General features: G+C 70.9%; 99 protein-coding genes and 4 pseudogenes. 46 read left to right on the forward strand and 57 right to left on the reverse strand.

Annotation, left to right across the window (positions count from 1 at the left end; all coding sequences use genetic code 11):
- Positions 1 to 92 precede the first annotated feature (92 nt).
- Positions 93 to 482 (forward strand): annotated as a pseudogene (locus ACGFW5_RS26190) (haloacid dehalogenase); the annotation flags it as partial.
- 260 nt (positions 483 to 742) lie between these two features.
- Here the strand turns inward: ACGFW5_RS26190 and ACGFW5_RS26195 are convergent.
- Positions 743 to 3097, reverse strand: coding sequence for an ATP-binding cassette domain-containing protein (locus ACGFW5_RS26195; RefSeq protein ID WP_393836726.1), 2355 nt, complete (start codon positions 3095 to 3097; stop codon positions 743 to 745).
- A 259-nt stretch (positions 3098 to 3356) separates the two neighbouring features.
- Positions 3357 to 4379, reverse strand: a complete 1023-nt coding sequence (locus ACGFW5_RS26200) for an LLM class flavin-dependent oxidoreductase (RefSeq protein WP_393836727.1) — start codon at positions 4377 to 4379, stop codon at positions 3357 to 3359.
- 313 nt (positions 4380 to 4692) lie between these two features.
- Between ACGFW5_RS26200 and ACGFW5_RS26205 the strand changes: the two genes are divergently transcribed.
- A complete protein-coding gene (locus ACGFW5_RS26205) occupies positions 4693 to 5181 on the forward strand; it encodes an HAD family acid phosphatase (protein ID WP_393836728.1) in 489 nt (162 codons plus the stop codon).
- A 307-nt stretch (positions 5182 to 5488) separates the two neighbouring features.
- On the opposite strand, the gene ACGFW5_RS26210 is transcribed toward ACGFW5_RS26205, so the two are convergent.
- Positions 5489 to 5710, reverse strand: a complete 222-nt coding sequence (locus ACGFW5_RS26210) for a dodecin (protein ID WP_261713274.1) — start codon at positions 5708 to 5710, stop codon at positions 5489 to 5491.
- A 239-nt stretch (positions 5711 to 5949) separates the two neighbouring features.
- Here ACGFW5_RS26210 and ACGFW5_RS26215 point away from each other — a divergent pair, with 239 nt between their 5' ends.
- The 3 genes from ACGFW5_RS26215 to ACGFW5_RS26225 all read left to right on the forward strand — a co-directional run bounded on the left by ACGFW5_RS26215 (position 5950) and on the right by ACGFW5_RS26225 (position 9624).
- Positions 5950 to 7209: an extracellular solute-binding protein gene (locus tag ACGFW5_RS26215; protein ID WP_393836729.1), complete on the forward strand. Its 1260-nt coding sequence runs from the start codon at positions 5950 to 5952 to the stop codon at positions 7207 to 7209.
- A 354-nt stretch (positions 7210 to 7563) separates the two neighbouring features.
- Positions 7564 to 8055: a peptidylprolyl isomerase gene (locus tag ACGFW5_RS26220; protein ID WP_393836730.1), complete on the forward strand. Its 492-nt coding sequence runs from the start codon at positions 7564 to 7566 to the stop codon at positions 8053 to 8055.
- A gap of 207 nt (positions 8056 to 8262) precedes the next feature.
- Positions 8263 to 9624 carry an NAD(P)/FAD-dependent oxidoreductase gene (locus tag ACGFW5_RS26225; protein WP_393836731.1) on the forward strand — a complete coding sequence of 454 codons (1362 nt, stop codon included), beginning with the start codon at positions 8263 to 8265 and terminating at the stop codon, positions 9622 to 9624.
- Here the strand turns inward: ACGFW5_RS26225 and ACGFW5_RS26230 are convergent.
- Together ACGFW5_RS26230 and ACGFW5_RS26235 are read right to left on the reverse strand one after the other, a co-directional pair.
- On the reverse strand, positions 9604 to 10419 hold the full coding sequence (locus ACGFW5_RS26230) for a cytochrome c oxidase assembly protein (protein ID WP_393836732.1): 816 nt from the start codon (positions 10417 to 10419) through the stop codon (positions 9604 to 9606). The genes ACGFW5_RS26225 and ACGFW5_RS26230 overlap by 21 nt on opposite strands.
- A 14-nt stretch (positions 10420 to 10433) precedes the next feature.
- Entirely contained in the window at positions 10434 to 10934 is a 501-nt protein-coding gene (locus ACGFW5_RS26235; RefSeq protein ID WP_393836733.1) for a DUF2243 domain-containing protein, read from the reverse strand.
- 237 nt (positions 10935 to 11171) lie between these two features.
- On the opposite strand from ACGFW5_RS26235, the gene ACGFW5_RS26240 reads away from it, so the two are divergent.
- Positions 11172 to 11618 (forward strand): nitroreductase family deazaflavin-dependent oxidoreductase, encoded by a 447-nt coding sequence (locus tag ACGFW5_RS26240; protein ID WP_393836734.1) that lies wholly within the window; start codon positions 11172 to 11174, stop codon positions 11616 to 11618.
- A 52-nt stretch (positions 11619 to 11670) separates the two neighbouring features.
- Here the strand turns inward: ACGFW5_RS26240 and egtD are convergent, their stop codons facing one another.
- The 4 genes from egtD to egtA are packed head-to-tail and all read right to left on the reverse strand — an operon-like array spanning position 11671 to position 15936.
- The gene (gene egtD, locus ACGFW5_RS26245) at positions 11671 to 12633 is read right to left on the reverse strand and encodes an L-histidine N(alpha)-methyltransferase (protein WP_393836735.1); all 963 of its coding nucleotides are present in this window, start codon (positions 12631 to 12633) and stop codon (positions 11671 to 11673) included.
- Entirely contained in the window at positions 12633 to 13385 is a 753-nt protein-coding gene (egtC, locus tag ACGFW5_RS26250) for an ergothioneine biosynthesis protein EgtC (RefSeq protein WP_393836736.1), read from the reverse strand. Before egtC ends, egtD begins: the two co-directional genes overlap by 1 nt.
- A complete protein-coding gene (gene egtB, locus ACGFW5_RS26255; protein ID WP_393836737.1) occupies positions 13385 to 14686 on the reverse strand; it encodes an ergothioneine biosynthesis protein EgtB in 1302 nt (433 codons plus the stop codon). Before egtB ends, egtC begins: the two co-directional genes overlap by 1 nt.
- Positions 14683 to 15936 (reverse strand): ergothioneine biosynthesis glutamate--cysteine ligase EgtA, encoded by a 1254-nt coding sequence (gene egtA, locus ACGFW5_RS26260; protein WP_393836738.1) that lies wholly within the window; start codon positions 15934 to 15936, stop codon positions 14683 to 14685. Before egtA ends, egtB begins: the two co-directional genes overlap by 4 nt.
- A gap of 137 nt (positions 15937 to 16073) precedes the next feature.
- On the opposite strand from egtA, the gene ACGFW5_RS26265 reads away from it, so the two are divergent.
- Entirely contained in the window at positions 16074 to 16943 is an 870-nt protein-coding gene (locus tag ACGFW5_RS26265; RefSeq protein WP_393836739.1) for a TIGR02452 family protein, read from the forward strand.
- On the opposite strand, the gene ACGFW5_RS26270 is transcribed toward ACGFW5_RS26265, so the two are convergent.
- Positions 16928 to 17389, reverse strand: a complete 462-nt coding sequence (locus tag ACGFW5_RS26270; RefSeq protein WP_393836740.1) for a type II toxin-antitoxin system PemK/MazF family toxin — start codon at positions 17387 to 17389, stop codon at positions 16928 to 16930. The genes ACGFW5_RS26265 and ACGFW5_RS26270 overlap by 16 nt on opposite strands.
- Before the next feature lie 221 nt (positions 17390 to 17610).
- Between ACGFW5_RS26270 and ACGFW5_RS26275 the strand changes: the two genes are divergently transcribed.
- Positions 17611 to 19014: a (2,3-dihydroxybenzoyl)adenylate synthase gene (locus ACGFW5_RS26275; RefSeq protein WP_393836741.1), complete on the forward strand. Its 1404-nt coding sequence runs from the start codon at positions 17611 to 17613 to the stop codon at positions 19012 to 19014.
- Positions 19015 to 19049: 35 nt separating this feature from the next.
- Here ACGFW5_RS26275 and ACGFW5_RS26280 read toward each other — a convergent pair whose 3' ends face one another.
- A complete protein-coding gene (locus ACGFW5_RS26280; protein WP_393836742.1) occupies positions 19050 to 19526 on the reverse strand; it encodes an SRPBCC family protein in 477 nt (158 codons plus the stop codon).
- Between the two features lie 85 nt (positions 19527 to 19611).
- Entirely contained in the window at positions 19612 to 20787 is a 1176-nt protein-coding gene (locus ACGFW5_RS26285; protein ID WP_393836743.1) for an ROK family transcriptional regulator, read from the reverse strand.
- A gap of 157 nt (positions 20788 to 20944) precedes the next feature.
- On the opposite strand from ACGFW5_RS26285, the gene ACGFW5_RS26290 reads away from it, so the two are divergent.
- From ACGFW5_RS26290 to ACGFW5_RS26320, 7 genes are all read left to right on the forward strand, one after another.
- Complete coding sequence (locus tag ACGFW5_RS26290) at positions 20945 to 22393, forward strand: APC family permease (protein WP_393836744.1); 1449 nt, start codon at positions 20945 to 20947, stop codon at positions 22391 to 22393.
- Positions 22394 to 22648: 255 nt separating this feature from the next.
- Complete coding sequence (locus tag ACGFW5_RS26295) at positions 22649 to 23641, forward strand: GlxA family transcriptional regulator (RefSeq protein ID WP_393836745.1); 993 nt, start codon at positions 22649 to 22651, stop codon at positions 23639 to 23641.
- Between the two features lie 127 nt (positions 23642 to 23768).
- Positions 23769 to 24407, forward strand: a complete 639-nt coding sequence (locus tag ACGFW5_RS26300; RefSeq protein ID WP_393836746.1) for a cysteine hydrolase family protein — start codon at positions 23769 to 23771, stop codon at positions 24405 to 24407.
- A gap of 53 nt (positions 24408 to 24460) precedes the next feature.
- Positions 24461 to 24760, forward strand: a complete 300-nt coding sequence (locus ACGFW5_RS26305) for a hypothetical protein (RefSeq protein WP_393836747.1) — start codon at positions 24461 to 24463, stop codon at positions 24758 to 24760.
- 145 nt (positions 24761 to 24905) lie between these two features.
- On the forward strand, positions 24906 to 26090 hold the full coding sequence (locus ACGFW5_RS26310; protein WP_393836748.1) for a thiolase family protein: 1185 nt from the start codon (positions 24906 to 24908) through the stop codon (positions 26088 to 26090).
- Between the two features lie 324 nt (positions 26091 to 26414).
- Positions 26415 to 27851 (forward strand): benzaldehyde dehydrogenase, encoded by a 1437-nt coding sequence (locus ACGFW5_RS26315; RefSeq protein ID WP_393836749.1) that lies wholly within the window; start codon positions 26415 to 26417, stop codon positions 27849 to 27851.
- 198 nt (positions 27852 to 28049) lie between these two features.
- The gene (locus ACGFW5_RS26320; RefSeq protein ID WP_393836750.1) at positions 28050 to 28973 is read left to right on the forward strand and encodes an AEC family transporter; all 924 of its coding nucleotides are present in this window, start codon (positions 28050 to 28052) and stop codon (positions 28971 to 28973) included.
- Positions 28974 to 28988: 15 nt separating this feature from the next.
- Here ACGFW5_RS26320 and ACGFW5_RS26325 read toward each other — a convergent pair whose 3' ends face one another.
- The 10 genes from ACGFW5_RS26325 to trxA form a co-directional block, all read right to left on the reverse strand.
- Positions 28989 to 29936, reverse strand: a complete 948-nt coding sequence (locus ACGFW5_RS26325; protein WP_393836751.1) for an endo alpha-1,4 polygalactosaminidase — start codon at positions 29934 to 29936, stop codon at positions 28989 to 28991.
- Positions 29933 to 30595 carry a spherulation-specific family 4 protein gene (locus tag ACGFW5_RS26330; protein ID WP_393836820.1) on the reverse strand — a complete coding sequence of 221 codons (663 nt, stop codon included), beginning with the start codon at positions 30593 to 30595 and terminating at the stop codon, positions 29933 to 29935. Before ACGFW5_RS26330 ends, ACGFW5_RS26325 begins: the two co-directional genes overlap by 4 nt.
- Positions 30592 to 31500: an NAD-dependent epimerase/dehydratase family protein gene (locus tag ACGFW5_RS26335; protein ID WP_393836752.1), complete on the reverse strand. Its 909-nt coding sequence runs from the start codon at positions 31498 to 31500 to the stop codon at positions 30592 to 30594. The genes ACGFW5_RS26330 and ACGFW5_RS26335 overlap by 4 nt, the downstream gene beginning before the upstream one ends.
- Before the next feature lie 7 nt (positions 31501 to 31507).
- Positions 31508 to 32221, reverse strand: coding sequence for a sugar phosphate nucleotidyltransferase (locus tag ACGFW5_RS26340; RefSeq protein ID WP_393836753.1), 714 nt, complete (start codon positions 32219 to 32221; stop codon positions 31508 to 31510).
- A 31-nt stretch (positions 32222 to 32252) separates the two neighbouring features.
- Positions 32253 to 33254: an SDR family NAD(P)-dependent oxidoreductase gene (locus ACGFW5_RS26345; protein ID WP_393836754.1), complete on the reverse strand. Its 1002-nt coding sequence runs from the start codon at positions 33252 to 33254 to the stop codon at positions 32253 to 32255.
- A 197-nt stretch (positions 33255 to 33451) separates the two neighbouring features.
- The gene (locus tag ACGFW5_RS26350; protein WP_393836755.1) at positions 33452 to 34840 is read right to left on the reverse strand and encodes a hypothetical protein; all 1389 of its coding nucleotides are present in this window, start codon (positions 34838 to 34840) and stop codon (positions 33452 to 33454) included.
- Entirely contained in the window at positions 34837 to 36384 is a 1548-nt protein-coding gene (pelF, locus tag ACGFW5_RS26355) for a GT4 family glycosyltransferase PelF (RefSeq protein WP_393836756.1), read from the reverse strand. Before pelF ends, ACGFW5_RS26350 begins: the two co-directional genes overlap by 4 nt.
- A 100-nt stretch (positions 36385 to 36484) precedes the next feature.
- Positions 36485 to 38596 (reverse strand): hypothetical protein, encoded by a 2112-nt coding sequence (locus ACGFW5_RS26360; protein WP_393836821.1) that lies wholly within the window; start codon positions 38594 to 38596, stop codon positions 36485 to 36487.
- A gap of 562 nt (positions 38597 to 39158) precedes the next feature.
- Complete coding sequence (locus ACGFW5_RS26365; RefSeq protein WP_393836757.1) at positions 39159 to 39689, reverse strand: hypothetical protein; 531 nt, start codon at positions 39687 to 39689, stop codon at positions 39159 to 39161.
- Positions 39690 to 40095: 406 nt separating this feature from the next.
- Positions 40096 to 40458, reverse strand: coding sequence for a thioredoxin (gene trxA, locus ACGFW5_RS26370; RefSeq protein ID WP_393836758.1), 363 nt, complete (start codon positions 40456 to 40458; stop codon positions 40096 to 40098).
- A gap of 127 nt (positions 40459 to 40585) precedes the next feature.
- On the opposite strand from trxA, the gene ACGFW5_RS26375 reads away from it, so the two are divergent.
- The gene (locus ACGFW5_RS26375) at positions 40586 to 42025 is read left to right on the forward strand and encodes a dihydrolipoyl dehydrogenase family protein (RefSeq protein WP_393836759.1); all 1440 of its coding nucleotides are present in this window, start codon (positions 40586 to 40588) and stop codon (positions 42023 to 42025) included.
- Here ACGFW5_RS26375 and ACGFW5_RS26380 read toward each other — a convergent pair.
- Positions 41982 to 43190 carry an MFS transporter gene (locus tag ACGFW5_RS26380; protein ID WP_393836760.1) on the reverse strand — a complete coding sequence of 403 codons (1209 nt, stop codon included), beginning with the start codon at positions 43188 to 43190 and terminating at the stop codon, positions 41982 to 41984. The genes ACGFW5_RS26375 and ACGFW5_RS26380 overlap by 44 nt on opposite strands.
- A 60-nt stretch (positions 43191 to 43250) precedes the next feature.
- On the opposite strand from ACGFW5_RS26380, the gene ACGFW5_RS26385 reads away from it, so the two are divergent.
- The 4 genes from ACGFW5_RS26385 (at position 43251) to ACGFW5_RS26400 (ending at position 46999) form a co-directional block, all read left to right on the forward strand.
- Positions 43251 to 44249 (forward strand): ArsR/SmtB family transcription factor, encoded by a 999-nt coding sequence (locus ACGFW5_RS26385; protein WP_393836761.1) that lies wholly within the window; start codon positions 43251 to 43253, stop codon positions 44247 to 44249.
- Between the two features lie 60 nt (positions 44250 to 44309).
- On the forward strand, positions 44310 to 44801 hold the full coding sequence (locus tag ACGFW5_RS26390) for a GNAT family N-acetyltransferase (RefSeq protein WP_393836762.1): 492 nt from the start codon (positions 44310 to 44312) through the stop codon (positions 44799 to 44801).
- Positions 44802 to 45301: 500 nt separating this feature from the next.
- Positions 45302 to 46426 (forward strand): phosphodiester glycosidase family protein, encoded by a 1125-nt coding sequence (locus ACGFW5_RS26395; RefSeq protein ID WP_393836763.1) that lies wholly within the window; start codon positions 45302 to 45304, stop codon positions 46424 to 46426.
- 117 nt (positions 46427 to 46543) lie between these two features.
- Complete coding sequence (locus ACGFW5_RS26400) at positions 46544 to 46999, forward strand: VOC family protein (RefSeq protein ID WP_393836764.1); 456 nt, start codon at positions 46544 to 46546, stop codon at positions 46997 to 46999.
- 165 nt (positions 47000 to 47164) lie between these two features.
- Here ACGFW5_RS26400 and ACGFW5_RS26405 read toward each other — a convergent pair whose 3' ends face one another.
- From ACGFW5_RS26405 to ACGFW5_RS26415, 3 genes are all read right to left on the reverse strand, one after another.
- On the reverse strand, positions 47165 to 48214 hold the full coding sequence (locus tag ACGFW5_RS26405; RefSeq protein WP_393836765.1) for a M4 family metallopeptidase: 1050 nt from the start codon (positions 48212 to 48214) through the stop codon (positions 47165 to 47167).
- A 381-nt stretch (positions 48215 to 48595) separates the two neighbouring features.
- Entirely contained in the window at positions 48596 to 48991 is a 396-nt protein-coding gene (locus ACGFW5_RS26410) for a tetratricopeptide repeat protein (RefSeq protein ID WP_393836766.1), read from the reverse strand.
- A gap of 169 nt (positions 48992 to 49160) precedes the next feature.
- Positions 49161 to 49976 carry a hypothetical protein gene (locus ACGFW5_RS26415; RefSeq protein WP_393836767.1) on the reverse strand — a complete coding sequence of 272 codons (816 nt, stop codon included), beginning with the start codon at positions 49974 to 49976 and terminating at the stop codon, positions 49161 to 49163.
- Between the two features lie 311 nt (positions 49977 to 50287).
- Here ACGFW5_RS26415 and ACGFW5_RS26420 point away from each other — a divergent pair, with 311 nt between their 5' ends.
- Positions 50288 to 51253 carry a pirin family protein gene (locus tag ACGFW5_RS26420; RefSeq protein WP_393836768.1) on the forward strand — a complete coding sequence of 322 codons (966 nt, stop codon included), beginning with the start codon at positions 50288 to 50290 and terminating at the stop codon, positions 51251 to 51253.
- 1423 nt (positions 51254 to 52676) lie between these two features.
- On the opposite strand, the gene ACGFW5_RS26425 is transcribed toward ACGFW5_RS26420, so the two are convergent.
- The 8 genes from ACGFW5_RS26425 to ACGFW5_RS26460 all read right to left on the reverse strand — a co-directional run bounded on the left by ACGFW5_RS26425 (position 52677) and on the right by ACGFW5_RS26460 (position 62574).
- On the reverse strand, positions 52677 to 52994 hold the full coding sequence (locus ACGFW5_RS26425; protein WP_393836769.1) for a contact-dependent growth inhibition system immunity protein: 318 nt from the start codon (positions 52992 to 52994) through the stop codon (positions 52677 to 52679).
- A 243-nt stretch (positions 52995 to 53237) separates the two neighbouring features.
- Entirely contained in the window at positions 53238 to 53735 is a 498-nt protein-coding gene (locus tag ACGFW5_RS26430) for a hypothetical protein (protein ID WP_393836770.1), read from the reverse strand.
- Complete coding sequence (locus ACGFW5_RS26435; protein ID WP_393836771.1) at positions 53735 to 58027, reverse strand: DUF6531 domain-containing protein; 4293 nt, start codon at positions 58025 to 58027, stop codon at positions 53735 to 53737. The genes ACGFW5_RS26430 and ACGFW5_RS26435 overlap by 1 nt, the downstream gene beginning before the upstream one ends.
- Positions 58024 to 58407 carry a hypothetical protein gene (locus ACGFW5_RS26440; RefSeq protein WP_393836772.1) on the reverse strand — a complete coding sequence of 128 codons (384 nt, stop codon included), beginning with the start codon at positions 58405 to 58407 and terminating at the stop codon, positions 58024 to 58026. Before ACGFW5_RS26440 ends, ACGFW5_RS26435 begins: the two co-directional genes overlap by 4 nt.
- 1193 nt (positions 58408 to 59600) lie before the next feature.
- Positions 59601 to 60824 carry an amidohydrolase family protein gene (locus ACGFW5_RS26445; RefSeq protein WP_393836773.1) on the reverse strand — a complete coding sequence of 408 codons (1224 nt, stop codon included), beginning with the start codon at positions 60822 to 60824 and terminating at the stop codon, positions 59601 to 59603.
- A gap of 97 nt (positions 60825 to 60921) precedes the next feature.
- Positions 60922 to 61332 carry an FAD-dependent oxidoreductase gene (locus ACGFW5_RS26450; RefSeq protein ID WP_393836822.1) on the reverse strand — a complete coding sequence of 137 codons (411 nt, stop codon included), beginning with the start codon at positions 61330 to 61332 and terminating at the stop codon, positions 60922 to 60924.
- Positions 61214 to 61807, reverse strand: a complete 594-nt coding sequence (locus ACGFW5_RS26455) for an FAD-dependent oxidoreductase (protein ID WP_393836774.1) — start codon at positions 61805 to 61807, stop codon at positions 61214 to 61216. Before ACGFW5_RS26455 ends, ACGFW5_RS26450 begins: the two co-directional genes overlap by 119 nt.
- Positions 61804 to 62574: an FAD-dependent oxidoreductase gene (locus tag ACGFW5_RS26460; RefSeq protein ID WP_393836775.1), complete on the reverse strand. Its 771-nt coding sequence runs from the start codon at positions 62572 to 62574 to the stop codon at positions 61804 to 61806. Before ACGFW5_RS26460 ends, ACGFW5_RS26455 begins: the two co-directional genes overlap by 4 nt.
- Before the next feature lie 274 nt (positions 62575 to 62848).
- Between ACGFW5_RS26460 and ACGFW5_RS26465 the strand changes: the two are divergent.
- A pseudogene (locus ACGFW5_RS26465) lies at positions 62849 to 63013 on the forward strand (pirin family protein); the annotation flags it as partial.
- 665 nt (positions 63014 to 63678) lie between these two features.
- On the opposite strand, the gene ACGFW5_RS26470 reads toward ACGFW5_RS26465, so the two are convergent.
- The 3 genes from ACGFW5_RS26470 to ACGFW5_RS26480 all read right to left on the reverse strand — a co-directional run bounded on the left by ACGFW5_RS26470 (position 63679) and on the right by ACGFW5_RS26480 (position 66096).
- The gene (locus tag ACGFW5_RS26470) at positions 63679 to 64383 is read right to left on the reverse strand and encodes an NtaA/DmoA family FMN-dependent monooxygenase (protein ID WP_393836776.1); all 705 of its coding nucleotides are present in this window, start codon (positions 64381 to 64383) and stop codon (positions 63679 to 63681) included.
- Between the two features lie 118 nt (positions 64384 to 64501).
- Positions 64502 to 65461, reverse strand: a complete 960-nt coding sequence (locus tag ACGFW5_RS26475; RefSeq protein WP_393836777.1) for a D-2-hydroxyacid dehydrogenase family protein — start codon at positions 65459 to 65461, stop codon at positions 64502 to 64504.
- Complete coding sequence (locus tag ACGFW5_RS26480) at positions 65458 to 66096, reverse strand: mandelate racemase/muconate lactonizing enzyme family protein (protein ID WP_393836778.1); 639 nt, start codon at positions 66094 to 66096, stop codon at positions 65458 to 65460. The genes ACGFW5_RS26475 and ACGFW5_RS26480 overlap by 4 nt, the downstream gene beginning before the upstream one ends.
- A gap of 702 nt (positions 66097 to 66798) precedes the next feature.
- Here ACGFW5_RS26480 and ACGFW5_RS26485 point away from each other — a divergent pair.
- From ACGFW5_RS26485 to ACGFW5_RS26505, 5 genes and pseudogenes are all read left to right on the forward strand, one after another.
- Positions 66799 to 67008, forward strand: a pseudogene (locus ACGFW5_RS26485) (DDE-type integrase/transposase/recombinase); the annotation flags it as partial.
- Between the two features lie 31 nt (positions 67009 to 67039).
- A pseudogene (locus tag ACGFW5_RS26490) lies at positions 67040 to 67330 on the forward strand (helix-turn-helix domain-containing protein); the annotation flags it as partial.
- Positions 67331 to 67554: 224 nt separating this feature from the next.
- Positions 67555 to 69924: an FHA domain-containing protein gene (locus tag ACGFW5_RS26495; protein ID WP_393836779.1), complete on the forward strand. Its 2370-nt coding sequence runs from the start codon at positions 67555 to 67557 to the stop codon at positions 69922 to 69924.
- 11 nt (positions 69925 to 69935) lie between these two features.
- Positions 69936 to 70757 carry a hypothetical protein gene (locus ACGFW5_RS26500; RefSeq protein WP_393836780.1) on the forward strand — a complete coding sequence of 274 codons (822 nt, stop codon included), beginning with the start codon at positions 69936 to 69938 and terminating at the stop codon, positions 70755 to 70757.
- The gene (locus ACGFW5_RS26505) at positions 70757 to 71773 is read left to right on the forward strand and encodes a serine/threonine-protein kinase (protein WP_393836781.1); all 1017 of its coding nucleotides are present in this window, start codon (positions 70757 to 70759) and stop codon (positions 71771 to 71773) included. Before ACGFW5_RS26500 ends, ACGFW5_RS26505 begins: the two co-directional genes overlap by 1 nt.
- 232 nt (positions 71774 to 72005) lie before the next feature.
- Here the strand turns inward: ACGFW5_RS26505 and ACGFW5_RS26510 are convergent, their stop codons facing one another.
- The gene (locus tag ACGFW5_RS26510; protein WP_393836782.1) at positions 72006 to 73307 is read right to left on the reverse strand and encodes a streptophobe family protein; all 1302 of its coding nucleotides are present in this window, start codon (positions 73305 to 73307) and stop codon (positions 72006 to 72008) included.
- 256 nt (positions 73308 to 73563) lie between these two features.
- Between ACGFW5_RS26510 and ACGFW5_RS26515 the strand changes: the two genes are divergently transcribed.
- Both ACGFW5_RS26515 and ACGFW5_RS26520 read left to right on the forward strand, forming a co-directional pair.
- Positions 73564 to 74862: a DUF6777 domain-containing protein gene (locus ACGFW5_RS26515; RefSeq protein WP_393836783.1), complete on the forward strand. Its 1299-nt coding sequence runs from the start codon at positions 73564 to 73566 to the stop codon at positions 74860 to 74862.
- Between the two features lie 321 nt (positions 74863 to 75183).
- Entirely contained in the window at positions 75184 to 75996 is an 813-nt protein-coding gene (locus tag ACGFW5_RS26520) for an amidohydrolase family protein (RefSeq protein WP_393836784.1), read from the forward strand.
- A gap of 136 nt (positions 75997 to 76132) precedes the next feature.
- On the opposite strand, the gene ACGFW5_RS26525 is transcribed toward ACGFW5_RS26520, so the two are convergent.
- On the reverse strand, positions 76133 to 76339 hold the full coding sequence (locus tag ACGFW5_RS26525; protein ID WP_393836785.1) for a hypothetical protein: 207 nt from the start codon (positions 76337 to 76339) through the stop codon (positions 76133 to 76135).
- A gap of 282 nt (positions 76340 to 76621) precedes the next feature.
- Between ACGFW5_RS26525 and ACGFW5_RS26530 the strand changes: the two genes are divergently transcribed.
- Both ACGFW5_RS26530 and ACGFW5_RS26535 read left to right on the forward strand, forming a co-directional pair.
- On the forward strand, positions 76622 to 76867 hold the full coding sequence (locus ACGFW5_RS26530; protein WP_393836786.1) for a DUF6158 family protein: 246 nt from the start codon (positions 76622 to 76624) through the stop codon (positions 76865 to 76867).
- Between the two features lie 311 nt (positions 76868 to 77178).
- Complete coding sequence (locus ACGFW5_RS26535; protein WP_393836787.1) at positions 77179 to 77649, forward strand: DUF1360 domain-containing protein; 471 nt, start codon at positions 77179 to 77181, stop codon at positions 77647 to 77649.
- Between the two features lie 15 nt (positions 77650 to 77664).
- Here the strand turns inward: ACGFW5_RS26535 and ACGFW5_RS26540 are convergent, their stop codons facing one another.
- A complete protein-coding gene (locus ACGFW5_RS26540) occupies positions 77665 to 79173 on the reverse strand; it encodes an MFS transporter (protein WP_393836788.1) in 1509 nt (502 codons plus the stop codon).
- Positions 79174 to 79237: 64 nt separating this feature from the next.
- Between ACGFW5_RS26540 and ACGFW5_RS26545 the strand changes: the two genes are divergently transcribed.
- Positions 79238 to 80134, forward strand: a complete 897-nt coding sequence (locus ACGFW5_RS26545) for an ArsR/SmtB family transcription factor (RefSeq protein ID WP_393836789.1) — start codon at positions 79238 to 79240, stop codon at positions 80132 to 80134.
- 17 nt (positions 80135 to 80151) lie between these two features.
- Here the strand turns inward: ACGFW5_RS26545 and ACGFW5_RS26550 are convergent, their stop codons facing one another.
- A complete protein-coding gene (locus ACGFW5_RS26550; protein WP_393836790.1) occupies positions 80152 to 80547 on the reverse strand; it encodes a VOC family protein in 396 nt (131 codons plus the stop codon).
- A gap of 103 nt (positions 80548 to 80650) precedes the next feature.
- Positions 80651 to 81259, reverse strand: a complete 609-nt coding sequence (locus tag ACGFW5_RS26555; RefSeq protein ID WP_393836823.1) for a CatB-related O-acetyltransferase — start codon at positions 81257 to 81259, stop codon at positions 80651 to 80653.
- Positions 81260 to 81466: 207 nt separating this feature from the next.
- Between ACGFW5_RS26555 and ACGFW5_RS26560 the strand changes: the two genes are divergently transcribed.
- The 3 genes from ACGFW5_RS26560 to infA all read left to right on the forward strand — a co-directional run bounded on the left by ACGFW5_RS26560 (position 81467) and on the right by infA (position 84078).
- Positions 81467 to 82663 carry a PP2C family protein-serine/threonine phosphatase gene (locus ACGFW5_RS26560; RefSeq protein ID WP_393836791.1) on the forward strand — a complete coding sequence of 399 codons (1197 nt, stop codon included), beginning with the start codon at positions 81467 to 81469 and terminating at the stop codon, positions 82661 to 82663.
- A 274-nt stretch (positions 82664 to 82937) separates the two neighbouring features.
- Positions 82938 to 83735: a GNAT family N-acetyltransferase gene (locus tag ACGFW5_RS26565; protein ID WP_393836792.1), complete on the forward strand. Its 798-nt coding sequence runs from the start codon at positions 82938 to 82940 to the stop codon at positions 83733 to 83735.
- A 118-nt stretch (positions 83736 to 83853) separates the two neighbouring features.
- Positions 83854 to 84078, forward strand: a complete 225-nt coding sequence (infA, locus tag ACGFW5_RS26570) for a translation initiation factor IF-1 (protein WP_393836793.1) — start codon at positions 83854 to 83856, stop codon at positions 84076 to 84078.
- Positions 84079 to 84196: 118 nt separating this feature from the next.
- On the opposite strand, the gene ACGFW5_RS26575 is transcribed toward infA, so the two are convergent.
- From ACGFW5_RS26575 to ACGFW5_RS26595, 5 genes are all read right to left on the reverse strand, one after another.
- On the reverse strand, positions 84197 to 86833 hold the full coding sequence (locus tag ACGFW5_RS26575) for a hypothetical protein (protein ID WP_393836794.1): 2637 nt from the start codon (positions 86831 to 86833) through the stop codon (positions 84197 to 84199).
- A gap of 305 nt (positions 86834 to 87138) precedes the next feature.
- Positions 87139 to 87780: a hypothetical protein gene (locus tag ACGFW5_RS26580; protein ID WP_393836795.1), complete on the reverse strand. Its 642-nt coding sequence runs from the start codon at positions 87778 to 87780 to the stop codon at positions 87139 to 87141.
- 273 nt (positions 87781 to 88053) lie between these two features.
- Positions 88054 to 88449, reverse strand: coding sequence for a hypothetical protein (locus ACGFW5_RS26585; RefSeq protein WP_393836796.1), 396 nt, complete (start codon positions 88447 to 88449; stop codon positions 88054 to 88056).
- 159 nt (positions 88450 to 88608) lie between these two features.
- Positions 88609 to 89388 (reverse strand): DUF6585 family protein, encoded by a 780-nt coding sequence (locus tag ACGFW5_RS26590; protein ID WP_393836797.1) that lies wholly within the window; start codon positions 89386 to 89388, stop codon positions 88609 to 88611.
- Positions 89385 to 90446, reverse strand: coding sequence for a BTAD domain-containing putative transcriptional regulator (locus tag ACGFW5_RS26595; RefSeq protein ID WP_393836798.1), 1062 nt, complete (start codon positions 90444 to 90446; stop codon positions 89385 to 89387). Before ACGFW5_RS26595 ends, ACGFW5_RS26590 begins: the two co-directional genes overlap by 4 nt.
- A gap of 157 nt (positions 90447 to 90603) precedes the next feature.
- Here ACGFW5_RS26595 and ACGFW5_RS26600 point away from each other — a divergent pair, with 157 nt between their 5' ends.
- Together ACGFW5_RS26600 and ACGFW5_RS26605 are read left to right on the forward strand one after the other, a co-directional pair.
- Entirely contained in the window at positions 90604 to 92916 is a 2313-nt protein-coding gene (locus ACGFW5_RS26600) for a helix-turn-helix domain-containing protein (RefSeq protein ID WP_393836799.1), read from the forward strand.
- A gap of 167 nt (positions 92917 to 93083) precedes the next feature.
- Positions 93084 to 93911 carry a DUF998 domain-containing protein gene (locus tag ACGFW5_RS26605; protein WP_393836800.1) on the forward strand — a complete coding sequence of 276 codons (828 nt, stop codon included), beginning with the start codon at positions 93084 to 93086 and terminating at the stop codon, positions 93909 to 93911.
- Here the strand turns inward: ACGFW5_RS26605 and ACGFW5_RS26610 are convergent.
- The 4 genes from ACGFW5_RS26610 to ACGFW5_RS26625 all read right to left on the reverse strand — a co-directional run bounded on the left by ACGFW5_RS26610 (position 93868) and on the right by ACGFW5_RS26625 (position 98423).
- Positions 93868 to 94245, reverse strand: coding sequence for an STAS domain-containing protein (locus tag ACGFW5_RS26610; protein ID WP_393836801.1), 378 nt, complete (start codon positions 94243 to 94245; stop codon positions 93868 to 93870). The two genes, ACGFW5_RS26605 and ACGFW5_RS26610, sit on opposite strands and share 44 nt — an antisense overlap.
- 457 nt (positions 94246 to 94702) lie before the next feature.
- The gene (locus tag ACGFW5_RS26615) at positions 94703 to 94978 is read right to left on the reverse strand and encodes a hypothetical protein (protein WP_393836802.1); all 276 of its coding nucleotides are present in this window, start codon (positions 94976 to 94978) and stop codon (positions 94703 to 94705) included.
- A 44-nt stretch (positions 94979 to 95022) separates the two neighbouring features.
- The gene (locus ACGFW5_RS26620) at positions 95023 to 97533 is read right to left on the reverse strand and encodes an ATP-binding protein (RefSeq protein ID WP_393836803.1); all 2511 of its coding nucleotides are present in this window, start codon (positions 97531 to 97533) and stop codon (positions 95023 to 95025) included.
- Positions 97534 to 97676: 143 nt separating this feature from the next.
- Complete coding sequence (locus tag ACGFW5_RS26625; protein ID WP_393836804.1) at positions 97677 to 98423, reverse strand: Crp/Fnr family transcriptional regulator; 747 nt, start codon at positions 98421 to 98423, stop codon at positions 97677 to 97679.
- Between the two features lie 106 nt (positions 98424 to 98529).
- On the opposite strand from ACGFW5_RS26625, the gene ACGFW5_RS26630 reads away from it, so the two are divergent.
- Together ACGFW5_RS26630 and ACGFW5_RS26635 are read left to right on the forward strand one after the other, a co-directional pair.
- Positions 98530 to 99324 carry a hypothetical protein gene (locus ACGFW5_RS26630; protein WP_393836805.1) on the forward strand — a complete coding sequence of 265 codons (795 nt, stop codon included), beginning with the start codon at positions 98530 to 98532 and terminating at the stop codon, positions 99322 to 99324.
- A gap of 11 nt (positions 99325 to 99335) precedes the next feature.
- On the forward strand, positions 99336 to 99812 hold the full coding sequence (locus ACGFW5_RS26635; RefSeq protein ID WP_393836806.1) for a hypothetical protein: 477 nt from the start codon (positions 99336 to 99338) through the stop codon (positions 99810 to 99812).
- A gap of 70 nt (positions 99813 to 99882) precedes the next feature.
- On the opposite strand, the gene ACGFW5_RS26640 is transcribed toward ACGFW5_RS26635, so the two are convergent.
- Positions 99883 to 100335, reverse strand: a complete 453-nt coding sequence (locus ACGFW5_RS26640; protein ID WP_393836807.1) for a DUF5362 family protein — start codon at positions 100333 to 100335, stop codon at positions 99883 to 99885.
- Between the two features lie 509 nt (positions 100336 to 100844).
- Here ACGFW5_RS26640 and ACGFW5_RS26645 point away from each other — a divergent pair.
- Positions 100845 to 101318, forward strand: coding sequence for a hemerythrin domain-containing protein (locus ACGFW5_RS26645; RefSeq protein ID WP_393836808.1), 474 nt, complete (start codon positions 100845 to 100847; stop codon positions 101316 to 101318).
- 21 nt (positions 101319 to 101339) lie between these two features.
- On the opposite strand, the gene ACGFW5_RS26650 is transcribed toward ACGFW5_RS26645, so the two are convergent.
- Together ACGFW5_RS26650 and ACGFW5_RS26655 are read right to left on the reverse strand one after the other, a co-directional pair.
- Positions 101340 to 101855 (reverse strand): transposase, encoded by a 516-nt coding sequence (locus ACGFW5_RS26650; protein WP_393836809.1) that lies wholly within the window; start codon positions 101853 to 101855, stop codon positions 101340 to 101342.
- Positions 101856 to 101909: 54 nt separating this feature from the next.
- Positions 101910 to 102704, reverse strand: a complete 795-nt coding sequence (locus ACGFW5_RS26655; RefSeq protein WP_393836810.1) for an SDR family oxidoreductase — start codon at positions 102702 to 102704, stop codon at positions 101910 to 101912.
- A gap of 660 nt (positions 102705 to 103364) precedes the next feature.
- Here ACGFW5_RS26655 and ACGFW5_RS26660 point away from each other — a divergent pair.
- The 3 genes from ACGFW5_RS26660 (at position 103365) to ACGFW5_RS26670 (ending at position 107034) form a co-directional block, all read left to right on the forward strand.
- Complete coding sequence (locus ACGFW5_RS26660) at positions 103365 to 104000, forward strand: hypothetical protein (protein ID WP_393836811.1); 636 nt, start codon at positions 103365 to 103367, stop codon at positions 103998 to 104000.
- 678 nt (positions 104001 to 104678) lie between these two features.
- Positions 104679 to 105881 (forward strand): S1 family peptidase, encoded by a 1203-nt coding sequence (locus ACGFW5_RS26665; RefSeq protein WP_393836812.1) that lies wholly within the window; start codon positions 104679 to 104681, stop codon positions 105879 to 105881.
- Positions 105882 to 106044: 163 nt separating this feature from the next.
- Positions 106045 to 107034, forward strand: a complete 990-nt coding sequence (locus ACGFW5_RS26670; protein WP_393836813.1) for a multiprotein-bridging factor 1 family protein — start codon at positions 106045 to 106047, stop codon at positions 107032 to 107034.
- A gap of 62 nt (positions 107035 to 107096) precedes the next feature.
- Here ACGFW5_RS26670 and ACGFW5_RS26675 read toward each other — a convergent pair whose 3' ends face one another.
- On the reverse strand, positions 107097 to 107486 hold the full coding sequence (locus tag ACGFW5_RS26675; RefSeq protein ID WP_393836814.1) for a cold-shock protein: 390 nt from the start codon (positions 107484 to 107486) through the stop codon (positions 107097 to 107099).
- 332 nt (positions 107487 to 107818) lie between these two features.
- Between ACGFW5_RS26675 and ACGFW5_RS26680 the strand changes: the two genes are divergently transcribed.
- The 3 genes from ACGFW5_RS26680 to ACGFW5_RS26690 are packed head-to-tail and all read left to right on the forward strand — an operon-like array spanning position 107819 to position 111665.
- Positions 107819 to 109303: a uracil-xanthine permease family protein gene (locus ACGFW5_RS26680; RefSeq protein ID WP_393836815.1), complete on the forward strand. Its 1485-nt coding sequence runs from the start codon at positions 107819 to 107821 to the stop codon at positions 109301 to 109303.
- Positions 109300 to 110958 carry an amidohydrolase family protein gene (locus tag ACGFW5_RS26685; protein WP_393836816.1) on the forward strand — a complete coding sequence of 553 codons (1659 nt, stop codon included), beginning with the start codon at positions 109300 to 109302 and terminating at the stop codon, positions 110956 to 110958. Before ACGFW5_RS26680 ends, ACGFW5_RS26685 begins: the two co-directional genes overlap by 4 nt.
- Positions 110955 to 111665 carry a TSUP family transporter gene (locus ACGFW5_RS26690; protein WP_393836817.1) on the forward strand — a complete coding sequence of 237 codons (711 nt, stop codon included), beginning with the start codon at positions 110955 to 110957 and terminating at the stop codon, positions 111663 to 111665. Before ACGFW5_RS26685 ends, ACGFW5_RS26690 begins: the two co-directional genes overlap by 4 nt.
- On the opposite strand, the gene ACGFW5_RS26695 is transcribed toward ACGFW5_RS26690, so the two are convergent.
- Entirely contained in the window at positions 111649 to 112704 is a 1056-nt protein-coding gene (locus tag ACGFW5_RS26695; RefSeq protein ID WP_393836818.1) for a LacI family DNA-binding transcriptional regulator, read from the reverse strand. The two genes, ACGFW5_RS26690 and ACGFW5_RS26695, sit on opposite strands and share 17 nt — an antisense overlap.
- A 196-nt stretch (positions 112705 to 112900) precedes the next feature.
- Positions 112901 to 113407, reverse strand: coding sequence for an SRPBCC family protein (locus tag ACGFW5_RS26700; RefSeq protein ID WP_393836824.1), 507 nt, complete (start codon positions 113405 to 113407; stop codon positions 112901 to 112903).
- Positions 113408 to 113732: the final 325 nt, after the last annotated feature.

Raw genomic sequence — 113732 nt, forward strand, 5'->3', positions numbered from 1 at the left:
ATAGCTCCGCTATCACGACGTTCCGGCGCCTTGCGATGCACCGCACCAGGCGCCGCACCCTGACCGACCCTGATCCACCAGACACCCCCTAGGCGGGCGTGCCCGAGGAGCGGGTCTTCGGCTGGCTCGACGGGCTTCCCTTGGTCCCGGGCATCACGGAGACCGTGGCCTGGTGCCGGCAGAACGGGCTGGTGCCCGTGCTGGCGACCCTCCGGTTCACGGGCCGGGTCGCCTGCCACTTCGACGAGTACGACAAACGAGATTTCGCCCTCGCGCAGGCCCGAGAGCTGGGGTTGGCTCCTCACTCGTGCGGGGCGGTCGGAGACAGCCGTTCCGACCTGCCGTTGTTCGCATCCGTCGGGCTGAGCGTGGCGTTCAATGCCTCGGCAGGAGCGCGGGTGGCGGCGACCGCCACGGTGGACGATGGCGATCTACGGGGTGTGCTCCCCGTCTTGAGCCGCTTGGTCACAGCCACTCGGTGATGGTCGCGACGGTCGGGGTGGCTTCGTGGCGGAGCGCGAGCCTGTCGTATTTCGTCGCGACGGCCCTGTCCACCGGCCCGGGGTGACGACCATTTTTACGGGCCCCGGCGGCGTGCCCGCGGGGCCGGTCTACGGTGGAGTCCACCGACGGCTCCAGCCGGGTCCAGCCGGTTCCAGCCGGGTCCCCTGTGTGCCGCCAGGTCTCCGCGCGCCATGGAGCATGATCATTCCATGCCGGAGATCCACTTCCGGTACGCGTCCTAGCCGGCCGCGGGGTCCCCGGCCAGCGCCCTCGACAGGTAGGGCGCGGTGCGGCCGAGGCCTGAGGCGGCCACGTCGCCCGGGGGACCCGCGGCCACGACGCGGCCGCCCTCGTCACCGCCGCCGGGGCCGAGGTCGAGCATCCAGTCGGCGCCCGCCACCACGCTCATGTCGTGCTCGACGACGATCACCGAGTGCCCTGCGTCCACCAGGCCGTGGAGTTGGCGCAGCAGGACTTCGACGTCGGCCGGATGCAGGCCCGTGGTCGGTTCGTCCAGGATGTACAGCGTGTGATCGCGATGGGTGCGCTGCAACTCCGTTGCCAGCTTGATGCGTTGCGCCTCGCCGCCGGAGAGTTCCGTGGCCGGCTGGCCCAGGCGCAGGTAGCCGAGGCCGACGTCGAGCAGGGTGTTCAGGCTGCGCGCGGCGGCGGGGGTGTCGGCGAAGAGGTCCGCCGCGGCCTCCACCGTCAGGTCGAGCACTTCGGCGATGGTGCGTCCTCGATGGGTCACTTCGAGCGTCTCGGGGTTGTAGCGCGCGCCGTGGCAGTCCGGACAGGGCGTGTACGTGCTGGGCAGGAACAGCAGCTCCACCGACACGAATCCCTCGCCCTGGCACGTCTCGCACCGTCCGCCCGCCACATTGAAGGAGAACCTGCCCGCCTTGTAGCCACGCGCCCGCGCCGCTTCGGTGTCGGTGAAGAGCCTCCGCACGACGTCGAAGAGGCCGGTGTACGTGGCCAGGTTGGAGCGGGGCGTACGGCCGATGGGCTTCTGATCGACCCTCACCAGGCGCCCCACGCCCGGGAGTTGGTCGCTCAGTTCGTCGACGAGGGTGGACTTTCCGGAGCCCGACACCCCGGTGACGGCCGTGAACACACCGAGTGGGAACGCCGCGTCGACGCCGCGCAGATTGTGCCGGGTGACGCCCTTCAGCTCCAGCCAGGCGCGTGGCTCGCGGACGGCACGGCGCGGCGCCGGGGCGCGGTCGAAGAGGAAGCGGCGCGTCGCCGACTCCTCGACCTGGGCGAGCCCGTCCGGCGGCCCGCTGTGCAGCACCCGGCCGCCGTGCTCGCCGGCCAGCGGGCCCACGTCGACCAGCCAGTCCGCGTGCCGCATGACATCGAGATGGTGCTCGACCACGAACACCGAATTGCCCGCGGCCTTCAGCCGGCCAAGGACCGCGAGCAGCGCCTCGGTGTCGGCCGGGTGCAGCCCCGCCGACGGCTCGTCGAGGACGTACACCACGCCGAAGAGCCCGGAGCGCAGCTGGGTGGCGAGCCGCAGGCGCTGCAACTCGCCCGCCGAGAGCGTGGGCGCCGTCCGGTCAAGGCTCAGATAGCCGAGGCCGAGTTCGACGACCGGGCCGATGCGGGACAGCAGATCGGCGGTGAGGGCGGCGGTGGTGGGGCCGCCCTCGGTGTCGCGCAGCAGACCGGCCAGAGCGGTCAGCGGAAGGGCCACCAGCTCGGCGATGGTGTGGCCCGCGACGGTGACGGCCAGCGCCTCGGGACGCAGTCGGCTGCCGCCGCAGACCGGACAGTCGGCCGCGGTCAGGAACCGCTCGGCCTTCGCCCGCAGGGTCTGGCTCTTGCTCTCGGCGAACGTCTTCATCACATAGTGGCGGGCGCTGAAGTACGTTCCCTGGTAAGGGCGTTGGATGCGGTCGGCATCACGTACCGGATGCACCGTCACCACCGGCCGCTCGTCGGTGAACAGGATCCAGTCCCGGTCCTCCTGGGCGAGCTCGCGCCAGGGCCGGTCCACGTCGTGGCCGAGCGCGTCCAGTACGTCGCGGAGGTTCTTGCCCTGCCAGGCGCCCGGCCACGCGGCGATCGCGCCCTCGCGGATCGAGAGCGAGGGATCGGGGACGAGCAGGTCCTCGCTGGTGCGGTGGACACGGCCGAGCCCCTGGCACTCGGGGCAGGCCCCGACGGCCGTGTTGGGCGAGAAGGAGTCCGAATCGAGGCGGCCGGCGCCCGCCGGGTAGTCGCCGGCCCGCGAGAAGAGCATCCGCAGCGAGTTGGAGAGCGTGGTCACCGTACCGACGGAGGAGCGCGAGGAGGGTGCCGAGCGGCGCTGTTCGAGGGAGACCGCGGGCGGCAGCCCCGAGATCTCACCGACGGCGGGCGCGCCCACCTGGTGGATCAGCCGGCGCGCGTACGGCGCCACCGACTCGAAGTAACGGCGCTGCGCCTCGGCGTAGATCGTGCCGAAGGCGAGCGAGGACTTCCCCGACCCGGACACGCCGGTGAACACGGCGAGACAGTCACGCGGAACGTCGACGTCCACCCCGCGCAGATTGTGCTCGCGGGCGCCACGGACACGGACGAACGGGTCAGAGGGGCTTTGCATACCGGAATCCTACGGGCGGGCGCGGTCTCGCGATCTTCACCCGTGCCGTGCGGCGCCGCCGTGCCGGTCGTTCGGCGTCGCAGGGTTGGGCTGGGTTGGGCTGGGTCGGGTCGGGTCGGGCCGGGCCGGGCCGGGCCGGGGCGGGTTGGGCTGGGTCGGGCTGGGTTGTGTCGTGCGGCGGGGTTGGGCCGGCTGTGCCGGGGTTGTGCCGTGCGGCAGCGTTGGGTTGGGCCGGGCGGTGCCTGGGCGCGTCATCGGGTCAGGGCGTCGCCGGTGTGGTCAGTCCCGCGAGCCGGGCCAGCCGACGGTAGGAGTCGAGCAGCGCCTCGCGGTCGTACGTGCTCGTCGTGACGAGGAATTCCTGCGCGCCACTGCGCCCCAGGAGCTTGCCGAGCGCGTCGGCCACCTCCTCCTCGGTCCCGTACACCTGGCCGCGCAGGGCTTCGTCGAACAGGGCCCGCTCGCGTTCGGTCATGGCCTGCTCGACGACCTCGTCCGGTGCGGACAACGGCGGGAACTCGCCGCGGGTGCGGGAGAACGCCGTGGACCAGGCCTCCGGGAGCAGGATCCGGCGAGCCTCCTCGGTGGTGCCGGCGACGGCGACCGTGCCCGACACCACGACGTACGGGTCCTCGGAGCGGCCCGAGGGACGGAAGGCGTCGCGGTAGTCGTCGATGGCACGCAGCATCGCGTCCTCGCCCCGTACGTCGGCGATCACCAGGGGGAGCCCGGCCTCCGCGGCGACGCGGGCGCCCCGGCCCGTGGCCAGTACGAAGGCGGGCACGGCCAGGCCCTCGGCGGGCCGGGCGTGGACCTGGGGATGGGCCCGCTGGGTTCCGTCGAAGTAGCCGAGCAGTTCGGCCAGCTGCGCGCCGAAACCGTCGGCGTCCTCCTTGTCGCGGCCGAGCGCCCTGCGTATCCCGTCGGTGAAGCCGACCGAGCGGCCGAGCCCCATGTCGATCCGCCCGGGGAACAGCGACTCCAGGACCCCGAACTGCTCGGCCACGACCAGGGGTTGGTGGTTGGGCAGCATCACGCCACCGGTGCCGACCCGGATCGTCGAGGTGACCGAGGCCACCGCCGCGGCGAGCACGGCGGGCGCGGAGCCCGCGACGCCCGGAACCGAATGGTGCTCCGAGACCCAGAAGCGGTGGTAACCGAGCCGCTCGGCCTCCCGGGCGAAGGCCACGGTGTCCCGCAGGGCCTGCGGCCCGTCGTGCCCGGCGCGGACGCGGGAGCGGTCGAGTACGGAGAAACGGGTGTTCGCGATCACTGAACTCACACAGGGTTCAACACCCGCGCCGCGCCATGATTCCCGGGCTCCCGGGCTCCTAGGCTTACAGGCCGCGCTCCCGGGCCCGGGGGCGCCGTGCGGTCCGAGCCTCCGCACCGTGCGTCCCGAGCCTCCGCGCCGGGGTCCTGGCCTCCGCGCCGAGTCCCGAGCCTCCGCACCGCGGTCCTGGCCTCGGCGGCGCGGCCGAGCCTCCGCACCGTGCGTCCCGAGCCTCCGCGCCGCGGTCCCGGCCTCCGCGCCGCGTCCCGCGCCTCCACACCGTGCGTCCCGACCCTCCGCGCCGCGGCCCTAGCCTGGAGGCGTGACCGACACCAGCAGGCCCCTGGCCGTCTTCGACCTCGACGGCACGCTCGCGGACAGCTCCCACCGCCAGCGCTTCCTCGACCGCAAGCCCCGTGACTGGGACGCGTTCTTCGCCGCGGCCCCGGCCGACCCGCCGCTCGCCGAGGGCGTGGCGCTGTGCCAGGAGGCGGCCGAGGAGTGCGAGGTCGTCTACCTCACCGGGCGGCCCGAGCGGTGCCGCAAGGACACCGTGGACTGGCTCGACGAGCAGGGCCTTCCGACGGGCGCGCTGCACATGCGGCGCAACGACGACCGGCGGCCGGCCCGGGCCACCAAGCTGGAGCTCCTGCGCAAACTCGGCCGCGGCCGCGAGATCCGCATGCTGGTCGACGACGACGAGCTGGTCTGCGACGCCGCCGAGCAGGCGGGCTTCCGAGTCGTACGGGCCCGGTGGGGCGACGCGGGCCCCGCGCTCAAGGACGCCCAGGAGCGCGAGGGCCGCACCTGAGGCCCGGCTGCGGGGACGCGCGGGGCCCGGTGACGGGGCGGGGCCTCGGCGACCCGACCCCGGCGACCCGAAAGCCCTACGGCCCCGAGGACCCGGAGGCGCCGGTGACCCCGGCGGCCCCGATGGCCCGACAGCCCGATGGCCCGACGCGGCCCCGATGGCCCGACAGCCCGGCGGCCCCGGCGACCCTCCGGCCTCGGTGACCCGACAGCTCGGTGACCCGACGGCTCGGCGACCCGGCGCCCGCATCTCAAGCTCAGGTCGAGGGTGAGTCCTGGCTCCGAAGGCGAGCGACCGCGGCCCCGCGTCAGACCTCCGCGTCGTCGTCCAGGCGGAAGCCGACCTTGAGACCCACCTGGTAGTGCTCGATCACGCCGTTCTCGATGTGGCCGCGCACTTGCGTCACCTCGAACCAGTCCAGATTGCGCAGAGTCTGGGCCGCGCGGGTGACCCCGTTGCGGATGGCCTGGTCCACACCCTCGTGGGAGGTGCCGACGATCTCGCTGACGCGGTACGTGTGGTTGGACATGGAGGTGCTCTCCTCTCGTCGCGTTACTCCACCGTGCCCCACCCGGCGGCGCTCCGCGAGACGTCGGCCCACGCCCATGTCCCCCACGTCCGCCGATGGCCGGAAAAGTTCGCTCCCCGTCGGGGCTTGACCACCTCATTGGTCCATACCAAACTCACGAACGGCACCCGAACAAGCCACAGCGCGCTTGCCCCACGTCGGGTCATGACTGCTTGCCCACACGCAGAAGGTGACCTTTCGTGAAGATCCGCCGTACTCCCGCATGCTCCGTAGCGCTGGCGCTCGTCTCGGTCTGCACCCTCGGCGGCTGCGGCGCGCTGCCGGGATTCGGCGGGGGCACCACCAAGGTCACCGTCTGGCTCATGAAGGACAGTGCGTCGGACGATTTCGTGCAGCGCTTCAAGCGGGGCTTCGAGAAGGAGCACCAGGGGGTCGAGCTCGATGTCCGGATCCAGGAGTGGACCGGAATCGGCCAGAAGATCGCGGCCGCCCTGGAGAACAACGACGCGCCGGACGTCATCGAGGTCGGCAACACCCAGGTGCCCCAGTACGCGGCGAGTGGCGGCCTCCTCGACATGACGCTGGAGTCGCTGCGCGACTGGGGCAGCGACGACTGGCTCCCCGGTCTCGCCCAGCCCGGCAACGTGGACGGCATGCAGTACGGCATACCGTGGTACGCCGCCAACCGTGTCGTGATCTACAACACGGACCTCTTCGGTGCCGCCGGGATCACCAAGCCCCCGAAGGACCGCGCGGAATGGCTCGCGGACACGGCGAAGCTCAACAAGGGCCCCGATCAAGGGATTTACCTCGCGGGCCAGGACTGGTACACGCTGGCCGGCTTTGTCTGGGACGAGGGCGGCGAGCTCGCCCAGGAGGACACCGGCGACTGGAAGGGCGTGCTCGACAGCCCGGCCGCGCTGCGCGGCATGGAGTTCTACAAGCAGCTCCAGGCGCTCGGCGACGGCCCGAAGAACGCGGACGAGGAGACCCCGCCGCAGGCCGGGGTCTTCGCCCGGGGGAAGACGGCCCAGATGATCGCGGTGCCCGGCGCCGCGAAGGCGATCCTCAAGGCCAACCCGCACCTCGCCGGCAAACTTGGCTACTTCCCGATCCCGGGACCCACCGACGCCAAGCCGGGCGCGGTCTTCACCGGCGGCTCGGACCTGATCATCCCGCGCAAGACCGCGCACCGCACCGAGGCGGTCCAGGTCGTCGCCGCGCTGACCGGTGAGAAATGGCAGACCGACCTGGCCATGACCATGAACTACGTACCCAACAAGTCCACCCTCGCCCCCGTGGTCGCCGGTCAGGCGGGCACCGCGGCCATGGCCAGGGGCGCGGCCCAGGGACGCGCCACGCCCAACTCGCCGCAGTGGGCGGCCGTCGAGGCGGACAACCCCATCAAGCCGTACATGACGGCCGTGCTGAACGGGGCCGAGCCGAAGAAGACCGCCAAGGCCGCGTCCGACCGGATCACGACGCTCCTGTTCCCCTGAGACCGGATCACGACGTTCCTGTTCCCCTGAGACCACATCACGACGCTCCTGTTCCCCTGAGACCACATCACGACGCTCCTGTTCCCCTGAGACCACATTACGACGCTGCTGTTCCCCGGAGACCGGACCACGGCGACGCTGCTGTTCCCCGGAGACCGGACCACGGCGATGCTCCTGTTCCCCGGAGACCGGACCACGGCGATGCTCCTGTTTCCCTGAGACCGGATCACGACGTTCCTGTCCCCTCGGAACGGGGGCCGGACGTGTCACGCACAGAGCGCCGGTCACCTCGTCACCGGGCCGCCGGGAGAGGCCGCGATGACGTCATGGGGGAGCTGATGTCAGGATGGGGACATGCAGAACGTTTATTTCGACATCACCATCGGCGGCGAGAAGGCCGGCCGCATCGTCTTCCGGCTCTTCGACGACGTCGTCCCGGAGACGGCGCGCAACTTCCGTGAGCTGGCCACCGGCGAGAACGGCTACGGCTACGCCGGTTCCTCCTTCCACCGCGTCATCCCTGAGTTCATGCTCCAGGGCGGCGACTTCACCGACGGCAACGGCACCGGCGGCAAGAGCATCTTCGGCGCCACGTTCGCCGACGAGAACTTCTCGCTCAAGCACGACCGGCCGTTCCTGCTGTCGATGGCCAACCGCGGCCCGAACACCAACGGCTCCCAGTTCTTCGTGACGACCGTCGTCACCCCCTGGCTCGACGGCAAGCACGTCGTCTTCGGCGAGGTCGTCGAGGGCCAGGACATCGTGACCAAGATCGAGGCCCTGGGCACCCGCAGCGGCGCCCCGCGCGCCGAGGTCGTCATCAGCGACAGCGGCACCGTCGCCTGACGCACGCCCACCCGAACGGCGCCGTCCCACCGGATTCCATCCCGTGAGACGGCGCCGTTTCATGTGCCCGGGTGGGGGCATTCGGTGGTGCGGCGGTGCTCCGTTGATCACTATGGAGATGTTGACGAACGCCGGTCAGGGGCACTCGGGCAGTGGACGGCCCAGTTCTCGTCCCCGTTCGCAGACCCCAGGGAAAGGACGCACACCGTGGCACGACCGAGGATTCTCGTCGTAGGCGCCGGCTTCGCCGGGGTCGAATGCGTACGGCGCCTGGAACGCCGCCTCACCCCGGGAGAAGCGGAGATCTCGCTGGTCACGCCGTTCTCCTACCAGCTGTATCTGCCCCTGCTGCCGCAGGTGGCCGCCGGGGTCCTGACCCCGCAGTCGGTGGCGGTGTCGCTGCGGCGCAGCGCCAAGCACCGCACCCGCATCATTCCGGGCGGCGCCATCGGCGTGGACCCCAAGGCGAAGATCTGCGTGATCCGCAAGATCACCGGCGAAACACTCGATCAGCCGTACGACTACATCGTCATGGCCCCCGGCAGCGTGACCCGCACCTTCGACATCCCCGGACTCGTCGAGCACGCGCGCGGCATGAAGACGCTCGCGGAGGCCGCGTACATCCGTGACCACGTCATTTCCCAGCTCGACCTGGCCGACGCGAGCGGCGACGAGGACGAGCGGGCGTCCCGGCTGCGCTTCGTCGTGGTGGGAGGTGGCTACGCGGGCACCGAGACGGCGGCGTGCCTCCAGCGGATCACCACGAACGCGATCAAGCGGTACCCCCGCCTGGACCCGCGGCAGATCAAGTGGCACCTCATCGACATCGCGCCCAAGCTCATGCCCGAACTGGGCGACAAACTCGGCAAGGCCGCCCTTGAGATCCTTCAGAAGCGCGGCATCGAGGTCTCGCTCGGGGTGTCCATCGCCGAGGCGGGCGCGGACAAGGTCACCTTCACCGACGGCCGTGTCCTGCCCTGCCGCACCCTGATCTGGACGGCGGGCGTCGCCGCGAGTCCGCTCGTGGGCACCTTGGACGCCGACACCGAACGCGGCCGCCTCGTGGTGACCCCCGAGATGACCGTGCCGGAACTGGACGGCGTGTTCGCGCTCGGCGACGCCGCCGCCGTGCCCGACCTCGCCAAGGGCGACGGGGCCTTCTGCCCGCCGACCGCGCAGCACGCCATGCGCCAGGGGCCCAAGGTCGCCGACAACATCGTGGCCTCGCTGCGCAACGAACCGCTGCGGCCCTACGTCCACAAGGACCTCGGCCTGGTCGTGGACCTGGGTGGCCGTGACGCCGTGTCCAAGCCGCTCGGCATCGAACTGCGCGGCCTGCCCGCCCAGGCCGTGGCGCGCGGTTACCACTGGTCGGCACTGCGCACCAATGTCGCCAAGACCCGCGTCCTGACCAACTGGATGCTGAACGCGGTCGCGGGCGACGACTTCGTCCGCACCGGCTTCCAGGCGCAAAAGCCCGCCACGCTGAAGGACTTCGAGTACACCGACGCCTATCTCACCCCGGAGCAGGTCCGCGCCCACACGGCCTCACTGACCGTACGAGGCTGACCGGGACGGCCGTCCGGCCCGCGCCGCCCGGCGGTCCTCCCGGGCGAGGCGGCGTCGGCCGGCCGTGTACCAGCGCATCCCGATCACGACCGCGAGAGCGATCTCGACGAGGTCGCCGCCGTAGTACATGACCTCGGCGCCGGACGCGAGATCGCCCGGCGCGAAGCCGGCGCCCGGCGGCGCGGTCGCGTACAGGGTCTTGGCGAGTACGGAGTGCGCGCCGCCCGCGGCGATCAGAGCCGCCGCCCGCAAGACCGTCCCGTCGCGGTGGGGCAGCGGGTCGAGCGCGCAGACCGTGGCCGAGAACAACAGCCCGGCGGCGAAGACATGGAGATGGACCAGGACCGAGAGCCAGGGCCTTTCGTGGGCGGCGGCGAACAAGGGGGTGCGGTAGAGCAGCCACAGTCCGCCCCCGTCCAGCAGGGCGGCCACCGGCGGATTCGCCACCAGCGCGATCGGACGCGAATGCAGCACGGCGAGGAGCCGGCGGTGGGCCGCGCCCCGCACGGAGCGCAGGGCGAGCGTGACCGGGCGGGCCAGGGCGAGCAGCAGCGGGGCCGCCATCCCCGTGGCCAGGTGCTGCGCCATGTGCGCGGTGAACGGGCCGCCGGGCCCGGGCGCGAGTGCCGCCGCCAGCAGAGCCGCCGCGCCCACCGCGAAGCAGACGTCGCGCACGCGTGGCCAGTGGTCCCCGCGACGGCGGAGCCGGGCCGACGCCAACAGGTACGCCGCGCAGCAGACCAGCGCGCCGCCGGCCGAGAGGAGGGCGGCCGGGCCGGGTGCCGAGCCGGCCATGTGCTGATGCATCATCAAGTCGGCTGCCCGGGCGCGGAGTTGGCCGTTCGGGCGGCGCGCAGCAGCAGGACCCCGGCCACGAGGAACACCACGGCGAGGATGTTCCAGGTCAGGTCGTACGGAGTGAGGTCGACGTGGTACCTGATCTGATGCAGCTTCATCAGCTTGTGCTGGACGGTGCCGTCGTAGAGCTGGAACGCCCCCGTGCCGGTCAGGATCCCCCCGGCCAGCGCACGGCCCGCGAGCGCCGCACGGTGGCGCAGATCGGCGACCATGAACAGACCGATGACCACGGCGAACCACCCGAAGGCGTGGAAGAGCCCGTCGGACACCAGGCCGACGCCCGGCGTCGAACGGTCGTAGAAATGGTGCCAGTGCAGGAGCTGGTGGAAGACCGTCTCGTCGACGAAGGCGGCGATGCCCACCCCGATGAGCACGCCGGACCAGGCCGAACGGGCGCGCCGTGGAGCGGTGAGCGGCTGCTGAGGTGCGGTGGGAGAAGCGGCTGGAGTCATCGGCGGCACATCCTCGGGGGAGTCTGCGGGAGATCGTCCGACGCGGAACAAGGCACCCGGTCGAGCTGCCCGCCGCTCGCACGAACAAGCGTCCGGATTCGGCCTTCCTGATCCGTACGGCGCTGCCTTGCGGGGCCGGAACGCTCGCCACGGGGAAGATGGAAGCAGCCACCGACGTTGTCCGGGGGGCGGCCGAAACAGGGGCCGGCCCGCGAGTCACTGACGAAAGGAACCACCATGCCTCTCGACGGCGAGTACGAGCCGAGCACCAGCAAGCAGGCGCGCGAGCAGGTCGAGACGATCGAGCGATCCGGCGGCTCCGAGGGGATGACGATGCGCGGCATGCCCGTCATCCTGCTGACGACGCGCGGAGCCAAGAGCGGCAAGATCCGCAAGACCCCTCTGATGCGCGTCGAGCACGAGGGCCGTTACGCGGTGGTCGCCTCGATGGGCGGCGCGCCCAAGAACCCCGTCTGGTACTACAACGTCGTCGCCGACCCCCGCGTCGAGCTCCAGGACGGCGCCGTGCGCCAGGACATGGCGGCCCGTGAGGTGACGGGCGAGGAGAAGGCACAGTGGTGGGAGCGTGCCGTCGCGGCCTACCCCGACTACGCCGAATACCAGAAGAACACGGACCGCGAGATCCCCGTGTTCGTCCTGGAGAGGGTGCCGGAAGGCCACTGACCGGCCCCGGGCGGCCCCCTTCGGCACCGGCCGAGGGGGGCCGCCCGGCCGTTCAGCCCGCCGTGGCCAGAGACAGGGCGAAGCGCCCGGCGGCATCCGTCCACCACCGCGACGGCACGAACCCGGCGGCGCTCAGCTCGGCCCGTACGCCCTCCTCGCGGAACTTGGCGGACACCTCGGTGCGCACCTCCTCGCCCGCCGCGAAGGAGACCGCCAGATCCAGCTCGGGAATCTTCACGGTCACCTCGCGGCGGGCCCGCAGGCGCATCTCGATCCACTCCTCCTCGCGGTTCCACAACGCCACATGGTCGAAGTCGTCCAGATCGAAGTCCGCGCCCAGCTCACGGTCGATGACGCTGAGCACGTTCTTGTTGAAGGCCGCCGTCACTCCCGTGGCGTCGTCGTAGGCACGGACCAGTACGGACTCCTCCTTCACCAGGTCGGTCCCGATCAGCAGCGAGTCGCCGGGCGCCGTCAACTTCCGTACCGAGGCAAGGAATTCGGCGCGCTGTGCGGGCAGCAGATTGCCGATGGTGCCGCCGAGGAACGCCACCAGCCGGGGGCCGGGCGCCTCGGGCAGTTCGAGCACCCGGGTGAAGTCCGCGATCAGCGCGTGGACTTGCAGGTCCGGACGGTCGGTGAGCAGGGCACCGGCCGCGCCGGTGAGGGCGCTCTCGCTCACGTCCACCGGGATGTACGTGAGCGGCGCGGGCAGCGCGTCAAGGAGGAGCCGGGTCTTCTCCGACGAGCCGGAGCCCAGCTCGACCAGGGTGCGCGCGCCGGTCGTGGCGGCTATCTCGGCGGCCCGATCGGTGAGGATCTCGCGCTCGGCCCGGGTCGGGTAGTAGTCCGGCAGCCGGGTGATCTCCTCGAACAGGTCGCTGCCGCGGGCATCGTAGAACCACTTGGGAGGAAGGGACTTGGGGGTTTGGGTGAGCCCATGGAGCACATCGGCGCGCAGAGCGGCCCCGGTGGCGTCCTCGGGCAGGGTGCGGGTCAACTGGAACGGGCGCACTACGGGGACTCCTTGAGGGGGGTGAGCAGGACTTCGGTGCGGTCGGCGGTGAGCAGCGTGCGGTCGGGCACCTCGCGCCAGCGAGGATCGTCGTCGTACGGCTCGGAGGCCACGGCCGTGGACCGGCCGGGCGTGTGCAGGTACCACAGGGTGTCGCCCCATGCGGTCGCGGTGATGGTCGCGCCGTCGGTGAGCAGCAGGTTCAGGCGCGATCCCGGGGCGGCGGCCCCCACCTCGCCTACCGCGTCGGCCATCGCCCCACCCGGCTCGTCGCCGCAGGCCAGCCGGTGGAGCACGAGCGCCCAGACGAACGCGGCGTCGCAGCGGGCCTCCAGGCCGAGCAGCGACTGGGCGGGCAGTCCCGCGGCAAGGCCTGCCGCGCTGCGCGGCCAGTCCCGCACCGCGCCGTTGTGGCTGAACAGCCACCGCCCCGAGGCAAACGGAGCGGCCGCCGCCTCACTGTCCGCTCCGGCCTCGGTGGCGTCGCGCACCGCCGCGAGCAGCGCTTCGGTGCGCACCACCCGGGCCAGGTCCACGACGTTCGGGTCCGACCAGATCGGTCCGGCGCGCCGGTAACGCGCGGGCACCGGATCGCCGTCGGCGTACCATCCGACGCCGAAGCCGTCGGCGTTGACCGTGCCGTGGCGCTGGCGGCGCGGCGCCCACGACTGCCGGTACAGCCCGTGCACCGGCCCCGTGATCACCTCACCTACGGCCAGCGTCTCGCCCACGTAAGCGATGTGACGGCACATCAGGTGGCGTCCCGGGCGGTGCGGAAGCCCGCGAAGATCTGGCGCCGCACCGGCAGGTCCCAGTTGCGGAACGTGCCCCGGCACGCCACCTCGTCCACGGAGAACGCCCCGCCGCGCAGCACCTTGTGTTCCGGCCCGAAGAAGACCTCCGAGTACTCGCGGTAGGGGAAGGCCACGAAGCCCGGGTAGGGCAGGAAGTCGCTCGACGTCCACTCCCACACGTCGCCGATCAACTGCCGTACGCCGAGGGCGGATTGCCCGTCCGGGTACGCTCCCGCAGGCGCGGGGCGCAGGTGACGCTGGCCGAGGTTGGCGTGCGCGGGGGCCGGGTCCGCGTCCCCCCAGGGGTAGCGGCGCGAGCGGCCCGTGGCCGGGTCGTGGCGGGCCGCCTTCTCCCACTCCGCCTCGGTCGGCAGCCGGCGCCCCGCCCAGCGGGCGTACGCGTCGGCCTCGTACCAGCTGACGTGCAGCACCGGTTCGCCGGCCGGTACCGGCTCGGTCACCCCGAACCGCCTGCGCAGCCACTGGCCGCCCTCGCGGCGCCAGAACAGCGGAGCGCTCAGCTCGTGCTCGCGGACCATCGCCCAGCCCGCGGGCTCCCACCAGCGGGCGTCCCGGTAGCCGCCGTCCTCGATGAAGCGGAGGTAGGCGCCGCACGTCACCGGAGTCGTGTCGAGGTGGAAAGCGGGCACCGTGCGGAGGTGGGCGGGACGTTCGTTGTCCAGCGCCCACGGCTCGGTGGAGGTGCCCATCGTGAACGGCCCACCGGGCACCAGGACTTCGGCCGCAAGCCCCTCGGTGGTGGCGGCGGGCGGCTCGGGCGCGGTGAGCGCGACGGGCCCCCTGCGCAGCTGGTGCGTGATCAGCATGGTCTCGTCGTGCTGCTGTTCATGCTGGGCGATCATCCCGAAGGCGAACGCGGCATCGGTCAGCGGACCGCCGCGCAGCGGAGCGCGCTCCAGGACGTCCAGTGCGCGGCCCCGCACATCGGCGGCATACCGGCGCGCCTCGGCCGGAGCCAGCAGCGGAAGGGTGGGACGGGTGGCACGCGGGTGCTCGAAGGCGTCGTACAGGGAGTCGATCTCGGGGCGGATCGCGTCCTGCCCGGCGACGGCGCGCAGCAGCCACTGCTCCTCCTGGTTGCCTATGTGGGCGAGGTCCCAGACGAGCGGCGACATCAACGGCGAGTGCTGGGCGGTCAGTTCACGGTCGTCGACACTGGAGGTGAGCACGCCGGTGCGGGCGCGCGCGGCGGTGAGCGCTGCCAGGGCGCGTTCCCTGAGCAGCTCCGGGTCGGTCATAGGGGGAGGCCCTTCGGTGGGGCGGTCGAGGGGGTGTCGTCGGCCGGACACCTGCCCCGGACGACATAGCGGTCGGTGAAGGCGGCGACCCGGTCCTGGAGTTCCCGGGAGGCGCCGAGCCGGGGGAGCGCGCCGAGCGCCGTGGTGAAGCAGGCCACGGCCGCCTCGCGCAGCTCCGGGTCGGCGAGCCCGTTCCGGGCCGCCGACCGCCACAGGGGGTTGCGCGGCGCGGGCTGGGAACCGGCGCGCTCGCCCAGGGGTTTCACGGTGCGGTAGGCGGCCTCCGCCGCCTCCGGGTCGTCGAAGAGCGCGCTGGTCACGGCGAGCGGCACGGTCCACCCGTCGTCGCCGGGCTGGGCGTCGATCATGCGCAGTTCCAGATGGCCGCGCGGCCGCACGGGCGGGAACAGGGTGGTCAGGTGGTAGTCGAGATCGGCGTGCGTGGGCGGCCGTGGCAGTCCGGTGCGCAGCCACTGCCGGAAGGTGAGCCCCGGCGGAGCCGACCACGGGCCCGCCGCGGCGCGTACGCACATGACCGGGGCGTCCAGCACGTGTGCCGCCCACGACTGGCGTGGCGGGGAATCGAGGGGAGGGGCGAGGGCGCACACCGGGTCGAGGTCGGTCCAGTCGGCCTGACGGGTCGAGCGCCAGCCCGTCGAACGTCCCTGCCGTACGGGCGAGTTGGCGAACGCCGCGACCAGGACGGCCCCCAGCAGATGGGCCATCAGCCAGCGTCGCCCGAAGCCGAGCGGCCCCGGCTCCTCGTATCCGGCGTCGAGGCAGACCTGGACGGAGGCGGAGGAGCACATCATGGCCCGGCCGGCCGGGCCCGTACGGTCCAAATGGGCTTCCATGGCCTCGTAGCGCGGCTGGCGCAGGATACGGCGGGGCGGATGCCAGGGGTCGTGGCCGAGACCGAGGAGTGCGAGACCGCGCTCGCGCAGTGCGGCGCGCACCGCGGTGAGATCGGCGGAGACGCCTGAGACGCACTCCATGAGGGATGCGGCGGGCAACGAGCTGAGCTCCAGCTGGCCACCGGGTTCTACGGTGAGCGCCGATCGAAGCCCCAGCGTGCGCAAGGCGGCGTAGGCGGCTTCCAAACGGTCGTGCGGGACGCGGAGCCCGGGCTGTTCCCGATCGTGGACGAGCCATTCCAGCTCCACCCCGACGGCGCGCGGGGGGCCCGTCTTGAAGCAGATGCCCCGCAGCAGATCGTCGGCTGCCGTCTCGGTCAACTCACGTGTGGTCATGGGTCCCTGGCCGCCTTCCTCGGGTGTGCATACACATGCCGTCCTACCTAAGTCTTTGCCGCCGCCTCGCACAAGAGCGCCTTTCAGGGCGGAAATCCGATTGCGTCACCCCTCCCGCGGCGCACACGATGCCTGTCATGAGTGCACGACTGCGCGGGATCGCCCGCCACACGGTGGAGATCACCGACAGCGGCCGGTACGAGAACCAGCGCGGCCACGCCGTGTCGATCGCGCAGCCAGTGGCCGCGGCCCTGGCGGGCACCACCCTGCACGGACCGGAACCCGTCGCCGTCGCGCCCGACCGCGACCGCGCCACCCGTATCGCGGTCACCGGCGAGAGCAGCCTGGACGCGGCCCGCCGCCTGCTGGCGCAGGCGCCCGGGGAGGTCGCGGTGCTGACCTTCGCCTCCGCACGCAACCCCGGCGGAGGATTCCTCAACGGCGCCCAGGCCCAGGAGGAGGCGCTGTGCAGATCATCCGCCCTGTACTCCACCCTGCTGCGCGCACCGGAGTTCTACGCCCACCACCGCCAGGACCGCGACGTGTTCTACACCGACCGGGTCATCCACTCGCCCGGCGTCCCGGTCTTCCGTGACGACCGCGGCCGGCTTCTCGACGAGCCCTACCTGGCCGGATTTCTCACCTCGCCCGCGCCGAACGCCGGGGTGATCATCCGCAGTACGCTCCAGGAGGCCCACCGCATCGGTCCCGCGCTCGACGCGCGTGCCGAACGGGTCCTGGAGACGGCGGTCCTGTGCGGCTACCGACGCCTGGTGCTCGGCGCATGGGGCTGCGGCGTCTTCCGCAACGATCCGGCCCGGGTGGCCGCGGCCTTCAGCGGCCACCTCACCGGGGAGGGCCGATTCGCGGGCCACTTCGACGAAGTCGTCTTCGCGGTCCTCGACCGCACCCGCGAACAGGCCACCCTCAGGGCCTTCGAAGCGTCGTTCACGCCACGGCGCCCGGACCGGGGCGCACAGGAACACGCCGCTCACCGCCAGCCGTAGCGCTCCCGCAGCCGGTCCGCCACCAGCGTGAAGCGCGGCAGGTCGAGCGCGCACGCCTCACGCCGCATGCCCTGCTCGTGCAGCCGCAGCACCCGGTCGAGGTCCACCCAGGACTCGCGGCCCTCGCGGTCCCAGGGGCCGACCCCGATCGGCACCCATTCACGGTCGTGGTCGTGCCGCTTGCTGGACAACTGCACCGCGAGCACCGTGCCGGCCCTCTCGCGGGCCACCACGAGCACCGGGCGGTCCTTGCCGCGCCCGTCGTTCTCCTCGAACGGCACCCACGTCCAGACGATCTCGCCGGGATCGGGGTCGCCGTCCCGGTCGGGGGCGTAGCCCATGCGCACCGGGCCCACCTCCCGGGGGTCGGCCTCGGTGGTCGCTGCCGGACCGCTCTGGCCGGGCAGCGCGGGACGGTCGGTCGGGTCGTCAAGGTATGCGGTCATCCGGCCACCGTAGGACCTGGACGCCCCGGCCCCGGGGGCGGGCACGCCGAAGGTCCGAACGCGGCCCGGGGCCCCGGGAATCGGGAGCATCGGACAACAGGCCCGGCCGCTCCCGTTGGATCTTCCACCGAGACGGTCATGCGTGCCTGGTGGGGACAGCGCATTGAACGCACGGGCGCCGCGGGATTGGATGGCCGGCACCGCGGTAGGGAAGGAAACGTATGGCATCCATGCTCAAGGGCTGCACACCCTGGCCCGAGGAGTTCGTCGACCGCTACTGGGCGGCCGGGCACTGGCGCGGCAACACGCTGGACAACCTGCTGCGCGGCTGGGCCCAGCAGTTCGGGCCGCGGACCGCCCTCGTGCACGGCGACACCCGCATCACCTACGCCCAGCTGAACCGGCGCGTGGACCGGGTGAGCGCGGGGCTGCGGATGCGGGGCCTGCGGCCCGGGCAACGGACCGTCGTGCAGCTGCCGAACGTTCCCGAGTTCGTCATCACCGTCTTCGCCCTGATGCGCGCCGGCGTGGCACCCGTCCTCTGCCCGCTCGCGCACCGGGAGCCGGAGGTGGCCCACCTCGTACGGCTCACCCAGGCCGTCGGCTACGTCGGCCCCGCGACACACCAGGGCTTCGACCACACGGCGATGGCCGCGGACATCGCGGCCCGATGGCCCTTCCTGCGCCGGGTGTTCACCTGGGAGGCGCCCGGGGACTCCTCCCCCTACGGCGGCCTCACCACCGACCCCGCGGGCTGCCAGTACTCCCCGCTGGACTCCCTGGACTCCCCGCCCGGCCCCGCGCTCGCACCGAACGCCGGCCACGTGGCGTTCTTCCTGCCCTCGCGGGACACCGACGGCGCCCTCCAGCTCACGGCGCGCACCCACAACGACTACGCCTACCAGGTGCGGGCCGCCGCCGAGGCGCTGGCGCTCGACGAGAGCGACGTGTACCTCGCGGCGATGCCGCCCGAGTCCCCCTTCACCTTCGGCGCCCCCGGCATCGTGGGCACCCTCTCCGTCGGCGGCACCGTGGTGCTGGCCGAGGGCACGGAACCCGCCGCGTGTCTGCCGCTCGTCGAACGGGAGCGGGTCACCCTCACGTCGGTGGTGCCCTCCGTCGTACGCCGCTGGCTCGATGAACTCGCCACGGACGGGGCCGACATGAGTTCCCTGCGCCTCGTGCAGATCGGCGGCACGCCACCGGACCGTGCGACGGCGGAGCGGGTCGAAGCCGCGCTCGGCTGCCGTGTGCAGCAGGTCTTCGGCATGGCCGAGGGCCCGCTCACCCTCACCCGGCCCGGCGATCCGGACGAGGTGGTGCTGACCACCCAGGGCCGTCCGCTCTCGCCCGACGACGAGCTCCGCATCGTGGACGCCGACGACCACGACGTGCCCGACGGGGAATGCGGTGAACTCCTCGCCCGGGGTCCGTACACCCCGCGCGGCTACTACCGGGCGCCCGAGCGCAACGCGCGCTCGTTCACCGCCGACGGCTACTTCCGCACCGGCGTCCTGGCGCGGCGTACCGCGGACGGCGACCTGGTGGTCTCGCCCCGCCCCGCGCGGCACGCGGACGAGTCCGCGCGGCACGCGACCGAACAGGAAGCGCCGTCAAACCTTTGACGCCCCGCGCATCCCTTCCGTCCCGCGCCCGCCCTTCAGCGGGAGGGCAGGGGCTCGCCCGTCTCCAGCAGGGTCTTCAGGCTGGACAGGATCGGCGGCCAGCCCTCGCTGCACATGCCGTGCAGCGCTCCCGCGGGGTCGAAGTCATGGGTGACGGTGAGCTTGACCTGATCGTCCTGCGGCTCGATGTCGAACGTCACCGCCGACCTGCGCTCTGCCGCGATCCGCGCGCGTACGTCCTCGCCGAGACCGACCGACTCGGCCCACTGCGGGGTGAACGTGTGCCAGGTGTAGGCCAGTTGGCGACACGGCTCCGATGCGAGGACGACCTGCTCGGGGTCCGCCACGGTGGCCCCGGCCTGCTTCCATACGAGGGGTGACCCCTTGGCCCAGTCGCTCTCGAAGCTGACACCCCAGTACCGCTCCGTGACGTCGGGCTCGGTCAGCGCGTGCCACAGCCGCTCCGGGGTGGTGCGGATGTAGGTCGTGTACACGAACGTCCTGCTGTCCACGGGTGTCTCCTCGGGTGCTCGCCGCCTCTTCATGGTGGACACCCCGAGGGCCGCACGCCAGACGAGAGGGGCCGGGCGTGCGCCTTCAGTGCGCCGAGCGCCGCTCGAAGGCCACGTCCCGTGCCGTGCCGAGCGCCGTCGCCACCGCGCCGAGCAGCACCGCGTCCTCCCCGAGGGAACTCGGGCTCACCTTCGGCCGCAGCGGGGTGAGCGTGCGAAGCGTCTCCCGTACGGGGCGAAGGAGCAGGTCCGCGCTGTGACCGACGCCGCCGCCGAGCACCACGAGGTCGGGGTCGAGGACGGCCGCGACCACCGCGACGGTGTGCGCGATCCGCTCACCCTCCAGCTGAACGGCCTTGACCGCGGGGTGCGTTCCGGCCCGCGCCGCGTCGAAGACATCCTTCGCGGTGAGCGGCCCCGCCATCCCGAGCGAACGCGCTGCCTCCACCACCGCGTCGCCCGAGACCGCCTCTTCCAGGGTGTCCGGCTTCTGCCGGCCGGGCCACGGCAGGAAACCGATCTCACCGGCGCCGCCGTGTGCCCCGGTGAACAGCCGGCCCTCACTGACGACGCCCATGCCGAGGCCGGTGCCGATCATGACGTACACGAAGAGCCTGCTGCCGGCGCCGGCGCCGAAGGTGTACTCGCCCAGCGCGGCGAGGTTGGCGTCGTTGTGCACCGCGAGCGGGATGCCGAGCCGTTCCGTCATCTGGTCGAACAGCCCTGGTCTGCCCCAGCCCGGGAGGTGCTGGGCGTAGCGCACGCGCCGTTTCTCGGCGTCGAAGACGCCGGGTGTGCCGACCACGGCCTGGGCGACCCTCGTCGCGTCCACGCCCGACCCCTCGAGGAGCCGGTGCGCGCTGGTGACGACCAGGTCGGCCAGGGTGGCCGAGGTGCGGGCGGGATTGCGGACCTCGGAGCGGGCCACCACCGTGCCGTCGAGGTCGGCAAGGGCGATCCGCACCCAGGCGCGGCCGATGTCGATGCCGAGGGCGTAACCGGCCGTCGGGTCGGGGGCGTAGAGCACGGCGGCTCGGCCCCGGTCGGGGACGATCGTGCCTGCCTCGCGGACCAGGCCCACCCCTTCGAGTGACGCGAGCGCACTGGACACGGTGGGCTTGGACAGGCCTGTGTCGCGCGCCAGTTGGGCCCGGGAGGCGGGCCCTTCGGCCCGCAGCCGGTCGAGCAGCAGACGTTCGTTGGAACTGCGCTGCCGCTGAGGGTTCCAGGGCAGGTCGCCGCCCTCGTCGCTGCTGCTCATCGCCTCATTCTCACGCATCGCGCCGGACGCGTCACTGACGGCCCCTTGACCGTAAAAGTAAAGGTACTTAACTTGACCGTGCCCCCTGCCGGGGGAGTCCCCGCGCCGGCGCATCGGCAGTAGCTTCCTTTCCCCGACATCAGCCAGGGAGGACCCCGTGTCCGCAACCCCTCCGCCCGCCGGTGGCTTCGTCCGCCGCATCGGGCTCTTCCAGGCCACCGCCATCAACATGAGCCAGATGTGCGGCATCGGCCCGTTCGTGACCATCCCGCTGATGGTCGCCGCCTTCGGTGGCCCGCAGGCCGTCATCGGCTTCGTCGCGGGCGCCGTCCTCGCCCTGGCCGACGGTCTGATCTGGGCCGAACTCGGCGCCTCGCTCCCCGGATCCGGTGGCAGTTACGTCTATTTGCGGCAGGCGTTCCAGTACCGCACCGGCCGCCTCATGCCGTTCCTCTTCGTATGGACGGCGATGCTCTTCATCCCCCTGGCCATGTCCACCGGCGTCGTCGGCTTCGTGCAGTATCTGGGCTATCTCGCACCGCACTTGAGCCGGACCGCCGGTGATCTGATCGGGCTCGGCATCGTCGCCCTGGTGATCCTGCTGCTCTGGCGGGGCGTCGAGAACATCGCAAGGATCACCGCCGTGATGTGGGTCGTGATGATCGCCTCGGTGGGCCTGGTGATCATCGCCGCCGCCACCGACTTCAGCCCCCATCTGGCCTTCACCTACCCGGCCGGGGCCTTCGAGTTGACGAGCGGCCGCTTCTGGACCGGCTTCGCGGCGGGGCTCACCATCGGCATCTACGACTACCTCGGCTACAACACGACTGCCTACATGGGCGCCGAGATCAAGGATCCCGGACGTACCCTGCCGCGCTCCATCATCTACTCCATCTTCGGCATCATGGCGATCTACCTGCTGCTCCAGATCGGCACGCTCGGCGTGATCGACTACCGCAGGATGCTGGACCCGAACGACATCGCCTCGTCCTCGGTCGCCTCCGCGGTCCTGGAGAAGGCCTGGGGCAAGGGCCCCGCCGACGTGGTGACCGTGCTCATCCTCGTCACCGCGTTCGCCTCCGTCTTCGCCGGGCTGCTCGGCGGCTCACGGGTCCCCTACGACGCGGCACGCGACCGGGTCTTCTTCAGGCCCTACGCCAAGCTGCATCCCCGGCACCGCTTCCCGATGCTGGGCCTCCTCACCATGGGCGTCATCACCGCCATCGGCTTCATGATCGGCCGCCGCACCGATCTGACCACGCTCATCCAGCTCCTCACCACGGTGATGGTCATCGTGCAGGCGCTGGCCCAGATCCTCGCCGTCACGGTGCTGCGCAAGCGCCGGCCGGGGCTGCGCCGCCCCTACCGGATGTGGCTGTATCCGCTGCCGAGCCTGATCGCGCTGGTCGGATGGCTCACCATCTACGGCTACTCCGACAAGAACTCGCCAGGCCGCCACCCCATCGAATGGTCGCTGGCCTGGCTGGCGCTCGGCTGCGTCGCCTTCGCCCTGTGGGCGCGCTTCGAGAAGGTGTGGCCGTTCGGGCCCCGCGAGATCCTTGAGGAGTACCTGGAGGCGTCGGAGCCGGAGGAGGTGCCCGCGTGAACGACGCGCGCCGCGCCCTGGTCCGGGCGGACCGGAGGGGGTGCCCGCGTGAAGGACGGCGGGCCGCGCTCCGACTCGGGGCCGGACACGCGCCCACGTGAACGACGGCGCCCGCGCCCCGGCCCCTGCCCGTGTCCGGATGCGACACGGAGCCCGGGTCGCCCGTGTCGCCCAAGTGGCCCGGGTCCCGCCCACGTCCGGATGTGACAGGGAATCGTCATTGCGGCCACGGGAGGCGGCGGTGAGGATGGGGCCATGCCCACTTCACACCGGGTCGTCATCGCGGTCTTCCCCGACGTCGACCTCCTCGACGTCACCGGACCGGCCGAGGTCTTCGCCCTGGCCAACCGGGAGAGCGCCGGCCGCGCCGGGTACGAGGTCCGGCTCGCCGGGCCCGACGGGGGAGAGGTGCGCACCTCGGCCGGTGTGCGGCTGCTCGCCGACCTGTCCTTCGCGGAGGTCGGCGCGCAGGTGGACACCCTGCTCGTGCCCGGCGCGGTCGATCTGACCGACGACGGGCCCGTCGCCCGCGTCGACCAGGACGTGGTGGCCTGGGTGAAGCGGACCGCCCCGCACGCCCGGCGCGTGGCATCGGTGTGTGTGGGCGCCCATGTGCTCGCCGCTGCCGGACTGCTCGACGGACGGACGGCCACCACGCACTGGTCGACCGCCGCCCAACTGGCCGCCGACCACCCGGCCGTCACGGTCGACCCGGACCCCATCTTCGTACGCACCGACCGCGGCCGGGTGTGGACCGGCGCCGGGATCAGCGCCTGCCTCGACCTCGCGCTCGCCCTCGTGGCCGAGGACCAGGGCGAGGACGTCGCCCTCGCGGTGGCCCGGCAGTTGGTGATGTACCTACGACGCCAGGGCGGCCAGAGCCAGTTCTCCGTGCCGCTCAGCAGACCCGCCACCTCCCGGCGCGACATCGACGAGGTGCGGCTGTGGATCGCCGAGCACCTCGACGAGGACCTGTCGGCCCAGGCGCTCGCCGCGCGCATGTGCCTGAGCGAGCGGCACTTCGCCCGCGTCTTCACCCAGGAGACCGGCGTCGGCCCCGCCGCCTACGTCGAGGCCGCGCGGGTCGAGGCGGCCCGGCGGCTCCTCGAAACCACCGACGGGCCGCTGCACGAGATCGCACAGGCCGCGGGACTCGGCTCGGTCGAGACCCTGCACCGGGCGTTCAGACGACAGCTCGCCACCACGCCCGCCGCCTACCGCCGCCGCTTCCGCACCCAGCCCGTCTGACCCCTTCGTCCCCCGCCCGCCCTTCGGCCGCACGCGCCGGACGGCTTCGCCATGCCCGGATCCCGGGCGAGTGGCCTGCCCCCTCCCGTCCTCCATTGGGGACCAACTCCCTTACGAAAGGCACCCGATGACCTCGCAGCAGCCCTCCGCCATCCGCCCCTCCGCCACCCTGCGCGCCGTGGTCGGCCTGGACGACCAGCCGCCGAAGCTCAGCGAATCCGTCCTGGTCATGATCGATTACCAGAACACCTACCGCACCGGAGTGATGGCACTGGAAGGCGCCGAGCAAGCTCTCGCGGCAGGCGCTCGTCTGCTGGAACGTGCCCGCGCCGCGGGCGCCCCGGTCGTGCACATCATCAACGACGGGGGCGAGGGCGGACCGTACGACATACGCGCCCACATCGGCGCCATCAGCGACGAGGTCGCACCGATGGACGGTGAGCCGGTGGTGGTCAAACAGTTCCCCAACTCCTTCCACCAGACCGGACTGGAGAAGGCACTCACCGGCCTCGGTGCCGCGCCGGGCAGCGGAAAGGCGCTGGTCATCGCCGGGTTCATGACCCACATGTGCGTGAACTACACCGCCCAGGGCGCCTTCAACCTCGGCTACCGGCCCACCGTCGTCGCCGAGACCACCGCCACCCGGTCGCTCACCGCGCCGGACGGCACGGTCCTGGCCGCGGCCGCGCTCCAGACCGCCGCGCTCACCATGATCACCGACCTGTTCGGCACGGTCGTCCCCACCGTGGACAGCCTCCCGGCCTGAGCGGTTTTCCGGGACGGCGTGCGGCCGGGGCCCGGGGTGTCTAGCGTCGGAGCATGAGCAACCAACCGCAGCACGCGAGCCGCCACCCCCAGCGCTTCGAGATCCTGCTGGTGCCCGAACACGTCGAGGACCGGGGGAACGCCTCGGTGGCGGACAGCGCCGTGCGGTCCGCCGTCGTCGAGGCCACGGGGGAGAGCGGCGTCTCGGGATACCCCCGGTATGCCGGGCACGGCATCGAGGCCGAGATCGACTCCGGCACGCATGCGGTGGAGGCACTGCTCGTCGACGGTTCCGAACTCGACATCGGTCTGACCGCGGTGGTCAGGGAGGTCTCGGACCGGTCGGGTCGCTGAACGCGCTTCCCGTCCCGGGGTCCGTTGACAGCGGGCCCCGGGCAACACAGACTCGGGCGCGACCATTCATGAACATCACTTCACTGGGCGAACAGAGCCGCGACGGCGGCCCCCGAGCGGTGAAGAGATCGGTGGGAGAGACCCGATGAGCATCCGCGACGTCTACATCGTCGACGCCGTTCGCACCCCGGTCGGCAAGTTCGGAGGTGCGCTCGCCACCGTGCGGCCCGACGACCTCGCGGCGCACGTGGTCAGGTCCCTGGTGGACCGCACCCCGGAGCTCGACCCGGCCCGTATCGACGACGTGTACTTCGGCGATGCGAACGGCGCGGGGGAGGACAACCGGGATGTGGCACGCATGGCGGTGCTGCTGGCCGGGCTGCCCGTCTCGGTGCCCGGCGTCACCGTCAACCGCCTCTGCGGCTCCGGCCTCGAAGCCGTGATCCAGGCGGCCCGCGCCATCGCCGTCGGAGACGCCTCGATCGCGGTCGCGGGCGGTGTCGAGTCGATGTCCCGCGCTCCCTGGGTCGTCCAGAAGCCCGAGCGTGCCTTCCCCGCCGGCCACCAGCAGATGTACTCGACCACCCTCGGCTGGCGCATGACCAACCCGCAGCTGCCCGCGCAGTGGACGGTCCCCCTCGGTGAGGGCGCGGAACTGATCGCCGACAAGCACGGCATCACCCGCGAACAGCAGGACGCCTTCGCCCTGGACAGCCACCGCAAGGCCGCCGAGGCGTGGGCCAAGGGACTGTACGACAGCGAGGTCGTCCCCTACGACGATGTCGACCTGGTCCGGGACGAGTGCATCCGCGAGTCCTCCACCATGGAAGCGCTCTCCCGGCTCAAGCCGGCCTTCCGTACGGACGGTTCGGTGACCGCGGGCAACGCATCGCCGCTCAACGACGGTGCCGCGGCGCTGCTCCTGGTCGATGAGGAAGGCCTGCGTGCGACCGGCCGTGATCCGCTCGCCCGGATCCGCAGCTCCGCCGTGACGGGCATCGAGCCCCAGCTCTTCGGACTCGGCCCCGTCGAGGCGGTCCGCAGGGCACTCGCCAAGGCGGGCAGGGAGTTCGGCGACCTCACCACCTTCGAACTGAACGAGGCGTTCGCCGCCCAGTCGCTCGGCTGCCTCGCCGAGTGGCCCGGCCTCGACCCGGCCGTGGTCAACCCGCGCGGCGGCGCCATCGCCATCGGCCACCCCCTCGGCGCCTCCGGCGCCCGGCTCGCCGGAGCCGTGGCCCACCAGCTCGCCGCCGCCGGATCCGGCACCGGTCTCGCTGCCCTGTGCATCGGGGTCGGTCAGGGTCTCGCCCTCGTCCTGGAACGCTGACCGGGTCGACCGCGGGCATACCCGGCCCGTCCGGTGCTTGAGGCCGAACGCCCTCAGGGCGCGGACGGGGTCCGGGACAGGTTCGCAGGGGCCCCGGCTGCGGACCGTGCGTGGCTGTTCGCGCAGTTCCCCGCGCCCCCAGCAGAGTCTCCCTCGGCAGGGCGCCCGGTGCAGGGCGCCCTGTGCAGGTCGCTCGTCCCTGCGGAGACAGGACGGGGACAGACGGGCTCTCGGGGCCCCCGGCCAGGTGGCTGCGAGCCATCCCCAACTACTGTGCGCCGTAAGGAAGATCTCCTCGAACGACGCCGTGACTGGAGTGGATTCATGACCCTGCTCGACCCCAAGACGTGGCAGCCCGCACCGCTCTTCGGGGGTGAGCGGGAGGTGGTCGAACCTGCCACCGGGCAGTCGCTCGGCGTTGTCGCCCTCGCCGCCGTGGCGGACGTCACCGAGGCCGCCGGGTCGGCCGCCGCCGCGCAGACGGCCTGGGCGCGTGCCCCGCACTTCGCGCGCGCGGCGGTCCTGCGCCGGGCGGGCGACCTCTTCACCCACCACGCGGACGAGTTGCGCGAGTGGCTGATCCGCGAGTCCGGCTCGGTGCCCGGCAAGGCGGACTTCGAACTGCACGTCGCGGCCCAGGAGTGCTATGAGGCCGCGGCCCTGGCCTCCCGGCCGCTCGGCGAGGTGCTGCCGAGCGAGCAGCCCCGGCTCTCCTACACGCGACGGGTGCCGGTCGGCGTGACCGGCGTCATAGCCCCGTTCAACGCTCCGCTCATCCTCTCCATCCGCTCCGTCGCCCCCGCGCTCGCCCTCGGTAACGCGGTCCTGCTCAAGCCCGACCCGCGCACCGCCGTCTGCGGCGGGCTCGCCCTCGGAGCCGTCTTCGCCGAGGCGGGGCTCCCGGAAGGCCTGCTGCACGTCCTGCCGGGCGGCGCCGAGACCGGACAGGCTCTCGTTGCCGACCCACGGATCCCCGTCATCTCCTTCACCGGATCGACCGCTGCGGGACGCCGGGTGGGCGAGGCGGCAGGCCGCCGACTCAAGCGCGCCCACCTGGAGTTGGGCGGGAATTCCGCCCTGATCGTGCTGGCCGACGCGGACATCGAGGGCGCTGTCGCCCAGGCCACCTGGGGATCCTTCTTCCACCAGGGCCAGATCTGCATGACCACCGGCCGCCACCTCGTACACGCGTCGCTGTACGAGGAGTACGTCGAACGGCTCGCCGCGAAGGCCGACGCGCTGGCCGTCGGCGACCCCTACCGCGAGCAGGTCCACCTCGGGCCGGTCATCGACGGGTCCCAACTCGCCAAGATCCACGGCCTGGTGGAGGCCAGCACCGCACGCGGTGCCCGGCTCGCCGCGGGCGGCGCCCACCAGGGCCTCTTCTACCGGCCCACCGTGCTCGCCGACGTCGACGACCACACCCCCGCCTACGCGGAAGAGGTCTTCGGGCCCGTCGCGCCGGTACGGTCCTTCACCACCCTTGACGAGGCCGCGAGCCTTGCGGCCGCCGGCCCCTACGGGCTCTCGCTCGGCATCGTCACCCGCGACACCGCGCTCGGCCTCGAACTCGCCGACCGCGTGCCGACCGGCATCGCCCACATCAACGACCAGACGGTCAACGACGAGGCGGTGGCCCCCTTCGGCGGGATCGCCGCCTCCGGGACCGGCGCCCGGTTCGGCGGCTCGGCCAACCTGGACGCCTTTACTGAACTGCGCTGGACCACCGTGCGCCGCGAACCCGCGGACCACCCCTTCTGATCCCGGCGCTGCCCGCCCGAGGAGGGCCGTTCGCGAGCCGGGCCGGGTCGTCCGCCCCGACGAGCCGAGCCGGCCCGTCCGCCCGAGGAGTGGGGCCGTCCGCCCGACGAGGACGGCCGTCCGGCTCGCCGGGCCGGGCCGTCCGGATGTCGTGACCCCGGGTGCGAGCAGCGGACGGCCGTCCGGCATCCTGGGCCGGTGCACTCGGTTGTCTCCGGCTTCCTGCCCATCTGGATCATCACCGCGTTCGGCTGGGTGGCCGGACGGTTCACCATCCTGGGCGACCAGGCACAACAGGTCCTCGGCCGCTTCGCCTTCACCTTCGCCATGCCCTCGCTGCTGTTCCTGACCATGGCGAAGTCGCGGCCCGGCGAACTCGCCAAGCCCGGGGTGGCGGTCTTCGCCCTCAGCCTGCTCGCCGTGTTCGCCGCCGGACTCGTGGCGAGCCGACGGCTCTTCCGGCGCAAGAGGGCCGAGCAGGCGATCGGCGCGATGGCCGCGTCCTATGTGAACTCGGCGAACCTCGGCATCCCGGTCGCCGTGCACGTCCTGCACGACACGTCGTTCATCGTGGCGGCCGCGCTCTTCCAGATGCTGTTCATCACGCCCTTGATCCTGGTGCTCATAGAACTCGACGTACACCGCGACACGGGCGGGCACCGGCTCCGGCTGTTCCAACTCCCCTTCCGCAACCCGGTGGTGGGCGCATCGGCCGCGGGCGTGGCCGTCGCGGCGCTCGGGCTCCGGCTGCCCGCGGAGGTGACCTCGCCGCTCACCATCCTCGGCGGCGGCGCCGTCCCCGCCGCCCTGTTCGCGCTCGGCATGTCGCTGACCGCACGCGCCGCGGCCGACCCGGGGGAGCGGGCCGAACGCGCTCTCCTCGTCACGCTGAAGACAGCTGTGCAGCCGCTCCTCGCCTACGTGCTGGGGAGATGGGTCTTCGGACTCGGCGGACACGACCTGTTCGCGGTGGTGCTCTGTGCCGCACTGCCGACGGCACAGAACGCGTTCATCTTCGCCTCCGAATACCGGCTCGACACCGCGCTGCCCCGGGACACCGTGCTGCTTTCGACGCTCCTGTCGATGGCGACCCTCTCCCTGATCGCGGTCCTCCTGGGCTGAGCCCGAACCCGTCGTTCAGCAGGGCTGACGCCACACGTCCAGCTTGAGGTTCTTGCGCATCGAGGAGAGCCCGAGCTTGTCGGACTCGGCACAGAAGTCCTTGGCGGGCAGTTCGTACTCGACGTGGAACACCGCCTTGTCCGCCTTCACGAACGGCGTCAGCAGGGCGCACTCGTCGTACTGCGCACACTGCTCGTTGACCGCGAAGTCGAAGGCGCCCACCAGGTCCGGGATCTGCTGGAGATCGTTCTTCAGCCCCACCGCGAGACCACGCGCGTGCGCGAGCCCGGACAGCATGCGGTTGTACGCCAGCTGGTCCGCGGCCGTGAGCGGGAAGCCCGTCTTGTTGAGGTAGCCGTCCATGAGATCCGGCTCCACGCCGTCGAAGCCCTTCTCCTTGCACATGTCGAAGCGGCGCTCCATCAGCGGGCGCAGCACGTCGATCCGCCGGATGTCGAGCCAGCGTTCACCGTCCCACCCGTTGTTCTCGCCCCGCACCTCGTTCGGGAAGGCCTCCTTGTCCGGCCGGAAGTTCTCCCAGGCGCCGGCGTTGATGTAGCAGATGGCCTTGCGGCCACGGCTGTGCAGTGCGGCGACGTCGGCAGCGGTGTTCTCGAAGCCGTCGATGTCGTACACCGGCACATCGGGGCCCTCGTCCACGTGGCCGTTGAGCTGCCACTGCCAGGCGGTGCCGGGTCTGGGCTGCCAGATCTTCGCCTTCGCGGGGCCGCTGCCCGAGGGGGAGGCAGACGCGGGGGACGAGGGGGCGCCGGACTTGCCGGGCGCCGGGGCAGCGGGGGTGGCGGAACGGGAGGGCGCGGGCGCGCTCGCGGTCGGCGTGGGCTCGTCCGGGCCGTCCGCGTCGTCGTCCGACGTGCCGGACGAACAGGCCGTGGCGAGGAGCAGCAGGGCGACGGCGGTGGAGACGAGCGCCGTCGCAGTGCGGGCCGAGGTGCGGTTCATGGCGTCTTTCCGGGAAGCACGGGCGGCAGCGCCGCCCACGGATTGGGTAACTCGCGCCCGACCACGCAGTACACGCCCGCGCCGCGTTCGCCCGGCGTGCGCAGAGCGAGCGCCAAAAGCGCGTCGGGTACGCCGTACACCAAGTGGCACAGCCGCTCCGGTGGTTGGCGGTCGGCCCAGGCAGGCCTGGTGAAGGTGGACACATACGTCGTCCAGTGTCCCTCGAAGGTGACGATCAGATCGGCGACCTTCAGATATCCGGGCGCGGGGTGCACCCCGGGGTTGAGCACCAGGGACGCGCCGCCCGACCGCCGGGCCGCCCGCGCGACCCGCCGCACGAACGGCAGTCCGGTGCGGTCGGCAGGGGCCCGGTCCAGGAAGAACCCGTTGGCCCCGTACCAGTCGCGGTGGCGCTCGATGTCGCGCACCACGTCGGCCAGGGGCCGGGCGCCGTAGTCCAGATCGACATAGCCGAGCACCGGCACGCCGGCCGCGCGCAACGCCTCGACCGGGCCGGTGAACGCCGGGTCGGGGGCGGCGCCCGGCCCGTCCGCCGCGTTGAGCACGACCCCGTAGAGCCCGGCCGCCGCCTCCGCGAGCCGCTGCCAGGCCGCGGGGTCCTCCGCGGGGTGCACATAGAGCGGAACGAGCAGCATCAGTGCACCGGTTCCCGGTCCGGTTCGGCGCGTACGGCCGCCCACAGCGCGGCCACCGAATCGGCCAGGGAGCGCCGGGCGGACCAGCCGAGCGCGGTGCGTGCCGCGCCGGGGTCGGAGCACTGCCAGGGTACGTCCGACGAGCGGACCGAGCCCGCTGCGTCCTCCTCGATCCGGCCCCGGAATCCGGCGGCGTGTGCGAGCTCGCGCACCAACTCCCGTACCGGGACCGCTTGTCCATGGGAGATGTTGAGCACCGGGGGCAGCGGGGTGCCGCCGGTCGCCGCGAGGACCGCGGCGTGCGCGACGTCTCGTGCGTCGACGAAGTCGCGGTGCGCCGAGAGGTCACCGAGCCTCACCGACGAGCGGGGCCCGAGGTCGCGCAGCTGGCGGGCCAGCCGGCCCGGCAGACCGGCCGCGGGCGCACCGGGGCCGACCGGGTTGGTGATCCGCAGCACCACGGCGTCCAGACCGCAGGAGGTGACGGCCACCGTGCCCGCCAGTTTGGTGGCGCCGTACAGCGTCGTCGGGCGCGCCGCGGACTGTTCGGTGACGCGCTCACCGATCCCGGTCGGCCCGTACTCGGCGGCCGAACCGAAGTGGACGAGCCGCGCGGTGGGCGCGGCCTCGCGCAGTGCCGCGCACAGCACGGCGGGCGCCCGGGCGTTGAGTTCGGCCAGCGCCACGGGCTGTGGGCCGACCGCTCCCGCGCAGTTGATGACGGCGTCGGGAGCGAACGAGAACAACCGCTCGGCGAGCGGTCCGGGAGTGATGGTGGCGAGGTCCACGGCGAGGTCCGCGGAGGGGCCGCGCCCCCCGCCGATGAACTGCACACCGGGCAGGGCACGCAGCTCCCGGGCGACATGGCCGCCCAGGTAGCCGCTGTGGCCCAGTACGAGGATGCGCATGGGACCGTCAGGCCCCCTTCAGGAGCAGGGAGCGATGGGTGGTGAACTCGGCGTTCGCCCGGTCGTAGTCGTCCGGGCGCCCTATGTCGAGCCAGTAGCCGTCGAACGCGTAGGCGTGCGGCGGGGTTTCGGCCTTGAGGAGGTCGAGCACCAGCTCGTCGAAGCCCAGCGGGAGACCGGGGGTGTAGTTCGCCAGCGTGCCGAGCGACAGGCCGTACACCCCCATCGACACCCGGTAGTCCATGCTGGGCTTCTCGGTGAACGCCACCACCTTGGTGTCGTCGGTGGTCAGCACCCCGAAGTCGATGTGGACCTTCCGGGCGTAGGTGGCGATCGTCAGCGGCGCGCCGCTGGCCCGGTGCTGGGTGAGGACGTCCGCGTAGTCGAGGTCGGTGAGGATGTCCCCGTTCATGACGAGGAAGGACTCGGGCAGCCGGTCACGCATGGTGAGCAGCGGGCCGATGGTGCCGAGCGGGCTCTCCTCGGTGCTGTAGTCGATCTTCAGGCCCCAGCGTTCACCGTCGCCCACGTAGGCACGGATGATGTGGCCCAGGTGGCCGATGGCGATGGTGCAGCTGGTGAACCCGGCGGCCGCGAGCTGACGCAGCACGATCTCCAGGATCGCGTGCTGGTCGCCGATCGGGACGAGCGGCTTGGGCAGCGCCGTGGTGTACGGCAGCAGCCGGACGCCTTTGCCTCCGGCGAGTATCACTGCGTGCATGGGAGCCTCCCTGAGAGTGGGACTGGCGGAGTCAGATGTTGTAGATGCCGGTCTTGTAGCGGGCGAGGTTTCCGGGGTCGCGGAAGAACTCCGCGGTCCGCTCAAGGCCCGACTCCAGGCCGAACCCCGGCTGCCAGCCGGTCGCTTCGGTGAGTCGGCTCGCGTCCGCCACCAGACGCATCACCTCGGAGTTGGCCGGCCTGATGCGCTGCCCGTCCTCCTGGACGTCGAGCTCGGCGCCCATCACCTTGCCGATGAGCCGCACCAGGTCGCCGACCGAGATCTCGGTCCCCGTCCCGGCGTTGAACGTCCGTCCGACCACGCGCTCGGCGGGGGCGGTGCCCACGGCGAGGAAGGCCCGCGCGGTGTCGACGGCGAAGGTGAAGTCCCGGGTGGGCCGCAGATCGCCCAGCGTGATGGTGCGCGAGCCCGCCGCGACCTGCCCGATGACGGTGGGGATCACCGCCCGCATCGACTGGCGCGGGCCATAGGTGTTGAAGGGGCGCAGCGTCACCACGGGTGTGCCGAAACTCGCGTAGTAGCTGTCCGCGAGACGGTCGCCGCCGGCCTTCGAAGCGGCGTACGGGGACTGCGTGTTGATGGGGTGGTCCTCGGTGATCGGCACGGTCTGTGCGGTGCCGTACGTCTCGCTGGTCGAGGTGTGCACCAGGCGCGGCGTCTCCAGGGCGCGGACCGCCTCCAGGACGTTGAGGGTGCCCGTGACATTGGTGTCCACGTAGCTGTGCGGGGCCTGGTAGGAGTACGGAATCGCGATCAGGGCAGCCAAGTGGTAGACGGCTTCGGCCCCTTCGGCAAGACCTCGCACCGAACCGGGGTCGCGGACGTCACCCAGGACGATCTCCACCTGGTCAAGAACGTCTGCGGACAGGGTCTCCAGCCAGCCGTAGGACGAGAAGGAGTTGTACTGGGCCATCGCGCGGACCCGGTGCCCCGATGCGACCAGGGCCTCGGTGAGATGGGAGCCGATGAAGCCTTCGGCTCCGGTGACGGCGACAAGCGGTGCGGAAGTCAACTGCCGCTCCTCTCAATGTGGTTCGGACTCGGTTCATGTGACAAGGACGCTGATCGTGCAGGTGCGGTCTGTGCGGTCTGTGCGGTCTGTGCGGTCTGTGCGGTCTGTGCGGTCTGTGCGGTCTGTACGGTCCGGGCGGCCGGTGGGCCGGCTGATGTCGCCGGGGCCGTGGGAACCGGTGGAGCTGTGGTGGCAGGTCACGCGTGTGCGGTCGCCCGCCCGAGCAGGTGCAGGGTGGTGCCCGTCAGGACGGCGGCGGCGGCCGAGCAGAGGATCAGCTCGGCCAGTGGTCCCGGCGGCGGTACGAGAAGCCCGAACGCGGCCACGCCGACCGCGGCCGCCAGGCTGACGACGGCCGGCAGCCAGGCGATGCCGAACGCCTGGAGCAGCAGCGCCGTCCACAGCAGCGCCGCGAGCGCGAGCAGGGGCGCGGGCTCCGCCCCGGTGAGCAGCGCCGCGGGAATTAGGGGCAGCAGATAGACGAGGAGGCAGCCGCCGAGCACCGCCGCCGAGCGCCACCGGAACGCGGTGGGAGTGGCCGTGGCCCGCAGGGCCGCGACGGACAGGCCACGGAAGCGGTAGAGGAGCCATTCGGCGGGTCCCATGCTGAGTGTCAGCGCGATCACCGCGAGCGGATGGCGCTGCCCCGCGAAGGCCACGAGCACCCCCGCGGCCAGCCCGAACAGGCCGTACGGCAGCGACGCCACCAGCCGCGGACTCACCGGCGCCACGGAGGCGGGCTGTTTCAGGATGTCGCGCAGGCAGTGCCAGACGGCCGCGAGCACCAGGACAAGGGCGAGCGAGCAGAGCCCGATGCGCAGCGCCGCCCCCGGCTCCCTGAACGGCAGGACCGCGGCCCCCGCGATCAGCGGGGTGAGCGCGGCGAGCAACAGCCGCTCGCGCGCCAGGACCAGCAGGATGCCGGCCGCGGCGAGATAGCAGGACTGTCCCGCCACGAAGAAGTCGGCGCGGGCGGGCCCCACGATGGCGAGGCCGCTGACACAGGCGAGCAGCGCGCCGAGCGGCGCCCCGGCCAGCAGGGTGCGGGCCGCTTCGGGACGGCCGGACGCCATCCGCAGATACGCCCGGTGGCCGAGCCCCTGTCCCCACGCCCAGGAGATGAGGCCCGCCACGATCAGGGCGAGTACCGCCCGGTCGCTCTGCCACAGCCGGGCGGTCAGCGGATAGGCGAGCCCCGGCAGCGCGAACAAGGCGCCGCGCAAGGCACATCGCACCGGCTGGGGAGCCCACGGGTCGGTGGCCGGTGGCGGCTCGGGAAAGCTGCGCGGCACCCGCCCGTACAGGTCCTCCGCGAGCGAGAAGAGATTGCCGTGCCCGTACTCGTCCGCGATCTGCTGGGCCGTCAGGCCCTCGGACTCCAGCAGCGCCGCCACCTCGTAGGCGTGGACCGCGGGTCCGATCTGCTCGGCGAGCTCGGCGGCGAGCCGGTCCACCGCCGCGTCCTTGCCGCGCCGCCCGGACCGCAGGCGCGGCAGGCGCAGTGTCATCGTGGACTCGGTGGCCAGCCGGAGCATCAGGGTGTCGTCGCGGCCGTCGGGTGGTTCGAGCCGCAGCGGGCCGCTCATCCCGCCACCCGGCTCAGTTTGTCGGCCGGCGTGCCGGCCGGGATGAGACGCAGGGCCATGGTGGCCTCCGTGCCGGTGTCCTGGCGCACCGGGACGACGCCGCCGCGCACGGAGAGTTCGAGATAGATGGCGCGGAAGGTGTCCACCGTCTGGCGCAGCGTGAACTGCTCGACGACGCGCAGCCGCGCGGCTTCCCCCATTGCCGCCCGGCGCGCCGGATCGGCCAGCAGCTCCAGGGCCGCGGCGGCCATCGCGCGCGGATCGCGCGGCGGAACCACGAGACCGGTCGGTCCGACCGCCTCGCGCACCCCGCCCACATCCGTGGAGACGGTGGCCCGGCCGCAGCTCATGGCCTCGATGAGGGTGAAGGGGAACCCTTCGCTGATGCTGGACAGCATGACCACGTTGCCCGCCGCGTAGGCGTCCCTGATGTCCTCGACGCGGCCTTCGAAGGTGACCGCGTCGCCCTGGCCGAGCGAGACGGCCAGGGCGACGCACCGTTCGCGGTAGGCCTCACCGCCCCGGGGGGTGCCGCCGAACAGGCGCAGGGTGGCCGCCGGGAGTTCGCCGCGCACCTCGGCGAACGCGCGGATGAGTGTTTCCAGGTCCTTGATGGGGTCGACCCGCCCGGCCCAGCTGAGCGTCGGCGCCGAGGGCTCGGGCCCCGCGGGCGGGAAGGCCGCCGGGTCGACGCCGTTGTACACGGTGCGTATGAGCTCCGGGTCGGCCCCGCCCTGCTCCTCCCACAGTCGGTTGTACTGGTTGCCCGGCGTGATCAGCGCGGCCCGTCGGTACGTTTCCTCGGCGAGCAGCCGGAAGAACCCGAGCAGCACCGCCTTGACCGGCCAGCGGTAGGGCGCGGTCCGGTAGCCCAGATAACGCTCGCGCAGATAGACGCCGTGCTCGGTCAACAGCAGGGGCACGCCGTGCTGTTCGGCGCCGACGAGCCCGGGAAGCACGGCCACTCCGCCGCTGACGGCGTGCGAGACGCCCTGGCTCGGCGGGGTCGCGGCCAGCGGCCGCAGCGCGTGTTCGAGGAGCCCGGTCGCGGTGACCGCGTCGTGCAGGGTGGGCCGGGCCTCGCGCACGGCGAGTCCCGGCCGGTTCCACACCTCGGTCATGACCCGGATCGCCGCATCGCCGCGCAGCGCGGGGCTGAGGCGACCGTCGCGGGCGGCCCGGGCCATCTCGTACAGGGCGGGCCCGAAACCGCTCTCCGCGGCGGGGTCGAGCAGTGCGGTCAGGAAGCGTTCGTACGCGGCCATCAGGCGGCGTTCCTGGCGGCCGCGCGGGGCTGAACCGGCGGGCGCGGGGCCCCACATGGGGACCGAGACGGCCTCGGACGCGTGGGGCGGAAGATCCCAGACGGTGGGCTCACGCCCGGTGCCGGTCACCGCGATGATGTCGAAGTCGATGTCGGGCATTCCGGTGACGAGCTGGTCGCACCAGACGCTCACCCCGCCGTGGCTGTGCGGATAGGTGCCCTCGGTGAGCAGGGTGACCCGCGCCGCGCCGGAGCGCGGCGCGCGGTGTGGTACGTGCATGCGTGCGCTCCGCGGCTGGAGAGAGCGGTGGGTGGTGAAGCGGCCCGGCGGCCGGCCGCCGCGCCGGCGGCGGGCCTTCGGGGGTGTGGACGGACCGGAGTCAGCGCTGCTTGGCGCCGTACGGAACCGGCTTGGTGACACCGGCGGGGACCGGCGTGCGCGGTGTGCTCGACGACGCCGCGTGATCCGTGGACGCCGTTCGGTGTGCCTGCGGCGCAAGGGCCCTGGCGGTGGCGGGCGCAAGCGCCAGGGTGACGCCGTGCTGCCCGGACTGCGGGGACACCCAGCCGGACACGCTCCCGGCGTAGGGCTGGCCGAACGCCGTGGTGCCGTTCGTCAGGACCTGGCCGGTGCCGTTGGGCATCGTCGCGGTGACGGTCACGCCGTCGGGTGCCTGCACGGTGACGCTGTCGCCGATCCGGTACGCGGTGACCTGGCCGGCCTTCACCGCGGTGTTCCAGGCGCCCCGCTCGCGCAGTTCGGCGCCGATGTCCTTCATCCGCAGGTTCACCAGCGGGGCACTGGGCGCGTACAGCGTCGTGTACTGGTCGAGCACGCCGTCCAGTACGGGATAGCCGATCCGGTCCTCGGCGAGGTTGGACTGGTGGATGAAGTGCGGCCGGGGGTCGTTGCCCAGGACGTGGCCGAGAGCGGTCTGCGTCTCCAGCGGCACGATGTACCCGGTGTAGCCGGTGGCCGCGTCGAGCGGCGCCGGCAGGCAGGTGGTGTTCGGCAGGTCGTCGCACAGGCCGCTGCCGCCCTGGGCGCGGCTGGTGTAGATCCAGTTGTACTCGTCGACCTGCTCGGCGACGTGACCGGCGTTGTAGAAGATGTTGATCGGGTAGCGGGCGACGGTCGACGCGGGGCCGACCTGGCGCTGCTCGGGGTCGCGCGACATGTCGGCGCCGAGCCAGCCGATGTGGTTCGCGCTCAGCGCGGGGGCCAGATACGGGTTGTCCTGCGGCTGCTGCGGCAGGAGCTTCATCCCGGAGTGCTCGCCGGTGATCAACTCGTCGGACGCGGTGGGCAGTCCGACGCTCTGCGCCCACTGCTGGTTGTCGGATATCTCCTTGGATATCTCGGACTGGCTCACGTACTTGGTGGAGCCGTCCGGGTTGGTCGCGCACTTCCACGGCACGACCGAGACGTCCTGCTCGCAGCCGAGGAAGGCGTGGTCGTAGGTGTGGTTGATCCAGCGGAAGTCGTTCTTGGCCGCGGTGAACGCGTCGGCCAGTTCGTCGGCCCCGTCGTGGTTCTCGCGGTACTCGACGCTCCCGCCGCCGTTGTAGGCGAGGTCGAGCGTGAAGCCACGGGACTTCTCCCAGGCGACGGCGTTGCTCACATCGGCCGGGGTCATCCGGATCGAGTCCTCGACACCCTGCCCCGGCGGACAGTCCACGTCGCCGGGCGTGCAGTTGAGGGCGGGGTCCCAGCGGTCGTCACCGGCGAACACGTCGTCCACGTGGACCGCGAAGTAGTTGTGCGAGGCGCCGAGCCGCACGTTCTGCGTCATCCAGTCGACGATGCCCCGGGCGAGCAGCTTGAACTGCTCCTGGTACTGGTTGTACGCGAAGGTGACGACCAGTTCACGGCGCCCGTCGTGGCGGTACTCGCCGACGAGGCTGCCGGTGCCGGTGCCGCCGGGGATCGGTGCCTCGACATACGTCGTGAAGTCCGCGCCGGCGGCGGGCTTGGCGAGGAAGGCGTAACTCTCGCTGACCGAGGGCGAGTTGTCCTCGAACGGCACGCTTCCCTTGAGGTATGCGAACGGCCCGGTGCCGCGTCCGGCCGTGGTCACCTGGGCCTTGAGGCCGTCCACGGAACCGCTGTAGCCCCCGCTGGCGGGTGTCTGAAGACCCACCTGGGGCCGCGCATAGGTGTAGGCATCGACCTGGGGAATCGCATACGACTTCTCGTACGCCGCGAGCGCGGCCATTTCGGCCGACCCGGCCGGGAAGGGGTTGTCGTTGGGCAGCACCACGGCCTGGAACTTGGCCCGGGGTCCGCCGTCCACGGTGTCGGAGAGGAACGCGGCGTCGATCACCGGTCGGCCGGACTGGCGCAGATCGACCACGGTGTAGGGCGTCCCCTCGCCGTCCAGCTCCGCGGTGACGGCTTCGGTGGCCGGGCCGCCGTCCGCGATCACGAGGACCTTGAGGTCGATGCGCGGAGCGGGCGTCGCCGCATACGCGGGCGCGGCGGGTATGCCCATGGCGAGCAGCACCGTGCCGACCGCGAGACCAATGATGTGTCTGCGTTGTGTGTTCCGCTTCACGCGGTGAAGTCCCCTCCCCTGGAGGTCCGTTCGGCTCCCCTGCCTGCCCGGACCCCGCCCACGACGCAACGGCCGGGCCCCGATGAGGAGGGCCCCCCGTTCCGCTCTGATGCGTCACATAGTGCGGCTCTTCAAGGAGTTTTCGAGTGGCTACTGTGAAACATGACGAAAAACTGTGGCCGTTGTGATGGGGCGCAGGCGGGTGCACGCCCCTCGGGGAGCGCTGTCGGGCGATCGCGCCGGGATGCGCCGGGCCCGGAAAATCGGAGCGGACCGGCGCGGCAAACGCTTTCGGCGCAGGGGGCGCACGCGGGCGCAAACCACCAATGGTCCAGACAACCAGGCGACCCGGGACGTATCCGGTTTTCGGCCACGCGAGCGAAACACCCATGCGAATCCGGGCCCGTAGCGTGTATTACCAGCCATACGAAACCGGCCGACCCGGGGGGACGGGCCGACCGGTGACCGTGGGCCCCCGATACCGGGGGCCACTCCCGTGCTAGCGGGTGCCGCCCGGGGCGGGAGTGGCGCAGTTGACCCGCATCGTCGGGGAGTTGAAGACGCCGTCCTTGTGGCTCTGGCTGTCGTTGTACTCGTAGTAGACGTACGAGTAGAACGCGATGTTGCCGTTGCAGCCGGAGTCCGCCGCCACCTGCACCGGGATGGTGACGGTGCGGCTGGTGCCCGGGGCGACCGGCACGGAGTAGTTGACGCCGATCGTGGTGGTGCCGGTCCCGGTGCAGGTCACGCCCTCGCCGGCACACGAGGCGAGCGAGTACTTCAGGTCGGGGCGCTGGGTGGTCGCCCAGGTCGGCTGCACCGACTGGTAGACGAACCACACGTCAGTGGTCTGGTTGTTCGTGAACGTCATGCTCATGTTGACCGTGCCGCCGGGCGTCGCCGCCGTCTGGTCGGCGCTGAAGCTCACATCGGGCGTCTCGGCGCTTGCGGACTGGCTGACGCCGAGCAGGGTGAGGGAGGAGGCGAGGGCCGCGGCGAGGCTGAAACGCCTCAGGTGTGTGATTCGCATGAGGACGCAGAGTAGGAGGAAGGACACGCAACGTCCGCCGGATCCGCACCGTGTGAAGACGCGCTGGCTCGAACGCGGCGGTTCGAACTGACGGCTGATTGGCGCCAGTTGACGTCTTGACGATGACGAGCGGCGCAGCGTGGAGGGACCACTGGGATGTTCCGGGACGGTCCGCTGACCGGTAACCGACCCTCGCCGCCCCGCCCGGCAATGGCGGATTCCGCCCCCGGACAACTGCCCCGGACAACCGCCCCCGGGCAACCGCCCCGGACAACTGCCTCCGGGCAACCGCCCCCGAGCAACGCCGTGGCCCCCGCCCGGCAAGGGCGGGGGCCACGAGGCCGCAGGGCCGCCCGGGAGAGCGGGGGCGCGAGACTTCGGAGCACGGCGCGCGGCCGTGCCCGGACTACTTCTGCTGCGCTTCGACCGACTTGCGGACCTCGTCCATGTCCAGGTTGCGCGCCTGGCCGATGACGTCCTCAAGCGCCGCCTCGGGCAACGCGCCGGGCTGGGCGAAGACCGCCACATTGTCGCGGACGATCATCAGCGTGGGGATCGACCGGATCTCGAAGGCCGCCGCGAGCTCCTGCTGGGCCTCCGTGTCCACCTTCGCGAAGACCAGATCGTCGTGGCGCTCGGAAGCGGCCTCGTACACCGGGGCGAACTGCCGGCACGGGCCGCACCAGGAGGCCCAGAAGTCGATCAGTACGAATCCGTTGCCGGACACGACCGAGTCGAAGTTCTCTTTGGTCAGCTCGACCGTCGCCATCACTCACACCTCTTCCCGGCCCCGGGGGGTGGGGCCGTCTCGCACAACCGCGTGTGCCGCCGCGGTATTCCTTCTTCGGCGGGTGCCCCTGTGGCCGGGGAGTACACCGCACACCAGACTGGGGCCCATGACGGAAGCCGAAGAATACGACGTGGTGGTGCTGGGCGCGGGCCCGGTCGGCGAGAACGTGGCCGACCGGGTCAGGGCGGCCGGCCTGAGCTGTGCGGTGGTGGAGAGCGAACTGGTCGGCGGCGAGTGCTCGTACTGGGCCTGCATGCCCAGCAAGGCGCTGCTGCGCCCGGTCGTCGCCCGGGCCGAGGCACGCAGGGTGCCCGGCCTGCGCCAGTCGGTGCAGGGCCCGCTGGACGCCGAGGCCGTGCTGGCCCACCGGGACGAGTACACCTCGCACTGGAAGGACGACGGCCAGGTCGAATGGCTCGACGGCATCGGTGTGCACCTCTACCGCGGCCACGGACGCCTCTACGGCACCCGCAAGGTCAGCGTCACCAGCCCCGAGGGCGAGCACCACGTCCTCACCGCCCGCCACGCCGTCGCCGTGTGCACCGGCAGCCGCGCCCAACTGCCCGACCTTCCGGGTCTGGCCGACGTGAACCCGTGGACCAGCCGGGAGGCCACCAGCGCCAAGGAGGTGCCGGGCCGCCTCGTCGTGGTCGGCGGGGGAGTGGTGGCCGTCGAGATGGCCACCGCATGGCAGGCGCTCGGCGCCCAGGTCACCATCCTGGTCCGGGGCGGGGGGCTGCTGGAGAGGATGGAGACCTTCGCGGGAGAGCTGGTCGCCGATGCGCTGCGCGAGGCGGGCGCCGACATCCGCACCCACACCTCGGTCAAGGACGTCGTACGCAACGGGGTGACCGGCGGCGTGACGGTCTCGGTGCGCGGCCCCGAGGGCGACGAGCGCCTGGAGGCCGACGAGATTCTGTTCGCCACCGGCCGGGCGCCTCGAACGGACGACATCGGCCTGGAGACCATCGGGCTCGACCCCGGCTCCTGGCTGCCCGTCGACGACTCCTGCCGCGTCGCGGGCAGCGACTGGCTCTACGCCGTCGGCGACGTGAACCACCGCGCGCTCCTGACCCACCAGGGCAAGTACCAGGCCAGGATCTCCGGCGCGGCCATCGCCGCCCGCGCCGCGGGCACCCCGGTCCTGGAGAGCGACCCCTGGGGCGCCCATGCGGCGACCGCCGATCACGCGGCGGTGCCGCAGGTCGTCTTCACCGACCCGGAGGCCGCCTCGGCCGGCCTCACCCTCGCCGAGGCCGAGGCCGCGGGACACCGGGTGCGGGCCGTCGACTACGACATGAGCGGCGTCGCGGGCGCCGGCCTGTACGCGGACGGCTACCGGGGCCGGGCCCGCATGGTCGTCGACGAGGACCGGGGCGTCGTGCTCGGCGTCACCTTCGTCGGGCCGGGCGTCGGCGAGCTCATCCATTCGGCGACGGTCGCCATCGCGGGCGAGGTGCCCCTGGAACGCCTGTGGCACGCGGTTCCCTCGTACCCGACGATCAGCGAGGTGTGGCTGCGCCTCCTGGAGACGTACCGGGGCTGACAGGTTCACGCGCGGGCCGCGCCGCGAGGGCGAGCGCGAGGGTGACGGTGACCGAGGCCGCCGCCAGCACTGCCATGGCCGTCCCGGCCGCCATGTGTTGGGCGAGCGCTCCGGCGAGCGCGGCGGCCAGGCCCTGGCAGCTGAGCATGCCGCAGGAGTGCAGGCCGAGTGCCTGGCCCGTCATCCCGTCGGGGACAAGCGCCATGAGCCGTTCCTGCTGGAGCAGGCTCGCGGCGAATCCGACGGAGGCCAGCGCCACGGCCGCGACGGCCGACGCAAGGGCCGGACGCGGCGCGAGCAGGACATAGGGGCTCGCGAGCAACAGCAGCAACGGTACGGGGAGCCGGCGCCGCCACCGCGCGCTCACGAACCGCCCCACGAGGGTGTCCCCGGCCAGCATGCCGACCGCCGCGGCCGCGAACAGCAGCCCCGCGTGATCAGGGGCGTACGGAACGAAGAGGGATTCGCAGCCGACGACCAGACCGTTGGGCACCCACAGACCGATATAGAGCAGGCGCCGCGAACGAGACGCCCACAGAAGGGAGTTGGCGCGCCACGTCTCGCCGATCGAGGGCCGCCCCGCGGCTCGCGGCGCACGGCGGACGAACCCCAGGAGGCAGACGCAGGCACCCGCGCCATGCAGCGCCGCCCCCGCCAGCAGGGTGCCGCGCGGCGAGAGCACGCTCACTAGGACGCCACCCACGGCGAACCCGCAGATCTGCACGGCGCCCGCGCTCATGTTGAGCACCGAGCGGCCCAGAAGGTAATGATCCCTCGGCAGGATCTCGCCGAGCAGTCCGTAACGCACCCCGCTCCCCACCGAGGCCGCCAAACCCTGGCAGAGCAGGACGGCGAAGACGGTACCCACGGGCAGGCCCGGCAGGGCGAGCAGGGCGGTGCTCGCGGCGAAGGCCACCGCGAGCGCGGTCGTCGCGGCGCGCGGCGGCAGCCGGTCCGCCGCCGACATCAGCAGCACCGCACCGGCCACCTGAGTGAGCGAGGCGCCGGACATGCTGAGCGCCGCGAGGAGCGGCGAGGCGGTCGCCGCGTAGACGAGGGTCGCGAGTGCCAGAGAGCTCACCGTCGTCGCGGCGACCTGGAGGGAGGAGACGAGGAGGAATGGGGTGAACTCCGGTGTGCGCCGCAGCGCTTGGTAGGTCGGCATGCCGGGGAGTCTCGGCGGCCGTCGCGCGAGGGCGTTACTGTTTCGCGGGGAGGCGAAACCATGGGGTGGTGGCGGGTCGGCGCGGACACGCTCGCCGGCAGCCGGTTCGTGGTCTCGCCGCTGGCCGAGACCACCGCGAGTCTTTTCGCGCTGCTCGCCCCGGCGGCCGCCCATCCCGGCGAACGGGCCTGGCTCGACGCCCATCTGCCGCAGTTCCGGGCGCGGTTGGCGGCCGACCCGGTCACCGCCGCGCTCATGACCGCCGTGCGCAGCGCCCGCTGGACCGCGGACTACCTCGTGCCCACGCCGACCGGCGACGGCGAGCGGTCCTTCCACGAGGAACTGGCGGAGGTCCGGGCCACCCCGACGGCAACGGTCCGGGCCGACCTGGCCGAAACGATCGGTGGCCCGCTGCCGCACGCGTTGCGGCGCTCCGATCTGGGAGAGCGCACGGCGGACCTGCTCGACTGGCTGTGGCAGCGGGCGATCGCGCCGGACTGGCCGCGCCGCCGCCGCATCATGGAGGCCGATGTCATCGCGCGCACCGGGCAGTTGAGCCGTGGGGGCTGGACCGCCGTACTCGACGACATGCGGCCCGGAATGCGCTGGCTCGGCGAGAGCAGGCTCCAGATCAACGTGTACGACCACGCACCCCAGGACATCTCCGAGGCCCAGCTGCTGTTCATTCCGGTCACTCCGCGGCACTGCTGGGTCACCTGGGACGATCGTGGCCATTACGCCGTCGTGTACTCGTGCTCGGGCGCGCTCGCCGAGGCGGGCCGGGCGGCGGCTCCCCAAGCCCTGGGCGCGCTGCTCGGGCCGGCCCGCGCGGGGGTGCTCACCCTGCTCGACACCCCGAAGAGCACCACTCATCTGGTGGCCCTGACCGGCCAGGGCCTCGGCTCGGTGGGCCGCCATCTGAAGATTTTGCTCGACGCCGGGCTGGTGGGACGGCGCCGGTCGGGACGCTCGGTCCTCTACTACCGGACCCCCGCAGGAGACGTCCTCGTCGCGGCGCCGGGCAGCGCGGGCGAGGCGGCGGTGACGGGCCGGCGGTGACGGGGCGGGGGATCACCACCCGGAAGGGACCCGAGGCGCGGGATGCGTAATACTCTCGCCATGACTTCACATGTTACGGAGCCGGACGGCAGGGGGCCCGGCGGGGTGCGGGTCCGCCGTGCGGTGGCGCGCGACGCCAAGCGCCTGACCCGCCTCGTGCGCACATCGAGCGCCTACGACGGCCCGTACGCGCCGATGATCGCCGGATACCGGATCGGCCCGGACTACATCGAGACCCACCCGGTCTTCGTCGCGGCGGCCCCCGACGGCCGGGTGCTCGGTTTCTACGCGCTCATCCTGAGCCCGCCGGAGCTGGACCTGCTGTTCGTCGCGGACGACGCCCAGGGCCTCGGCGTCGGCCGCCTGCTCATGGCACACATGAAGCGCGAGGCGCGCGCCGCCAGGCTTGAGAGCGTACGGATCGTCTCGCACCCGCCGGCCGAGGGCTTCTATCTCGGCGTGGGCGCGAAGCGAGTGGGCACGGTGCGGGCCCGCCCGCCCGCCGTGATGTGGGACCGGCCCGACCTCGAAATCCCCACGCGAGAAGGGTAGTTGAGGCCCCGCGCCGAGCGGCGTGGGCGGTTCCGTACGGCTGTCTCCGGCCCGGCGCGCCCTCGGCGGGGCGCCCTTGAACGGCCGCACGACAGCTCGATGCGTCGGCCTTGGAGAAGTGAACGCCCGTCATTTCGCCGGGGGACGCCGAGCGTCGGCGAGGAGGCGGGGGCGGCCGGTCGGAGAGGCGGGGCCGTCCGGTCGAGGAGGCGGGGTCATCCGGTCGCCCCATACCGGTCGATATGTCTGATAAGCGCGCTTAGGTTGTGAAGCGGCACGGCGAGCCGCCTCCGGCCCGCCGCCCGCGGAGAAGAGACACCTCCGCGCGATGGGGCCGCGAGGTCACGAGCAGGCCGGAAGAGGGCGACATGGCGCACAGGGCGGGACGGCCGGGGGACGGCGACGCACAGCAGGACCGGAGCGGACCTGGCGCGGGGGCTCCCACCGAATCGGCCGCGTCCGGCCGGCGACGTCTGGTCCCCTGGCAACCCCGGAGCGCGTTGACACCGCATCAGCTCGCGCGCCGCAAGCTGGCCGCCCGCGGTGCGCTCGCGGCGTGCCTGCTGTGCGTCGGCACGGTCGGCTACTCCGTCGGGGAGGCCCTGACCTACCCCGGCGACGACAGTACGGCCGCCCGGCTTGCCGGCTGGGCCCGCGAGCACGAGATGGGCACGGTGGTCGACAAGCTGGAGAACCTTCAGTACGACCTCGACCCGCCCAAGGTCGGCGGCTCCCTGCCGAGTGAGGCGCTGGCCCGCATGAAGGCGACGACGCCGGCCATGCCGGTGCGCCACCGCGAGGTGCCCCTGCGCTCCCCGATGCGGCCGCTGGTCACCCCGGGCCTGCCCGGCGAGGGAGTGTGGCGCGTCCTGAGCGCCGCGCACGGCGAACCCGTGGTGCAGGGCACATACGTACGCCCCGACGGCGACCACACCTCCTACCAGGCGGCCGTCGCGTGGATCAGCGGCACGAAGGCGCGCTTCGAACTGCACCCCGGGGTGCGGGAGCCCGGCGGCACCTTCTCCGTGCCGCCCACCATCCCGCAGGGCAGGCGCACCGGCCTGCTCGCCACCTGGAACGGCGGCTTCAAGGTCACCGACGGCGGCTCGCGCGGAGGGTTCTACCTCAACGGCGAAACCGCGGGCGAGCTGCGCGACGGCGCGGCGTCCGAGGTCTTCTACAAGGACGGCTCGATCAAGATCGGTCAATGGGGGCGCGACGTGAGGATGACGCGCGACGTGGTAGGCGTGCGCCAGTGTCTGGAGCTCATGGTCGACCACGGCGCGGTCGTGCCGGACATCGACGTCGACTCCAAGTGGGGCGCCACCGACCAGAGCCGGATGTTCGTGCAGCGCTCGGGCGTCGGGGTGACCGCGCAGGGTGATGTCATCATGGCGGTCGGCCAGGCCCTCACGGCCCGCACGCTGGCCGAACTGATGCAACAGGCGGGCGCCGTGCGGGCGATGCCCCTCGACATGAACCGTGCCTGGCCCTCCTTCATGAGCTACGACGGTACCCACGACCCGGCCGACCCGAAGCCCACCAACATCCTCGACTTCGAGAACCCGCCCGAGCGCTACTACAACCAGGCCACCAGGGACTTCGTCGCCGTCTACGCGAAGTGAAGTCCTGCGCCACGACCGGCCGGACGGCAGCGTCCACGGAACGGGAGCGACCGGCGGGGCGCCGCCGCGGGCATGGAAAGCGGGTCGTTTGTCAGACCCGGGTGCGATGCTCCGGGCATGGAGATGACAGTGCAGCTGACGATCGACTGCTCCGATCCGCAGCGGATGGTGACGTTCTGGTCCGAGGCCCTTGGCTATGTGCCCGAGCCCGCGCCGGCCGGCCATGCCACATGGCGTGCCTACTGGGCGGCGATGGGGGTGCCCGAGGCAGAATTGCCGGCCGGGGCCGGGGACGTGCCGGAGTCGATCATTGATCCGGCGGGACGCGGACCGAGGGTGTGGTTCCAGCAGGTTCCGGAGCCGAAGGTCGCCAAGAACCGGTGGCACTTCGACCTGAAGGCGGGTGGGGGCCGTGACGTCGCCCTGGACGTCCGCGTCCAGCGGGTCGATGCGACGGTGGAACGGCTGGCCAAAGCCGGTGCCACCGTGCTGCGGATCAGGAATGAACCGGACATGGGGCTCTATGCCGCCGCCATGCTGGACCCCGAGGGCAACGAATTCGACGTGGTCTGAGGGGCGTTACGACGGCGCCGGTCACAGCCGCTCGTTCCGGGCCGCGGCCGGCACCGTCGCGTGGCGGACGGCGAAACGGGCCGCTAGGGGGTGTCTGGTGGATCAGGGTCGGTCAGGGTGCCGTGCCAGGCGCCGCACCCCCGGCCATGATCCACCAGACACCCCCTAGGCCGTCGGCACGCCCACCTGCGACCAGGCCTTGAGGACCGCCTGGATTTCGTCGCCGTCGCCGAAGAGGGCGCGTGCGGTCTTCGCGGACAGCCGGGCGAAGTCGGCGAACTGCGCGTCCTTGCCGAGTTTACCGCCGGTGAGCGTGGCGTACCAGATCTTCCCCGCCCGCTCCCACGCGTTGCCGCCCAGAGCGGTGGCCACCAGGTAGAAGGCGTGGTTGGGAATGCCCGAGTTGATGTGCACCCCGCCGTTGTCGCGGCTCGTGCGTACGTAGTCGTCCATGATGGCCGGCTGCGGGTCCTTGCCGAGCTGCGGATCGTCGTACGCCGTGCCGGGGGCCTTCATCGAGCGCAGCGCCTCGCCGTGGATGCGGGGGCCGAGCAGCCCGGCGCCGATGAGCCAGTCCGCACGGTCGGCGCTCTGGCCGAGCGCGTACTGCTTGATGAGCGAGCCGAACACGTCGGACACGGACTCGTTGAGCGCGCCCGACTGGCCGAAGTAGTCGAGGTTCGCGGTGTACTGCGTGACGCCGTGCGTCAGTTCGTGGCCGATGACGTCGACCGGCAGGGTGAAGTCGAGGAAGAGCTCGCCGTCCCCGTCGCCGAACACCATCTGCTCGCCGTTCCAGAACGCGTTGTCGTACTGCTCGCCGTAGTGCACGGACGCGAGCAGCGGCAGCCCGGAGTCGTCGATGGAGTGGCGTCCGTACGCCTTCAGATACAACTCGAACGTGGCACCCAGACCGGCGTGCGCGCGGTTGACGGTGGCGTCGGCCGAGGGCTTGTCGCTCTCGGCGTGCACCCGCGTCCCCGGCAGTGTCTCCTGGTGCCCGGCGTCGTAGATCGTGCGCTCGGGCTTGTCGGACGGGGTGCCGGTGGGGGCGGCGGTGGCACGGACCGTGGTGATCCGGCGCTGGGTGCGCAACTGGGCGTCGTGCTCCAGGGTGCGGCGCGCGGGCTCGTACACGGCGGGATCCTCGTGCTGGGCGAGCCGGTCGAGGACGTGGGGAGGTACGACGGTGCAGAGAACGGCGGGATTGTTCATGCGGGCAATGTGGCACAGCGTGACGCAACTGTCACTGCCCGCAGTCGAGTTGGCTGGAAACCGCCGTCCGGTGAGCACCCCTGGCGGGGCGGGGGCGGCCCGTGCTACTGCTGGTGAACTTTGGTCGGTCGGCCGGGCCTGAGGTGAGGCCCCCGCCGGTCCCGGGCCGGGCGTGTGTGGGGACCCGGAGGTGGGCCCCGGTCCGGCCCGGGTCGGGCGCGGGCGGGGTCAGGTGTGGGTCCCGGCCTGCGTCGGGCGTGTGCGGGGCCGGGTGTGGCCCCGGCCTGAGTCGCGGGCGCGGGCCCGGTGGGTGCGGCGCTGGGCCGGGCGCGCGCGTCGCGTGCGGGGACCCGCGTGGGGCTCGGCGTGGGGTCGGCCCGGTCAGGCGCTCGCGGGGGCCGGTGCGGGCCCCGTGGCGGAGAAGTCGCCCGCCATGGCCGCGGCAACCCGCAGGTACGGCTTGGCCTGCTCGGGGCGGCCCTGGCGCTCCAGGGTGCGGCCCAGCATGAGCGTGGCGTACCGCTCGACCGGGTCGCGTTCGAGCACGGCCCGCAGTTCGGCCTCCGCCTTGCTCAGCTGGGCCGAGTGGTAGTAGGCGCGGGCGAGCAGCAGGCGCGGCGCCACCTGCTCGGGCGCCTCGGCGACCAGCCCCGACAGGATGCCCGCGGCCGTGACGTACTCCTTGGCCTCGAAGAACAGTCGGGCCCGCTCCCAGCGTTCGGCGGGCGTACCGAACTCGTAGTAGCCGTCGGTGAGTTCACTGCGTGCTGTGCTCATGGGGCGTCCTCTTCCGGGGCCACGGGTGCAGGCCCTCGCACCCCGCACAACACGAGGGTGCCGTTCCCCATTCCACTACCGCGCGCCATGGGGCAGTTACGGGCTCGCCCCTGGCCGCGGGCCACACACGGCGGCCGCGCGAAGCCGCCGGGCCGTCGGGGGACGCCGCTCAGTCGCGCGCCCGGCCATGCCGGATCGCCAGGCAGGCGACCAGGGCCACGATCGGGACCAGCAGCGCGAGCGTCACGGGGCCCGTGCCCCAGCCCAGGCCCGCTCGGGTGGTGGGCACGCCCATCCAGTCGGCGAAGGAGGCGCCCAGCGGCCTGGTCAGGATGTACGCCCACCAGAACGCGGCCACCGTGTTGAGTCCGAGGAAGCGCCGGGAAACGGCGGGTACGGCGATCAGGGCCAGGAAGAGGAAGCCCGACGCGAGGTAGCCGATCCGCAGGGTGCCCGCGGTGAGGTCGCCGACCGCCGTTCCGAGGGCGAACGTGGCCAGCACGGTGGCCCAGTAGAACGTCTCGCGACGGCGGGTGTGGATGCCGGCGATCGACAGCGTCCCCTCGCTCCTGTGCCAGCCGACGAGCAGCGCGGCCAGCGTGAGAGTGAAGGCCGCCGCGGAGAGCGCGTACGGGATGCCCGCGATGACGTGTACGACGTCGGCGGCCATCGTGCCGAACACGCTGACCATGACGATCGCCGACCAGTACGGCCAGGGTCGGTACCGGTCGGTGCGGAACTGCACGACGAGCGCGACAACCAGGCCCGCGAGTCCGAGGGCGCCGGCAGGGACCGGGCCCAGGACGCGGCCCAGGTAGTCGGACGCGGTCTCGCCCATGCCGGTGGTGAGCACCTTGACGATCCAGAACAGGGCGGTGGCCTCGGGCACCTTGCTGAGGGTGGCGACGGCCGGGGCCGGTATCCGGCGCGGGCGCCGCTCCTCGCGTACCGCCCCGACCGCCGCCTCGCTGCTCGGCTGCCCCATACTCGTTCCCACCCTCCTGGCGCTCCGCGCCGGGGCCCTCAACTGCCCTGTATTGCGGCGTGGTTGGGCCCATGAGTCGGACCTCGCGTCCGTTGCCGCCAGGTCAATGTCTACGCGACTGTAGACGATCGACCTGTGAGGCGTCGGGCAGGGTGGGGTGAGCGCATCCGATCTGCCGCAACGCGATGAGCTGCGCGGTGCGGCGGGGACCTGTCAGGCTGGTGCCAGGATCCCGGGTCCCCGTGCCCCGAGAGGGAAGCGGCTGTCAGGATCCTCAGGGTCCGTGCCCCGAGAGGGAATAGGTTGACCGCATGAGCAATCTCGATCGCCAACCCGCGCTCTCCGTCTGCGGCGGACGCGGCTTCGTCGTGGCCGAGCCGGTGCGTGAACTTCTGTCGCCCCGCACGGTGCGGCTCGGCGAATCCACCGAAGTGCGACGGCTGCTGCCGAATCTGGGCCGCCGGATGGTCGGCGCGTGGGCCTTCGTCGACCATTACGGTCCCGACGACATCGCCGACGAACCAGGCATGCAGGTCCCGCCGCACCCCCACATGGGCCTGCAAACCGTCAGCTGGCTGCACGAGGGGGAAGTGCTGCACCGCGACAGCCTGGGCAGCCTCCAGACCGTACGCCCTCGGGAACTGGGCCTGATGACCTCGGGCCGGGCCATCAGCCACTCCGAGGAAACCCCCAGGTCGCACAGCCGGTTTCTGCACGGCGCCCAACTGTGGGTGGCCCTGCCCGATGCCCACCGCAATGTCGAACCGCACTTCCAGCACCACGCCGACCTGCCGCACGTCACCGCGCCCGGGCTGGACGTCACGGTCATTCTGGGTCAACTCGACGGCGCGGTGTCGCCCGGCTCCACCTACACCCCGATCGTCGGCGCCGACCTCGCTCTCGCGGCGGGCACCGAAGCGAAGCTCCCGCTGAACCCCGACTTCGAGTACGCCGTCCTCGCCATGTCGGGCGAGACCCATGTGGACGGTGTGCCGGTCCTCCCCGGCTCGATGCTCTACCTCGGCTGCGGCCGCACCGAACTACCCCTGCGCGCCGCCTCGGACGCGGCGGTGATGCTGCTCGGCGGTGAGCCGTTCGAGGAGGAGATCGTGATGTGGTGGAACTTCGTCGGCCGCACCAACGACGAGATCCGGCAGGCCCGTTCGGAGTGGATGAATGGTGATCGCTTCGGCGAGGTGAAGGGCTACGACGGGCCCCCGATCCCGGCACCCGAACTCCCGGCTGTACCGCTGAAACCGCGGAGTCGTGTGCGCTGAGCTGCGGGGATGTCGGGACAGCTGCCCGCATGATTGGGGCGGGCGGCGCGGCGGGACGTGCCCTCTCCTCTCAGTCCGGAGCTCTTTCATTCGGTGCCGGGACGAGGGCGTGTGCTGCGCCTAGTGCGAGCTTGTGTGGGCGGGTTTAGCAATCCCAATGCTGACCTTTCTGACGGCAAGTCATGTCGGTAGGGGTGGGTGGCGACGCAGATCAGGAGCGCATGGTTGGTGCCGGCGGTGACAGAGCGAAGACGGCATTGCTGACTTCGGGCGCCTACCGATTCCGGGCCGAGGGCGCCCGCGCGCTGCGCGAGTGGATGCCGTCACCTCGGTCGGGTCGAAGGCGTGCTGCCGCAGCATCCAGGTAGGGGAAGGGCCCATAAGGCACGACTCAGGATGGCCGCTTCGACCGGGCTGACCTTTTTCGCGGGACCACTCGGCCTTTCTGTCGTACTTGAGAGCCGTAACGGCGTGCGCCAGTCGTCCGACTGGTTGCGCGCTCCCACATGGCAATGGCGCGGTCGGCCGTGGGCGGCAGCTGCTAGCGCCTCAGGTAGCGCACCCCATCTTCGGTGTAGCCCTACCCCGGAGCGTGAACGGGCCTTCTTTTCTGCGACCCGACCTGTTCTCGATGACGCACCATGTGGAGTGCGTGGCGATTCTAGAGCCCGTTGAAAAGGGCCGCTGACCTGCTGTTTTCGCGAGTGTGCGTTACGGGCGATATCTTGACGCATGTTCGACGCGCGTGACGCACGTTTGACGCATGAACTGATGGCGCGTCAGGCATTCGTGCGCGCAGGTGACGATCCGTCAGGTGCGGTCTGAGGATCCCTGGCTGTGCTGGCTGTGGGGCCGAGGATGAGCTCGGTTCGCGGACGGTCGCATGGTGTCGAGGTACGACTCAAGATCTGCGCGGCTGGGGTGCGGCGGTGTGGGTAGCTTCGGCGCCGAGGCGGCTCTGGTGAGCTGCTGAAGGTGGGTTGCCTGCGAACGCGAGTCAGTCCTCGATCTCGGCCCTTTCCTGTCCGGGTGGCAGGGATGCGGCGTGGTCGCGTACTGCCGTGACGAATTCGGTCAGGCGCTTGGCTTCGTGCCACGCGTCTGTCTGTCCGATTCTTGCGGTCCTGGTCGACCAGGGCCACAAGAATCAGGTCGTCGCCCGCGGGGCGGGACACCGGACTCGGCGTCGACGTCGAGTCCGGCGCAATCCTGAAGGGCGGGGGTTCTTTCCGCAGCCGAAACGGTGGCGGGTGGAGCAGACGTTCGGGATCTTGATACTGGTCCGCGACTACGAACACCGTCCGGCCTCGTCCACCTCCCGCGTCTACTGGGCCATGACCCACGTCATGACTCGCCGGCTCACCGACGCGAACTCGCTCACCTGGCGGGTCCGCAGACGGCCGGCGCGTGAACGTACACGGTCTTAGCGCGGCAGGTGTGCCCGAAACCTGTCGGCGTCGTCTCTCAGGTAGGGCGAAAGCTCATTGTCGAGCATGCCGAGTACATCCTTGATGGCTCCAGCGAGCTCTGGTGCTTCGCCCCATGCGGTGGCGTTGCGCGTGAGCACTGCGGTCAACAAATCATCGTCGAACCAGCCGCCGGCGGTCCCTTCTGCAGGCTCGCCCTGAAGGATCTCCACGCCGACAGGAAGCAACCTCGGCAGCCCGACATCCTGTGTGACAAGCCTGGCAAATTGCTCCACTGTCAAGTCGCTGATTGGACTCTTCCGCAGAGCGTGCACCCGCTAGTATAAGCGCCGTGGCATCGCTGGATGGATTGGGCCACCGGAGCCCTTCGAGCTCCTCGATGGAGCGGCTTCGGTCGAAAGACAGATTTATCAGCAGCCTTTCCTAGAATCATGCGACAAGCCGTCCGAGATGGGGCTGGGGACCCCCCTCTCGGCTCTGCATCATGCCGTTGGGCGCTCAGTTGGTGCCGGGATTGCGCTCCACGCCTTACGGTTGCGGGGCCTGTCACGGATAATTCATGAGTGGTCGCCTCGAGTTCGCTCGGTCGGCGCGTACATGAGCAGAGCTGGCATCGCTGCGTGATCGGTCCCCTCCATTGTGACGATGACTTCCTGTTGGGTCGTATCGCCTAGACGACGGACGAAGTCCCGCACTGCGGTGAACGACTTCTCGTCCTCGATGTCAGCAGGGTCGAAGGTGAACTCGATCTCATCCGGGTCGAAGAAGTAGCAAGTGAACCAGATTTTCCCCACCTGGACGGAAAGACTCGCGGATTCATCTTGATCTTCTTCCAGGTGCCTCCAGATTTCCCCGGCGTCGAGGAGGGACCCTTCGTCAGGTGATTCCGCGAAAGTCCATCGGAAGACGACTCGCCAAGGGGCCATCGAAAAGCCTTCGATCATGCGCTGCCAGGATTCCGGCTGAGCATTCAAGATGCATACGTCGCGCAATGCCCCATCCGCCTCGAAATGCTCCGGCTTGTATCGCAGCCTGTCGTGGACCGGTCCAGCCATCACAGAAACCCTTCGAACGTTAGTTGGCCACCGCGCCAACTCCAGCGAGCACCCCAGCCTCCGGGCACTCTGAAGTCCCTGGTAATCCCTCCGTACTGAGGGAGTGCCGAGGTATTGACCTTCTCAACGACCGTTGGATCGGTGAGGATGTCTTCAATCATCTCATTTGCGATCTGTGTGCGCTCGACGTTGGTCACCTTGCCGAAGTCATAGAGATCGACGTGGGCCCGGCCCCGTTTTTCGATATTGCCCTTGCTGGGGTCACCATGCTTTTGTAGTGCCCGTCCCGCCGGTGACAGCTGCCCCTTCTTGACTGTGGCAGCCGAATTGTAGAGGTCTTCAATTCCGTAGTTGCATGGTGAAAGGCCGAGCGGGTCCTGCCACGTGTGCGGTGCGTGCACATAGCCGTGGTGATTGCCGGCCGGTTCAAGCCCCATAGGGTCCGGACTGATGTACCGGGCTGTCTCGGGATCATATGAGCGGAAGTAGTTGTAGTTCAGCCCTGTCTCGGCATCCGCGTACTGACCCGGAAATCGCAGCGGGCAGTCGACCATCGGCGGTCCGTCCTCCGGGGACGGCAACGGCGTACCCCACAGGCTCGCGCGTTTCTGCCACTCCACCTGCCCGTCTGCCGTGACGAGTTCGGCTGGTGTACCCACCGGTCCGGTGATGATGGCGTGGAAATGGGTGACTCGCTCAGTGGTTGTGTCTTCTGCCAGTTCGGCAAGGTATGAAGTTTTTGCACCCCTCGGACGATGCCTGGTCTGGGTCAGAGGCCGATGCGTGGCCACCGCGTATTCCCACGTAGTGACGGCCCCGTCCGGCCCCGTCTGCTCCGCAAGGCGCGTGCCGTCCCAGCTGAACTCGGTTCGGTTCGCATTGGAACCGTCCTTGTCCACGCGGTATTTGGCGATACGCCGTCCGAGCGGGTCGTACACGTACTGCCACTGCTCGCCCTCGGGCGTGACCGCCGAGGTCATCTGGTCCTGGGCGGTCCACGAGTACGTCCACTTCCGTTTCCGGCCGTTAAGAAGCTGCCGGATTTTCGCAGTCAGACGTCCCTGTCCGTCGTACTCATAACGGGTGCGGTCAGCTCGTCGAATGAGCGTGCCTTCGAACTCCCGCTGCCCCACGATGCCTTGGCCTGGCGAAATGCCGTGAGTGAGGTTACCTGCGGCGTCGTAGGCGTACGTCTCGCTCCAGCCGACAGCGCGCACCGATGTGGCCCTGCCGATTGCGTCGAGCGTGAAGCGGCTGGTGCCTGACGTCAATTCGCGTATCTCGGAGAGGTAACCGTCTGCTCGGTATCCGTAGGTGCGATGCTGGAGGGTGCGATTCTGGGTGGAACTGAGGTGTTGCGCGGTCAGGCGGTCGGCCTCGTCCCATTCCTGGGCGAGGAGCGTCGACTCACCGATGGTGCGCTGGCGCTCTCGTCCTGCCGCATCATGCGTGAACGCGAGCGCGCCGGCATCCGACCACAACTGAGTCGCACGGCTCGCCGGATCGTAAGTCCACTCTGATACGAGCCCGGAGGGAGTGACGCGTCGGACACGCCGTCCCAGAGCATCGTAGGAGTAGCTGATTGTGCGTCCGTTCACCGTTTCGGCGAGGACGCGCCCAACGCCGTCGCGTTCGATGCTGAGGTCGACATCGGGAGTGGAGGCGCGGATCAGCTGACCGACCGGGTCGTAGTCGTACACAGTCGCAGGCCCGGTCACGTCGAGCTGTTGCTCGGTCACGCGCCCCAGCGCGTCACGCGTGTAGTGCACGGCCTCCCCGGCGCCATTGACACGGGAACGCAAGTTGCCAGCGGCGTCATGTGCGTAGGTGAGAACGCGGCCGTTGAAGTCGGTCTCCGACGTGAGTCGTCCGCTGGCGTCGTAGTGGTAGGTCCAGGAGCTCCCCAGTGGATTCGAGACTTCGGTAAGGCGCAGCTCGGTGTCGTGGGTGAAGGAGTACGAGGCTCCCTCGGCATCGGTACGGGTGGATGGGAGGTCGAACGGCCCCCAGGTCAAGCGCGTCGTGTGCCCCGACCGGTCGATTTTTTCGATCAGGTTGCCTTCGCTGTCCCAGGCCCAGAACTCCCGCGTTCCGTCCGGGTGTTCACGCCATTCGGGGTGTCCCTCAACGGTCCACTGCGTGCGTGTGATCCGACCAAGCGGGTCAGTGACGTCGGTGACACGGCCGAAAGCGTCTCGGCGCACGCGTGTCGTGTGGCCGAGTTGGTCAGTGAGCGCAGTCGGCAATCCGGCCGCATTGGGCACAAGGGTACGTGTGTATCCCAACGCGTTGGTGATCGCGACAAAGTGACCCGACGAGTCAACCGAACAGCGAGTCTCTGCCCCAAGCGGGTCGGTGGCGGACAGAAGGTTGCCGCGTGCGTCGTAGGAATACCGCCATATCGCGCCGACGGGGTCGATGGTTTCGGTTGGCTGGCCCAGATCGTTGTGAAGAGCGCGCGACACAGAGCTGTCTGGGAGCACGCGCTCGGTGAGGCGCCCGTACTCGTCGTAGGTGTAGCGGGTGGTGTTGCCGAGCGGGTTGGTGACGCTGAGCGGTTTGTCGCCGCGTTCGTCCCATGTGGTGTGGGTGGTGTTGCCGAGTGCGTCGGTCTCTTCAACGACTTGGCCCGCGCTGTTGTAGCGGTGGCTGGTGGTGTGGCCGAGGGAGTCGGTGTACGTGGTGGTGGACGCGGCGTCGTCATAGGTGAGGCTGCCGGAGAGGATGCCATCGATGCCCTCGGTGCGGGCGACTCGGCCGCGCTCGTCATAGACGTAAGTGAACCAAGTTCCGTTGCGGTCCGTCCACTTGGTCATCCGGCCTTCGTCGTCGTAGGCGAAGGTGAGCGGCAAGCCGCTGGAGTTGATGACCTCGCTGAGGTTGCCCGCCTTGTCGTAGCCGTAGCGCATCACGACGGTGCCGCCCTCCCGGGTGGCGTTCGAGGTGTAGGCGTTCGGCGCTTGGTCGAGCAGGCGCAGGGCGGTGATGCGGGGGCCTTCGGTGTCGACGGCGACGTAGTAGCCGCCCGAGTGGCGCAGGCCCATAGGGATGCCGTCGGTGGTGCGTTCCACGTCGATGCGCATGCCGTTGCGGTCGGACCAGGCGTCTACCGGGAGATGGAAGGTGCCGAAGGAACCGGACGGGAAGGGAGTGGTGAAGGTGCGGGTGACGCCGGTGTCCGGATCGGTGACGGTCATGACGCCGTCCGGCTTGCCGTCCCATTCGAGAGGCCAGCGCGGGCCGGTCACCGGCAGGGTGGGCACGCCTGGTTTGGGGACGGGGTAGACCAGGCGCATGCCGTCGGCAGCGGCGAACACCACGCCCTCGCCATCGATCTGGACGCATTCGTCCAGCGTCGATATCCAGGTGGGTCCGAAACAGACGCCGCCCCGGTAGGAGGACAGGTGCGTGCGCTGGAAGATGAGCGGCAGGGTGGCGGGCAGGGTGAGGTCGGTGGCCGTCATCAGCATCGCACCGGTGGCCACATCGATGGGCTCGCCCACGCAGGGGATGCGGTCGCTGTTCCGGGCGGCCGGCCCCAGATCCACCAGGTCGGGGCGCAGCGAAGGCACGCGCATCAGCTGATCCGCCATGGAGGGGCTCGCCCCGGCCCGCAGCACGCCGCTGCCCGCGCCGAGTGCTCCGCCGTAGAGCATGCCGTCCTCGGCGGCCCGGTTGACCTCGTCCAGGTTGAAGGCGTGCTGGAAACCCGCCGCCATGTTCAAGGGCTGGGCCACCGCGGCGTCGATGGTCACGTTCTCGACGCCGGCGAAGGCTGCCGTGACCACGGTCTCCGCGACGATCTCGGCCACGGTGGCGGACACCGCGACACCGAGCGTGGCGCCGAGTTCGATGACGGCATCCGCGGCCACCGTGGCCGCTCCGGAGGCAATACCGGCGGTGAGGATGGCGGCGGTGACGCCGGCGGCGATCACGACCGCGTCGATGGCGATGTGTTCCCAGAGCTTGTGGATCGCGTCGTCGATGGCGTCGGCGAACTTGTCCAGAAACTTGGCCATTGCCCGGGCCGAGACGGCCAGATCGCCCAGCCAGCCGGCGTCCTTGTCTTTGGCGTACCGGGACCAGAACGTGTCGAACGCCTCGATCGATTCGCCCTTGTTGTGGTGGATGAGCGAGCGCGCCGTCGTGTTCGTTGGACCGCGTACGTCGTCGACCGAGTCGGCGAATGTCCGCCAGGCCGATGCCGCGGTGCGCAGTGTCCCGGAGTTGGCGTCGGGCCACCACAGGCCCATCTTCAGAAGGATGTGCTTGGCTGTGTCCTCGACGCTCAACGTTCCCCCGCACTGTCGCCGCTGTCCTGGTGGGGAACTTTCACCTTGGTGAACATGCCCTCGATCAGTTTGTCGTTGTCGACATGGCCGTCGGACAGGTCGACCAACGCCTCATGGATGCTCGTGAGACCCAGGACAAGGATGCCCGTCGCGCTCTCGATCTTCTTCTGCACCGGCGCGTAGACGTCCTCGAACTCCTTGCCCTGCTTGTCCTCACCCCAGGGCTTGCCCAGCCCGTCCAGCGTCGAGATCAGGGTGGTCAGCGCCTTGCTCAGATTCTTGGCCTGCTCCTGGAACACCGGCGCGGCGCCCTTGATGTCCGCGGTCCTGATCTGCAGCACCAACTCGGGGACCTTGCCGCCACCGCTGCCCTCGCCCACGCAAACCCTCCCCGTCGCACGCACATGCGACAGCGACCCTAGAGCCTCTACCTCAATGGAGGGTCAAGTCGATGCCATGCGTTGGCAATCTGGACAGTTGCAAGCGTTGTATCGGTGCGATCGCATCCGCTGGGAGATGCGTGCAAGCCAAGCGCGTCGATTACGAGTGCCTGCAGGTGTAGGCGAGTTGGAGAAGGCATCTACCCACGAGGTGTGCTGGACGCCGCAGTCCCTCGGCCCCGAGGAGGGACACCGAGCCGTGACGCTCATTTGACGCTCGGGGCGTCCGAGGGAAGGGGGATGAGGCGGAAGAGAGCTCTGACCTGCAGCTTTCCAGACGCTGTTCAAGCCGACACCTTTTCGATGACCCATCATGTGGAGTGCGTGGCGATCCTTGAACCGGCCGCAAAGGACGCCTGAGCTGCGGGTTTGGGTGGTGTGCGTTATGTGCGGAGTGAGCGTTACGGGCAATATCTTGACGCTGAAATGACGCTTTCCGAGGCGCCGTGATGCTCATTTGACGCTTGCTCTGATGGGTCATCAGGCGCATCATCCCGCTGGTCAGGCGACCTTCTGGCTGTGCAGGTATGGCAGGACGCCGGGAATTCCGTGGCGCAGAGCGGTCCCACTCAGTCACCTGAGCAGAGTGGCAGTAGGTTCTTCGTCTGCTGGTGGTACACGGCCGAACCTGGCTCTGGCCTGCGCCGACAGGTGGAATCGCCGGCTGCGAAGGTGAGTTGGTCCGCCCCTGGTCCGGATATTGGCCGGTCATGCTATCGAGTGGGGCACGCTGTCCTCTCATCCTATGTGGCTTGCTGGATAGGCCATGGCGCGTTGTGCGGTCCAGGTGGTCCAGCCCAGGGACCCGCGTGCAGAGGGTGGCGCGGTGTGTCCCAGTGCAGTTTTGCCACGACAGTCTTGAAGACGTCCGGCTCCCGACGGCCGATGGTGTCGTTCCATCATTTCGCCTCCAGGATGGAGTGGTCATTGAAACACCACGGCCTGGCCGTCCGTACAGCTCGGAACGCCCGTGCTGTCAGTTGGGGGAGTGCGGGAGAGGGGAGCGGCGCCGTCGCGACGGGCGAGCAACGCGTGGCGGAAACGGCCAGCACCAGGGGAGCGGCGTCGATCACGGCGGCGCGGGTGAGCCGGCCACGCGTGCGATGCGTCTGCTCGCACGCCGCGTGACGTCCTTACCCTCGCGTTGGGCACAGTCCTGGCCCGGGCCCTTTGACCAGCCGGCCCGACTGGAGTACGTAGCGGGCGCGGCCGGTGGCGTTGATGTCCTGGAAGGGATCGCCCTGGACCGCGACGAGGTAGGCCGTGGCCCCCGGGGTGACAGTCCCGAGGTCGGGGCGGCCCAGGAGTTCGGCGGCGACGCAGGTGGCGGCCCGCAGGGCGCGCAGTGCGGTGAAGCCGTGGTCGAGAAGGGTGGGGAACTCGCGCCAGTTCTCGGAGTGCGGGAACATGCCGGCGTCCGTGCCGAAGGCCACCTTGACAGCGGTTCGGGCCGGCCGGCGCAGCCCAGCGCACAGGCGTTCCGCGTGGGTCCGATAGGAGGTGCGGGTGAACGACATGGAGTCGGACCAGAAGGCGTCGTCGTCGAGCCGGTCGAGGAAGTAGGTCTGGACGTATTGGGTGGGCACCAGATAAGTGCCGGCCTCTTCCATGGCCGTGTGGCTCCGTGAGGTGGCGAAGCAGCCGTGCTCCACGCTGCGGACACCGGCGGTGACCGCCCGCAGTACGGCGCGGTCACTGAAGGCGCGTGTGGCACATGGCAGCCCCCGGTCGTCGGCGGTGGCGACCAGGGTGTCCATCTCGGTCTGTGAATACGCGGTGCTGTCCGGGTTGTCCGCGGGGGAGGAGAAGCCGCCCCCGCCGGCGGATTTGATCCAGTCGGCGCCTGCCCGCGCCTGCTCCCGCACGGCACGGCGCACTTCCTCCACTCCGTCGGCGACGACACCGATCTGTGCGCCGTACCGCTGGGACAACTCGGGCCGTTTGTCGCCGTGGCCGCCGCGCGGCGAGAGGATATTGGGGGCGGCGACGATGCGGGGGCCGCGCACGAGGCCGTCCTCGACGGCCGTCCGCAGCGCGACGTTCAGTGCGAGGTGGACGCTGCCGAGGTCGCGGACGGTGGTGAACCCGTTGTCGAGGAGAGCGTGGAGGGCGGGGACCGCGGTCAGGGTCTGGTGGGCGACGGGCGCGGTTTCGGCGCTCTCGTCGAGAAGGTGGACGTGGCAGTCGATGAAGCCGGGCAGCAAGGTGCAGCCCGGCATGTCGATGACCTCCACCCCAGGGTCTGCGGTGAGTTGGGGTCCGAGTGCTGCGATGCGTCCTTCTCGGACCAGGACGGACACGCCGTCGACGGGTGAGTCACCGACGGCGTCCCACAGCCGGTCAGGGCGGAGTAGCACGTTGTGGGTGGGGGCATTGGGGGACACGGTGACCTCTCGGCAGCTACGACGGGGATCGGGGCGCGGCACGGGGGAGCTGGGTGTGGCACAAGGGAGGTCAGTCCCCGTACTCCGTGTGCCCGGGCTGCCGCAGGGGCATGGGGGCGTAGTCCGGGTGGTTCCACAGTTCGCCAGGGCCGGGGTTGCTGGGCTCGCTGTCGCCGCCGAGGAGCCGAAGGACGCCCCAGGCCGCGTTGATGCCGGATGCCAGAGCGTGGTCGAGCCAGCCCGGTGACCAGGAGGTGTCGTCACCGGCCAGGAACAGCGCGTTGGGGGGCTCGCCCGGCACGGCGGGACGGCCGGTGAAGTCCTTCATGAAGTGGGAGAACAGATCACGCTGATAAAGGGGATCACCCGGACGGGAGAACCGGCAGAGGCCGCGGAAGTTCTGTTCGTTCTCCCATGAGATCGTGACGGCCTGTCCCGAACGCGCTTGCCTGTGGAGCTCGTTCGCGACCTCGGGGTGGATGTCCGCCAAGTCCCGTACGAACAGGGCCACCCTCTCTTCCAGGCTCGACGTCGGAGATTTTCGTTGCGTCCTGTGCCCAGGTGAAGCTGAGGTACAGCACACCGCTTCGGCCGCCCGGCCTGCAGGCGGGGCCGTAGTCGAGGGTGTAGACGGCGCGCGGCAACCGGTCGGTGAGCGTCACGCCGTCGAGCGTGGTGCCCTTCCAGAACGGCTGGTCCACCACCAGGGCCGTCTTGGAGGACTGCCAGTAGTGCAGGCTGCGGATCGCTCGACACATGCGGGGTCCCAGTGGAGGCGGGCCGGGGATGGTGGACCGGACCTCCACTCCGGTCTCCAAGAGGTGCAGTTGTGGGGTGAAGATGGCCGCGGCGAAGCGCTCCCGGTGTCCGTCGACGGTGTGCACCACCACTCCGTGGGACGCGTCCGGTTCGACGTCGAGCGCGACGACGGCAGGTCGCAAAGCGCCGCCGTTCACGTCTTCCAGGCTGGTGCGGCGGCCCTGGGCATCGGTCGTGCGGTGGGTCCAGAATCCCTCTGCGAATCGGCTGATGCCCTCACGGGCGCAGAACTGCGTGCTGGGTCGCTGCACAGCACCAGGCGAAGGATCTCGAGCAGGCCGAGGTCGAAGAAGCAGTCCCAGGCCGCCGGCCCCACACCCGCCGTGCCGAGGATGCGAGCCTCTTCGTGGGTGAGGCCGACGCCCTCGGGGTCGCGCAGGAAGCGGTAGAAGGACCAGAGTTCATAGCGGTCCACCACTTCCTGCCAGCGACGTCGTACGGCACCGAGGTTCCGCGCGGCGATGTCCCGCTGGATCTGACGCAGGCCGATCCGTGACAGTGCCTCCTCCCAGCGCGTGTGGGCCGTTCGGAAGCCGTCGTGGAGGGCATGGAGGTCGGTGATCCGGTGCGTTCGGTACTGTCGGCCGTCCACATCCAGGACCGTCAGGGGCGTGACGTCGGCCGCGTAGTTCTCGCGGAAGGGCTCCCAGTGCAGGCCGAACCGTTCCGCATACTGGCGCAGCAGCCGGGCGGAGTCGGGGAAACGCATGCAGCCGAGCTCAACGACGGCGCTGTCCGCATCGTCGAGGCGCCTGCTGTACATGCGCCCGCCAAGGCGCCGCCCGCCCGGGCCGTCCGCACTGCGGTCAGCCTCGTACACCACTGGGTGGCAGCCGGCCCGCAGCAATTCGCCCACACCACCCGGAACAGACCGCTTCGCGTTATACACCTCCGACAAACGCACGATCGCTGCTGTGTCGGTGCTGAAGCCGGACTCGACGCCCCCCGTTGCCTGCCTGCTGCGTCGCGAAACTGGATCTTGTACGTGTGCGGGCACTTCGGTCACTTGCTCTTCGGGTGGACGCAGTCCTTGAAGAAGATGCCCATGCCGTGAGCGAGGGGTTTGGCGGCCATGGTGTTGCTGACTCCCGAGTCCGATGCTGACAGCTGACAGCTGGCAGCTGACAGCTGACGGACCAAGGCGCCTCTGACCTGCAAAGATCAGCGGTGCGTCTGGTTTGTGGTGGAACTTCGTCGGCCGCACCAACGACGAGATCCAGCAGGCCCGTTCGGAGTGGATGAATGGTGATCGCTTCGGCGAGGTGAAGGGCTACGACGGCGCCCCCATCCCGGCCCCGGAACTCCCGGCAGTGCCGCTGAAACCGCGGGGACGGGTGCGCTGAACTGCGGGGATGTTGGAACAGATGCCTGCGTGATTGAGGTGGGCGGCAAAGTGAGAAGTGCCCTCTCTTCTCAGTCCGGAGCTCTCCCCTTCGGCGCCAGGACGAGGGCGTGTGCTGCGGGTAGTTCGAGCTTGTGTGGGCGGGTTTAGCAGTCCCAATGCTGACCCAATGTTGACCTTTCTGACGGTGCGTCATGTCGGTTAGGTAAGGATGGGGACGCAGATCGGGAGCGCGTGGTTGGTACCGCCAGTGGTAGAGCGAAAGCGGCATTGCTGACCTCGGGCGCCGACGGGCTCCGGGCCGAGGGCGCCCGCGCGCGGCGTGAGCGGATGCCGTCACGCCTGCGCAGAGCACTTGTGGGGATCGAACAACCACCAGGCAAGTGCGCAGCAGGGTGCAGATCCTTGGCTGCCCACAAGTCCTGGTGATCCGGCCGTCGCGCGGCGGGTGCGGGCACCGATTCCTGCTGGGCACGCCGCAGACCATCGCCGACGAGCTGGAGTCGAGCCTGAGCGGAGAGTTCGCGCAACTCCTGACGCCGGCCGAGGGGAGCCCACCGCAGAGCGTCGCGCGCCCCGCCAAAAGCGCCCCGTCGGCCACGTCGACGCCGAGGCCCAGTGTGCCCGGGCGCGTCCGGACCAGCGCCGAGCCCGCCCTGGTGTCCTTCAGGCCTCGGCCCAGCGGGCGGCGAAGTCCATGCCGTCACCGGAGGAACCCGCCTGGACGAGGACCGGGTGGCCCTGCGGGGAGCGCGCGACGTTCAGCGGCCCGCGCATCTGGAAATGCTCGCCTCGGTGGTCGAGGATGTGGAGCCTGCGCGGCTCGAAGTAGCGGCCGGACTCCTTGTCGTAGAGGAAGGCGTCGTCCTCCCAGGAGTCCCACAGGCCGGTGACGACATCCATGAACTCGCGGGCGCGGTGGTAGCGGGCGGAGTGCGGGGGCTGGCGGTCGAGGTTGAAGTTCTGGGCCTCCGCGTCCGTCACGGACGTCACTATGTTCCATCCGGCGCGGCCGGCGCTGAGGTGGTCGAGCGAGGCGAACTTCCGCGCGATGTTGAAGGGCTCGTTGTAGGTCGTCGAAGCAGTCGCCGTGAGTTCGATGTGCGTGCTGTGCACGGCGAGGGCGGACAGCAGGGTCAGCGGCTCGAAGTGAACCGTGCGGCCCTGGCGGCTGAGTTCGTCGGTGTCCTTGTCATGGGTGCGGATGCCTGCGCCGTCGGAGAGGAAGAGCATGTCGACCTTTCCGCGCTCGGCGGTCCGTACCAGGGAGCAGTAGTAGGAGAAGTCCAGGCCCCCGTTGGGGCGGGCGTTGGGGTGCCGCCAAGCGGCGGCCTGGTGTCCGGGCGCCGGGAGGAAGGCACCGAGGTTCATCGTGCGACGGTCCGTGCTCACCGAGTGGTCCGGTGGGAACGGGTGGTCGGTGGCACGGACAGCCTGGCGAGTACGGGCGCTGCGGCGGGGCGGCCCGCCGATGGCACGGGGCCGGGAGTCAGCCGAGGAGGCGGAGGGGTGAGCCGGCCAGGAATGCCTGGATGTCTTCGACGGCCTGGCCGTAGTACGTCTCGTAGTTGGCGCGGGTCACGTAGCCCAGGTGCGGGGTGGCCAGCAGGCGTGGCGCGGTACGCATGGGGTGGTTCGCGGGCAGCGGCTCGGTGTCGTAGACGTCGACGCCCGCGCCGGCGATGGTTCCGGCGTGCAGGGCGGTGAGCAGGGCGTCCTGGTCGACGATCGCGGCCCGTGAGGTGTTGACCAGATACGCGGTCGGGCACATCCGGGCGAGTTCGGCGGCGCCGATCAGGCCGCGAGTGCGGTCGCTGAGGGCGAGGTGGACGGAGACGAAGTCGCTGCTCTCCAGTAGCTCTTCCTTCGACGCAGCCAGCACGGCGCCGACCTCGTCCGCGCGTTCCTTGGTGAGGTTCTGGCTCCAGGCGGTGACGTCCATGCCGAAGGCCAGGCCCACCTGGGCCACCCGGCTGCCGATCTTGCCCAGGCCCAGCAGGCCCAGGCGGCGGCCGTGCAGATCCGACCCGACCGTCGACTGCCACGGGCCGGCTACCCGGAAGGCGTTGGCCTCGGGCACGATTCCCCGGGCCAGCCCCAGCAGCAGTGCCCAGGTCAGCTCCACGGGCGGAGTCGAGGAGCTGGCCGTACCGCACACCGTCACCCCCCGCGCCTTCGCCGCGGCGAAATCGATGACCGAGTTGCGCATACCCGAGGCGACCAGCAGCCGTAGCTGCGGCAGGCGGGCGAACAACGACGCGGGGAAGGTCACCCGCTCCCGCAAGGTGACCACGATGTCAAACTCCGCCAGGGCCAGAGCCAGTTCGTCCTCGCTACCGAAATGATCCGGGAAGGTGACGACATCGACCTTCCCGGCCAGCGGTGACCAGTCGGTGATGGTGGTCGCTAGTGACTGGAAGTCATCAAGCACGGCGCAACGCAGGGTCATGACTGATCTTCTCCATCTGTGGTGTCGGGTGCGGCCGGGGTCACGCCGAGACCGGGGCCGACGGGCAGCGTGAGCCTCCCGCGGTCGATCCGGATCCCGCGGAAGGGGTCGTCGAGGAGGTCGACGTGGCCGTCGAGGTCGAGGTAGTCGGCGAGCGGGGCAAGCTGGGCCATGGCGGTGACGCCTGGCGCGTTTTCGGTCTTGCAGCCGAGCATGACGCGCAGGCCGGTCTGCCGGGCGAGGGTGACGGTTTCCTGGGCGCGGCGCAGGCCGCCGCACTTGATGAGCTTGATGTTGACGCCGGTGGCGCAGCCCCGCAGGCGCAGGACATCCTCGGGACCGGTGCAATCCTCGTCGGCGATTACCGGCAGGGGCGCGTTCTCGTGCACATACCGAAGCCGGTCGGCCGGACCCGGTGGAATGGGCTGTTCCAGCAGCTCGACGCCGTGGCGATGGAGTTCGTGGGCGACGGCGACGGCTTGCCCAGGGCTCCAGGAGCCGTTGCCGTCCACCCGGATGCGGCCGTCGTAGACCTCGCGCAGGACCCCGGCCCGGCTTCCGTCGTCCCGTGGGGTCAGCTGGAGCTTGAGCACCGGCCAATGCGCCAGTGTCTCCCCCGAGATCCGATGCCCCAAGACGTTGATCGTCCTTGTCGCGCCATTGAACGTGACTGTTGGACTTTGCGCAGACCCGCGAGGTGATCTCAGGCATATGAGAATGGAAAATAGAGCTGTTGGTAACTTCTTCATGCGCCAAGATTCATGCAGCATGGACTGCGCATCGATTTCAGGAATCACGGTTGCCGAGGACGGCAGAGCAGACAGCACTGCGACCGAAGGCACTGATCACTGTTCGGTCGCTGCCGAGAACGGTTGACAAACGATGTAGATAGAAGCCCCCGCTTCATCGCTGCACGCCGCCCTTCGGAGACGACCTTGATCAAGATCCCCCGGCAGTCGTGGGCAGTCAAGTACTTAAAGAAACATTTACCTTCCAAGCTGTTGTCGAGTCATCATTCCAGCTTGATATTCGGACATACTTTACTAAATCTCCGCGCTCGCGACAGGCGACTACTCAATACAGATTGCGGCAAAAGGGATAGTCCACCCAGGCTGCAAGCGCAATTGCTTCACATGCCGCAACGGGGCATGGCAGGGTGCTCGAATGCTGTCCGGACCACGTATTGTCCGGATGCGCAGGGTTTTCCGATGCAGCGCTGCCGTGAGGGCTGGGAGCGCGTGGGCTCTACTCCGAGATGTGGACACTTCTGAGAAGGGCCTTCGGGTCCGTGGAGAGGATGTCCCCATGGGTACTGCGAGGTACCCGGGGGAGTTCAAGCGGGACGCGGCGTGCCGCCGGTACCGGACCTGGTCGGGCGCGACTTCGCGGCCCCGGCGCCCGACGTGCGCTGGTGCGGCGACATCACGTACCTGCCGGTCGGCGGCTCGTGGATGTACCTGGCGACGGTGATCGACATGCACTCGCGGCGGGTCGTGGGCTGGTCGCTCGTCGAACACACGCGCGCCGGCCCGGTCGGAGAGGCAGTGGCCGCGGTCGGCGTGTCCCAGGCTGTGGGCGGGCGGGCGTTGGTACCGGCGCGGTGGCGGGATGCCACCCATTGATCCTGCCCCGCTGTCCGGCCGATACCTGTCCTTCGCCGAGCGTGAGGAGATCGCGATCTGGAAGAGGAGAGCGCGATCTGGAAGACGCAAGACGAGGGAGTGCGGGAGATGGCCCGGCGGCTGGTCCGCGCTCCGTCGGCGATCTCCAGGGAGCTGCGACGCAACACCGCGACACGCGGCGGCAAGCTGGACTACCGAGCCTCGGTTGCGCAGTGGAAGGCCGACCCTGGTGGCTCAGCGCCCGAAGACGCCGTGGGCGAAGGGTTTGGCGGTCATGGTGTTGCTGACTCACGGGTCCGATGCTGCCGACTGCCGACTGTCGGCTTCCGGCGAGGGTTCGGGCGGGCTGCGCGTCAGACACCGGGGTGGGCCGGCCCCGGTGGGGAGTCGACCTCGTACTCGCCCTGGCTCGGAGCGCTCGGCCATCTCCGCCCCAGGCGCGAAAGCGGGCGAATAGGTAGAATTCTGGTCATGGCAGAGTGGCGGCCACGTGCGGCGACCGCGCCCGAACTCGTCTTGGAGACGGACACCGGCTCCACGGTGATGAGTCCGAGCCGGGACTATCACGTGGGGCGCGACCCCCTGAGCGACATCATCTTCGACGACGCCCGCGTCTCATGGCATCACGCCGTCCTCCATGCCGAGCTCGACCACTGGACGATCGAGGACGAGCACAGCACCAACGGCACGTACGCCGACGGACGGCGCATCCAGGAGGGGGACATCGGGCCGGGCAGCGTCATCCGCTTCGGCAACGTCACGGACGGCCCGCGAGCGGTGCTCGTCGGCCGTGCGCCTCCTGAGCGGGTCGCCGCCGAGCGCCCCTCCTCCGTGAGCATGCCCTCGGCCACGGGCACCTTCCGGCAGCCGACGACCGTGCGCCCGTTGCCCGCGCGCACGGTCCGTATCGGCCGCGCCGATGACAACGACGTGGTCATCGACGACCTGATCGTCTCCCGTCGGCACGCCGAACTGAGGGTCCTCGCGGACGGCACGTACGAGATCGTCGACCTCGGCAGCCACAACGGCACCTACCTCAACGGCCAGCCGGTGGCCCGGGCCCCCGTGGCGCCGGGAGACATCGTCGGCGTCGGCCACCGCGCGTACTGCCTCGTGGGTGACGAGCTTCAGGAGTACGTCGACACGGGCGAGGTGTCACTCGATGTCCAGGACCTGAGGGTCACCGTCGACCGGGGCCGCAAGACGCTCCTCGACCAGGTCTCCTTCCCCGTGGGCGAGAAGTGCCTGCTCGCCGTGGTCGGACCCAGTGGCGCGGGGAAATCCACGCTGCTCAACGCCCTCACCGGGCTGCGCCCCGCGGACGGCGGCACCGTCCTCTACGACGGCCGCGACCTCTACCGCGACTACGCGGAGCTCCGCCAGCGCATCGGCCTCGTACCGCAGGACGACATCCTGCACGCCCAGCTCACCGTGCGCCGCGCCCTTGGATACGCCGCCGACCTCCGCTTCCCCCAGGACACGGAGAAGGCGGAACGCCGGGCCAGAGTCGACGAGGTCATCAGCGAACTCGGCCTGGAACAACGCGTCGACCAGCCCATCCACAGCCTCTCCGGCGGCCAGCGCAAACGCGTGAGCGTCGCCCTCGAACTCCTCACCAAACCGTCGTTGCTGTTCCTCGACGAGCCGACGTCCGGGCTCGACCCCGGCATGGACCGCTCGGTGATGCACATGCTGCGCGGCCTCGCCGACGACGGCCGCACGGTCATCGTCGTCACGCACAGCGTGCTCAGCCTCGACGTGTGCGACCGGCTCCTGGTGCTCGCCGCGGGCGGCAGGATCGCCTATTACGGACCGCCGCGCGACGCGCTCCCGTTCTTCGGCTTCACCCAGTGGCCGGAGGCGTTCGAAGCCTTCGAAGGGGACCGCGACCGGGACTGGGCCCGGGACTACCGGGAATCGCCGTTCCATCAGCAGTACATCGCCAACTCCTCCGCGCAGCCGTTCCCCGGACCCCTCGCGCGGACCGGCACGGCCGCACCCACATCCTTCGTACCGCCGCCGAAGCCGCAGAGCTGGGGGTCCCAACTCCGCATCCTGGTACGGCGATACGCGGCCGCACTCGGCGCTGACCGGACGTTCCTCGCGATCATGATCGCGCTGCCGTTCGTGATGGGCGCCATGGCGCGCGCCCTCGCCGGGAGCAGACTGACGCAGGACACGGCGATGAACGCGCTGCTCATCCTCTGCGTCGGCGGAGTCCTGACCGGCGCCGCCAACGCCGTCCGAGAGCTGGTCAAGGAGCGCGTCATCTACCGGCGAGAACGGGCCGTGGGGCTCTCCAGATCGGCGTACCTGATGTCCAAGGTCGTCGTACTGGGAACGATCACCGTGCTACAGGCCGTCGTCCTGACCCTGGTCGCCCTGCTCGGTGTCGACCTCAACGCGCCCGGCGGCAAAGGCGTACTCCTGCCACCGCTGGTGGAGGTCACCCTCGCGGTGGCGCTCCTGGCGTTCACCGCCATGATGCTGGGGCTCTTCGTATCGGCGCTTGTGCGCAAGGAGGAGGTGACGATGCCCCTGCTCGTGCTCCTCGCCATCGTCCAAGTGGTGTTCTGCGGCGCACTCCTCAAACTGAACGGGGTACCCGGCGTCGAACAGCTCGCCTGGCTCGTGCCGTCGCGCTGGGCGCTGGGCGCGATGGCAGGCACCATCGGACTCGGCAGGATCGTCCCGGGGGATCTGACCAGCGACCCGCTGTTCGGGCACTCCGCGGGTGTCTGGCTGCTCAACATGGGCATGCTGATCGCCCTCTCGGTCGTCCTCGGAATCGCGGTCGCCCGGCTGCTGCGCCGCCACGAACCCGCCGTCATGCGGAAGTAGGAGCGCCGTCGATGACCACAGCGGACTTCCGCCCCACACATGTCGTGCCGCAGGACGGGCTGCCCGCCTGGGAGGCGCCGGACGTGGACCGTCCGACGACGCCGCTTGATGCGCTGCTGCCCGTACGACTGGCCGACCGGCTCGGCGACTGGGGCCGGATCGTCTGCGCCAACGGCTGGTCGGCATGGGTCGACGCCCGGCTCCTGGTCGCGGTGCCGCGGGATCCGCCGGGCGCGGGCGGACCGCTGACCCGGACGGCCGATCCGCGCCCACTCCTGGCCAGGGCCGAGGACGCCGTCGCCGGCTACCGGCGCGCGGCACAGGACCTGGCGGCCGGCAGCGCCGACGGGGAGTCCTTCCGCCGCCGGACGCGCGGGCTGCGGGTGGGGGTGGTCGTGGACGGCGAATCGGTATGGCTCTACGACGCCGAACACGAGCGGTGGGTGTACTGCGACGGGGCGCGGCTCAGCACGTACGCGGCGGGGGAGGGGCCGAGTGCCGAGGGGCATGACGAGGGGGACGGGGTGGCGCCGCCGGGTGTGGGCGGTGTGGCTGGAGCCGGTGGTGGTGAGAAGGCGGGTGCCGGTGCCGGTGCCGGTGCCGGTGCCGGTGCTGATGGGGATGCGGGGGCCGGTGCCGGTGGTGCCGGTGGTGCCGGTGGCGACGGGGGCACGGTGGCCGGTGGCGATGCGGAACCGACGCGGGTGGTCGAGCCGGGGGCCTCCGCGTCTGACGAGGAACCCACCGCCATTGTCCCGGCCGTGCCGGGCGCGACCGTCCTCCCACCCGGGAGGCCCGGTCCCGATGCGCCTGCCCGGCCAGGTGACGGCTGATGGCGCCCGCACCGGCGGAGCCCGGCCCGGCCTCGCACTCCGGACGCCCCTCCGAACTGATCGGGAAGCAGATCGCGGGTTACCGGGTCGAGGGCGAGATCGGCCGGGGTGGCATGGCCGTCGTCTACCGCGCCAAGGACCTGCGCCTCGACCGTACCGTCGCCCTCAAACTGCTCGCCCCCGAGCTCGCACGCAACGACACCTTCCGGCAGCGCTTCACGCACGAGTCACGCGTGGCCGCCGCTATCGAGCACCCGCACATCGTGCCGGTCTTCGAGGCGGGGGAGACGGACGGGGTGCTCTACATCGCCATGCGGTACGTTCCCGGGCGCGATCTGCGCCATCTGCTCGACCACGCGGGCCCGCTCCCCGTCGAAGCCGCCCTCCGCATCGCCACGCAGGTCGCGTCCGCGCTCGACGCGGCACACGACCACGGTCTGGTCCACCGCGACGTCAAACCCGGGAACATCCTCGTGGCCCGGGGCACGGACAGCGACCACCCGGAGCACGCCTACCTCACGGACTTCGGCCTCACGAAGAAGTCGCTCTCGCTGACCGGATTCACGACCGTGGGCCAGTTCGTCGGGACCCTGGACTACGTGGCACCGGAGCAGATATCGGGCCGCCCGGTGGACGGCCGATGCGATGTCTACAGCCTGGCCTGTGTCGTGTACGAGACCATGGCGGGCGGCCCGCCGTTCCAGCGCGACGACGACATCGCCCTCCTGTGGGCCCATCAGTACGACGAGCCGCCCCGCCTGACGGCGAAGAGGCCCGGTGTCGCCGCCGCCCTCGACGGGGTCCTCGCGCGGGCCCTGGCCAAGAGTCCCGAGGACCGGTACGGCTCCTGCCTCGAATTCACCGCCGCGCTGCGGGCCGCGGCCACGGGAGGGACCGCGACGAGCCACGCTCCGACGCGGGTGGACGGCCATGTCGTAGGAGTACCGGTTGATCCCGGCGCGCCTCCCGAGCCGCCCCGCTGGGCCCGGCCGGTCTTCCGGGGCCTGGCGGGCTGACAGGCTGGGCCGGGCTCGGCCGGTCTTCCGGGGCCTGGCGGGCTGACAGGCTGGGCCGGGCTCGGCCGGTCTTCCGCGGCCTCGCCGGCTGACAGGCTGAGCCGGGCCCGGCCCAGGCGTGGCCCGCCTGCCAGGCTCCAGCCGCTCAGGCGGGACCCTCCTGCCCGGTTCAGCGCTCGGGCGCAGCCTCCCTGCCCGGCTCAGCCGCGCAGGGGCTCACTTCCTGCCCGGTTCAGGCGGGGCCCGCCTCCACCTCGCCCCGCCGTTGGACCCGCCTCGCGAACACACCGCCGAGGAACCCCGAGACCAGCCCCCAGGCCACGGCCAGGAGCAGGGCCCGCCACAGCTGGGGTCGCAGCTCCACCAGGCCGGACAGACCGCCGCCGAGATCCCCGATGCCGAGGAGCGAGAGGCCGGCGTGGGCGGATACGCCGGCGAGGAGACACAGGGCGAGCATCGTGAGAGCCAGCGCCACCGCCATGTGCACGGCGTGCTGCCAGGCCCGCATCCGTACCGGGGACCGCGCCGCCATCAGGAACGCGGCGCCAAGAACCAGGACCGCCGCGACGACCAGCAGCCACCACACCCGGCCATCGTGGTCGGCGAGCGTGTTCAGGCTGAGCGTGGAGTCCTGCGGTGTGCGCAGTACGTCGTCGAGGACCCGCGGCATGGGCAGCCCGAACGGCCCGTTCACCCGGCCCTCCCAGGACGCCCCGAGGCCGAGGGTGAGGGCGAGCCACACGAGGTTGGGCAGCCCGAGCAGCAGTACCGCGAGCGTCGCGGCGGCATGCCCCCGCGTCACCGCCACGACGAGGCCGATGACGAACCCCAGGGCGACGTACGACAGGAGCAGGACCACCATGGCGAAGGCCGCCGGGCGTACCGATTCCTGGAAGCGCAGCAGGCGGCCGGGGAGCGGCGCCCCGCGCGAGACGAGCAGGGCCACGGCGAGGACGCCCGCGAGCCACAGCAATCCGAAGACGAGGGTCAGCGGCACGTCGGTCTCGAACCCGACCGTGGGCGAGGAGCCCGTGAGGTCGCCGATGTCGCCGGCGGGGCCGTCTCCGAGCGTGATCGCGAAGCGGTGCCGGGCCAGCAGGCCGAGGCCGATGAGGAGCAGGAGCCAGAAGACCGCGATCCGGGCGGCCCAGCCGGCGAGTTCCTTCACGTCGGCGACGGCCCGGTGCCGCAGCGGCCGGAGGAATCCGGCGGCGATCACCAGAGCCCCGGTGAGGCTGACGGAGAGCGGGAGCACGGAGAGCCCGGCGTGCGACTCGGCGATCACCCCGGCGTCACCGGACAGCCCAACGGAACCGCCGACCGCCATCACGACGACGGCCGCCACGACACTGGGGAACGCCCCGCCGGGCAGGTCGGCCGCGCCTGCGGCCCACAGGCCGAGCCCGGCGACGACGGCCATGGCCACCAGGGAGGCGAGCACGGCCACCAGGGCGTGGGGCCAGCCGTGGGGCGCCCGTCGGCCCTGCTCCGCGCGTTGCGCCGCTGTCCGCCGAGGCGGTGTCTGCTCGCTCACGGTGTCACGCTAAGCAGCGCCGGACCGGCTCGCCCGTCGGGAGGGCCGACCGCGTCAGCTTGCGGGCCCCCGGGAGCCGATGCACACAATAGGCGCGTTACGGGATGAAACGTACGCCGCAGAGTCGCGCACTCGGATCCCCCAACACCAGATCCCCCCAAAGCCAGACCGCGCCCCACGCCAGCCCCCGGCCGGACCCCCTACCGCCAGACCAGACCCCCTAACGCCAGATCCCCCACCCAGGGAAGAAGTGTTCGTGAGCGTCGAGCCGCCGTCGTCAGGACGCCCCACAGGACCGCCTTCGGGCCCGCTCTCGGGCCCTTCGCAGCCGAGCCCGTCCGGGCCGGGCGACACCCAGGCCGGTGCGACCCGCGCCGACTCGTCGCCGCCTCCGGGGGCCGAGCGGCCGTCGGGGCCGCCGGGCGGTAACCCGCCGAGCGGTCCGGCCGGTGGTGGCCACGGCGACGGGCCCGGTGGGCCGGACGGGGGTTCGGGTGCGAGCCCCGGGCCGGCCCGCCCGTGGTGGAAGTCCGCGCCCCGCATCGCGGCGATCGCCGCCGTCGTGGTGGTGGCGGTGGTGCTGGCCGTCGTCCTCACCCGCCCCAACGGCTCATCGCAGGCCCACGGCGAGGTCCTTCTCCAGCCCGCGGCGAAATCGGGGCCCGACCCCTTCACCGGGTCGACGGCCCGCAACGACTCCACGCCGTCCTCCCCGAGCGCGCTGCCGAGCTCATCGGCCTCGGCCCAAGTGACGCGCGGTGTCGACGGCTCCGCCCCCGGCCTCTACGGCGGAACGCGGAAGGTCGGCAGCTGCGACGTGGAGAAACAGATCGGCGCGCTTCAGAAGGACCCGGCCAAGAACAAGGCGTTCGCCTCCGTCCTCGGCATCGAACCCTCCGGCGTCCCCGGCTATGTGCGCGCGCTCACGCCCGTGAAGCTGAGGCTGGACACCCGCGTGACCAACCACGGCTACCGCGATGGTGCCGCCACCAGCTACCAGGCCGTGTTGCAGGCCGGCACCGCGGTACTCGTCGACGACCGCGGCGTGCCGCGAGTGCGCTGCGCCTGCGGCAACCCGCTGTCGCCGCCCGTCGCGCAGAAGAACACACCGAAGCTGACGGGAGAGGCGTGGCCCGGGTACCGGTCGTCGAACGTCGTGGTCGTGGCGCCCGCCGCGCACGTGGTGAACAAGTTCGTCGTGTACGACCCGGACAACGGTGACTGGTTCGAACGGCACAAGGGCGACACGGGCACCGGCGACACGAAGACGAAGCCGCCCGTGACCGCTCCCTCCTTGCCCCCGTCCGTCTCGCCGCCCGCCGACGAGTCGTCCTCGCCGGGCAGTCCGGCGCCATGCGTTTCGCTCCCGGCCGGCACGTCATCGGCGAGCCCCTGTCCGCCCACGTCGGCCCCCCAGTCCGCCCCGCCGTCCTCGCCCGCCACGCAGCCCCCCTCCTCTCCTGTTACACAGCCCCCCTCCTCGGCCACGGAGAAGTCACCCGCGTCGTCCGAGCCCGCACCGCCCTCGTCCCCCGGGACCGGGGGAGGTTCGTGACGCAGGAGACGCAGGCAGGTACCGGCGTGGAGGCCGCCGGCCTGGTCGGGTAGCGCACACCCCGCCCGGGCCTCTCGCACCCCCGCCGGGAGCGACGGCTCCACGACATCAAGGCGAGTGCCTGGAGGGCGAGTGCGAGGGTGGTGCCGAGCCCGAGCAGTCCGACCTGGGTGTCAGTGATGTCCGAGACCTGCTCAGGGGCGGTCATCAGGCCGAGGCCGGAAAGGTCTGCGGATCCGACCACTAAGGTCCAGGTATGCGATCGCTCAGTCGCTTCGGGGTGCAGCGCGCCGGAGCGGCGGCGGAGAGGCAGGAAGCCTGATGCCGGTCATAGATGCGTGGCTTCAACACCCCACGCTCCGTCACTCCAACCACGAGATGTTCGAGTCATTGCGTCGGTGGACGGGGCAGGGGCTGCTTGAGGAGCCGCTGCCGGTCAGTGCGACGGTGGCCGCGCTGGCGGCGGCCGATGTCGAGATCGGCCTTTCGGCGGCCTGGTACGGCCCTCAGGGGCCGCTGATCAGCAATGACGAAGTGGCCGAGTTCGTCGCCCAGTCCGAGGGACGGTTGCGTGGAGTGGCCGGCGCAGACCTCACCCGGCCGGTCAAGGCCGTGAGAGAACTGCGCCGGGCAGTGGACGAACTCGGCTTCGTGGCACTGCGGATCGTGCCCTGGCTGTGGCAACTCCCGCCCACCGACCGGCTGTACTACCCGCTGTACGCCGCCTGCGTCGACCTCGGCATCCCGTTCTGCACCCAGGTGGGGCACACCGGCCCGCTACGGCCGTCGGAGACCGGCCGCCCCATCCCCTACATCGACCAGGTGGCCCTCGACTTCCCCGAACTGACCATCGTGTGTGGACACATCGGCTACCCGTGGACCGCGGAAATGATCGCGGTGGCCGACAAGCACGCGAACGTCTACATCGACACCAGCGCCTACACCGCCCGGCGCTACCCGCACGAGCTCACTGACTACCTCCGCGGCCGGGGCCGCAAGAAGGTGCTGTTCGGCACCAATTACCCCATGATCACGCCCAGTCGGGCGCTGGAACACCTCGGTGAGCTGGGCCTGGACGAGGAAGCCACCGAGCTGTTCCTGTCAGGCAACGCACGACGGATCTTCAGGCTCTGACCGCACCGGATCAGTGCCGGGCCTGGCGAGGGTGCTGGAGAAACCGTTCACGGTATTGCCGAGGGTGCTGGAAAGGCCATGCTGTCGGTGTGGTCGATTCGCCGCTCACACCGCGCGAAGGCGCCGCAGGATCGCGCTACGCGTTCCCCTGCTCGTCGTTCCCTTCCGCGGTCTGCTCCGCCTCGTCGTCGTCGCCCTCGGCCTGAGAAGGAGTGGTGCGCGGAACTTGGCGCCCACCCGCGGTTTCCCGCTGACCGTCGGTGCCGCCCTCGCCGACCTTGCCGCCCTCGCCGTCCTCCTCGTTCCGGTCGCCCTCTGCCTGGGACGGGGTCTGCTCGCTCATCGCTGCCTCCGTGGAGATCTCGTATCCGGTCTGCGATCGTCCGCGCCGCGCCGCGCCGCACCCGGCCCGGAAAGCTCCGTCGTCGATGTTCCGCTCACGGTCACCCACTGTGCTGGGCCCTGCCACCCGGGCTGCTCCGAACGGCCCGGCTCATCACCGTGAGCTCACCCTTCGGCGCATCGCCCCGGGCAGCCCCTCTCCTGGGGCAGCATGATGGAGGGAAGACGCCGGACAGCGTGAGGGGTGTCCGGGGGAGCACGGGACAACGAGGGAGGGTCTGCGATGGCGGACCGTGAAGACGGGCTGTCAGCCCGGGACCTGGCGGACGACCTCCTGCTCAAGGAGCTGGAGTCCGTTCACCGCACGCGCCACGAAACCCTGCTGCACGGGTCCGAAGACGCCCTGGCCACCCATACGAGGCGTACGAAAGAGCTGGAGGACGAGTACCTGCGGCGCCATCCAGAGCGCTCGCAGGCCGCAAGCCGCACACGTTCGGGGGCCCGCGCCCGTACCGGCGAAGAAAACTGAGCGCCACCCCCCCAGCCGCAGGGCCGGACGCCTCACCGAGATCTCCAGGGCGAGCCCTGGGGTCGGCCGTGCTGCGCAGGCGGGGGCATGCCGCGTCAGCCGCCTCCGCTGCCCGTCGCGGTCGTCGCTGGTGCTGCTGCCGCCGCCGTCGAGGCCGTCACAAAACGCGACGCCCCCGTATTCACCCGCCGTCCACCGCGCACGGTGGCTGTGCGTGTCCAGGTCCGGTCCGGGTACATGTCCCGGGCAGCTGTGAGGCTGCACCCCCGACGACGGTGACTAGTGCCCAGGCGGCAGAATGAGGCAGCTCGATGAGGCCCCTGCAAGTTGTGCGATCCCACGGCGGACACCTGGGCGCGGTGATGGGTTTCGCCGGGTACGCGGCCGGGTGGACCGCGCTTCATCGCCGCAGCGGTCGCCCGCTGCCGGAGCCGGACGCCTGGGACCTTCTGCTCACCGCAGCGGCCACGTTCCGGCTCAGTCGCCTCATCGGCAAGGCCACGGTCACCCGCCCATTGCGCGCTCCGTTCACTCGGGTGGACGGTGATGGCGCGCCCGCGGAGCTCAACGAAACCCCGCGAGAAGAGCCCGGCCGCAACACGGTGGGGGAGCTGCTCAGCTGCCCGTTCTGTCTGAGCGTGTGGATCGTTGCCACGTTCACCGGCGCCCGGACGGTCTGGCCGCAGGCCACACGCACGGTGACCGGAGCGCTGACCGCTCTGGCCGTGTCGGACGTTCTCCAACTCGGGTACACGGCGCTGACGGAGCACGCGGAGCACTGAACGCCACCACCGCCTTTACTGAGGTTCGGCGCGAGGTCCTGCGGCGCGGAGTGAGGCGGCCGTAACGGCCGGCGTTCGGCGAGCCCGACGCCGTGCCGACAGAGCGAGCAGGGCGCCCATGGCGAACGCGGCGGCCGCGATGGCTGCCGACAGATGGAGGCCGAAGGTGAAGTCGTGCCCCGTGGCGGCGAAGGTGCCGAAGAGGGCCACGCCGATGACACTGCCCACCTGCCGGGACACGTTGAAGACGGCGGTGGCGACCCCCGTGTCGGCGTGCGGGGCCGCCTCGATGACGGCGGCGACGGAGGCGAGCGCCGTCATGGTCTGGCCGAGGCCGGTGGCCATCAGCGCGAAGAGCAGGACGGGATAGGGGGTGTCCGGCCCCGCGGGCAGCCAGCCCAGGAAGCCGACGGTGCCGAGGACGAGCCCGGCGGCCATCGGGACGTACGGGCCGGTACGGGAAGCGATGCGGCTGAACAAGGGGGCGGCGGCCAGTCCCATGCCCACGGAGGGCAGCAGGGCAAGGCCCGTCTCCACGGCGCTGAAGTGCGCCTCCCGCTGGAAGTACAGCGTGGTGAGGAAGAGCATGCCGTAGTAGCCGAGGCTGATCAGCAGTCCGACCAGGGTGGTGGAGGTGAAGGCCCGGGACCGGAACATGGAGAGCCGCAGCAGTGGGGCGCGCCGGGTGCCTCCCAGCGTCGCCCGGGACTCCAGGGCGCGTTCCAGCAGCACGAAGGATGCCAGGGCCGTCGCGCCGATGCCGAAGGCGGTCAGGACCAGGGGCGATGTCCAGCCGTGCGCTCCCGCTTCGTTGAGGCCGCCGGCCAGGCCCGCGAGTCCGACGACCGCGAGCACCTGACCGGCCGGGTCGGCCTTTCGCGTGCTGGGCCTGGAAGCGGACGGCGGGATGTGCCGCAGCGTCAGCAGTACGGCGAGCGCCCCGACGGGCAGGTTCAGCCAGAACACCGAGCGCCAGCCCGCGCCCGAGACGATCAGGCCCCCGACCGCAGGACCGGCGCCGAAGGCGACCGATGCGACGGTTCCCCAGACGGCGACCGCCCGGGCTCGAAGTGCCCTGTCGGGGAACGTGGCTTGGAGCAGAGCGAGCGACGCGGGCACGAGCAGGGCGGCTCCCGCGCCCTGGCCGAGCCGTCCGGCGACCAACAGTCCCGGGGTGCTCGCCAGGGCACAGGCCATCGAGGTGGCGGTGAAGATCCCCAGCCCGGCGAGGAACAGACGGCGGGGACCGAACCTGTCGGTGAGACCGCCGCCCAGGAGAAGCAGTGCGGCGAAGACGGTGCTGTACCCGTCGACGATCCACTGGAGCGCGGTGGGGCCCGTTCCCAGGGACGTCTGGATGTCGGGGATCGCGACGTTCACGACGGTGACGTCCAGCATCACCAGGAAGTAGCCGAGGCTGAGCGCGATCAGGGGCGGCAGGGCGAGCGCGGTGCTGCTCCCGGTCATGGCGGCCCCGTCGGGCGTGCCGGGTCTGTTGGTCCGGTGAGTCGTGGTGGTGGGCATGAGGCAAGCATCGGCTCCGGACACTTCGTCGGCCGGCGAAGTGTGCTTGTTCTACGCTGAGGCCATGCCGAACACCAGCAGCCGCTCTCCCGGACCGCACCCGGCGGGCGTTGGCGCGCACTCCGAGCGCGAGGGGGAACCGCTCAAGTACCAGACGGACATCGCGCGCGCCGCCGCCCTCATCGCGGACGCGTCGCGCGCCCGCATCCTCAAGTGCCTCGCGGATGGCCGGGCGTTGCCCGCGAGCGTCCTGGCCCGCGAGGCCGGCGTCGGTGCGGCCACCGCCAGCGTCCACTTGGCCAGACTCGTCGAGGGCGAACTCCTCACCGTCGAGCAGCGCGGCAGGAACCGGCTGTATCGGCTCGCCGGACCGGACGTGAGCGCCGCCATGGAAGCCCTGGCCCTCATCGCGCCGCCCCTGGCCGTCACCTCGCTCAAGCAGAGCAATCGCGCCAACGCCCTGCACCGGGGCCGCTCCTGCTACGACCACCTCGCCGGCCGGCTCGGCGTGGCCCTGATACGCGGTCTGCTGGAACAAGGCGTACTCACGGGCCACGACGGCATGCACCGGCCCGACGAAGCCGTTCGTGACCGCCCCTCGTCCTACGGGCGCGACGTCCAGTACACGCTCGTCCCTGCCGGACGGGCGACCCTCGCCCAACTCGGCGTGGATCTGGACCACTTGCCACCGCGTCGGCCCGCGATCCGCTACTGCGTCGACTGGAGCGAACAGCAGCACCACCTCGCCGGAGGTCTCGGGGCCGCCCTCACCGCCCGCCTGTTCGCACGTGACTGGGTGCGCTGGGGCAGGAGCCCGCGCGTGGTACACCTGACGGAGGCGGGCGCTCACGGCCTGGAGCGGACACTCGGAGTGTCGGCAGGCGACCCGGACGCAGAAGCCGTCGGGGCCCGGCCCGACGGCGGGGCGGGGAGTGGAGCGAGCCGCCGCCGGGAGGGCTGACACCGGCGGCCGCTCGGTTACCTGCCCGCCGCCAGGGTGCGCAGGACATCGAACTCGTTGCCCTCCGGATCGGCCATGACCACCCAGCTCCGGCCGGGGCCCTGACCCACGTCCACCGTGGTGGCACCGAGGCCGAGCAGCCTGCTCACCTCGTCGTGGGTGCTGCCGTCGATCGGGCTGACATCGAGGTGGAGCCGCTCCTTCGCGGTCTTGCCCTCGGGCACCTGGATGAACACCAAGGTGGGCGGCGTCTGACGGGCCCGTACCTCCTCGACGGTCGGCACCCAGGAGCCGATCTCGACCTTGCCCTCACTCCGCTCGATCACCTGGAAATCCAGGACCTGACACCAGAAGTCCGCCAGCCTCTCCGGATCGCGGCAGTCAACGACCAGCTCAGTGAACCTACTTGTCACAACTCTCCCCCAACATCGCAAGGTACCTCTGCCTGTGGAACTGTGCCGCCCCCGGGACCGTGAAGAGTCTCCCGTGCCGGCCGGGCGCCTACGCACGCACCCCCTACGTCTGCGCGGGGGCCGCCTTTTCCAGGTCGTCAACGCTGCCGGACATGAGGGTCCTGATGTGGCCGGTGATGTGCTCCGCCGGCCAGTCCCACCAAGCAACCTCCAACAGCCGGGCAACCTCTTCCTCGTTGTGGCGGGATCGGATGAAACGGGCCGGGTTGCCGCCGACGATCGCGTAGTCGGGCACGTCCGAGGTGACCACGGCCCCCGTGGCGATGATCGCGCCGTGCCCGATGCGGATGCCGGGCATCACGGTGACGCCGTGCCCGAACCAGACGTCGTTGCCGACGACGGTGCCCCCGCGGTTGGGCAGACCGGTGAGCAGGTCGAACTGTTCGGCCCATGACCCGCCCATGGTGGGAAAGGGGAACGTCGAAGGGCCGTCCATCCGATGGTTGGCGCCGTTCATGATGAACCGCACCCCGGTGCCCAGCGCGCAGAACTTCCCGATGACCAGTTTCTCCGGCCCGTAGTGGTAGAGCACATTGCGCGTCTCGAACGCGGTCGCGTCATCCGGATCGTCGTAGTAGGAGTACTCCCCGACCTCGATCAACGGCGAGGTGACCAACGGCTTCAGCAGTACCACGCGCGGATGGTCGGGCATGGGGTGCAGCACGGTCGGGTCGGCGGGGCAAGGGGTGTTCACACATGTCTCCTGTTCACTCCTGCGGACGGGCCGCAAGAGTAACCGGAGTGTCAGGACTGGCCCTTGCCCCGCGATGCCTCGGTGTGGGCTTCGGCATGGGTGACAGAGGGTGATGCCTGGAGCGGAAGGGGGAAGGAGAACGATCCAGACGCTAGGGAGGTCGCTGTGGAGCGTGATCGGATTGTGCTGGCGGAAGTGCTGGCTGCGGCGGAGGCCGCGGCGCCGGTGCGTTCGCTCGATGTCGTGGCGCACAACCTGCGGAAGCGGTTCGGCGCGCGGTATGTGTCGTTCCTGTTTGTCGATGTCGTCGGCAGACGGCTGTTGCGGGTCAATGAGGAGGGGGCAGGACGACAGGAGCGCGGGGCTGAGCAGATCCCTCTGGACGGCGGCGTCTACAACGAGGTGCTGCGCACGCAGAAGGTGGTGGCGGTGGCGAACGGTACTCGCGAGCAGCGGGTGTTCGCGCCGGTCTCCAATCGCGGCGACGCGGTCGGTGTGCTGGAGGTGCGCCTGGCCCACGTGACTCAGGATGTGCTGGAGCAGGTTGAGGAGGTCGCGCACGCGCTCGCGTACATCATCGTCACCGACCGCCGTTTCACCGACCTCTACCACTGGGGCAACCGGACCGCCTCGGTCACTCTGGCCGCGGAGATCCAGCGCCAGCTGCTGCCCTCGGCACCTTCTTGCGAGTCCGCGGAGTTCGCACTCGCCGGGGCGCTGGTTCCCGCTTCCGACATCGCCGGTGACACCTACGACTACAGCCTCGACGAGGACACCCTGCACCTGTCCATCACCGATGCCATGGGCCACGACGTCGACGCCTCCCTGATGGCCACCCTCCTGGTCAACGCCTCCCGCGGCGCCCGCCGCGCCGGAACCGACCTGGCCGAACAGGCCCGCCGGACGCACCAGGCCCTCCTCGATCACGGCCGCCGCACCTTCGCCACCGGCCAGCTCCTGCGCATCGCCCTGGACGGAAGCAGCGCGCAACTTATCAACGCCGGCCACCTGTGGCCGCTCCGGCTGCGTGACGGGGCAGTCGAGGAGATCAAACTCCACGTCAACCTTCCGTTCGGCGTTCCCGTACAGGGCGCCTACGAGGTGCAGGACCTGGACCTGCGCCCCGGTGACCGTCTCATGCTCTACACCGACGGCATGCAGGAACGGAAAGCGTCAGCCGTCGACTTGCGTGGACTCCTGAGCGACACCGCCACGGAACATCCCCGCGAGGTCGTCAGGACCATGGTCACCGCGGTCCGCGACGCCTGCCACGACCTCGTGCAGGACGACGCCAGCGTGCTGTGCCTGGACTGGCACGGCCCCCGCCGCGAAGAGTGCGACCCCGCCGCCCTGGCGCCGTAGGCACCGCGCGCGACGTCCATTTTGGCCTGTACGCCGGGATCGGGTGGCGGCATCCCCTCGACCGGCCGTGGGCGGCTGCGATGGTGGTGCGGAAAATGAGTTGGGGCGCGGGGCCGCGGTCGGTACCGTGGGGGAGAACGTGACAGACCACTGGGAGGTGAGACCCGTGAACGCAGTAAGCAGGTGGGTGCTCCCTCCCGTCGTCACGCGGGGCGGCTGACGCAGGTGTCGCCGGGAGTGCCGCACGAACAAGCACTCCGAAAGGCAGCACCCCATGAATTCTTCGCACTTCGCACCGAACCCCGCCGGGCACGCGATCGTGGTCACCCGCGTCGCGGAACAGGAGTGGCAGGCGGTCGCCGACGACCGCGTAGTGGGACGCGGTGACGCCGCCCACCGGTTCGACGGCCGGCTCTTCATCAGCGTCGACGCCTGGCACGAGGCGGCATTCGACCGGCTCGCCGCCGCGATGCTGGCGGACCTGCCGGCGCCGCTCCACACCGTGGTCGATGAGACCGACCTCGCCCTGACGTCCCATTGGGAGCGCTCCGGCTTCAGGACCCTGCGCCGGGAGCGGGAATACCTCGTGCCCACCGACCCGGCGATCACGGGGCTGAGCTCTGTACGACCGCCGGCGGGCATCACGATCGTGCCCGCCGGTGAGGCGCAGGAGGGGCCGCTGCGCGCGTTGGACCGTACGATCCGCGACGAGATCGACGCCACGGTGGGCTGGCAGACCATGCCCGCCGAAGTACTGCCCCGGCCGGCCGGCAGCACCGTGGTGGACCCGTCGCGGTATGTGGTCGCGGCCCAATCCGGTGCGTACGTCGGGCTGCTGCGGGTCGCACCGGTGCCCCGGCGGCAGCGGATCGGGCTGATCGCGGTCCGGGCCGACCGGCGCCGCCGCGGCATCGCCCGGGCGATGCTGGCCCAGGCCCTGCTCTCCTTGCACGACGCCGGAGAGGGCACGGCCCGGGCCGAGGTGGACGTGTCCAACGGCCCCGCCGAGGCACTGTTCGAAGGCGTGGGTGCCCAACGCGCGGGCGGCAACCTGGAATTGGTCCGCGACTGACGCCCAGCACGCTCGTGTCCACGCCGCGCCCGCGACGTACCGCACGGCCGCGCTTCCCCCGCAACCCCATCAGTCTCACCGTCACCGAGTAGATCCCCGAATGGAGAAGTGACAGATCTTGACCAGAACACCTAAGGGCATCGAAATCGAGGGCACCGTCCTCGAATGCCTGCGCAACGCCACCTTCACGGTGGAACTGCAGAACGGGCACCACGTGCTCGCGCACATCAGCGGAAAGATCCGGAAGAACTACATCAAGATCCTTCCGGTCGACCGGGTGCTCGTGGAACTCAGTCCGTACGACCTCACGCGCGGCCGGATCGTCTACCGGTACCGGTCCTAGTTTCCGCGAGCCGCGCCGAGCGGCCCCCCACCTCCCGCCCGGGGCCCCGGCGCGCACAGCCCCTGGAAGGCTGACGCGCCGGCCGCCCCGGCGGCGGCGCACCGGCTCCGGGCCCGGACTATCCGGGGTGCACCGGCACGACGCAGGTGTCGTCGTGGGCCGGCGCGTGACCCGTCGGCCAGGCCACCCCCTCGAACACCAACGTCCGGGCGCCGGGGTCCAGGCGCACCACGGACAGCGCCTTGTTGTACGGATTGCCGGCGTTGGTCAGACAGATCCAGCCCCCGGCGCCTGGCACGCGCAGGTCGGAGTTGAGCTTTCCGAGGTCCCTCACGACGCGATCGGCCGTGGGGACCTCCTGCCCGCTGGTGTGGACCGCGCGCGCCAGCGCCCGGCTGGCGGTCAGGACGACGTCGTAGGTGACGATGGTTCGCCCGTCGTCGAGGTTCACCGGCCCGATCGGCCCCGTCCGGTCGGCGATGCCGCGGCGCAGCGCGTTCATCGCGTCCTGGGCCTGCCGCAAGTAGAGCGGAGGGTCCTGCCCCTGTGTTCTCGGGTCGCTCCGCCACTTGGCGAGCTCGGTACTCCACGCGTCGGGGTGCGCCGGGGCGGCGTAGCGGATGGTGACGGACGGCTTGCCCGATCCCGGGTCGCCCCGCAGCAGCGCACGGTCACGGTCGTCAAGGCGCTCGTCGAGCGTGGTGGCGTCGGAGCCGGTGATCACCGTGTACGACGTCTTCTCACCGCAGTAGGTGGTGGCCAGTTTCTCCACGAAGAGCCTGAGGTGGAAGGCGCGGCCGGCGAAGTACACGACATGGGTACGGGAGCGGCAGATGTTGGCGGCGAAGTCCTCGAACTCGTTCGGCGTGACCCCCGCCTCCTCGACGCCGGGGGACTCGAAGCGCATGTCCTGGACCCCGCCGTCCTCGTTCCGCCGGGCCTCGGCGAACGCGTCGCGCAACGAGCGGTCGTAGTCGTCGCCCGGCCGGTCGTCGGCGACCATCGCCGTGTTCGCGCCCGCCAGTTCCGGGTCGAAGGCCAGCAGCGCCCGGGCCTGGTCACGGGAGGTGGACACGACACGGGCCAGGCCGGGGTACGGGACGGTGTCGGTGCCCTCGGGGTTGGCGAAGTCGTCCGCCGTCACGACACTGGCCACCGCCGGGAGGTGCAGGGTACGGGTCACATACGTCAGGGCTTCCTTGGTCCTGTCGAGACTGAGGTTGAAGCCCACCACGACCCGCAGCTCCGGCTCCTCGGCGGTGAGCTGGTCGACCGTCCCGCGCCAGCGCCCGTAACCGTCCCCCGGGTTCGCGAGGACGAGCCGGATCGCGGGTTTCACCGCGTCCGCGCCGTTCGCCGCCACCTGTGCGAGGTAAGCCCCCTGGACCTCGCTGAGGATTTGGCGCTGGACGGCGGGGTTCGCCGACTGCAAGGGGATGAGCAGGGCGACGGTCGCGTGCTTGCGGCTTGCGACCGCCTTGTTCTGCTCGGCGATGCGCGCGAACACCTCGGGCATTCCCCTGACGTCGGGCATGAACACACCGGTCCCGTCGGAGACGCCCACGCATTCGCCGCCGTGGACCTCAAGTCCCTTGCCGCAGCTCGCGGGTTCGCGGAAGAACGCGACGTAACCGCCCATCGCGGCGGCGACGACCGCGAGGCAGGTGACCATCGCGGTCACCGGCCCCAGGATGCGCGCGCCCGGCGCGGCGGGCGGGCCGGGCACGTCGCCGAGGGTGATCTGGACGAGTCGGCTGGGCAGCGGGTCGCTCTCGCCCCGTGCCCGCCGCGCGGCGACGTCCTTGCGCTCCTTGAAACGTCCCGGGATCGCGTCGGCGAGGCCGTCCGCCGCGACGGCGGGCCTGGCGCCCACCAGCGGCCCTGCCCGGCCCGGACGCGACGTGGTGACCACCACCGGGTACACCCGCAGGGCCCGGCACTCGCCGTCGTACGCCTCCAGCATCCGGTCCCGGATAACCCGTCGCGCGGGAACGGTGTCCACGTCCGGCAGGAGGACGACGGGCCGACGGGCCCGGTTGAGGCGGCGCACCGTGCCGTAGTGCGCGTCGATGTCGGCCAGCAGGGCCTCCACCAGCAGGCGTTGTTTCTCATGAGCCGGCCGGGTGCGCCAGCCGTCCAACTCCTCGCAGACCGCTTCGAAGGTGCGCAGCCCCACAAACCTCCTCGCGCGAAACCAGCGCACGGTGCGGCGGTGCGGCACCCGCAGGAGGTTGGGCACCTTCAGCAACAGGCCCAGCAGACCGCCGAGTTGCTGGGTCACGTACGGATCCTGGATCAGCGGGTCCAGCCGGGGCCGGGCGTCGGGCATCGTGTGCCGCCGCTCCTGCGAGATCGCCTCCTTGATCTGCCCCTTCAGGTCGCCCATCCGCCGGGCGTGGAAATGCTCCGGCGTCGGCCGCCAGTCGTACAGCGCCGTACGAGCGGCGGCGAAGCGCGGGAAGACCACGGGCAGACCGTGGGCCACGATGCCGCCGTATCCACAGCCCTCGACGATCGCCTGCAACTGCTCGACGACCTGCCGCTCCTGGCTCGCCTCCGGCTCGACATCGCTCGGGTTGTTGACCGGAACGATGCCGCGGTACTGCTTGAGCAGGTCGGCGAGCCACTGCCGGACGGGCTCGCTCCCGCCCTCGACCTGGAGCACCAGCGCCCCGGCTCCCCGCTCGAAGCGCACCCGCCGACGCGAGAACCGCTCCCTGAAGGTGAGGTGTGAGATGACCGCGTCCAGCCGCACCCGTGCTCCCCGATTTCGGACGTCGAATCGCTGAGCACTATAGAAGTCAATGCCCTCTCGCCTGGGGCAAGTTGCTCATATGCGAGCCAGATGTTCACGATCGGTCAGTATGGGACAAGTGCGGTCCGCGCTGAGCTCGTGCCGCCCGGTCGACCGGAAAGGCGCGTTCCGGCCCGGCCCGCAACGCGGCTCCGAAGGCCGGCCTCGCCTCCTGTCCCGCCGCCGTTGCGCCACCGGCGGTTCCCGGGTTCCGGGCGGGACGACCACACGTACAGACGCTTGCCGACGCCCGCGTCGGCCCCGTGCTACCCGAGCAACGCTTCCACCCCGGCGGCGAAGCCCAGTACCTCGGCGGCGCTGAGGGACCAGGCGCGGGCGGTGAGGCGGTGCAGAGTCTGGACGAGGAGGACCGAACCCTCGGGAAGCGGCTCGATCGTCAGCCGGCTGGTGGCCTGCCAGGTGTGGTGCCGGTCGGGACCGGCCGTGGCCGGCGTCAGCGCGCGGGCCGCGTCGATGAGATGCGTGTCCCCGTTCAACCGGCTCGTGGCCGTGGGGTCGCCCGTGAAACCCGCGGGCGCGGCCCCGGCGGGCGCGCTCAGTTCGAGGGGAGAGGGGACCGGTGCGGTCATGGGCACCGCATAGAAAAGGTGGCCCAGACCCAGGCTGCGCCGGAATCCCGAGCGGCCTGCCATGAGGGAGGCCCGGAGTTCGAAGCGCCTGGGTGACGTGGTGTCGACGTAGAGAAAGCAGTGGGTCGGCGCGGGCATATTGCTGAAGCGGGCACGCGGCGGAAGGAGGCTGCCGGCCGGTGTACCGGTGCTTGCGGCCGGCATGGTTACGGTCAACGGCGGTGCGGCGAGGCCGAGTTCGTCGGCCAGCGCGGCGGCGATGGCGACGGCGGCGTGCTCCGCGGTGGCGTTCCGGCCGGTCCAGATCGCGGCGGGCATGGCGGGTCTCCTTACGCACTCAGGACAGGCCGGACGGTCGAGACAGGCCGGACGGTCGAGACAGGCCGGACGGTCGGGGCAGGCCGGGAGGTCGGGGCTGGGGAGGGGGCGGTCAGAAAAGGTCGGGCGGTCGAGAAAGGCCGGGCAGTCGGGAAGGCCGGGCGGTAGGGACAGGCCGGGCGGTAGGGAATGGCCGGGCGGTAGGGACAGACCGGGCGGTAGGGAACGGCCGGGCGGTAGGGACAGACCGGGCGGTAGGGAACGGTCGGGCGGTCAGGACAGGCCGGCCGCTTCCTGGCGGGCCTGGGCCGCCTGCTGCCCCTGCCCCGCCGCGTCCAGGAGCGCGCCCTGCCGTACCAGGGCAGCCCTGCGTTCCGCGTGGAACCGTCCCGGCCGGGCCTCGGTGAGCACGCGCCAGGCGCCGGCGGCCTCCCCGGCCCGGGCAAGCGCCTCCGGCCCCCTGCCCTGAGCGGCCAGTTCGTCGCGGCTGCGGTCCAACTGCCGGGCCTGGCGCAGCAGCGTCCGTGTGGGGTCTTCGGCCGGGACCGGGGCGGCGGCCTCCTCACGGGCGACCCTGCGCCTGCGCACGGTCACGCTGAGGTAGCCGACCAGGGCGATCAGTCCACCGGTGATCACGACGGAGACCAGTTTGTGCAGAAGCTCATTCATGGAGGCACCCGGTTACTCGCTGAGGATGCGTACCCGCAGGTACGTGCAAGGGACATGGCAGGCGCACGACTTGTCGCTCGGCGTCTTGCGCCTCCCACTGTCGCGGCAGGCGCTGAAATGGCGATGAAACCGTGGCGCCGGGCCCGGCCGTCTTCGCGGTCAGCAGCCGTCCTCGGCACAAAAGTGTTCGGCTCGGAGATGTTCGGTTCGGAGGTGTTCGGTTCGGAGGTGTTCGGCGAGCGCCCGGAACACGAAGAGGTTCGGGACCTTGGACACCCTCGTCCCGAGCCCGCGCTCCCGGCCCCCGGTGGTGACCGTGAGGACCCCCTGGCGTACGCCGAAGTCCTGCACCTGGTGCCACGGTGTGCGCAGGGTCCCGGACCCCATGTGGTCCGCGGTCGTCCAGAGGTCACCGAAGGAGACGCGCTCACCCCGGTGCAGTGCGGCCAGCGCACGGGGGAGCTGCGCACGGGTGACGGCTCGGCGCAGCTCGTACTCCCATGACAACAGGGCGCCGCCGCCCAAACCGCCTTGCAGCACCAGGCACTTGCCCTCGATGTCGGTGAGCGTGTGCACGAGTCCGGTGCCGGCCGGCGCAGAGCAGCGCGGTGGGGCGCTGGGCCGGAATACGGACGTGGTGTCGTAACGGACGACCCGGATCCGGGCCCCCACGGCAACGGTCATCCCGTGCTCGTACAGGTCGAGCCGCGCGTTCGAGGCCGTCTCCGTCGGGAGGGCGCGGGCACGGGCACGGATACGGATACGGACACGGGCCGACAGGCGGCGGACCGCCCGGTGCAGGCCGGCCCGTGTGCGGGAGCGGTACGCGCGCGCCGCGTGGGTGGTCAGGCGCCTGCCGAGGCGTGCGCGGCCGGCCGCCGCCGAGATCCGGGCCAGCAGCAGCTCTTCACTACGGGTGCGTGGCGTCGGCCCGCTCATGGCGCGGTCGGCGCGAGGCCGGCCTCGCACCCGTGCGTGATCGCCCGGTGCGCCTGCCGCAACATCCGGCCCGGCGCCACCCCCAGCTCATCGGCAAGCCGACGGCGGGTGCGCTCGAACACGGCCACCGCGTCGGCCTGCCGGCCGCTGAGGCACAGGGCGCGCATCAGCATCGCGCCGACGAGTTCGTCCAGCGGCCGGGCCACGGACAGCGCCCACAGCTCGTCCACCGCCTCGCCGTGCCGGCCGAGCCGCAGGTGCAGGTCCGCCTTGCGCAGGGTGAGGCCGGTCCTTCGCCCGTCGAGCCGCAGCCGCTCCATCTCCGCGAAGGGGCCCGGAAGTCCGGCCAGTGGCTCCCCGTGGAACAGGTCGAGCGCCTGCGCGCAGACGCGGACCGCCTCGGTCAGTTCCCCGGCCTGCTCGGCCGTGCCGGAGGCGGCGACCAGGTCCTCCAGGCGGGCCAGGTCCACCTCGACCGCGCCGGGGACGAGCCGGTAGCCGCACCGGTCGTGCCGGATCACCGAGTCCGTACGGTTGTCGACGTGCAGGACCTTGCGCAGCCGGTAGATGTACACCGGCACGACTTTGGTGAGCGGTGGCTCCAACCCCCAGACGTCGTCCAGGAGTTCGTTCTTGCTGACGGTCCGGTCCCGGCACAGCGCCAGTCTTGCCAGTACGGCTTGCTGACGACGGTGTCCCAGGTCCACCGGTTGCCCGTCCCGCCAGGCCCGCAGCGGCCCGAGCACGGAGATCCGTACCGGCTGTTCCTGGGCGCGATGGACGGCCGCCCGCTGCTGCGGACGGACCGCCGTGCGGGGGCCCCGTCCCGGCACGACCAGCCCGCTGTCGAAGGCGTGCACGATGGCCGCGGCCCGGTCGCGCAGTCCGAGCTTGGCGAGGATCTGGCCGAGGTGGGCCCCGACCGCGTTCTCGGGGAGGGCGAGTGCGAGTGCGGTCTCCTCGTCCGTCAGGCCGCAGCCGATCGCACGCAGCACCTCGCTCTCCTGGTACGTGAGTTCGGTGACGGCCGGTCGGCCGAGGGTCGCGGTCGGCGGCATGGCGGGCTCTCCTGACAGCAGGGAACGGGCGGTCGCCACCGACGCTGCTTCCGGGGAGCGCAGACGGACAGGCCGAGCGACCGGCCGTATCCGGCCGGTGGCCGCGCTAAAGTCCCTCACCTGGGGAAATCGACATGCCGGCGGAAGGCCGAGACCCGTGACCAGTGAGTTCAGCGCGCTGTTGAAAAGGTTCCGGCATGAAGGGAACCTGACACAGGAGGCGTTGGCGGAACGCGCCGGAGTGGGCGTCCGCACCATTCGCGGGCTTGAGACCGGCGAGCGCGCCGACCCGCGGGTGACCACCGTGCGGCTGCTGGCCGACGCGCTCGGGCTGAACTCCGACGAACGCGAACGGCTCCTGGCGTCCGCCGTCCGGCCGACCGCGGACGGCGAGAGCCCGGCGGAGCCGCCCACCCCGGACGGCCCCTCCGGAGAGGCGGCGGGCGATCGTCCGGGATCGCCGTTGCACCAAGGCCTCGCCGATCTCTGCGATCAGGTCGCCCAGACGGTGGCCGCCCGGTGGCGGCGCGAGGAGGAACAGCGGCAGGTCCACGACCCCTATCCGCTGCCGGTGCGCTGGCGGCCGGTGGCGGAGGAGCTGACCGACCACTGGGCCAACGTCCGCCGCCGGCCCCCGGGAAGCGCTGACGAGCCCCTGGATCTGAACGGACAGCTGGACGCGATCGTGGACGTGTACCGCCGGATCCCGTCCGGACGGCTTGTGGTGCTGGGGCGCTCGGGCTCGGGCAAGACGATCCTCACGGTCCGGTTCGTCCTGGACCGGCTGAAGTCCCGAGGGCGCACCGACGCCGTGCCGGTGATCTTCAGCATCGGCTCGTGGGACCCGACCGCCGTCGCGTTCCGGGACTGGCTCGCCGCGCAACTGACTCGCGATCACCCCGGGCTCGGCGCCCCCGGTCCCGACGGAACGAACCTGGCCGGCGCGCTCGTCGAGGCCGGACGGATCCTTCCCGTTCTCGACGGCTTCGACGAAATCGCCGACGGTCTGCGCCGCCCCGCGCTGGAAGCCCTCAACGCCAGCACCCTGCCGTTGCTTCTGACGAGCCGCCCCGCCGAGTACGCCGCCGCGGTCGCCGAGACCGATGTCCTCACCTCCGCCGCAGCCGTCGAACTGACCGATCTCACCCTGGACGATCTGTCCGCCTACCTGCCGCGCACCACCCGTAAGGTCCCCGGCCAGGGACGCACGGTGACGGCTTGGGAGCCCGTCCTGCGCGCACTGCGCGAGCGGCCGTGCGGCCGGGCGGGCGCCAACCTCGGCGCGGTGCTCACCACCCCGCTGATGGTCGCACTCGCCCGCGCCATCTACAGCGACGCCCCCGGCAGCGACCCGGCGACACTCCTGGACACGGGCCGCTTCGCCACCCCGGAGGAACTGGAGGACCATCTCCTTGAGAACTTCACCGCCGCCGCCTACCGCGCGCGTCCCGGGCACCGCACCGCCATGGGGCCGCTCCGCACGTGGGACCCGGAGCGCGCCCGGTACTGGCTCGGCTACCTGGCCCACCACCTGGACCGGCTGGACACCCCCGACCTGGAATGGTGGCGTCTCGGCCACGGAATGCGCCGCGGCACCCGCACCCTGGTGACCGCGCTGGCCGCCGGCCTGGCCATCACACTCGTCGACATCGTCGCCGGCATCCCCTTCGACGCGCTCGCGTACCAGCTCATGGACGCGCCAGTGGTGGGACTTTTGGCCGGGCTCCTGTTCGGGATCGCGTACTGGGTGATGGTCGCGGCCAAGAACACGGCCGTGGAGCCGTCCGCAGTCCGGATGAAGCTCCGCGGCAGGGAGCGAAGAACAGGGCGGCGCTCCCTGCGCCGCCTGCTCACGGGGGTTCTCTGCGGCCTGCTCTTCGGGGTGGGATACGGCTTCGTCCGCGGGATGGTCAACGGCGCCCTGTTCCACGCCGCCCTCGCGGACGTCCTGGCCGGAAGCCTCGGTGACGGCATCATCTACGGTCTGATGTTCGCCCTTGCCGCGGGCCCCACCCTCGGGCTGCTCACCCTCTTCGAAACACCTCTCGACCTCCGCTCCGCCGTCAATCCGGTCAGCCTGCTGCGGACCAACGGCCGCACGGTCGCCGCCCAACTCCTCGTCTGGGCGCCGACGTTCGGCCTTCTCGTGGGCTTCGGCTCGATGGCGGTGGTCCGTGCCGCGTCGGCGATCCTGGGCCCGGTCGTCTGGAACGGAACGGCCGCGCTCAAGCTCGGCATCATCAGCGGGCTGGGCGGCGCCCTCGGCTACGCGGTCAGTCTGACCTCATGGGGACAGTGGACGGTGTTCTCCCGGATCTGGCTGCCGCTGACGGGCCGGCTCCCGTGGCCCGTCCTCGCCTTCCTGGAGGACGCCTACCAGCGAGGCGTACTCCGTCAGGCAGGCGCGGTCTACCAATTCCGCCACGCCCGCCTCCAGGACCATCTCGCCCGCGCCTATCGCCACGGATGACGAAGCCCTGATCCGGAAGCCCTGATCCGGAAGCCCTGATCCCGAAGCTCGGACCCTTCAGTACGCCCCCCATTTGAGCTGCCCATTCGGCTGACGGACGTGGCGTAGCGTCCGGTTGCGGGAAGTGGACCCTCATGACCTGTGAGCCACCGTCCGACCGGCCGCGCGTGAGGCACCGACCGGCGGCTGTCGGCGTCGACGCGGCAGCCCGCCCCGCTGCCGGACGGCGCCGGGCCGCCTTCACTCTGCTGGTCGTTGCGTCGGTGGTGTACAACGACTGGCTCCTGGAGTTCCTGGTGCCGACCGGACTCGACCCCGCCAATTCGTACGTCAGTGAGACATTCGCAGCCGATCAGCCGCACCGCGTTCTCTTCAGCGGCATCGAACTCACCTGTGCCGCTCTGCTGGTCGCGGCAGCGCTGTGCATGTACGGGGAGAGCGCGCGGACACCGGCCCGGGCCGGGTGGGTGGCGATCGGCGCATTCGGTGGGTTCTCCACCCTGGATGTGATGGTGCCGATGCGGTGTGCGCCGTCGCTCGGCGGTGGCTGCGAAGCGGTCAATCCCTGGCACACCACGACCAGCGGCCTCGTTCACTTCGCGCTGTTCGCCTCGATGGCGTTGTTCGTCGCGGATGCGCGACGGCGCAACGGGGTCAGCCACGGCCCCGTCCATCGGTGGGGTCCGTGGCTCCTGCTCTTCTCGATGGCCGCCGCCCTGGCCACCGTCGGCCCTCTGTTCGGTCACCCGGGCGGCCAGGGTGTCGCCCAGCGCCTGCATCTGCTGACCGTCGGCCTCTGGTTCCTGCTGCTGGCAGCCGGACTGCGGCCACGCGCGGTTTCGCTCACGGACGAGCCTGGTTCCGGCCCGTCGGCAGCCGGCACCGGCACCCCCGCGCCCACGTCAACGCCCGCGCCCACGCGAGCCGGGCGTTCAGCCACGCCGAAAGGGGTCAGTCGGCGAGGGCTTGGCGGAGGGTTTCGTGGCAGTCGATGACGGAGTCGATGCCGACGATCCTGAGGGTACGCATCACCGTCTCGTTCGCCGCTGCCAGGCGCAGCCAGCCGCCGGCTTCGCCGAGGTCGCGGCGGGCGGTGATGAGGATGTTGAGTCCCGTGGAGTCGAGGAAGGTGACCTGGCGCAGGTCGACAACGAGGCGCGGACGGGGAGTGTCCACGATGTCCAGCGCCCTGCGCAGTGCCTCGCCGGTGTCGTAGTCGATCTCTCCGGCCAGGGACACCACCCGGATTCCACCCGTGGAGGTGGAGACGACCGAGAGCTGGCCGGCCTTGTGGGCCGGCCCGGTGCTTGTCATCTCTTGTTCTGCCATGGCGGCGATCCTGGCACATGCACGGGCATCGGGGCACCGGCGGTTCGTGGGGAAGGGAGCGTGCTGCGGGGCGCACGGCGCCTACGGGCGTGAGCGGCACGAACGCGGGTAGACGTCGGCGATGGGAAGGCAAGGGCGGAGCGGTATGACGAACCCTGTCACCGCACGGCTTTGCCCCGCCGAGCAGCTGGAAGGCGGCCCGGTCGCATAGCGCGATGGAGCCTTCGGCCGCACGCCATGAGGGGGCAGGGGCCGTCTCCCGTGGGGGCTCGGCGAGCGCGTGATGATCACCACAGGGCCGAGCCGAGCCCGGACGGCCCTGTGCGCGTGCGTGTGGGTGAGGTCATGAAGGAGTCCGGGGATCCCGAGGCTGATTCGGAGGCCGATCAGTTCCTGGTGCGTTGCTGTTCAGTTGCTGTCCGGCCCGGTCCATGAGCTTGACGAAACATGCTGGACGTCAGGGAGCGGGGGGAGTTGACGGGGCGCCCGGCTCGTCGTGGTGGACGTGGAGTTCGCCGTTCATGACCGTATAGACGGTGCCGTGGTCTTTGGCCGTGTTGGTCTGCGTCGGTCCGCTCTCCTCCGCAACTGCGGCTGCGGCTGCGGCTGCGGGCGTGGGCGTGGTGGGTGTGTCGGGTGCGGGGGGCGAGTGGCGGACCTCCACGCGGTTGTCGTTCCCGGCCACGACGGGACCGGAGGCGCTGCCGCCGATGCGAATGCTGTTACGGGCCATGGGTGTCTCCTCAGGAGGGGATCCGGCAGGCGAGGCGTCGGCGGTCACGGCTCGCGGGTCAGCTGGCGGACCGTTCCGCAGGTGTAACACTGGATGTCCGGGTTTCCCGACGTCATCTCGGTGACCGCTTGGGCGGTGTTGCCACCCGGGCCGAGCGTGATCGTCGTGGTCGCGTCGGCGATGGGCCGGCAGGAACCGGCGGAGTTGTCGTAGACGGCGTCCGGGGCGCTGTAGCTGCCATTGCTTCCGCTGAAGCGGAGGGTGCTCATGATGCCGCAGGAGTTGGGCCCGGCGTTGGTGTAACTGCCATGGCCCGCGTCCACGAAGATGTACTTGCCGCCGTCACTGGTCTGCCACGTCCCGGCGAGCCCGGTGCCGGACGAACTGGACGACCCGGACGAGCTGGAGTCGTCCGACGACTGGGCCTGGTGTACGGCGACTCCACCGACGGCCACGACGATGACCACCGCGACCACCTTCATGAGCGCGGCCATTCCTGCCGCGGAGCTCGCCGCGGCGGATGCCCCGACGGCGGACGTCCCGACCGCTGCCGCCCCCGATCCCGTCGCCCCTGCCGCACTCGCTGCCCCCGCATGCGTCACACCGGCCGAGTGCGCCGCGATACCGCCGCCCTTCACCACGCCCGCCTTGGCGGCAATGCCATGAGCGGCTGTCGAGGTGTGGGCGCCGGCGACATGGGGAGCGGCCATGTGCGAGGCCCCGGTGGCATGGGGAGCGGCCACATGCGATGCGCCGGTGGTGTGCTGGGCGGCCGCCTGGTGCACTCCGGCGGGGTGGTGGGCCGCCGTCACATGCTGTGCCCCTGCCTGGTGCGCGGTGGCGGAGTGCTGCGCTGCCGCATGGTGCGCTCCTCCGGGGTCCATCGCCGACGCCCCCGACCCGTGTGCGGCCCCGCCCTGTGCGGCCCCGCCGTGTGCCGTCGCACCATGTGCGGCTCCACCATGTGCGGCTCCACCCTGTGCCGTCGCGCCGTGAGTTGTCGCGCCATGTGCGGCGGACGGGTCTGGGCCGGTGGGCTGCAAGGACTGTGCGGCCCCGCCGTCCGTGTGCGGCACCGGGGCCGGGGCTGCGCCCGACGGCGGAGGCACATACTGCTGCGCCCCCGCCGCCGCGTGGGCCCCATGGACATTGCCCAACTGGCGCCACAGGACAGCAGCCTCCGTGAGCAGCACGGCCGACAGGACCCGCCGCCCGGTGAGCAGATTGCGGATGCCTTGTTCATGGGTGAAGTACGCGACTGCTTGGCGGTCTCCGGCATGCTGGGCCGCCGGGAGGCCACGTTCGAGGAGGCGGCCCCAGACGCCGAAGCGCAGGGAGCGGGCCAGCGCGGGGGAGGCGGCCCGGACGATCGCTACCGCGAGCTCGGGCCGCCCGGCCTCCTCGGCCAGCTCGGCGACCCGTTCCAGCGCCCGGGCATGCCGCGCGACCTGCGCGGCGGTCGTGGAGCGGCGCCCGATCCACCCGGCGAAGTGCTCACACAGCAGCTCGACCGGGACCGGTGCCAGGTTGCGCTCCCGCAGCGCCGGTACGACGTCGGGCAGGGCGCGGTAGCCGCCCTCCGTCGCCTCGGCCAGGCCGAGGCCGGTCAAGCGGGCGCACACCGCCGTCGGATCGGCGATCCCGGCGAGGGCCGCGATGTGGGCGGGATCCAGTTCGGCATCGCCGAGGGTGGTCAACAGGTGCAGCGCGCCCAGTGGTTCGCCCTCCAGCCGGTCGAAGAGGAGGGGGAGCAGGTCGGCGACCTGGCCGGGACGGGGCAGGACGGCATGGCCTTGCGGGTTCGGGCCGCTGAGGGCGGCCGCACGCAGCAGCAGCAGCGGCCGGCCGGTCGCGGTGTCCCACAGGGCGGCCGCGGTGTCCTGCTCGGCCTGCGTCACCACGGGCCTGCCGAGTTCCCGCGCCAGTAGCTCCAGCGCGACCGCCTGGCTGATTCCGTCGAGGCGCAGCGAAGTGCCGTCGCCGAGGAGCGCTCGTTCCCGGCCGGCGACGACGAAGGTGGCGTCGGGGGCCGCGTCCATGAGGGTGCGTAGACCCTCCGCGCTGAACTCGGCGTTGTCGACGTAGACGGTGAACCGCAGGCCGATCATGAGGCGGCGCAGTTCAGGGCTCGAAGGGGCGTAACCCTGGGCCTCGTAGCACGCCTCGAACATGTCCTGGGCGAGGTCCATGGGCTCACCCCGGGCGGCGTCGAGGAAGAGCACTCCGTCGCGTCCCGGTGCGAGGGTGCGGGCCGCGTGACGCAGCAATGCGCTCTTGCCGACTCCCGGTGCCCCCCACACCTGTACCGGGCCGCCCGCGCCGACGGCTTCCGCGAGCCGGGCCAGTTCGGCGTCCCGGCCCAGCGGCGGCGTCTGACGTCTGGGCAACAGCGCGACGTCGGACCTGCGTACGGGTGTGGGCCGTTCCCCCTCCACGAGCAACGTGACCGTCGAGCCGTGGTCGGCGCCGATGACCACGTTGTGGTTGCCCGCGATCACCGGGCCGCCGGCGTCACCCGCGATGTCGATCCGCTGCCCTGTGCCTTCGTCCGCCATGAGCACCCCCGATGAGCTGATCGCGCGCCCTGTTGCGCCCGTTCCTCACTGGCACGCTAGCCACGCGCACGTACGACGCACTCGTCAAAGTACGGTTTCCGGCATGCGCATGTAGGCCCAACACAACTTCTGCACAAGCGAGTTCAGGGATCCGGATAGGCGATGGCGTGCAAGAGCGAGAGGTCGTCGACGCGGACGGTGCGATAGCCGGTGGACACGGCGCCCGCCGCGCGCAGGCGGCGCAGGACCTTGTGCACGCTGGGTTCGGCCGCGCCGGCCAACGTGGCGAGTTCGGGCTGTGTGATCGGCCAGTGGATCACCGCGCCCGCGCCGGCGCGTTCCCCGTAGGTCATCGCCAGGTGATGCAGCACCCTGGCCAGCCTGGTGGCGACGTCGCAGCCGGTGAAGTTGATGCGGTGGGCGTTGGCAAGCCGTAGCTTGGCCACGATGGACCGGCTCACGGCGTCCGCGATCCGCTGGTCGCGCCGCATGCAGTCGAGGAAGGCCGCACGGGTCGCCATCCGGGCGACGACAGGCCCGCAGGTCGTGACCGTGGCCGAGCGGGGCGCGCTGTCCACGGCGGCGAACTCACCCACGAGGTCACCGCCCATGCGTACGGCGAGCAGGGCGTCGCGACCGTCCTGGGTGCGGCCCGTGGCTTTCACGACTCCGTCGAGCAGGATCAGGACGAAGTCGGTGTGGTCGTCCTCCCGCATGAGGATCCGGTCCGCCTCGTACCGGGCCCGCACGCCCAGCGTCAGCAGCCGGCCACGCGCGTCTTGGCCGAGGCCGCCGAGCAGGCTCGGCGCGGGCCAGTCCCACTCCTCGCGAGGATGCCGACCGCCCGGCCCGCCCGGCTCGCGCGGCAAGGAACGTACACCGTTCACCATGTTCCCCAGTATCCCCGGGCAGACCCCGTATTCCTACGAGTTGCACCAGCAGAGGGACGGGAAGACTGAGGTACGTCTCATCCGCCGGCGAGCCTAAGTAGGGCGTATGGAAACAGAGTTGGGGTACCGGGCCGTCCTGGCCGTGGACGTCGAGCGGTCGGCAGGCCGCGGGGACCGGGCGCTTTTGGAGATCCGCGGACGGCTGTCGGAGATGCTGCGGGAGGCCTTCCTCGCGAGCGGAGTCGACTGGGACGCGTGCCTCCGGCACGACCTGGGGGACGGCCTGCGCGTGACGGCGCCGGCGGGCACGCGGAAGGCGGCCCTCGTCCATCCGCTGGTCCACGAACTGGCGATCCGGCTGCGCACCCACAACCGGGGCGCGGCACCCTTGACGAGGATCCGGGTCCGCATCGCTCTGCACGCCGGCGACGTCCATGTGGCGCCCACCGGAGAAGTCGCCGGAAGCGCCCTGGAGGTCCTGGCCCGGTTGCTGGACGCGCCGCCCGCACGAACAGCACTGGCCGGGGCGCCGGATTCGGTGCCCGCGTCGGTGCTGCTCTCCCGGCACTTCTACGACGAGACGGTACGCAACGCCCACCTCGGCCTCTATCCCGAGGACTTCCGCGAGGTCGGCTTCACGGTGAAGGAACACACCGCGGGCGCCTGGCTCCATCTGCCCGGGTGGGCGGCCCGGCCGGAACCGGCACCCGAGACCGTCGAAGCCTCGGCGGAAACGGCATCCGAGACCGTCGAGGCCCTGCCGGAACCGGCATCCGAGACCGTCCAGACGCCGCCGACCGCCCCCACCGGCTCGAAAATGGTCAACAAGGCGAAGGGGAAAGGCGTCATCTACGCCGCCCAGCACGGCACCCAGCACATCCGGATCACCGGAAAGCCGTGAGGGAGAGCGCCATGAACGACGAACTGACCCTGCTGGCCGAGGCCGGGGCCGCCGCCGTGGTCACCGCGATGGCCACCGATGCGTGGCAGGAGACGAGGAACGCGGTCGTCGCCCTGTTCCACCCGTCCGACCGACGCCGCCGGGCCGCGCTCGAAGGCCGGCTGGACGGCAACGCGGCCCTCATACGGAGCGCCACCGACCCCGACGACGTGCGGCGGACGCTCTGCGCGTACTGGAATCTGGAACTGGCCGCCCTGCTGCGCAGCGACCCCTCCGGCCGTGCCGCGCTGGCCCGGCTGGCGGCGACCGTCGACGGCGGCCGGGGGAGGGGGCCGGGGGATCGGGTGCTGGAGCAGACGAACACGGCCCGGGAATCCGGCACCGTGATCGCCCTCCAGTACGGGACCCAGCACGCCTACGGGAACCAGCACGCCTACGGCGCCGGATACCGCACCGACGATTCCTCAGGCACGACGCCGGACGACTGAGCGTCGGTGTGCCGGCCGCCCGTCCACGGGTTCGCGGTTGGGGCCGTTGGGGCTGCACGAAGGCGTTCATTCAAGGGCCCTTGGTGAAGATGCGCCCCGTCTCGTCGATCCATGCGTGCATGCGCAGTGTGCTGTCACGGGAGGCAGCGCCGCCGACCCCGACAGCCATGCCGGCGGCCCCGACCGCGCCGCCGGCGGTGGCCGCGGCGGTGCCGCCGGTGAAGACTGCGACTCCGGCCATGATCATGGGGATACCGACGATGGCGCCGATGATCGTGAGGGTCAGGAGTACGCCGAAGACGATCATCCCCATCCCGGTCAGTACCCCTACGAGGCCGGCCCCGCCCACCGCCGCGCCCGCGGCCACACCGGTCGCGCCCATGCCGATGGCCTCTCGGCCGTCAGCCTGCTGAACTTGGGCGAGGAGCACGGCCCCGGGCATACGGTGGACGGCGGTCCATCCCCGTGCCGTCATGCCGCCGACGAACCGCGTCAGCTCGGCTTCTCGCCGTTCGGGGTCCATCGGTGCCCCGTAGCCAGGAAACACCATCCGGACGGGAGCCTCCATGCCCCACTGGGGCGCCTGCCGCCGCGAGGCCGGCTTCTGTGGTGCCCGCCCTTGTGTGGGCTCCCGCTGTGTGGTGTTCTCCGTCTCCGGAAGCCCGGGGTCCGGGTCCTGCGCACGGTCGCTCATGGCTCGCTCGGCTCTCCACCCACCGCTCAACTACTCCCATTGAACACCTGATGTCTGTAGTCCACATGGCGAGGAATGGGGGAGCGTGGGACCGAGCCGCACCGCAAGAGGTCGCACCGCAAGAGGTCGCACCGCAAGGCCGCACCGCAAGAGGCCGTGGCGGTCCGACGCGAGGTCCGCTTCATCGGACTGGCCGAGCACTCGCCGTGGGCGAATCATGCGGCCATCCGGGGAGCGAGCGGGCTCGGATGCGCTCGCTGGGGTACACGCATTCAGGGCGGCCCGACCGGGCCCCGCCTGCACCGACAAAAGCACCGACAAAAGCCAGGGAGCGACCTGTGGACGGCATTGTGCTGCTGAAGGAAGACCACAAGACGGTGGAAAAGCTCTTCAAGGCCTTCGAGAAAGCCGGCGACAACGCTCACGCCGAGAAGCGGAAGATCGCAGACCGGGTCATCGAAGAACTCACCACACACACCTGGATCGAGGAGAAGATCTTCTACCCCGCGGCCCGCCAGGCCGCACCCGACACCAAGGACCAAGCGCTGGAGAGCGTCGAGGAGCACCACATCGTGCTGTGGATGCTGTCCGAACTCAAGGACCTCGACCCCAGTGACGAGCGGTTCGACGCCAAGATGACCGTCCTCATGGAAAACGTCCGCCACCATGTCGAGGAGGAGGAGAAGGACTGGTTCCCTGAGCTGCGCAAGGCCATGGGTCGCAACCGCCTGACCGAACTCGGCGAAGAGATGGAAGCGGCCAAGAAGAACGCGCCTTCCGACCCTCTGGCCGTCCCCAGTGCCGACGACTAGGGTCTGTGGTGAAAGTGCTGGTCACAGCCACTCGTTGAGGACTGCGACCAGCACGGTCGCCTCGTAGCGGACCGCGAGCTTGTCATACCGTGTGGCTATGGCCCGGTGGCGCTTGAGGCGGTTGATCCCGCACTCGACCGCGTGCCGCTGCTTGTAGTCGTCCTTGTCGAACTTGGGCGGCCGTCCGCCTCGCGATCCGCGCTTGAGTCGGTTGCGGACGCGGTCCGTCGGGACCGGGATCGTGGCCTTGATCCCGCGTCTGCGCAGGTAGGCGCGATTGCTGCGGGAGTCGTACGCCTTGTCGGCCCGGGCCCAGGTGTCATCGCGCTGCCAGCGCCGGAACAGGTCATGGACCCGGTCCCACGGCCCGTAGCGTTCCGGCACGTCACGCCAGGGAGCACCGGTCCGGGTCCGCCACCGTATGCCGTCGATCAGCTGCCGCCGCGTCCATACCGGCGGACGGCCCGACTTGATGCCCCGCGGCAACAGCGGCTCAAGTCGGGCCCACTGGCTGTTCGTCAGGTTCCCACGTCCCACAGGACGTGATCACCAACGATCAAGATCATCCTTCGCAAACAGATCCTGGGCGGCCTACGCGGTTGTGGCGATGCCGCCGTCGACGGGGATCACGGCGCCTGTCAGGTATGCGCCTGCCCGGCTGGCGAGGAACACGGCGACACCCGCCATGTCGTCGTCGCGGCCGATTCGGCGTAGTGGGGCCGACGCCGCGATCGCCTCGCCGAACTCGTCGAGGGTTGCAGCCATCATCGCCGACGGGAACGGTCCCGGCGCCACGGCGTTCACGGTGACGTGCTGCGGCCCTAGTTCCTTGGCGAGCACTCTGGTGAGTTGATGCAGTGCGGCCTTGCTGCTGGAGTACGAGTAGTTGGGCCGCTGGGGGATGTGGATGGCGGCGATGCTGCCGATGTTGATGATCCGCGCGGGATCGTCGGCGGTGCCCGCCTTGCGAAGTGCGGGCAGCAGCGCCTGGACCAGCCAGAACGGCGACTTCAGGTTGAGGTCGACCACCGTGTTCCAGGCCGCGTCCGGGAACGTCGCCAGCGGCTCGTCCCACATGGCGCCCGCGTTGTTGACGAGGATGTCGAGACGCTCCGAGTCGGCGGTGACAAGGTCGGACAGTCGCCGACACTCGTCGTGGAGGGACAGGTCGGCGGGGATGGCCCGCACCTCACCAAATTGGGACAGCTGTTCCTGCGCCTGAGCGCACGCTTCTGCGTTGCGTGAGCTGATGACCACGCGGACGCCCGCCTGGAGAAGGCCACGCGCGATCATCATTCCGATGCCTCGGGTACCACCGGTGACGAGCGCGCGCTTTCCACACAGATCGAAAAGTTCTGCATGCGTCGTGAATTGGTTGTCTACCACTTGCGGCCTTTCCAGTTGGTTGTGCGAGATGATGCGTCGACGCGTTGGGTGTTCTGTTCAGCTGTCTCAACGCTATGGCCTTGGAGTGCACTCCAAGCAAGCGGATCAGGGGTCCCGACGGACCGCGTCCGCAACCGACTCAAGCGCGGATCGCGAGGCGGACGGCCGCCCAAGGGGGGATCCCTGGATGATGGTGCCGGTGTACGGGGGCGCCGAGCGCGGGCAGCAAGATGAACGGGGCCCAGGAATCGTCCGGCGGATCTCGCGACCAGCAACCGGAAGGCGATGCTGACGGACGCCTGTTGGCACGACAGGTCTGTCAGTTCTTACGGATTGACGGATTCTTACGGATACGAAGCGCCTCCGCAATACGCCCCCGGCCGTGTTGGCTCCGGACACATCGCCCAGCCCTCCGGCTCCGCACCACCCAGACCGTACGCCGGAGTGAGGCCAGGACGAATCCAGGACGATCCAAGGAGGGGTGTTCGTAGCCTCTGTGTCGTTCAGTCGATTCCGGTGCGATGCAGGAGGCACCAACAGGCCGTTGCAGCAAGGGAGTTGTGGCGACCGGACGACGGCCATGGTGTCTTCTGGCCATGGCGCCTGGATCGATACCAACGCCGTTGCGCACGCACCGGCAACATGGGACGAGGGGAAACCGTGTCTGCATTGCCTGGAGCACGCAAGTTCCGCCGCGCCATCGCCATGACCACCGCCGTGTTCGCCGTCGCGGGCGGCACCGCGTTCGGCGCCACCACCACGGCGACCGCAGCCACCGCCGCACCCGCAACCACCAGCGTCATCAACGGCGTTGCTCACCCCGCGCAGCACCACATTCCGCTCACGGGTGCGGCGACATCGAGGTCCACCACGTCGTGCAACCCGCAAGTCTGGATCGGCGATCGGGCACCGTACGGCTGGCAGGGATGGATCACCGCCGGATGGGTCCAGCAGTACTGGAATCAGTGCAACGATCACGTGGGCGTCTACTGGTGGTGGAACCAGGACTTCATCAACCGTGTCGGCGGCACGGCGACCATCAAGGTCAGCTCCCCCTACGGGCGGCTTTTGGCCATCGGCACCATCAACACGAGCAGGACCCAGTGGTATTTCGAGGCCTCCCAGTGGACCCACGGCACGCCGAACCCCGACGCCTGGCGTGCAGGTGCGGAGGTCAACTCCAGCGGCTGCACCGAGTGGGCCACGCTGCACTGGTACGGCGGCCAGGACTGGGACGGCGACCGCGGCAGCTGCAACGACCCGTACGCCCCGTACCCGAACGGAACCCAGCCGTAATCCGGCCGCTGCCGGGCGTCCGCTCAGCCGGCTGACCTGACCCGAGGGCCCTCTGGCCGCGCGGCGCAAGTGCCGCGCCCTACGCCTGGCCAGAAGGCCCTCACGTATCGAGAAGTATGCGCCGCCGACCGGGTCGGGTTCCGAAAGTGTCTTCTGGCGGCGAAGGCGTCACGTGATGCACAGCTTCTTACCGCCAGCCTTTGCCCCATGGTCGACCCGGCATCAGCGCAGGTCGGACAGCGTCCGGGCATCCCTGTTGAAGACGGCCCGAGGCGTTGCGCCGGCTGCCACCTGCGGGCTCTGCCCGAGCGACATCTACGCTCGGCCGAGGCGCCCCTATTCCCAACCGACGTTGCACCGAACGCAGTTGCCGCCTGTCCGCAGGTCCCGGCCTGCTCGCTCGTATCCCGACGGTGTGGTTCCCCCGTGGGCCCGCTCACCTTCGGTGGTGGGATGCGGAGGTGTGACAGTCCAGAGCCAAGTGGGCTGCCGGCGCGCTGGGTTGGTGTGGAAACAGTTAACCGCGGTTCTGTTAATTTTTGCCGCCCCCGACGACCTTGTCATGGCCGCGTCCAGCCACGAAAGTTCTCCTGCGGTTACGGCCTCACTACCCCCCACCCGTAACCGCACTTCCCCCCACATGCCGCCCCTGGGCGGCTGCTCGGAACAGGAGACAAGGTGCTTCGTCTACGTGCGATGGTGGCATCGGGCGCCGCGACGGCGGCTCTCGTCATGGCGGCAGGTGCCGTACCGGCACACGGCGCCTCGGGGTCGGTGTCCTCCGCCCCCGACGGGCGCTACCAGAAGGAGATGGTGCATGCCCTCGCGGCCTCGCTCGGCATCAGCGACGAGGCGGCCGTGCGGAGGCTGGATTCCCAGGCGCACCAGCAGTCCGTCCTCGGGTCCTTGCACACGCCCGGCGCCGATCCCCGCGGGGCGTACTTCGACCACGCCGGCAGACTCACGGTGAACGTCGCCGATGCCCAGGCCGCCCACCGTGTCGAAGCAGCCGGACTCAAGGCCCGCATATCCCGGTACGCCGCGGATGAGTTGGACCGCGTCAAGGCCGCGCTGGACCGGGCCGCCGCACAAGGCGTTCCCTCCGGAGTGCGCGGCTGGGGCGTGGATCCGGCATCGGACAAGGTCGTGGTTCAGGTGAGCGGCGCCGTGACGGCGGCCGACCAGGCCTTCCTGGCCAAGGCCGAGTCCTACGGTTCCGCCGTGGCCGTGCGGAGCAGCGACGGCAAGGCCGTCTCGACGGCCGGGACCATCTACCCGGGCAGCCGGATGGACTACGGCAACCACTACTGCTCGGTCGGCTTCGGCGCCCGGGACTCCTCCGGCCGCCAAGTCCTGGTCACCGCGGGGCACTGCGTCGAATCCCTGCCCGATCTGTACTTCGACGGTACGCACTTCGCCAAGGGCACCACCACCCGGTTCCATCACGGCCGCGACAGCATCGACATGGGGCTGGCGTCCGTCGATGCCGGGACCACGATCGCCCCGCAGATCGGCACCTGGGGCAACGGCGCCGATGTCGCAGTCGAGGGCAGTCGGCGTGCTCCGGCGGGCTCGGACATCTGCAAGTCCGGCGCAACCTCGCACTGGACCTGCGGCTCGATCACGTCCTACAACTACTCGGTGACCTACACCGACCCCGGTCAGCCCGCCACGCTGGTGACGAACGTCGGCCTGAGCGATGTGTGTGACCTCGGCGGGGACAGCGGCGGTCCCTGGGTCTCCGGCGACCAGGGCCAGGGCATGACGTCCGGAGGACAGACCGACAACCAGTGCGACGGCGTCTACGGTCAGGGCGTCTCGTACTTCGAGCCTCTTGACGACGCCCTCCAGTACTACGGGCTGAGCCTCAACACCGCCTGACCGGCCCGCCCCCGCGGCCCGGCGCGGTGCCGCCTGCTCAGCCGCCGCGCCGGACCGGTGGATCACCCGTACCATCCGACCGGTGATCCACGCCGGCGGGGCCGCCACATCCACCCGCGGTGGCGGCCCCGCCGGACTCCTCACACTGCCGCCGGGAGCATCCATGAACCAGTCGGGCCAGCAACCGGCGGCAGACCGTGCGGGGGAGGCGGAACCCGCGGCCCGCGCGACCTTCGGCGAGGCGTTCCGCGAGGCACTGAAAGCGGCCGGTCTGTCGCTCCAGCGCCTGCACCACCACCTCGGCGAACGCGGTATCTCCGTGAGCCCGGTGACGCTCAGCCACTGGCAGCGGGGTCGCAGCCAGCCCGAACGCCAGCAGTCGCTCAGGGCCGTGGCGGCGATCGAGGTCATCCTGGACATGCCGCAGGGTGCCTTGCAGGCGCTGCTCACCACGCGCCGCCCACGTGGCAGGGCCCTGGCGATGACGAGCCCGGTGGCCGAGGCGCTGTCCCGGGTCCTGAGCCCCGGCGCGCCCCTGGAGCAGGCCCTCGGTGCCGACGCGTACCGCTTCAACGAGGACCTTGTCACCCTGTCCGTGCAGGAGACGCTGTGCCTCGACGATCAGGGGTGCATCGCGCGTTACACGGTCAGCCATGTCGTACGCGCCGTGCGGGACGGAGTACGTCACCTGACGGCACATCACAACCTGGACGACCCCGACACGCCCTCGGTGCAGGTCACCGTCAACTGCGGCCGGCTCGAAGCGCTGCGGTTCCGCCAGGAAGTGTCCGCCGCGATATTCGACATCGGATTCGGACGCACGCTCCGGCGTGGAGAGACCGCGATCATCGAGTACACCCTCGACATCGGGCCGCGATGGAGACCGTCCGACCATCACGAGCGCACCCTGCCCGTGCCGGTACGGCACTATCTGCTACACATATTCTTCCACCCCCGGCACCTGCCGTCGGCCGTGCACGGGTACTACCGGCAGAGCTCGCAGCGGCCGGCGCAGGACATCCGGCCGCTTGCCCTGGATGCGTCCCACAGTGTCCACATCATGCCCGCGAAGTGTCACGGCGGGATCTACGGCATCGGGTGGAAACGGCATGCCGTCCCCGCCGTCGGACCCTCAGGCGCACCACCCGGCTGAGCCCCAGGTGGAGCGGCCGCGCGCGGCGCCCGCAACCGGGCGCCGCGTGGGTGATGTGGAGATCAGCCCTCGGTCCAGCTGTGGCTCTTCGCGAACTGGGCAAGCCCTGCCCGGACTTGCACGATCTGCTCGCCGTTGAGCGAGGGAGCCGAGGACAGCAGGACCTCGGTGACCTCCCGTATGAACTCCTCCCTGCTCAGCACGTCGCACAGGGAGTCGTCGTACGGCGCCGGTGCCTTGCCTTCCGTACCCGGCAGGAGGCGGACCGACGAGGCCTTCGGGCCGCGCTCGCCGTTCTCGATCTCGAACTCCACCTTCACGCCGGGGCGTACGTACTCCTCGGGCACGTCCATGTCGTTCACATGCAGGAACACATCGTCCCCGCCGCTCTCGGGCGCGATGAACCCATAACCCCGCGCACTGTCAAAACGCACCACACGACCAGCAACCATGACATCTCCCACCGGAATCGGGCCCATTGCCCATGCGGACCCCTTGCCCGCAGATTCCGTTGGAGAGCGTAGCCGCGACCGGGCCGTCGAGGCGAGGCGCGTTTTCTGCTGCGTTGTGCTCGCGCGCGGCCGGCACGCGGGCGCGGTAGGTACGTGGGGGACTGCGGTACGCCGCCCACCGTCGCCTCCCCACCGTCGCCTCCCCACCCTTGACTCCGCTTCTCCGCCCTCCTCATACTGACGGCCAAATCGATTTGGCCGATCGTGTGTGGCTCCCGTCCGGGCCGGTCCACGGCTGAATTCCGCGCTCGCGACCCGAATGGAGCTCGCACGTGTCCCGTCCCCGCCGCTCCCTGCCCGCCGCTCCTGACAACGCCATCGCCCCTGACCTCCGCCCCGCGTCCCCGCCGCCCACGGGAGCCGGTGACGCGGGCCCAGCGGCGGCCCCGCTGCCCGCCGGCGGAGCCGAGAGCGTGTCCCGCCACCCCGTCGACGAGTCCCGCCCCCTGGGGCGGCTCGTGCTCTTCGGTGTGCAGCACGTGCTGGTCATGGCGGCCACCCCCATCTCCGCCATCTTCCTGATGAGCGCCACCCTGCGGCTCGACGCGGGGCTGACCGTCGACCTGCTGTCCGCGGCCTTCGTACTGTCCGGTGTGGGGTCGTTGCTCCAGTCCCTCGGACTGTGGAAGTTCGGACCCCGGCTGCCGTTCGTCATGCTGCCGGGCGGTGCGCCGCTGATCCTGTTCCTGGCCATCGCCGATGAGCACGGCCTGCGTGTCGCGGCGGGTGCGGTCATCCTCACCGCCGTCTTCACCTTCGCCGTACTGCCGGTCTTCGCACGGCTGTTGAGGTACTTCCCGCCCCTGGTCATCGGCACGATGATCGTGATCGTCGGCGTCAACCTGGTGAAGGTGGGGGCCGTCCTGGTCACCGGGAGCCCCGGAGCGAGCGGCTTCGCCGATCCCGGCCGGCTCGAGCTCGGCATGGCGACCATCGGCTTCACGGTCCTGTGTCATCTGCTCCTGAGAGGCGTCCTGCGTCAGCTCTCCGTCATGCTCGGCCTCATCGCCGGCACGGTCCTCGCGCTGCTGCTCGGAGATGTGAGCCTCGGCCACCTCGCCCAGGGCGGATGGATCGACGTGCCGCGTGTCATGCCGTTCGGATCGCCCCGGTTCGACGTGCTGGCCGCCCTGCCGCTCATGCTCTACAGCCTTGCGTCCATGGCGGAGGCCACCGGCCAGACCGTCATCAACGCGGAGGCCGTCGGCAAGGAGATCGACCAGCGGGTGGCCGTGCCCAGGACGATCCGCGGTGACGCACTCGTCTCGGCACTCGGCGGACTGTTCGGGATGCCGTTGATGGTGACGAGCGGGGAGAACATCGGGATCGTGCGCGTCACCGGCGTACGCAGCCGCTACGTCACGGCCGCCGCCGGAGTCGTCCTCATCGCCATGGGATTCCTCGCACCGGTGACCCGGGCCATCAGCGTCGTCCCCGCCCCCGTGGTCGGCGGCACCGCCATGGTGGTCTTCGCGGTGATCACCGTGCTCGGTGTGCAGATGCTGGCCCGCTGCGATCTCGACCAGCACACCAACACGTTCATCTGCGCCGTCGCCCTCGCGCTCGGCCTGCTGCCCATCCTGGTCCCCGACGTCTACCAGGGGTTCCCCTCCACCGTCCGCATCCTGCTCGAAAGCGGCGTCGCGGTCGGCGCGTTCGTCGCGGCCGTGCTCAACGTCCTCTTCCACCACGTCGGCCCGGCGGTCGCCGCCCGGCTCTCCGTACGCCCCGATCTGCGCACCGAAGGCACCCGATGAACCAGTTCACCCAGGACCGGCTGCGCTCGCGCGGCCCTCTGCTCCTCATCCCCGACGCGGTTCTGCTGCCGGAAGGACTCATGGAGCTGTACGCGGTGGTCGTCGCCGCGGGCTCCTTCGAGGCGGTGGGGCCGACCGAGGAACTGGAGCGTACGCATCCACACCTCCAGGCCCTGCGCCTGCCGGGCCACCTGCTCATGCCGGGCTTCGTCGACAGTCATCACCACCTCACCCAGAGCTTCGGCGCGGCCCTCGCCTTCGGCGAACCGTCCGAGATCTTCCGCCGGGTGTGGGTGCCGCTCGAAGGCGCCCTGGACGAGGAGTCGGCCTATGTGGCGGCGAAGCTCGCCGCGTTGGAGTCGCTGCGCGGCGGGTTCACCACCGTCACCGACGCCGGGACACGCGCCGACGTGGACACCGATGTCGTCGCCTGTGCCGCACGGGACGCCGGAATCCGCTGTGTCCTCGGGCTGATCTGCGACGACACCACACCGGGCACCGATGCCACCGCGGTGCTCGAACGGGCCGAGAAACATCTCGCCGCCCACGCCGACGACCCGCTCATCCACCCCTCCCTTGCGATCTCCATCCCGGAGGCCGCGACCGACGCCACCCTGCACGCCACCGGCCGTCTCGCCGGTGAGGCCAAGGCGGTGGTCCAGATGCATGTCAACGAGCACCTGGCGGCGGTCGAACGCTCCCTCCTGCGGCACGGCCTGCGCCCCCTTGAGCGCCTTGCGAGCGTCGACGCGCTCGGGCCCCACCTCCTGGCCGCCCACACCACACTGCTTGCGCCGCGCGAAGTCTCGCTGCTCGCGGACACCGGAACGGCCGTCAGCTACAACCCGGTTGCCAGCGCCTGGAAGGGCAACGCGGTCGCGCCCGCGACCACCCTCGCCGAGCGCGGAGTCCGGTTCGGGATCGGCAGCGACGGAACCCGCGGCGACGGGTTCCGGCTCGCCGAGGCCGCCGAGTTCGCGCAGCGCCTCGCATATGGGCTCGCCACGGGAGACTCGTCCTGCGGGGCGGGCTGGACCTGGCTCGAACATGCCACCGCCGGGGGCGCGGACGCCGTGGGCCTCGGCAGCCGCACCGGCACCATCGCCCCCGGCATGGCGGCCGACTTCCTCCTGGTGGACGTGTCGACCCCCGAACTCGCCCTGTCCTGGGACCTGCCCTGGGAGCTGGTGCGCCGCGGCAACCGGGACCAGATCAGCGCCGTGTTCGTGGGGGGCCGCCTGCGCATGTGGCACGGCCGGCCCACCGACTGGGACGGGTCCGCGCTCGTACGGCGCGCCGCCGCTCTGGCCAGGACGGCCGTGGCGCGGTCCCCGATCACCCGCGCGCACCCCACTTCCACGACCGCCCGGAGGATGACGGCGCAGAACGAAGCCGCGCGCACGACAACGGACTTCACCACGCCTGACACCTCGACCGGCATCCCCAGCCCGCCCGCACGCGACGTCGCCACCCCCAGCACGTCCGCCCCAACCCTGCCTGTCCGAAGCACATCCACCCCAGCCCCGCCCGTCCGAAGCACATCCACCCCCGACCCCTCCACCCCAAACCCCTCCACCCGAGGCAGCACCACCCCCGTACACCGCACCACCCCCGCACAGAGCACCACGGCTCGGAACCGGAGCACAGCACAGTGACCACGCAGACTCTGGTGATTCTCGCCGTCACGGTAGGGATCGCCGCTTTCGTCCAGGGCGGCAGTGGGCTCGGCTTCGCGCTGGTCACCGCGCCGGTGGCCGGAATCCTCGATCCGTCCCTGCTCCCCGTCTTCGTCCTCGCGTCCATGATTCCGCTGAACCTGTACGTCGCCTGGCGCGAACGCGGCTCACTCGATCTGCGCGGCGCCCGGTGGATCGCGGTGGCCAGGCTGGCCGCGACGCCGGGCGGGCTCGCGCTCCTGTGGCTCATCCCGGACCGCAGCATCGGCCTGTTCGTCGGCGGTGCCACGGTTCTCGCCGCGCTGGTCAGCCTGGCCGCGCCCGCCTTCGCACCCGGCCGGGCCGCATACGTCGGCGCGGGCGTGGTGACCGGCCTGACGGAGACCGCGACCGGGGTCGGCGGGCCCCCGCTCGCGCTGGTCTACCAGCACCGGCCGCCCGCCGAGCTCCGCTCCACCGTCGCCGCCTGCTTTCTCGTGGGCGAAGTGGCCTCGCTGGCCCTGCTGTTCGCCACCGGGCAGGGCCGGATCGCCGACCTGGGCTGGGCGGCCGCACTGCTCCCGGCGATCGCCGCAGGGGCGTGGCTGAGCCGGGTGGTGCATCAGCGGATCGACGCCCGCAGGATGCGGCTGTTCGTGCTGGTCTTCGCGCTGGTCTCGGGCACCGTCCTCATCGCGGGCCCCTGAGCGAGGAAGCGCGCGCGATCAGCGTGGGCGTGGGCGCCGCGGCCGCAGCAGGTGCGGCCGCGGCCCCGCGCAGCCTCGTGAGCAGCAGCTCCACCGCATCGGACGCCGCTCGTTCCAGGTGCAAGTCGACGGCGGTCAGGGGCGGTTGGCAGGTGCGGGCGCGCAGCCCGTCGTAACGGGTGGCGACCAGGACGTCGTCCGGGATGGAGCGTCCGCTGTCCTTGATGGCCCGTACCGCCCCCACCGCGAACGCGTCGACCAGCGCGCAGACCGCGTCGACCTCGGGGTGCGCGGCGAGCAGCGCCGTACAGCGCTCGTACGCCTCCTGCTCGCCGCCCGTCTCGGGCCATGCCTCGACGACGGGGTCCCAGTGCTGTTCCCGGGCCATCCGCTCGTACGCCGAGCGGGCGTCGACCGATGAATGGCGCGAGCCCGAACCCACGACGAGTGCCGGATGCCGCGCTCCCTGCTCCCGAAGATGTGTCAGGAGCACGGTCGTGACCTCGTCGCCCCACAGGTCCACGTACGGAGCGTCGTCGTCCGCCGCGACCGGCCGTCCGAGGGCGACGTACGGCAGCCCCCGCCCGCGCAGTTGCGCGACCGCCGCGTCGTCGATGTCGGGCTCGACCACGATGGCCCCGTCGATGTCCAGGGAGTAGAGCGCGGATCCGGACTGCACCGGCGGCACGAGCACCAGCGCGTAGTCATGGACCAGAGCGCTCTCGGCGGCCGCGGCGGCCACCTCCATGTAGAACCCGAGCCGTGACGGCCCCCCGGCCACCGCGAACGGCATGGACGACACCAGCGCGATGGCCTTCGCCTGGCCGGTGCGCAACCTTTGCGCCCGCAAGTTGGGCCGGTATCCCAGCTCAAGCGCGATCTGCTTGATCCGCTCCCGGGTCCGGGGATCCACCTTGCCCAGGTCGTTGAGCGCGTGCGAGACCGTCGTACGCGACACCCCCGCGACGCGCGCGACGTCGGCGATCGTCGGAGGCTTGGAGCCGGAGCCGGAGCCGGAGGCGGAATCGGAAGCGGGCATGTGCGCAAGCACTCCTCTGCTCGGACGACCACGGGACGGACTCATCTTCGCCGACGCCCACGACCGCGGGACAGCCGGCCGCGCGCGGCGAACCGGGACGCGGCGGCGCGACACCGAGCCCTCCGTGTCGGCCAGGAAGTGCGGGGACCTCGGCGATGCGTGCGCGCGCTGGACACGTGCGCCCAGGCCGGCGCGCTCAGTCCGCGGCGCGTTCCAGCTCTCGTTTGAGGTTCCGCAGTGTCGCGTTGATGTTCCGGGTCTGGAACGCGGCGAACGTACTGCCCGATGTGGCGACGCGGTCGAAGACGCCGGCCACGATGTCGGGCCACGCCCTTCGGTCGTCGATCCAGGTCTCCGTGACCCGGGTGCCGCCCTCGGCAGGCTCGAAGTGGTACTCCCAGGTCGCGATCGGGCCGCGCAGCCGAGGCCGGCCGAGTCCGATGGCGTGGACCCGGAAGGCGAACCGGCGGCCCGGATCGGCGGCCGTGACCGTGCACGCGGTGACCCAGCGGAACATGCCCCGTCGATTACGACCGACGAATCGCGTACCGACCTCGACGGGTCCCGCTTCCGCCGCCTGCGTCGTGCCCAGATTCTCCGGGCTCCAACGGCCCATGTCGGACGGACGGCTCACCGCCCGGTACGCGGTCTCCGGCGAGACGCCGACGACGATGCTCTCGCTTACGGTGAAGACCCGCGCCATACCGCTGCCTCTCATCGGAACCCAGGAAGTTACTGTCCGGTTCCGATCCTGGCACGTTCATGGGACCGCGCGGCCGCCGGGGCCCGACCGGCAGGGCGACGAGTGGTTTTCCAGGCCGCTTCGGTTCGGCGCGACTCCGTGCCGTCCGTCCGCGGGTTCGCCGAGCCTGGCACCGGCCGCTAACGCTTCCCTAATGCCGCCGCGCTGATGTGCCGTCACATCCAGGGCCCGGCGCTCCGGTTGGCGCCGTCGAACGAGGGCGGCACTATAGCTCGACGGCGGCCTCCTGTGGAGATGGCGGGAACATTGTCGGCGTTCATGGGGT

The sequence above is a fragment of the Streptomyces sp. NPDC048416 genome (assembly GCF_043200435.1).
In the GTDB taxonomy this organism is placed as follows: Bacteria; Actinomycetota; Actinomycetes; order Streptomycetales; family Streptomycetaceae; genus Streptomyces.

Bases quoted from the DNA above. Each gene is read 5' to 3' on its own strand.
- ACGFW5_RS26195 (WP_393836726.1), bottom strand. From the start codon at position 3,097: ATGCAAAGCCCCTCTGACCCGTTCGTCCGTGTCCGTGGCGCCCGCGAG.
- ACGFW5_RS26210 (WP_261713274.1), bottom strand. From the start codon at position 5,710: ATGTCCAACCACACGTACCGCGTCAGCGAGATCGTCGGCACCTCCCAC.
- ACGFW5_RS26220 (WP_393836730.1), top strand. From the start codon at position 7,564: ATGCAGAACGTTTATTTCGACATCACCATCGGCGGCGAGAAGGCCGGC.
- ACGFW5_RS26230 (WP_393836732.1), bottom strand. From the start codon at position 10,419: ATGGCCGGCTCGGCACCCGGCCCGGCCGCCCTCCTCTCGGCCGGCGGC.
- ACGFW5_RS26235 (WP_393836733.1), bottom strand. From the start codon at position 10,934: ATGACTCCAGCCGCTTCTCCCACCGCACCTCAGCAGCCGCTCACCGCT.
- ACGFW5_RS26240 (WP_393836734.1), top strand. From the start codon at position 11,172: ATGCCTCTCGACGGCGAGTACGAGCCGAGCACCAGCAAGCAGGCGCGC.
- egtC (WP_393836736.1), bottom strand. From the start codon at position 13,385: ATGTGCCGTCACATCGCTTACGTGGGCGAGACGCTGGCCGTAGGTGAG.
- egtB (WP_393836737.1), bottom strand. From the start codon at position 14,686: ATGACCGACCCGGAGCTGCTCAGGGAACGCGCCCTGGCAGCGCTCACC.
- egtA (WP_393836738.1), bottom strand. From the start codon at position 15,936: ATGACCACACGTGAGTTGACCGAGACGGCAGCCGACGATCTGCTGCGG.
- ACGFW5_RS26265 (WP_393836739.1), top strand. From the start codon at position 16,074: ATGAGTGCACGACTGCGCGGGATCGCCCGCCACACGGTGGAGATCACC.
- ACGFW5_RS26270 (WP_393836740.1), bottom strand. From the start codon at position 17,389: ATGACCGCATACCTTGACGACCCGACCGACCGTCCCGCGCTGCCCGGC.
- ACGFW5_RS26275 (WP_393836741.1), top strand. From the start codon at position 17,611: ATGGCATCCATGCTCAAGGGCTGCACACCCTGGCCCGAGGAGTTCGTC.
- ACGFW5_RS26285 (WP_393836743.1), bottom strand. From the start codon at position 20,787: ATGAGCAGCAGCGACGAGGGCGGCGACCTGCCCTGGAACCCTCAGCGG.
- ACGFW5_RS26295 (WP_393836745.1), top strand. From the start codon at position 22,649: ATGCCCACTTCACACCGGGTCGTCATCGCGGTCTTCCCCGACGTCGAC.
- ACGFW5_RS26300 (WP_393836746.1), top strand. From the start codon at position 23,769: ATGACCTCGCAGCAGCCCTCCGCCATCCGCCCCTCCGCCACCCTGCGC.
- ACGFW5_RS26305 (WP_393836747.1), top strand. From the start codon at position 24,461: ATGAGCAACCAACCGCAGCACGCGAGCCGCCACCCCCAGCGCTTCGAG.
- ACGFW5_RS26310 (WP_393836748.1), top strand. From the start codon at position 24,906: ATGAGCATCCGCGACGTCTACATCGTCGACGCCGTTCGCACCCCGGTC.
- ACGFW5_RS26315 (WP_393836749.1), top strand. From the start codon at position 26,415: ATGACCCTGCTCGACCCCAAGACGTGGCAGCCCGCACCGCTCTTCGGG.
- ACGFW5_RS26325 (WP_393836751.1), bottom strand. From the start codon at position 29,936: ATGAACCGCACCTCGGCCCGCACTGCGACGGCGCTCGTCTCCACCGCC.
- ACGFW5_RS26335 (WP_393836752.1), bottom strand. From the start codon at position 31,500: ATGCGCATCCTCGTACTGGGCCACAGCGGCTACCTGGGCGGCCATGTC.
- ACGFW5_RS26340 (WP_393836753.1), bottom strand. From the start codon at position 32,221: ATGCACGCAGTGATACTCGCCGGAGGCAAAGGCGTCCGGCTGCTGCCG.
- ACGFW5_RS26350 (WP_393836755.1), bottom strand. From the start codon at position 34,840: ATGAGCGGCCCGCTGCGGCTCGAACCACCCGACGGCCGCGACGACACC.
- pelF (WP_393836756.1), bottom strand. From the start codon at position 36,384: ATGCACGTACCACACCGCGCGCCGCGCTCCGGCGCGGCGCGGGTCACC.
- ACGFW5_RS26360 (WP_393836821.1), bottom strand. From the start codon at position 38,596: ATGGGCATACCCGCCGCGCCCGCGTATGCGGCGACGCCCGCTCCGCGC.
- ACGFW5_RS26365 (WP_393836757.1), bottom strand. From the start codon at position 39,689: ATGCGAATCACACACCTGAGGCGTTTCAGCCTCGCCGCGGCCCTCGCC.
- trxA (WP_393836758.1), bottom strand. From the start codon at position 40,458: ATGGCGACGGTCGAGCTGACCAAAGAGAACTTCGACTCGGTCGTGTCC.
- ACGFW5_RS26375 (WP_393836759.1), top strand. From the start codon at position 40,586: ATGACGGAAGCCGAAGAATACGACGTGGTGGTGCTGGGCGCGGGCCCG.
- ACGFW5_RS26380 (WP_393836760.1), bottom strand. From the start codon at position 43,190: ATGCCGACCTACCAAGCGCTGCGGCGCACACCGGAGTTCACCCCATTC.
- ACGFW5_RS26385 (WP_393836761.1), top strand. From the start codon at position 43,251: ATGGGGTGGTGGCGGGTCGGCGCGGACACGCTCGCCGGCAGCCGGTTC.
- ACGFW5_RS26390 (WP_393836762.1), top strand. From the start codon at position 44,310: ATGACTTCACATGTTACGGAGCCGGACGGCAGGGGGCCCGGCGGGGTG.
- ACGFW5_RS26400 (WP_393836764.1), top strand. From the start codon at position 46,544: ATGGAGATGACAGTGCAGCTGACGATCGACTGCTCCGATCCGCAGCGG.
- ACGFW5_RS26405 (WP_393836765.1), bottom strand. From the start codon at position 48,214: ATGAACAATCCCGCCGTTCTCTGCACCGTCGTACCTCCCCACGTCCTC.
- ACGFW5_RS26410 (WP_393836766.1), bottom strand. From the start codon at position 48,991: ATGAGCACAGCACGCAGTGAACTCACCGACGGCTACTACGAGTTCGGT.
- ACGFW5_RS26415 (WP_393836767.1), bottom strand. From the start codon at position 49,976: ATGGGGCAGCCGAGCAGCGAGGCGGCGGTCGGGGCGGTACGCGAGGAG.
- ACGFW5_RS26420 (WP_393836768.1), top strand. From the start codon at position 50,288: ATGAGCAATCTCGATCGCCAACCCGCGCTCTCCGTCTGCGGCGGACGC.
- ACGFW5_RS26430 (WP_393836770.1), bottom strand. From the start codon at position 53,735: ATGGCTGGACCGGTCCACGACAGGCTGCGATACAAGCCGGAGCATTTC.
- ACGFW5_RS26470 (WP_393836776.1), bottom strand. From the start codon at position 64,383: ATGAACCTCGGTGCCTTCCTCCCGGCGCCCGGACACCAGGCCGCCGCT.
- ACGFW5_RS26475 (WP_393836777.1), bottom strand. From the start codon at position 65,461: ATGACCCTGCGTTGCGCCGTGCTTGATGACTTCCAGTCACTAGCGACC.
- ACGFW5_RS26495 (WP_393836779.1), top strand. From the start codon at position 67,555: ATGGCAGAGTGGCGGCCACGTGCGGCGACCGCGCCCGAACTCGTCTTG.
- ACGFW5_RS26500 (WP_393836780.1), top strand. From the start codon at position 69,936: ATGACCACAGCGGACTTCCGCCCCACACATGTCGTGCCGCAGGACGGG.
- ACGFW5_RS26505 (WP_393836781.1), top strand. From the start codon at position 70,757: ATGGCGCCCGCACCGGCGGAGCCCGGCCCGGCCTCGCACTCCGGACGC.
- ACGFW5_RS26520 (WP_393836784.1), top strand. From the start codon at position 75,184: ATGCCGGTCATAGATGCGTGGCTTCAACACCCCACGCTCCGTCACTCC.
- ACGFW5_RS26525 (WP_393836785.1), bottom strand. From the start codon at position 76,339: ATGAGCGAGCAGACCCCGTCCCAGGCAGAGGGCGACCGGAACGAGGAG.
- ACGFW5_RS26530 (WP_393836786.1), top strand. From the start codon at position 76,622: ATGGCGGACCGTGAAGACGGGCTGTCAGCCCGGGACCTGGCGGACGAC.
- ACGFW5_RS26535 (WP_393836787.1), top strand. From the start codon at position 77,179: ATGAGGCCCCTGCAAGTTGTGCGATCCCACGGCGGACACCTGGGCGCG.
- ACGFW5_RS26540 (WP_393836788.1), bottom strand. From the start codon at position 79,173: ATGCCCACCACCACGACTCACCGGACCAACAGACCCGGCACGCCCGAC.
- ACGFW5_RS26545 (WP_393836789.1), top strand. From the start codon at position 79,238: ATGCCGAACACCAGCAGCCGCTCTCCCGGACCGCACCCGGCGGGCGTT.
- ACGFW5_RS26555 (WP_393836823.1), bottom strand. From the start codon at position 81,259: ATGCCCGACCATCCGCGCGTGGTACTGCTGAAGCCGTTGGTCACCTCG.
- ACGFW5_RS26565 (WP_393836792.1), top strand. From the start codon at position 82,938: ATGAATTCTTCGCACTTCGCACCGAACCCCGCCGGGCACGCGATCGTG.
- ACGFW5_RS26580 (WP_393836795.1), bottom strand. From the start codon at position 87,780: ATGCCCGCCGCGATCTGGACCGGCCGGAACGCCACCGCGGAGCACGCC.
- ACGFW5_RS26585 (WP_393836796.1), bottom strand. From the start codon at position 88,449: ATGAATGAGCTTCTGCACAAACTGGTCTCCGTCGTGATCACCGGTGGA.
- ACGFW5_RS26590 (WP_393836797.1), bottom strand. From the start codon at position 89,388: ATGAGCGGGCCGACGCCACGCACCCGTAGTGAAGAGCTGCTGCTGGCC.
- ACGFW5_RS26595 (WP_393836798.1), bottom strand. From the start codon at position 90,446: ATGCCGCCGACCGCGACCCTCGGCCGACCGGCCGTCACCGAACTCACG.
- ACGFW5_RS26610 (WP_393836801.1), bottom strand. From the start codon at position 94,245: ATGGCAGAACAAGAGATGACAAGCACCGGGCCGGCCCACAAGGCCGGC.
- ACGFW5_RS26615 (WP_393836802.1), bottom strand. From the start codon at position 94,978: ATGGCCCGTAACAGCATTCGCATCGGCGGCAGCGCCTCCGGTCCCGTC.
- ACGFW5_RS26620 (WP_393836803.1), bottom strand. From the start codon at position 97,533: ATGGCGGACGAAGGCACAGGGCAGCGGATCGACATCGCGGGTGACGCC.
- ACGFW5_RS26625 (WP_393836804.1), bottom strand. From the start codon at position 98,423: ATGGTGAACGGTGTACGTTCCTTGCCGCGCGAGCCGGGCGGGCCGGGC.
- ACGFW5_RS26630 (WP_393836805.1), top strand. From the start codon at position 98,530: ATGGAAACAGAGTTGGGGTACCGGGCCGTCCTGGCCGTGGACGTCGAG.
- ACGFW5_RS26635 (WP_393836806.1), top strand. From the start codon at position 99,336: ATGAACGACGAACTGACCCTGCTGGCCGAGGCCGGGGCCGCCGCCGTG.
- ACGFW5_RS26640 (WP_393836807.1), bottom strand. From the start codon at position 100,335: ATGGACCCCGAACGGCGAGAAGCCGAGCTGACGCGGTTCGTCGGCGGC.
- ACGFW5_RS26670 (WP_393836813.1), top strand. From the start codon at position 106,045: ATGAACCAGTCGGGCCAGCAACCGGCGGCAGACCGTGCGGGGGAGGCG.
- ACGFW5_RS26675 (WP_393836814.1), bottom strand. From the start codon at position 107,486: ATGGTTGCTGGTCGTGTGGTGCGTTTTGACAGTGCGCGGGGTTATGGG.
- ACGFW5_RS26685 (WP_393836816.1), top strand. From the start codon at position 109,300: ATGAACCAGTTCACCCAGGACCGGCTGCGCTCGCGCGGCCCTCTGCTC.
- ACGFW5_RS26695 (WP_393836818.1), bottom strand. From the start codon at position 112,704: ATGCCCGCTTCCGATTCCGCCTCCGGCTCCGGCTCCGGCTCCAAGCCT.
- ACGFW5_RS26700 (WP_393836824.1), bottom strand. From the start codon at position 113,407: ATGGCGCGGGTCTTCACCGTAAGCGAGAGCATCGTCGTCGGCGTCTCG.